Genomic DNA, 115,343 nt, shown 5'->3' with positions numbered 1-115,343 from the left:
GCGAGGAAGGCGATCCGTCCCAGCGCGATACCGAAGAACACTCCGGCCGCCACGCCGATGACCCAGCCGAGCAGCGCCTCCTGGAGGGTGACCCAGATCTGCTCGCCGAGCGAGCCGAGCGCGGTGCCATGGGTGATCCAGGTATAGATCTGGTCCCAGATCTTCGAGGGCGCCGAGAAGTTGAACGGGTCGATGACCTCGGCCCGGGAGAGCACCTCCCACAGTCCCAGCACGGCGACCAGCAGCAGCACACGCGCCAGCAGGACGACGGCTTTGCGTTTGCGGGCGGCACGCGCGCGTGAGTGGGCTCGGTCCGGCTTGGACGTGTCGATCGTGGCCGGTGCGGAGATGACGTCAGGCGACATGGGCGGCACCCCTCTCGCGGGTGATGCGGACCTCTTCGCCGAGGGACTCCCAGATCTCGCGGTAGATCTCGATGAACCGCGGCTCCAGGCGCACCGACTCCACCTTGCGCGGCCGCGGCAGGTCGATGTCGAAGACCTGCTTCACGGTCGCGGGTCCGGCGGTCATCACCACGACCTTGTCCGCCAGCGCGATCGACTCCTCCAGGTCGTGGGTGACGAAGACGACGGAGGCGCCCGTGCCCTCCCACAGCTCCAGCAGCTCGTCCGACATCAGGGCCCTGGTCTGGACGTCCAGTGCCGAGAACGGCTCGTCCATGAGCAGGATCTCGGGGTCGTTGACGAAGGTCGCGGCGAGGGCGACACGCTTGCGCTGGCCGCCGGAGAGCTGGTGCGGGTAACGGTCCTCGAACGCTGCGAGCCCGACCCGGGCCAGCCACTCCCGCGCCTTCTCCCGGGCCTCCGTCTTGGGCACACCACGGAAGCGGGGGCCCGCCATCACATTGGACAGCACGGTGCGCCAGGGGAATGTGGCGTCCTGCTGGAAGACGAAACCGACCTTGTTCCCGACGCCGGCGACCGGCTCGCCCGCCACCAGGACCTCGCCCTCGGTGGGCTCCTCCAGGCCGCTGACCAGCGTCAGGGTCGTCGACTTGCCGCATCCTGTGGGTCCGACGACGGCGACGAACTCGCCGCGCTGCACGGTCAGGTCCAGGCCCCGGACAGCCGTGTGCAGACCCCCCGACGGGGTCCGGAAAGTCTTGCTCGCGCCCCGTAGCTCGATTGCGGGGCTGGTGTCTGCGCTCATGGCCGGGACCGTAGGTGTGGTGCGAACCACAACAGCAGTCTTGTGGGCGCAACCCCGTCTTCTGCTTGCAAGAGTCTGTTGTGCTCATTTTGCTCGCGTTACAACAGCGGAGCCGAAACACGGGCTTAACGCTCGCCTGGGCTTGAGGGAGAGAGGCCCGATGATTGACGTCCTGGTCGTGGACGACGACTTCCGCGTCGCCGAGATCAACGCGAAGTACGTGGGAAAGGTTCCCGGCTTCCGGGTCGCCGCCCGCGCGCACAGCGCGGAGCAGGCGCTGGCCGCTGTGGAGCGCGCCCCGATCGACCTGGTCCTGCTCGACCACTACCTGCCCGACCAGACGGGGCTCGAACTGGTCCATCGCATGCGCGAACGCGGGCACGGCACCGACGTCATCATGATCACGGCGGCCGGCGATGTGGCGACCGTCCAGACCGCGATGCGTCTGGGCGCCCTGCACTACCTGGTGAAACCGTTCACCTTCGCGGCCCTGCGCACACGCCTGGACTCGTACGCCGCCCTGCGCCGCACCGTCGACCGCGTGGGCGGCCGGGGCGTGGCGGGCCAGGAGCAGGTCGACCGCATCTTCGGCGCCCTGCGTACCGGGCCCGTCTCCTCCTCGCCCAGGCTGCCCAGCGGTCACTCGGAACCCACGACGGATCTCATCTGCGATGTTCTGCACCGGGCCGGTCAGCCGCTCTCGGCCCACGAGGTGGCCGCCAGGACGGGGCTCAGCCGCTCCACCGCACAGCGCTATCTGCGCCACCTGGAACAGGCGGGACGGCTGCGGCTCTCGCTGAGGTACGGCGACACCGGACGGCCGGAACACCGGTACACATGGGTGGCGCCGTAGGGCCACGGCCCGGAAGGCCCTCGGGCCGGCCCCGCCCGGGCGGTTCGTCGCCGGTTCCGCAGGAGGGCAGGTGGGGCGCCGGAGCGTGGCGCCGGAGCCCACGACGCGGGCGCCCCGGCTCGTCGTGGACGTCACCGAGGCTGCTTTCCAACGGCCCGGCGCCGGGGCACCCTCGCACCGACCTGGCGCGGGAGCGCCCACCCACCGGCCCAGCGCGGGAGCGCCTCCCACCGACCCGGCGCGGGAGCGCCCACCCACCGTCCTCGTGCCGGGGCGCTCAGACGGCCCCGGCGCCCGTGAGCGACCGCACCTCGGTCTCCGCGTGCTTGGCCTCGTCCGCCGGTTCCACCGAGGTGACCGTGCCGAGCCAGCCTGCGAGGAAGCCGAGCGGGATGGAGACGATGCCCGGGTTCTGCAGCGGGAAGTACTGGAAGTCCACGCTCGGGAAGAGCGATTCCGGGCTTCCCGACACGACCGGGGAGAGCACCACGAGTGCCAGCGCGGGCACGAGACCGCCGTAGACCGCCCATACGGCGCCCCTGGTCGTGAAGCTGCGCCAGAAGAGCGCGTACATCAGGACCGGCAGGTTCGCGGACGCGGAGACCGCGAAGGCGAGCCCCACCAGAAAGGCCACGTTGAGGTCGCGGGCGAGCAGCCCCAGCGCGATCGCGAGCCCGCCGATACCGACGGCGGCGGCCCGCGCCACCGCCACCTCGCTGCGTGGCGCGGACTGCCGCCGCCGTTCGCTGCGTGGCCCGCACCGCCGCCGTAGCGAGGCGTACAGGTCGTGGGCGACAGCGGCCGAGGAGGCGAGGGTGATCCCGGCGACGACCGCGAGAATGGTGGCGAAGGCGATCGCGGCGACCACGGCGAACAGGACCGTCCCGCCGGTCGAATTCGCCCCGCCGCCCAGCTTCAGCGCCAGCAGCGGCACCGCCGTGTTCCCGGCCGCGTTGGACTCCCGCACGGCATTCGGTCCGACGACGGCGGCCGCGCCGAAACCGAGCACGATCGTCATCAGATAGAAGCCGCCGATGAGTCCGACCGACCAGACGACCGAGCGCCGGGCGGCGCGCGCGGTCGGCACCGTGTAGAAGCGGGACAGGATGTGCGGCAACCCGGCGGTGCCCAGCACCAGCGCCAGGCCCAGGCTGATGAAGTCGGTCCGCGCGGTCCAGTTCCCGCCGTACTTCAGGCCGGGCGCGAGAAACGCCTCACCGTGCCCGCTGCGCTCCGCCGCAGTGTGCAGCAGCGTGTCGAGGTTCCCGTGGAAGCGCACCAGGACGAGCGCGGTCAGCGCGATCGTGCCGCCGAGCAGGAGGACGGACTTGACGATCTGGATCCAGGTCGTGGCCCGCATCCCGCCCAGCGACACATAGATCACCATGAGCGCGCCGACGGCGATCACCGTCCAGGCGCGCGCGGCCGTGCTCGTCCCCCCGAACAGCAGCGCGACCAGGCTGCCCGCTCCCACCATCTGCGCCACCAGGTACAGCACGGAGACCGTCACCGAGGACATGCCGGCGGCGATCCGCACCGGCCGCGCTCTCATCCGGGCCGCGATCACGTCCGCGAGCGTGAACCGCCCGCAGTTGCGGACGAGTTCGGCGACGAAGAAGAGCACTACGAGCCAGGCCACCAGGAAGCCCACCACGTACAGCATCCCGTCGTACCCGAAGAGCGCGATGAGCCCGGTGACGCCCAGGAAGGAGGCCGCCGACATGTAGTCGCCCGCGATGGCAAAACCATTCTCCATGGGCGAGAACAGCCGCCCGCCCGCATAGAACTCCTCCGCCGAGCCATGTCGGCGGCGACTCACCCAGGTCGTGATGGCCAGCGTGATCGCGACGAAGACGCTGAAGAGCACCAGCGCCAGAGCCTGATGGTGTCCGGTCACCGCTCTCCACCCCTGAATCCCCGGGTGAGCTCCTGGGTGTCCCAGCGCAGATCGAGGGCGGCCCGGTCCCTGCGCAGCCGGGCGTGTCGCGCGTAGGCCCCGGTGAGGAGGAAGGTCGTCAGGAACTGCCCGAGCCCGGCGAGCATGGCCACGTTCACGGATCCGGCCACCGGCCGGCCCATCAGCCCGGGTGCCGTCTGCGCCGCCACGACATAGCCCACGTACCAGGTGAAGAAGACCGCGAACCCCGGGACCACGAACCGCCGGTACCTGCGGCGCACCTCCTGGAACGCCGCGCTGCGCTGAACCTCCAGATAGACGTCCGCGACCCGGCCGGTTCCTTCCTGTTCCCTGCGCGTGTGCGGCACGCCGGGAGCGGGAGCGCCCGTTCCGTCCAATTCGCCCCAGCCGGATCCGAGCGCGTCGTACCACGGGTCGTCGTAGTCCGCCCGGCCGTCCGCGCCTGCGGCCGCGGGGGCCGGGTCGCGGCCTTCGTACTTCTCAACCGAACTCTCGGGGCCTTCCCCGCGTCCGCGGGAATGGCCATTGCTTGACTTCATGCCCAAGGATGGACAGAACGGGAAGATCCCTGACTCTTCTTCTCCGCGCTCTTCACCCCATCAGGTGACTCACTGCGACGGGGGCCGAACCAGCCCTCGCGCGTAGGCGTAACGGACCGCCTGCGCACGGTCCTTGAGTCCCGCCTTGGCGAAGAGGTTGTTGATGTGTGTCTTCACCGTGGCCGTGGAGACGTGCAGCCTGCGGGCGATCTCCTGGTTGGTCAGCCCCTCCGCGATCAGCACGAGCACTTCGGTCTCCCGCACCGTGAGCCCGTCCGGCGCCACGACGGGGGCGGCGGGCTCCGGTTTCGGCTCCGGCTCCGGCTCCGACAGCCGCTCCAGCAGGCGCCGTTGGATGCCCGGGGACAGACCCGCATCGCCGGACAGCACGCTCCGAACGGCTCGCACGATCTCGTCCCCGCCCGCATCCTTGGTCAGGTAGCCGCGTGCGCCCGCTCTCAACGCCGGGAACAGCGAGGCGTCGTCCGCGAAGGTCGTGAGCACCACCACCTGGGTGCCAGGGTGCTCCCCGCGAATGCGGCGGGTCGCCTCGACACCGTCGCAGCGCGGCATGCGCAGGTCCATCAGCACGACGTCCGGAGCGAGTTCGGCGACGAGTTTCACCGCCTCGTCCCCGTCCTTGGCGGCACCGACGACCTCGATCCCGGGAAGCAGCCCGAGCAGCATCACAATGCCCTCGCGCACCACCGTCTGGTCGTCCGCCACCACGACCCGGGCGGGCTTCCCGCTCTCCTCCTCCGTCATACCGGCACCTTCAGTGTCACCACGAATCCTTCCTCGCCCGGCCCGGCGTCCAGCGAGCCGCCCAGCAGCTCGGCACGCTCCCGCATGCCCAGGAGACCGTACCCGGCCCCCGACCCGGTCAACTCGCCCGGCGATCCGCCCGAGTCCCTCACATCCAGCGTCACTTGGTGCTCGGCGTACTCCAGCCGGATGTGCACCTTGGCACCCGGAGCGTGCTTGCGGACGTTCGTCAGTGCCTCCTGAGCGACCCTGCGGACCGCCTGCGAGGCCTCGGCGGGCAACGGCCTGCGATCACCCGAGACGGTGACGTCCGCCCCGGACGCCGTGGCGACGAGTTCGCCGAGGAAGTCCTCGAGCGGGGACATCTCGCCCCGGAGGGCGGAGAGCGCCTGCCGGGTCTCGGCAAGTCCCCCCCGGGCCATTCCCCGTGCCGCCACGACCCGTTCGAGGATCTTGTCCCGGTCGGCTCCGCCCTCGATCAACAGCCGCGCGGCCTCCAGATGCACCAGCTGCGCCGAGAGGCTGTGCGCCAGCACATCGTGGATCTCCCGGGCGATCCGGGCCCGCTCCGCCAGCGCCGCCGACTCCGTCTCTGCCGCCCGGGCGGCCCGCTCCTGGGCCAGGAGCCGCTGGGCGTTGCCGCGGGCCTCGGCGTCCAGGCGCAGAACATAGCCGGCGAGTGCCATGCCAACGACCGTGGCGGCGGTGGTCAGCCACTCGTCGTTGTTCACCGCGGCGTACGCGGCGAGGGCGACCGAGGTCACGGGCAGAGCGGCAGCGAGCGGCAATCGCTCCAGGGCCGCGACGCCGCAGCCGCACCAGATCACGAGGGCCGGGACCCGCAGGCCCGCGGCCTGTGCCGCGACCGCCACTCCGAGAAGGACGGTGACGAGCGTCAGCGACGGCCAGAGTCTGTGCGCCAGCGTGGTGCGGAAGAAGGCCCAGGAGACCAGCGCGGTCACGAGGACGCCCGCTCCCGCTCCGACCGCACCCCAAGCGTGGAGGTGACTGCTGGTGAAGACGCCCCACAACAGCATGCCGAGCACCAACGCCCTCACGGCCCACGCGAGCAGTCGCCGGGGCTCTGAGAGCCCCTCGCGGCCGAGCGCCTCACGGGAGGGCCAGCGCATCCACGCGCTCTCCGTCATACGCGCTCCTTCCACGCGGGCCGAGGCATGCCGTCACCGTATGCCGTGGCAGGACGGGCCGAGGGAACGAGGGACTGCGCACGCCGGACCAGGATTCCGGCGCGGACCAGCAGCGTGCCCGCCAGGGCCGGCAGCAGCGCGGAACTGTCCTGGTGGACGCCCAGCAACGCACCGAACGCGAAGAGGCCGACGCGCAAGGCGATTCCGGCTATCCAGACGACCACGCTCGCCCTGGTGCTCCTGCTCCACACGGCGCCGTCCGCCTCCGCCCATATGCGGGTGGTCCAGGCCCAGCCGGCCCCAGTGGCCATCCCGATGAGCAGCTCGGCCGCGAGCAGCAGGGCGGACTCGATGGGGTGACGGGCATCCAGGATGCCCGTCCCGCGCAGCGCCACGACGGTCAGGATCACGGGCAGCAGCCACCAGCGCCGGTCGGTGTCGACCCGGCGGGCGCGGAACTGCCGCACGATCACCAGGGCGGCCACCGCCACAATCACCAACACGTTGACGAGCGCGGACATCACAGCCTCCGTGAGCGGAAAATGGAGCCGCCGACGGCGAATGCTGTCGACGCCTTCGACGCTACGGAATTCCGCCGGTCGCCAGATCGGCGCACGGGTGGACCGTGGGTGGAAGCCGACATGCCCTCCCGCTCCACCCAGGGGTGGAGAGACGCCTGAGGCCCGTGGACGCGCGGGTGTGGGGCCACCCCTGGGCCGGTCGGACTGAACGCAGGTCTCAGCCCATGACCGGCCCCGGGACGAAACGCACCGGGTGCACCGGCTAGGCGTCGATGCGCGACCGGTCCAGCGTCGCCGCCGAGCTGGAGATGAACTCCTTGCGCGGTGCCACGTCGTTGCCCATCAGTAGATCGAACACCTGTTCGGCGGCCTCCAGATCGGAGAGGTTGATCCGCCGCAGGGTGCGGTGGCGCGGGTCCATCGTCGTCTCGGCCAGCTGATCGGCGTCCATCTCGCCGAGACCCTTGTAGCGCTGGATGGAGTCCTTGTACCGGATGTTCTTGCTCTGCAGCTCCAGGAGCTTGTCGCGCAGCTCGCGGTCCGAGTACGTGTAGACGTACTTGTCCTGGCCCTTCTTCGGCTGGACGATCTCGATGCGGTGCAGCGGCGGCACCGCGGCGAACACCCGGCCGGACTCGACCATGGGCCGCATGTAGCGGTGGAACAGCGTCAGGAGCAGGGTCCGGATGTGGGAGCCGTCGACGTCGGCGTCGGTCATCATGATGATCTTGCCGTAGCGGGCCGCGTCCAGATCGAAGGTCCGGCCCGACCCGGCTCCTATCACCTGGATGATGGCGCCGCACTCGGCGTTCTTCAGCATGTCCGTCACGGACGACTTCTGGACGTTCAGGATCTTGCCGCGGATCGGCAGCAGCGCCTGGAACTCGGAGTTCCGGGCGAGCTTCGCCGTGCCGAGCGCGGAGTCGCCCTCGACGATGAACAGCTCGCTGCGCTCGACGTCGTCGCTGCGGCAGTCGGCGAGCTTGGCGGGCAGCGAGGAGGACTCGAGGGCCGTCTTGCGGCGCTGCGCGTCCTTGTGCTGGCGGGCGGCGATGCGCGTGCGGGCGGCGGCGACGGCCTTCTCCAGTACGGAACGGGCCTGCTGGGCCGCGTCACGCTTCGTGGAGGTCAGCCATCCCTTGAGTTCCTTGGAGATCACGTTCGCGACGATGCGGCGCGCCGCGGAGGTGCCGAGGACCTCCTTGGTCTGGCCCTCGAACTGCGGTTCGGCCAGGCGGACCGTGACGACCGCGGTGAGACCCTCCAGGGCGTCGTCCTTGACGATGTCGTCCTCGGCGACGCGCAACAGCTTCTTGGCGCGCAGGACTTCGTTCATCGTCTTCGCGACGGCCTGCTCGAAGCCGGCGACGTGGGTGCCCCCCTTGGGGGTGGCGATGATGTTGACGAACGACCTGAGCGTCGTGTCGTACCCGGTCCCCCAGCGCAGCGCGATGTCGACGCCCAGCTCCCGGGTGACCTCGGTCGGCGTCATCTGGCCGTGGTCGTCCAGGACGGGCACGGTCTCCTTGAAGGTGCCCTGTCCGGAGAAGCGGAGGACGTCGCACACCGGCTTGTCGTTCGCCAGGTACTCGCAGAACTCGCTGATTCCGCCGTCGAAACGGAAGGATTCCTCGCCCTTGCTGCCGCCCTCACCGAGGCCGTACTCGTCGCGGACGACGATCGTCAGGCCGGGCACGAGGAACGCGGTCTGGCGTGCGCGCTGGTGCAGCGTCTCCAGGGAGAGCTTGGCGTCCTTGAGGAAGATCTGGCGGTCGGCCCAGTAGCGCACACGCGTGCCGGTGCGGGTCTTGGCGATCTTCTTGGTCTTGCGCAGGCCACCCTTGGCCTCGAACTTCGCGTCCGGGCCCTCACCCGCGAAGGCACCCGGCGCACCGCGCCGGAAGCTGATCGCATGGGTGTGGCCGGCGCGGTCCACCTCGACGTCCAGGCGCGCGGACAGCGCGTTGACCACGGACGCGCCGACGCCGTGAAGACCGCCCGACGCCGCGTACGAGCCGCCGCCGAACTTGCCGCCCGCGTGCAGCTTGGTCATCACGACCTCGACACCGGACAGGCGGGTCTTGGGCTCCACGTCGACCGGGATGCCCCGCCCGTTGTCCCGCACCTCAACGGAGGCGTCGTCGTGCAGGATCACCTCGATGTGGTCGCAGTGTCCGCCGAGGGCCTCGTCGACGGAGTTGTCGATGATCTCCCAGAGGCAGTGCATCAGACCACGGCTGTCGGTCGAGCCGATGTACATGCCGGGGCGCTTGCGCACGGCCTCGAGGCCTTCGAGGACGAGCAGGTGCCGCGCGGTGTAGTTGGAACCGTCCCGGTCTGCTCCGGTGAGCAGCGCTGTGGACGGCACGGACGTCTCGGCGGTCACGCGGTTCGCTCCTCGCTGAATTTCGGATGGGGCCCATTGGGGTAAGGGGCCGGCTTCGGTCACCGATCCGAGGGTACCGAGGCCTGGTAGAGCCGTTGTAACGCCACCCTCGTCCCAACCCACACTAGTCCACAGTCGCACGGACGTTCGATCTCGAAGGGGAGGTGAAGTACATATCACGTTCCCTTCGACGCATGAACCATTTAGGCTCCGGGCACGTCCTCATGAACAACCGGCAACCCCGCCGGGAGGGCGAGACAATCGACAGACAGCGCGAATCCGTACGACATAAACACGCAATACGGCACATTCGCCGCCAAACCGGCAACAGACAGCCGGCCCGGAAAGAAATTTTCGAGGAAAAGCCGCGAGCGGGAACGTTTTCGGCCTGGTTGGATGTTGACCCTGGTACGACAGCTCGTCGAGCTAGAGAAGAGGCGACGTGACTACTGTTCTGACCCCCGCGAGCCCGCTGACGGCCGCTGACCGCTGCGACCGCTGCGGCGCCCAGGCGTACGTGCGCGTCGTCCTCCTGAGCGGCGGAGAACTGCTCTTCTGCGCCCACCACGGTCGCAAGTTCGAGCCGGAACTCAAGAAGATCGCCGCTGAGATACAGGACGAGACGGAGCGGCTCACCTCCCTTCCGGCGAGCGCCTCCGACGAGTAACGCTGACGCTTCGCGTCCACGACGAGCCGGCACCGGCGCCGAAGCCGGTGAACGGGCGGCCATCCCGAGCACTCGGGATGGCCGCCCGTACCCGTACGGGCGCGTTCACATCGGCATCCCCGTGCCACCTCCTGGCGCGCTCGTCCGGCGCGGCACGCCACACGCACGAGGCGGCCCGGGGCAGCCCGCATGGCAACCACACACACCACGACGTCTCCGGCACGCGGATCGCCGTGCTCAGCGGATGCCACCCAGGGCCCTGACGACCTCGGAGACACGCGTATAGACCCCGGGGCTCCCCGCCCGCCCGCAGCCGTTGCCCCAAGACACCAGGCCGATCAGGTGCCCCTTGGCGACGAGAGGGCCTCCACTGTCCCCCTGGCAGGCATCGCGCCCGCCGGTGGGCTCACCGGCACACACCATGGAGCTCGGGTCGTACTTCCCGTCCGCATCGCCGGGATAGGCCCGTGCGCAGGTCGTATCCGGAAGCACCCGAAGGTTCGCGGCCCGCAGAGTGTGCGCGTAGTCGCCATCCCCGGTCACATCACCCCAGCCGTACACCGTCGCGGTCGTGCCCGGCGCGTAGGCGGGATCACCGGCTGACGCCATTGCGATCACCGAACCCGCCGGAAGCGGAGAAGCGAGGGTGAGCACGGCGAAGTCCCCGGCGTTGGTGTTCTCGTTGTACCGGGGGTTGACCCAGGTCGAATGCACCGGGATCTCCGCGCCCTGCCCGGACAGAAGGTCCGTGCGCCCCGCGATGACTCTGAGATCCCGCACTTGTCCCGGTGGCGCGCCGAGCACGGCCGCACTCATACAGTGGGCCGCGGTCAGAACCGTCGACCGGTTCACCGCCACACCTCCGCAGAACTGCCCGGCCCGCGTACCCCCGAACCGGTCACGGCTGGAGAGGGCGACCGTCCACGGACTCTGTGAGATGTCCACCGGAAAGCCTCCGACGACGACGCTGTCCGCAGTGGCAGGCGCCGGAGATCCCAGCACTATCAAGGCTGCTGCGGCTGACAGGGCCAGCGCTCCGGCGAAGTGGCGAGACATATGCACTCCTCACTGTGTGATGCCGATAGAACACCCACAGTGATCCAGTTCCCCGGATCGCGCATACGCAGAGGGGCCGGTTTCCCCAGGAAACCGGCCCCTCTCGCTGTCGGGGGAGGCCTAGTCGAGGTAGTCGCGCAGCACCTGGGAGCGCGACGGGTGACGCAGCTTCGACATCGTCTTGGACTCGATCTGGCGGATGCGCTCACGCGTGACGCCGTACACCTTGCCGATCTCGTCGAGGGTCTTCGGCTGACCGTCGGTGAGACCGAAGCGCATCGAGACGACACCCGCCTCACGCTCGGACAGGGTGTCGAGCACGGAGTGCAGCTGCTCCTGGAGGAGCGTGAAGCTGACCGCGTCGGCCGGGACGACCGCCTCGGAGTCCTCGATGAGGTCGCCGAACTCGCTGTCGCCGTCCTCACCCAGCGGGGTGTGCAGGGAGATGGGCTCACGACCGTACTTCTGGACCTCGATGACCTTCTCCGGGGTCATGTCGAGCTCCTTGGCCAGCTCCTCCGGGGTGGGCTCGCGGCCCAGGTCCTGGAGCATCTGACGCTGCACACGGGCGAGCTTGTTGATGACCTCGACCATGTGCACCGGGATACGGATGGTGCGGGCCTGGTCGGCCATCGCGCGGGTGATCGCCTGACGGATCCACCAGGTGGCGTACGTGGAGAACTTGTAGCCCTTGGTGTAGTCGAACTTCTCCACCGCACGGATCAGGCCGAGGTTGCCCTCCTGGATGAGGTCCAGGAAGAGCATGCCGCGGCCGGTGTAGCGCTTGGCCAGGGAGACCACCAGACGGAGGTTGGCCTCGAGAAGGTGGTTCTTGGCGCGGCGGCCGTCCTCGGCGATGATCTCCAGCTCACGCTTGAGCTTGGGGGCGAGCTTGTCGGCGTTGGCCAGCTTGTCCTCGGCGAAGAGGCCGGCCTCGATGCGCTTGGCGAGCTCCACCTCCTGCTCGGCGTTGAGCAGCGGGACCTTACCGATCTGCTTGAGGTAGTCCTTGACCGGGTCGGCGGTGGCGCCGGCCGCGGCGACCTGCTGCGCGGGCGCGTCGTCCTCGTCCTCGTCGGAGAGCACGAAACCGGCGCTCTCGGTGCCCTCGGGCTCTTCGCCGCCCTTGGCCTCCTCGAGAACGTCCTCTTCGAGCAGTTCGACGTCGTCCTTCTTGGCGGCGGTCTTCTTGGCCACCGTCTTCTTGGCGACGGCCTTCTTCGCCACGGTCTTCTTGGCGGCCGTCTTCTTGGCAGCGGCCTTCTTGACGGGCGCGTCCTCAGCCGGGTCGTCGGCGACCGGCGCCGTCGGAGCGGCAGGAGCGGCGGCCTTCTTACTGGTCACCGCCTTCGCAGCGACGGTCTTGGTGGCGGTGCGCTTGGCCGGACTCTTCGCTGCGACGCTCTTGCGGGTGCGCTTGGGCTCTGCGGCACTGACCATCAGCGTCACACCCTCTTCCTCGAGGATCTGGTTGAGGCTGCGCAGTACGTTCTTCCACTGAGTGGCCGGAATCTGGTCAGCTTCGAAGGCCCGACGCACATCGTCGCCGGCGATCTGCCCCTCAGCCTTTCCCCGCTCAATGAGAGCCATGACAGAGACGGACTCGGCGATCTCCGGCGGGAGCGTACGGGATGTGCTGGCCGACACGAACAACCTCTCGGAACGTTGGAAAACGGCTTCCGGCCCCGTCCACGACGGACAGGAGCCGACCGCCGGCTTGGGGATGGGCCGACGGTGCGGGCGGGGGCCGGGAGGATGCACAGCGCCGCGAACGGCGTCCGTATTCCCTCCTCGACTGTCACCTCTTAGGTCATCGCGCAGTTCCGAAGAGTGTTACGCCCAATCTGCGTGGCCCGAGTCACACCCCGTAACCGATCATAAACGCCCAAATATGGGCATAGCTGGTCGGCGAGCGCCATGAGCGTCGCTCAGGCGTCGCGACTCCCCGCTCGCTCGCCACGGATTGATTGCCCCGGGCAGCGAAGTGCATGACTGAGGGCGGGAGTCCACGGCCGGGAGCACCCCGGGCCGCCACGGCTGCGGCCGACAGCTGCGGCCGGCAGCGAACGTCCGCCACGGCTCGGTAGAGCCCGGACCCGGGCGATGCCGCCGGTCTCGTAACCGGTCTCCGCCGGCCGCCACCGGTCTCCGTCGGGCTCCGCCGGGTCCCGGGAGGATCCGACGGAGCCCGACGGCGAGAGCTCGGCGCCCGTCCACGGCGGGTCAAGGCGCTGCCCGGCGAGAAGCCCGGTGCCGCTCACACCGACCGCGGGATGACGTCAGTGCTCGCGGGGCGCGGGCACCACGCGCTCCACCTCGGGGTGGACGGTGAGCAGTTGACGCATCGCCCCCTCGGCGGCCGCGCCGTCGCCTGCGGCGAGCGCGTCCACGATCCGGCCGTGCTGGGCCAGGGCCGCGTCGTTCGGGCGCTCGCAACCGGTGACCGGGCCGCCGGAGACCTGGAGAGCGGCCGAGACGATCCCCGAGAGGTGCTCCAGCATGCGGTTGCCGGCGACCTGGATGAGCAGCGAGTGGAATTCCGCGTCGGCACGCGAGAAGGTCAGGGAGTCGCCCTGCCCCATGGCGTGGCCCATGATCTCGACCATGTCGCCGAGTCGCTGCTGCACCTCCTCGCGGCCGTGCCCGGCGGCGAGGCGCGCCGCGAGCGGCTCGATGGTCCAGCGCAGCTCGCTCAGCTCGCGGCGCTGGTCGTCGCGCTGCGGCCCGAAGGCCCGCCACTCGATGATGTCCGGGTCGAGGAGGTTCCAGTCGCTCACGGGGCGCACCCGCGTCCCCACGTTCGGGCGGGCGCTGACCAGGCCCTTCGCCTCCAGGACGCGCAGCGACTCACGGACGACGGTGCGGGAGACCTCGAAGCGCTGGCCGATCTCCTCGGGAACCAGCGGGCGATCCGCGCCGAGATCCCCGGAGACGATCATCTGGCCCAGCTGCTGGACGAGTTGGCCGTGCAGCCCGCGTCCGCGGCTGCCTGCGGCACGCCGGCCGACGCGGCCCAGTTCCGGTTCCGCCCCCTCCCAGGAGGGCGTGCCGACGCGGTCGGCGGAGGGCGCCTCGGCATAGGGGTAGCGGTCGAGTTCGCCCGGTCCGGCCAGGCCGGAGTCTGCTGAACGGGCGGCGGTCATCATGGTGTGCGCAAGGGTACTCACGGATCCTTTGTCGGCGCCCTCTCCAACTCCCTTGAGGTCTTTGGTGAAAAGCACACGAAAGGGTGATCGCTCACCCTGTCGCAATTGACGCCTTATCGGAAAGAAATGGGCGTTCTCCGAGGAACTTGCGCACAGGGGAGATACAGATCGGCACGGAGGGTGGTCATCGGGCTCTGCCGCGCCGCGTGGCGAGCAGATAGGCGCCGAGCAGCGCGGCCAAGGACAAGGCCAGTGCCCCGCCCACGGGTTGAGCGATCATCCGTACCGCGGCGACCAGATAACGCTCCCCGCCGAACGGCCACCGCAGCAGCGCCACTCCTCGCATCCGTGCGGCAAACCCCGCGGCGACCGGGACGGACCCTTCCCCCAGCACTTTCTGTACGAGGGGTACGACGACGACGGGCACCGCGAGTACCGCGGCGAGCCCGGCGATCGTGGTCCGGAAGATGCCGGCCGCCAGCACACCGGCCCAGGCGCACCCTACGGCCAGTCCGGCCCAACTCGCGCTCAGTGAAAGCCAGTCGGCGGGAACCTCGGCCACCTCCCGCCCGTAGACGATGTAGAGCACTTCGAAGTCGAAGCCGACGGCGAGAAAGGCCAGCGTCAGCGCCGTGGCCCCCGTGACCAGGAGCTTGGCGGCGAGCAGCCCCAGGCGGCGGGGTACGCCGCCCCGGTCCGCCGCCAGCGCGGGGTGGCGGAACTCGTCACCGAAGGAGACGGCTCCGAGCAGCCCCGCGCCGAGCGCCGCGGGCGGCAGCGGGAACTCCGACGGCCAGGCGGCCAGCAGCCGGCCCCGTGGGGTGTGCCCGGCATGGGCGAAGAGCAGCGAGACAAGGGCGGAGGCGACGAGTACGGCGGCCGCGGTGAGGGAGACCGCGCCGATCCCGGTGGCGCGGCGCAGTTCGTAGCGCAGCGGGTGCTGGGGGCTGAGGGCGGGTCGGACGCTGATCGGCGGCGGCAGCGAGGGCGGATCACCGCCGTCCGGCGCCTCGGCCGAGGGAGGCGGGGCAGCCTCCACCGCTGCGGTCGGCCCCATGTCTCCCACTTCGTCGGTCAGTTGGTGTACGAGGATGCCGTGCCGGAACGCGGTCTCACCGATGTCGGCGCACGTACTGCCGTACACCGACAGCCGGTTGCCGTCCTCGTGGACGATCTCCACGGAACGCCGAGCCCTTCTGGCCTCCTTGGCGAGCAGGGCACCGAGCCGGGCGGCGTGCGGGCTTCGGACGGCCACACGGGGTCGCAGCCGGGTGCGGGCGAAGTCGGCGGCCTCCTGGTCGGCGACGAGCCGGCCCTCGTCGAGCGTGATGACGCGGTCGGCCGTGCGCGCGGCCTCCTTGGGGTCACTCGTGGCGAACAGGACGGTGCCACCCTGGACGGCGTGCGCCCGTAGAAGCCCGTGCAGCCAGCGGCCCTCCTCGACGGAGAGCCCGGCGGTCGGATCGTCGAGCACGAGGCTGTGCGGATCGGCGAGAAGGGCGCAGGCGAGACCGAGGCTGCGGTCCATACCGCGGGAGAGGGTGTCCAGGCGCTCGTCGCGCAGGCCGACGAGTCCGAGCGCTTCGAGGACTTCGTCGGCCCGGCCTGCGGGCACACCCACGGCGGCACACAGCATGCGCAGGTGGGCGCGGACCGTGCGCGCGGGGTGACCGGGGACGTCTCCGAGGACGACTCCCACTTCGCGCGCGGGGTGAGCGAGGCGGTGCAGCGGACGGCCCCTGAAGTAGGTGATGCCGCGACCCGGCTGGAGTTCGAGCATCAGCCTGAGCACTGTCGTCTTGCCCGCACCGGAGGCTCCGAGGAGCGCGGTCACCTGACCTGCGCGCGCCTCGAAGGTCACGTCGTCGACGACGGGCGACAGGTCCTTGCGGGTATCGCCGGTCAGTCCGATCGCCTGGATCACTCGAAGCAAGATAGCGCGATATGTCTGTTTTTTCGGTCACCTGACAGGCGGCGTCGGCTGCTGCCCCGTCCGGCCCGGGCGGGAGCGCCCGAGTCCGCGGGATGGTCAGACCTCGGGCCGCAGCATGGGCGGGTTCAGCAGCGTGGCACCGCCCGCGCGGAAAAGCTGCGCGGGGCGGCCGCCCTGCCGGGTCGTCGTTCCGCCTGTCGGGACGAGAAAGCCGGGCGTGCCGGTGACCTTGCGGTGGAAGTTGCGCGGGTCGAGTGCCACGCCCCATACGGCCTCGTAGACCCGTCGCAGCTCGCCGACGGTGAACTCGGGCGGGCAGAAGGCGGTGGCCAGCGACGAGTACTCGATCTTCGAACGGGCGCGTTCGACACCGTCCGCCAGGATCTGCGCGTGGTCGAAGGCGAGCGGAGCCGCCTGCTCGCCGTCCCGGCCGTAGCCGCCCTGTTGCAACAGTTCTTCCACCGGCGCCCAGCGCGCGCTGTTGGCGTCTCCTCCGGCCCGGGGCGCGGGCAGGTCGGGGGCGAGAGCGAGATGGGCGACGCTCACCACTCTCATCCGCGGGTCGCGCTTGGGGTCGCCGTAGGTGGCCAGCTGTTCCAGGTGGGCGCCGTTGTCCAGCGCGGGTGTCGCCGGGTCGTGTGCGCGCAGCCCCGTCTCCTCGGCCAGCTCTCGCGCCGCCGCCTGCGCCAGGTCCTCGTCCGCCCTGACGAAGCCGCCCGGGAGCGCCCACCGGCCCTGAAAGGGCGGCTCACCCCTCCGTACCGCCAGCGCGCACAGGGCATGGCGGCGCACGGTCAGCACGACCAGGTCCACGGTGACGGCGAAGGGGGGAAACGCTGACGGGTCGTAGGGCATGCCGCGATCATAGTCGTCTTCCTGACGATAAACACTCCCCTCGCGGACCGCGTCCACAGCACATCCGTATCTGTCCGGCACAGCTCTCGGCGGCCGCCGTTCACCGTTCACGGGCACGTCTCCCGAGGTCACACCCCCAGCTGCAGTCCGTCGGCCGCCTCCTCCACCGTGGCGAGGCCCAGACGCCCGACGCGCACGGAGAAGGGCGCTCCGGCGAGTCTCAGGCCTCTCAGCACGATCTCTCCCAGCGGTGCGCTGCGGACCGGGCTCAGGGTCACTGTCCCGGCCGGGGCGTCCGGGCGGATGCCGACGAGCGCGGTCAGCAGCAGCACCCCGGCGGCGGCCGCGGTGGCGGCGGGGCGGCAGGCGGCCGGATGCGGCAGGGGTGCGCCCCCATCCCAGCGCGGTTCTCCGGCGAACATCTCGGGCAGCCGGTATCCGAATGCCTCCGCCGCCGCCAGCATCCCGTGCAGCAGCCCGCCCGCCTCCTTCTCGTAACCGGCGGCGGCCAGTCCCGCGACGGCGACCGCGGTCTCCGGGACCCGCACGGCTCCGCCGCGGTGCCCGAACGGGTTGTACGCTGTCTCCGTGGCGGCCAGGCCGCGCAGCCCCCAGCCCGAGTCCATGGCCGGACCGGCGAGCAGTCGGGCGAGTTGCTCGGTCCTCACCTTGTCCAGCAGCCCGGGCGCCGGCGTGCCGGCGCCGAGCAGACCTGTGTCCAGGAGGTGGGCGGCGCCCGCCCCTAGGTGCGGCACCAGGCGCCCGTCGCGGGTACGGGCGGCAGCGGGTCTGCCGCCCGACCGGTCCTCGACCCAGAACTCCTCGCAGAACGCGCCGCGCAGCTCCTCCGCCCACTGACGCAGTTGCTCCCCGCCGGGACGTCCGCACGCCGCGAGCAGATCGGCACCGAGCACCGCGGCACGGTGGGCGTAAGCCTGGGTCTCGCAGCGCAGCAGGCCGTCCGGCTGCGGATCCGGGAGGTAGACGCCGTCGCCGACGGCGGTGCGCAGCCACCGCAGACAGTGCTCGGCCGCGGGCAGCAGTTCCTCCGTCTCGCGTTCGGGAAGCCCCCAGCGCCGGGCCTCCGCAAGGAGCACGGGGAACAGCAGGGTGGCCTCGGTGCCCGTGCAACTCGGCGGAAGGTGCGCTCCCGCGTCCCGCCGGGGGCCCGGGATCATGCCGGAGCGGAGGCCCGGGCCGGCGAGCTGGCTGCGGGCCAGTATGCGCAGCGTGCCCGCGGCGAGCCGGGTGCCGAGCGGCAGCGTCATCCGGGCTGCCGCCAGCGACTCGGCGGGCGCCGGTCCGCAGCGCCATGGGGCTCCGGCCGCGATGTGGGTGTCGGAGGGGTGCAGGGGATCGCGCAGTACCAGGGCCTGCAGGTCCTCGACACAGGTGCGCAGGAACGGCTCGACTCTGGCGTCGTCCCCGGTGGCCCGGGCCCGGGCGAATGGGCTCGCCGCGGCGCGGCCCACGGCGCCGAGCGGTTCCGCGCCTTCCGGCCGCACCCGCAGCCTAAGGCTCCATGTGCCGCCGGGTGGCAGCGCCACTTCCCAGCGCAGGAGTCCGGCGGAGGCGAGCGCGTCGGTGGGCGGCGGGTCGGCGATGACCGCGCAGTCGCCCTTGGGACCGGACCACCGCAGCGCCGAGTCGTGCACGCTGGCTGTGAGTTCGGGTCCCAGGTCGCCCGAGGCGATCGCACTCAGCTCCGCCAGGTCCGCGCCGAGGGCCACTTCCACCGGCAGGCGCAGTGGGCGTGGCGCCGCGTTGTGCAGCCTGATCCGCTCGGTACCGTCCGCGGACCGGACGCGCTCCACGACGACGTCCGGATCGGGTCCGGCGTCCGGGGACGCGTGCACGGTCCCCACGAAGCGGGCATGGTCGGCACCCACCATCCGGGCCTGCACCGGAAGCGGCTCTCGCCCCGCCACCCGCAGCCGGCAGCGAGACAGCACCCGCCGGCCCGCCCGGTAGAACCCCTCCAGACCTTGCCCGGTCAACTGGCCCTCCTGCGAGGAGATCACCAGACCCGGCAGGGCAACGCAGATCAGTGCGGTGTGGGCGGGAGGCAGGTCGGCGATGCGACGGGCCGGGGCCGGCTGGGGATGGGGTGGACCGTGGACATGCCGGTCGGTACGCGGCACGGAAGCCGGCGTGCCGACCGGCGCGCGGCGCCCGGCCTGTGGGGCACCGCCAGGAGCCTGGGGCGCCGAGGGGCTCTGGCCGAGCGGGCTGCCGTGGTGGGCGGGGGGCTGTGTGGGCAAGGACATGAGGCGGCTTCCTGGGCGCTGGGTACGCCTCGGGCGTGGCCGGCGCCGGGTGAGGGGCCCCGGAGGGTCGTGAGCGGTCGTCGGTGGCGCGAACCGGGCACGGGCTCGGCCACTCAGGTGAACGGCTCGGGTCCCTCCGGGGTCACGCCCGTGGGCGGCCAAGCCCGCCGAACGGTGGTGCCGGGGACGGCGGAACTCACTCATGTGGCCGCTCCCCCGTACGCCGACCGGAGCCCCGGTGGGTCCCGAACCGGTTGTTCGCGCCCTCGGCCACCCGCGGCGGCCCGTCACGATGCGGACCGTCACCAGGAGAAGTGCGGGTGTCGGCAGGGCGCCGTCGGCGTGTATCGAGCGCCCGCGGAGCACGACGGCTCGGCCTGCCGCCGCCCGCCGGCCGCACCCTGCGGTGCTTACGGACAGGGCCCTCCCGCGGCGCGGAGGGCTCCTTGCCTTCGAGGTCCTCCCCGGCCGTGTCACAGGGCGAGCCGGAAGGCGCCGTGGCGGCGCCGTCCGGCTCTGCCGCGGAAGCCTGCTCCCCTTCGGATCGGCCGGCTCGCTCCGCCCGCAGGCACCGACGGACGGTCTCCGGATCGAGGCCCTCGTTGCACGCCTGGTGCAGAAGGCGGGCGAAGAGGTAGTCCGGGTCCGCGCCGATGGCCATGGCGAAGGCTTCGCGGGCCTCCAGTTCGTCCCCGGTCGACCAGGCGACCCATCCGGCGAGCGTCAGCGGAGCGGCGGCGTGCTCGCCGTACGGGCCGACGCAGCGGCGGGCCAGGGCTCGCCACAGCCGCAGTGCCACGGCGGCCTCGGCACCCTCCATCCACTCCGCGGCCCGGTCCCGTGTCGTGCGGTCCTGCAGACCGAGGATCAGAGCCGCGGCCTCGTCGTCGGCCAGCAGCCCGTCGTCACGCAGGTCCGCCGTCGCCGTGCCCGACACGGGTGGCGCCTCGCCGAGCCGGGCCATCACCCGCTCCGCCAGCGCGAGGGTGTCCGCGGCCACGTCCTCGCGGGTGTCGCCGTCGAGGATCCGCGGGACGAGCGCACGGCTCGCGGTGTCCAGCGCGACCTCCTGTGCGTGGGCGGCCTCCGTCTGGCACGGGCTCATCCGTGCCCTGAACTCCTGGAGGCTGCCGCGCACTTGGATGCCCGCGTAGGTCGCGGCTGCTGCCAGGACCGAGGTGCCGGGCAGGCCCATCGGCTGCCCTTCGGGCGGACAGCAGCCCGGGCTCGGGCAGCAGTACGACCAGAAGCGTCCGTCGGAGATGCAGAGTGCCTCCACCACTGCGACGTCGAGGCCGCCGCAGGCCGTGCGCAGCGACTGGGCGAGCGGCCGGAGGCGCTCCATCACGTCGCGGCCCGTTTCGCCGCCCGAGGGTTCCTGAACCAGGTAGGCGACCATGCTCTCGGGCCGGGCGCCTCTGCGCTCGCTGCCCGCCACCAGTCCGCGGGCCAACTGCTCGGCCGCGGACGGCCAGTCCTCGGGTTGGGCGGGGATACCGAGCCGTGCCCGCCCGCCGAACCTCCCCCGCCGTTCCCGGTCGTGCAGCGCGACCAGCACGATGCTGTCCTCCGGGCGGTACCCGAGCAGATAGGGCAGGGCGTCGGCAAGCTCAGCGGGGGTGCGCAGGGTGACCATGGGCTCGCCTCGCGGGTCCGCGGGCTCGTGACTCCTGTGGCCGGTGCTGTCACCACCGTGATGGAAAGGTCCGTTCATGTCACCGATGCCGGAGCAGCCGGCTGCTTCGTCGTGGTTCGTCATGCCGCGACCATCTCGCGGATCTTGGACTTCCGCTTGGAGCTGTGGATAACTGCGGGCGTGAGCACGTCATGCGCTGTCCACAGGCCGTGGGGTCCGCTCGCACGATGTCCTGCCGATCGGGTTGCATGGACCCCATGACCGACCAACGCCCGCACCCCACGACGCACGAATCCACCCCGGCAGGAGGGGACGACCTGCGCGCCGCCGACCCCAGCGCCCCCACCCCGGACGACGGCGGTCTGCGCGCCGCCGCGGACGCCGTGCTCGCCCGGCTCGTCGGCGCACCGACGGGCGGGGCCCGGTTGCGCGAGGACCAGTGGCGGGCCGTCGAGGCCCTCGTGGCGGACGGACGCAGAGCCCTCGTCGTGCAGCGCACCGGCTGGGGCAAGTCCGCCGTGTACTTCGTCGCGACGGCGCTGCTGCGCGAGCGCGGCTCGGGGCCGACGGTGATCGTCTCGCCGCTGCTCGCTCTCATGCGCAACCAGGTCGAGGCGGCCGCCCGGGCCGGTATCCACGCACGGACCATCAACTCGTCCAACACGGAGGAGTGGGACACGATCCAGACGGAAGTCGCCGCGGGCGCGGTGGACGTCCTGCTGGTCAGTCCGGAACGGCTCAACAACCCCGACTTCCGCGACCGGGTCCTTCCCCGGCTGGCAGCCGCGACCGGCCTGCTGGTGGTGGACGAAGCCCATTGCATCTCCGACTGGGGCCACGACTTCCGGCCCGACTACCGCCGGCTGCGCACGATGCTCGCGGACCTCCCGCAGGGCGTCCCGGTGCTGGCGACCACGGCGACGGCCAACGCGCGGGTGACGGCCGACGTGGCCGAGCAGCTCGGCACCGGGGCCGGTACGGACGCCCTGGTCCTGCGCGGACCGCTGGACCGGGAAAGCCTGAGCCTCAGCGTGCTCCGGCTCCCGGACGCCGCCCACCGCATGGGCTGGCTCGCCGATCACCTAGGGGAGCTGCCGGGCTCCGGGATCATCTACACGCTCACGGTGGCGGCGGCCGAGGAGGTCGCGGCGTTCCTGCGGCAGTGCGGGTACACGGTGGCGTCGTACACCGGGAAGACGGAGAACGCCGACCGCCGGCAGGCCGAGGAGGACCTGCTGGCCAACCGGGTCAAGGCGCTGGTCGCCACATCCGCCCTCGGAATGGGCTTCGACAAGCCGGACCTCGGCTTCGTGGTGCACCTGGGCTCGCCCTCGTCCCCGATCGCGTACTACCAGCAGGTCGGGCGCGCCGGCCGTGGTGTGGAGCACGCCGAGGTCCTGCTTCTGCCGGGCCGGGAGGACCAGGCGATCTGGGAATACTTCGCTTCGGTCGCGTTTCCTCCCGAGGAGCAGGTGCGGCGCACTCTGGACGTCCTGGCAGGAGCGGAGCGGCCGCTGTCACTGCCCGCCCTCGAGCCACTCGTCGACCTGCGCCGGTCCCGGCTGGAGACGATGCTCAAGGTGCTCGACGTGGACGGTGCGGTGCACCGTGTCCAGGGCGGCTGGGTGGCGACGGGTGTCCCCTGGACGTACGACACCGAGCGCTACGCCTGGGTCGCCAAACAGCGGGAAACCGAACAGCAGGCGATGCGCGACTACGTCACGACGACCGGCTGCCGCATGGAGTTCCTGCGCCGGCAACTGGACGACGAGGGCGCCAGGCCCTGCGGACGCTGCGACACCTGTGCCGGACCACGGTTTTCCGACTCCGTCTCCTCTGCCGCCCTGGACGCGGCGCGCGGGGAGCTCGGCCGTGCGGGCGTCGAGGTCGAGCCCCGCAAGATGTGGCCGACGGGTCTTCCGGCGGTCGGCGTCGAGCTGAAGGGCCGAATCCCGGCCGGCGAGCAGGCGGCGCCGGGGCGGGCCCTGGGGCGACTGTCGGACATCGGCTGGGGCAATCGGCTGCGGCCGATGCTGGCGCCCCAGAGCCCGGACGGTCCCGTGCCGGACGATGTGGCACAGGCCGTGGTCGGCGTACTGGCCGACTGGGCAAAGGGGCCCGGTGGCTGGGCCTCCGGAGGGCCCGACGCACAGCCGCGCCCCGTCGGAGTCGTCACCATGGCCTCGCGCACGCGCCCGCGCCTGATCCATTCCCTCGGGGCGCACATAGCGGAGAGAGGGCGGCTGCCGCTGCTGGGCTCCGTCACGTACGCAGTCGATGTACCGCGGCTGCCTCGCAGCAACAGCGCGCAGCGACTGAAGGCGCTCGACGGGGCGCTGACCGTACCCCCCGCCCTGGCCGCGGCGCTCCGGGCGGCAGGCGGTCCGGTGCTGCTCGTGGACGACATGACGGAGACGGGCTGGACCTTGGCAGTGGCGGCACGCATGCTGCGACGGGCCGGAGCGGAGGGGGTGTTGCCGCTGGTCCTCGCCGTGCAGGCGTGACCCGTCCTTGCTCCGGGAACACACTGGGCGGATCTCCGGCGGGGATATAGGCCACACATCGCCATAAACCAGCCGGTGGCTCCAATTGCTCGTTGCCGCATTCCAGTTCGACGGGAAGAATTGGGGTTCCGCTCCCCGCACGGCTCGTCCGTGATCCGAAAGGGCTCTGCTGCGGTGTGTGCCCCCTAGTCCGACCTCGCCCGCAGTGTGGGCGCGTAGCCGAAGGGAGGATCGTGACCTTCGGATTCGCTCCGTCCTCGGCGGCATCCTTGTCGGCCTCCGCCGAATCGTCCGCCGCTTCCGCCAATCCCGTGGCGCGGATGCTGGAGCCCGCGGAGTGGGCCGCCGCCGGCATTCCACTACTGCGCAACCCCCGGGAAGTCGTCAGCGAACTGCACGCCCTCCACCGGCCACGGCCATCCATGGCCGTGGTGGCCGTACTGGACTCGGACGAACGGCCGCGGGCGAGCGCCTCGTTCACCCGGCGTCCGGCACCCGCGGACGGCTGGGTGTTCCGCAACGCACTGCTCGCCCAGCTGCGCAGGGTCATCCCGCACGACCTGCGCCGCCGTACGCCGGTGCGGACGGCCGTACTGATCTACTGCCGCGAGGGCGACGGGCGTTGGACGGAGGAAGACGGGGCGTGGATGTGGGGTCTGCGCGACGCCTGCACGTTGCACGGGCTGCGCTGCGGCGCGTACATCACGCTGACGCATGACGGCTGGCAGGTCCTCGGCGAGGGTCGCGGCGGACGTCGCCCCAACGCGGATTCACCGCCGGAGGCGTTCGGCCTGATGGGCGGGGCACCCCCGCTGCCGCGCACCGGCGGCGTCACCTCGGAGGCGCTGCGCCGGGCCGCCGCCCGCTGAGGCATCCCGGGGGCGCGAGCCGCCGTAAGCACCGGACTGCCGTAAGCGCCAGCCGCGATCGGGATCGGTATCAGGATCGGGGTCGGGAGCTGGATCGGCCAACCAAACGAGCGCGGACGTCGCGACCCGCGGAAGTGCGACGCGACGCCAAGCACAAAAGCAGACGCAGACACCCCGGGCGCAGACTCAGACCCGCCGAAGGTCACCGCCGCCTCAGCAGCAACTCACCGTCCTGCCTCGGCCGGAACGCGAAGGCCCCCCAGCGCCTGTAGCCATCGCCTGCCGTGGGAAGCCCCACCCCGCCCCGCCCCTCGGCACACGGGCGCCGGGCGGACAACCAGGCCTGGCCACCGTGGGCGCCCCGGGTGCCGCGGGCGCACGGTCCCCCGCATAGCTGCCCGCCAGGGTCGTACGCCACCGTTTCCAGGTGTTCCAGTAGGGCCGCACGCTGCCGCGCCCCGGCTCCACGCATGACGAAGCGACCGCCGTACAGTCACCGCCGACGCGGCAACCCACCAGCCGTCTCCCCCGGACCGGGCGGCAGCCCGGCTCCCGGTGCGGGACGGACGGCGCCCGAGCGGAACGGACGGGGTCCGGCCCGCTCAGACGCCTGCGCCGAGCACCGAGTTGATCTGCTTCGGGTCGCCGCAGACGATCAGCAGGGCACCGGCCCGGCCGAGCGCCAGCGGAAGCGCTGCGGCGACAGCCGCGTCGGAGCCACCGTTGACGGCGGTGACGACCACCGGGCGGGCGGCGGCGCGGGACGCGATCGAGGCGTCGGCGTAGAAGACGTCGTCGCGGGCGTCGTGCTGCGCCCAGTACGAGGCTTCACCGAACGACAGCTCGTGCGCGGCCCATGGGTGCGACTCGCCGGTGGTGATCACCAGCACGTCGCCGGGGGCACGACCGGACTCCAGCAGCAGGTCGACGGCTTCCTCTGCAGCGTCCAGCGCACCCTCGGCCGAGGCCGGGATCAACTGGATCTGCGGAGTCGCTGCGGGAGCGGGCGGCCCGGGCTTGGATGCGACAGGCTCGCGCGTGGTGCGCTGGGCCGGCATCGGCCGGACTGCCCCCGGACGGCCGGGACGCGCGGGGGCCGCGGGGCGGGGGCCGGGTACGGGACGGGGGGTCGGCGCGGTGCGGCCGGCGGCCGGCGTGACGCGGGGACCCTGGGCACTCTCGTGAATCTGAGGCTCCTCGGGAATGAGAGGCATGAGCTGATTTTTATCAAACGCCGGTGCCACTCGCGTCGGCGGGTGGCACATGAGTGCGATCGGAACGGGTCAGAAGTCGAAGCCGAGCTGGCCTTCGATCTCCGGAACGTCTCCGTCCGCCCAGCTGCGGACCTTCTTGAGGTGCCGCCACTGGGGCAGCGCATCAAGATACGCCCACGACAAGCGGTGGTACGGGGTGGGACCCCGCTCCTCCAGTGCGGCCTTGTGCACCGGCGAGGGGTACCCGGCGTTGGCCGCAAAAGCGAAGTCTGCATGGTTGATGCCCAGTTCGGCCATCATTTTGTCCCGGTGGACCTTGGCGATCACCGAGGCCGCGGCGACGGCCACGCAGGACCGGTCGCCCTTGATCACCGTCCGCACCCTCCAGGGAGCCCCCAGATAGTCGTGCTTCCCGTCGAGGATGACCGCGTCGGGCCGGGTGGGCAACGCCTCGAGGGCACGTACCGCCGCGAGCCGGAGCGCGGCGGTCATCCCGAGCTCGTCGATCTCCTCGGGGGAGGCATGACCGAGGGCGTAGGCCGTCACCCACCGCTCCAACTCCCGGGCGAGCACGGTGCGCCGCTTGACGGTGAGCAGCTTGGAGTCGGTGAGACCCTCGGGCGGTCGGCGCAGGCCCGTTACCGCGGCGCAGACGGTGACGGGACCGGCCCAGGCGCCGCGCCCCACCTCGTCGACACCGGCGATGACCTTCGCTCCGGTCGTTGCGCGAAGGGAGCGCTCGACGGTGTGAGTAGGCGGTTCGTACGGCATGGCGCCCTTAGCGTACGCTGCCGCGCTCCCCTCGCGACACCCAGGTTTCCCCGGGCAACGGCACGCCCGCGGACGGGCGTCGGCCACCGCGCCCACAGGCCGGTCACGGCTCCTGGGGGAAGGGCTTTCGGACCCATCAGTCCCGTTCGGGCCGTAGCAGCGGAATCATCAGCTGATCGATCATTTCCTCGATATCCCGCTCGGTCCATTCGCTTCCGCGCATCTTTGAGCGGTACATCATCATGGCCGGCATCGCGTCGAAGACATATCCGTTCATGGCGTCGGCGCGCACCTCTCCTCGCCCGATTCCTCGGTCGATGACCTCGCGGAGCAGTTTGAGGGTCGGCTCCACCACCCCGTCGAAGATCACACCGTGGAAGCGCTCGGCTTGCACTCTGTCGCATTCGTGAATAACCGAGCGAAGTGCAAACCCGGGGCGTGAGTACATCGCCTCACGCGCCTGCCGGCACAGCTCCAGCAGGTCCTCGCGCACGCTCCCGAGATCCGGCGCCACGTCGAAGCGTGGCAGTCCGGACTGGAGCGCGTCGGCGACGAGGTCCTCCTTGGACGACCAGCGGCGGTAGACCGCGGCCTTGCCGGTCTGGGCACCGGCGGCGACGCCCTCCATCGTGAGGCCGTTCCAGCCCACCGTACTGAGCTGCTCCAGAGCGGCGTCGAGGATCGCGCGCTCGAGCACGGCACCGCGTCGACGGAGGGAGGCCGGCTGGGCGGAGGCGTCCGTCCAGGGCGAAGTACCCATCTGTGTTTCTCCGTTGGGCATGGGGAAGCGGGGATTCCGGGGAAGGGGACGGGGCGGGGAGACGTCGCACGGCAATGAAGTCAGTGAACGCTTGCGTTCACTGACGGGGACTCACTACCGTTTGACGCGACAGTGAACGCGAGCGTTCACTAACGCACTCGTGGGGGACTCATAGTGACAACCTCTCCATTGATCCAGGAAGACAAGCCGACAGCCGCCCGCCGGGAGGGGCGTCCCGGCATCGCGCTCACCGTCATCGCGGCCTGCCAACTCATGGTGGTACTCGACGCGACGATTGTGAACATCGCTCTCCCGCACATTCAAGACGCGCTCGAGTTCAGCACGACCGACCTGACATGGGTGGTCAGCGCGTACACCCTCACCTTCGGTGGCCTGCTGCTTCTCGGCGGCCGGGCCGGGGACATCCTCGGTCGGCGCCGGGTCTTCATGACAGGCATCCTGCTGTTCACCTTCGCCTCGCTGCTCGGCGGATTCGCCCAGGAACCCTGGCAGTTGCTGGCCGCGCGCGCCCTGCAGGGCATGGGTGGCGCGATAGCGTCGCCCACCGCGCTGGCGCTGGTCACCACCACGTTCCCCGAAGGCCCGGAACGCAACCGGGCCTTCGGCGTCTTCGCCGCGGTCTCGGCCGGCGGCGGCGCGATCGGTCTGCTGGCCGGCGGCATGCTCACGGAGTGGCTCGACTGGCGCTGGGTCCTCTTCGTCAACGTGCCGATCGGCGTTCTGATCGTCTCGCTCACCCCGCTTTACATCAACGAGTCCGAGCGCCACCCGGGACGCTTCGACATCGCGGGCGCGCTCACCTCTACGGCGGGCATGGCGTCCCTGGTGTACGGCTTCATCCGTGCCTCCGAGGACGGCTGGCGGGACAGCGGCACGATCGGCTCGTTCGGTGCGGCGGTGGTACTGCTGATGGCGTTCGCCCTCGTCGAGGCGCGGGCGAAGGAGCCGATCACCCCGCTGAGGATGTTCGCCGAGCGAAACCGCTCGGGCACGTACGTGATCATGCTGAGCCTGGCCGCGGCGATGTTCGGGATGTTCTTCTACATCGTGCTGTTCGTGCAGAACGTACTGGGATACTCGCCGATCTCCGCCGGTGTGGCGTTCCTCCCGGTGACGGCGGCGATCGTGATCGGCGCGGGTCTGTCGCAGCGGTTCCTGCCGGTGCTCGGCCCCAAACCGTTCATGCTGACCGGGGCGACCCTCGTCGGGACCGGGCTCGGCTGGCTGACGTTCATCGGCACCGGCAGTTCCTACGTCTCCGGCGTGCTCGGCCCTATGCTGCTGTTCGGCCTCGGCATGGGTCTGAACTTCGTGACGCTGACGCTCACCGCGGTCTCGGGGGTCGCCCAGCACGAGGCGGGCGCGGCCTCCGGTCTGCTCAACGCCACACAGCAGGTGGGCGGCTCGCTCGGGCTGTCCATCCTGACCACGGTCTTCGGCACGGCCAGCCGGAACGAGGCGGAGAAGCAGGTGCCGAAGTTCCTCGCGAGTGGCACGGCCGAGCAGAAGGCGCAGTTCGCGAAGACACACCAGCTGCCCGCTCCCTGGGGGCACGAGGTGCTCGCCCACGGCATCGGGACGGCCTTCCTGCCGGCTGCCGGGATGGCCCTGCTGGCGCTGGTCACGGCCGCGGTGGTGATTCGCGTACGCAAGAGTGATCTGGAGGCCCTGTCCGGCACGGCGGGTCCCGCGGCGGGCTGAGGCGGGCTGGGTCCCATCGGGAACCGAGGCGCGCCGGTCCCGCGGCGGGCCGAGGCGCGCCGGGTCCCATCGCTGACACGCCGCGGGTCCCGTCGCGGGCCTACACGCGCCGGGTCCCGCGGTGGGCTGAGAGCTCCCGTCCGCCCCCGCCTCCGCCCACCGGGGGCGGGAGGCGGGAGCCGACGGCGGCCGGATGTCACCCGCCGGAACGATGGCCGGAGCCCCGGCGGTCCGACCGTCCGGCCGTCCGCGGCACTAAATCCCGTAGCAAGGCGGGCGGAGCCCGGCAGCGGTCCGGCCGCCTGCACGAGCGGTTTGGCCGCCTGCACGAGCCGTTTGGCCGCCTATGCGAGCGGTGTGGCCGTCAACGCGATCACCGGAGCCAGCCCGGCAGCGGCTCCACCCGGTCGAACCACTCCCCGGGCGGTGTCCCACCCTTGGCCGAGGCGACCACCGAGCCGACGATGGCACAGGTCGTGTCCATGTCTCCGCCCGCCTGGGCGGTGGTCCAGAAGCCGCGCTCGTAGTCACCGAGGGCGCGCGCGGCGGACCACAGCGCGAAGGGGACCGTGTCGTGCGCCGTCACGCGCCGCCCACAGCCCAGTACAGCGGCGACGGTCGCCGCGTCGCCGTAGTCGAGCATGTCCCGGGCGCGCCGCAGGCCCATGCCGACGGCGCTCTTCGGCACGAGCGCGACGACCCCGTCCAGGAGCGCCTCGGCGCTCGGCGGTCCCGCCGGATCGGCGGCCAGCGCGGCGGCCGCGGCCACGGCCATCGCTCCGACCACGGCCTCGCGGTGCTGATGCGTCGGATAGGCGGAGATCTCCGCCTGGTGGGTGGCCTGCTGGGGGTCGTCCGCGTACCAGGCGCCCAGGGGGGCGGCCCGTACCGCGGCGCCGCTGCCCCAGGAGCCGTGGCCCCTGAACAACGAGGCGGCCAGTTCCCGCCAGTCGTCGCCAGCGGCGATCCGCTCCAGCAGCCGGTCGATCGCCGGTTCGTGCCGCCGGGCGGCGCCGTGGTGCTCCGCAAGGGATCGTGCCAGCGCATCCTGGTCCACACGGCGGTGCGCGGCCACTACGGCGACCACGGAGCAGGCCATCTCCGTGTCGTCCGTCCATGGCCAGGGGCCGGGCGGCAGCTCGCGGCGCTGGAGCAGGGGATAGTTCGCAGGAAGGAAGAACTGTGCGCCCAGCGCGTCCCCCACCGCCAGTCCGCGCAGGGCTGCCAGGGCACGTTCCAGACGCCTGTCGGGAGAGGAGTCAGCGGTCATCTCCCTGCCACTCTATCCCGTGATCCAGTAGGGGTCAGGATCACGCCAGCGGTCGAACGGCCGGTCGAGTGTGTATCTGCCGTCCTCCCCGAGGAGGAGCATGCGCGTCTCCCCGTTCCCCGGGTTGGAGAGCGACTCGAATTCGGCGACCGTCCAGTGGAACCAGCGCATGCAGAACAGCCGCATCGCCAGGCCGTGCGTCACCAGGAGCACGTTCGGCGGGTGATCGGGCGCCTCGAAGCTGCGGAAGAGGCTCTCCAGGAAGCCGCCGACGCGGTCGTAGACGTCGGCGCCTGACTCCCCCTGGGCGAAGCGGTAGAAGAAGTGTCCGTACGCGTCCCGGTACGTCTTCTGCAGGCGTACGTCGTCGCGGTCCTGCCAGTTGCCCCAGTCCTGCTCGCGCAGCCGGGGTTCCTCGCGGACGCGGACGCGGTCGGGGTCCAGGTGAAAGGCGCGGAGCGTCTCGTGGGTGCGGCGGTAGGGGGAGACGTACACGCTGACGCGCTCCCTGCCGAAGAGCTCCCGCAGCCGTTTGCCCGTCTTCTCCGCCTGCCGCCATCCCCTCTCGGTCAGCGGAAGCGCGTGGTCGGGCTCGCGTTCGTACACGGAGTCATCGGCATTGCCCACCGACTCGCCGTGTCGGACAAGGACGATGCGCCGTGGTCGTGCCATGCCAAAACCCTAGATCGAGTGACGGCCGAACGGGCACCGGAAGAGCCTCCATACGGCGCAGGTCACACTGGGGCCTCCGCTGCACTCGGTCCGGATTCCAAACTCAGCGGGGGGACGAACAGGTCGGTCCGCGGTGCCGGTCCCGGCCCCGCCCGCCCCGGGTCGCGCGCGGGCGGCCCTCACACCGTCCAGGTCGGCTCCAACTCCACGATGTCGCCGGTGAGCGCCGCGACGTCCGCCTCCGTCTGAGCCCTCAGCGCCAGGCGCTCCACGCGCTCCTCGCGGTACTTGCCGTGCTCCGCCGCCGACTGCCACATGGACAGGATGAGGAACTCATGGCCCGGCGCCTCGCCGAACAGTCCGCGGATCATGCCCGGCGAGCCCGCCATGGCCGGGTTCCAGACCTTCTCCTGCATCAAGGCGAAGTGCTCCGCCCGCTCCTCGTGAACCCGGCAATGAGCGACGCGCACCAGGTCGGCGTCCGAGAAGCGGGGTTCGAAGCCGGTCTTCACGTCGAAGCGATAGTCGAAGAGCCGGACCTGCTGGTCCTTGAACGTGCCCGACTGCGACGCGGCCAGGCGGTCGTGGGAGCGCGCCATGAACGAGTCGTAGAAGGCGCGGCTTTCCCAGAATGCAAAGACATGCGCCACACCGGGCCTCACCCGGCTGAAGCCCCCGCCCTGCCCCCGGAAGCCCGGCTCCCCCGGAAGACCCGCCCATTTCCGCTGCCCCCGTTCGAAACCGCGGCGGTCCACCACGGTGCAGCGAGTCCACTTGACCAGCACCGCGCCATCGTAAGGCCCCATCGCGTGGCGTCGGTCACGCTCCGGCGCAGTACACCCGGGCGAGCGCTCCGGCGCAGCGAGGCACAATGGACAACTGGGCCCTGACGCAGATGAGTTCATGAGGGCCGCGCCGACGGGGAGGGATGAGGGATGACCGGTCTCAACAAGGGCATCGGCAAGGCCGAGCTGGCACTGAAGTGGGACCCGAGTCCGAAGGGTCAGTCGCCCACCGATCTCGACATCGTTGCCGCGACCTACCTGGCGGACGATCCCTATGGGGCTCCCGCCTACGTCGTGCACTTCGACAGCCGCTCCCCCGACGGCACGATCTATCTCAACCGCGACAGCCTGGACGGCAAGGGCTTCGGCTGGGACGAGGTCATGACGCTCGAGCTCCACCGGCTCGACAGCCGGTACGCGCGCGTGGTGGCCGGCGTCGTCATCCAGCAGCGCACCGGTCGCAAGACGTTCGTCGACGTGCTGAATCCGGCGCTGCGGCTGCGCGAGGGGTACACCGTGCTCGCCGAGGACGACTTCGGACACGTCCTGGGGTCGACGGCGGCCACGGTGGCCGAGTTCGTCCGCGACGGATCGGGCGAGTGGATGTTCCGCTCGGGGATCCACGGATACGACACGGATCCCGAGGGCTTCACCCGTGTCATGGGCGGGTCCCCGTCGGGCCCCGAGCCGCGCGACTCCTGAGCCGTCTGGGGCCCCCACGAGGGGACCTGGGCCCCCGAGGACTCGCCTGGTCGGGTGCTGCGGGAGAAAGCTCATGGGTTCGATGCGGTTCGCAGACGACGCCGCCTTCGTCCTGTTCGGTGACCTGAGCGGCGAGTCCCTGATGCCGCCGGAGGTGAGGCGGCCCGCTACCGGGCCGCCGCGACGATCCCCGGCGTGCGGGTCGTCGAGAAGGTCGGGGATTCGGCCGGCCGCGAAGGCGTCGCGGTCAGCCGGGCGAGCGGGGACGAGCGCGACCACCTGATCTTCGACCCCGAGACCCATATCCTCCTCGCGGAATGCGAGGTGGACGCGGAGGGGCAGGTCATGGGCATGAGCGCAGTGACCGAACGGGCCGTCGTCAACAAGGCGGGGCCGGCGCCCGTAACACCGTCGCCGCGGAAGCGAGAACATCCTGCCGCTCCACGACAGCTCGCAGGCGGTCTCGGCGCCGTCGGTGAGGGCGGTCGCGTCGTCCGTCACCTGCCCGTGCCGGTGGCGGCCTACGCGGTCGATGACCCGGCCGCCGCCTGACAGCGCTGAGCGCGACGGCGGTCGGGCCGCGTTCGAGTCGTCGGCGGAGACGGCCCGTTGTGCCTGCAGATGCCGAGCCGGCGGAGCGGCTACGGCTTTGCCGGCCGCCACTGGGGAGGGGCGTCAGCGCGAGGCTGACGCCCCTCCGATCAGGGATTACTCGTCATGGCGTGAGCTGCCGAGTGATGCACTCGATGCAACTCCGCTCGTTTTCAGCTGCAGCCGCTCGTCGATCCGCAGCCCTCGCAGATGTAGCAGGAACCGGCCCGCTGCATCTTCGTGCCGCAGGAGAAGCACAGCGGGGCGTCCGCCTGGATGCCCAGCTGCATCTCCACCAGCTCGGCGCTGGTGTGCGCCTGCTTCGGGGCCGGCTTGGCCGTCGCGGCCTCGGCCTTCGGAGTGGCGACCGCCTTCAGCTCCTGGGTGCGCGGGGCCGACTGGGCCAGGCCCTCGACATCCACCTCGTCCTCGGTGGGCTCGTACGAGCCGGTCTCCAGGTGGCGCTGCCGCTCCTCGGCGGAGTGGATGCCGAGCGCTGAGCGCGTCTCGAAGGGCAGGAAGTCCAGGGCCAGGCGGCGGAAGATGTAGTCCACGATCGACTGCGCCATCCGCACGTCCGGGTCGTCCGTCATACCGGCCGGCTCGAAGCGCATGTTGGTGAACTTCGAGACGTACGTCTCCAGCGGCACGCCGTACTGCAGACCGACCGAGACGGCGATGGAGAAGGCGTCCATCATGCCCGCGAGGGTCGAGCCCTGCTTGGACATCTTCAGGAAGACCTCGCCGAGACCGTCGTCCGGGTAGGAGTTGGCGGTCATGTAGCCCTCGGCGCCGCCGACGGTGAAGGAGGTGGTGATGCCGGGACGGCCCTTCGGGAGACGCTTGCGGACCGGGCGGTACTCGACGACCTTCTCGACCTTGGGCTCCACGGCGCGCTGCTCGGCCTTCTCCGGCGCGGTCTCCTTCTTCTTGGCGGAGAGCGGCTGGCCGACCTTGCAGTTGTCGCGGTAGATCGCGAGCGCCTTGATCCCCATCTTCCAGGCCTCGAAGTAGATCTCCTCGACCTCCTCGACGGTCGCCGACTCCGGCATGTTGACCGTCTTGGAGATGGCACCGGAGATCCACGGCTGGATCGCGGCCATCATGCGGACGTGGCCCATCGGGGAGATGGCGCGCTCGCCCATGGCGCAGTCGAAGACCTCGTAGTGCTCGTGCTTGAGGCCCGGCGCGTCGATCACATTGCCGTGCTCGGCGATGTGGGCGACGATCGCCTCGATCTGCTCCTCCTGGTAGCCGAGGCGGCGCAGCGCCTGCGGCACGGTGCCGTTGACGATCTGCATCGAGCCGCCGCCGACCAGCTTCTTGAACTTGACCAGCGCCAGGTCCGGCTCGACACCGGTGGTGTCGCAGGACATCGCGAGACCGATGGTGCCGGTCGGCGCGAGGACGGACGCCTGGGAGTTGCGGAAGCCGTTCCTCTCGCCGAGGCGGATGACGTCCTGCCAGGCCTCCGTCGCGGCGGCCCACACCGGGGTGTCCAGGTCGTCCATGCGGACGGCCGCGGCGTTGGCGTCGGCGTGCTGCTTCATGACGCGCAGGTGCGGCTGCTCGTTGCGGGCGTAACCGTCGTACGGTCCGACGACCGCAGCGAGTTCGGCGGAGCGCTTGTACGCCGTGCCGGTCATCAGGGAGGTGATGGCGCCGGCCAGGGCGCGGCCGCCGTCGGAGTCGTACGCGTGACCGGTCGCCATCAGGAGGGCGCCGAGGTTGGCGTAGCCGATGCCGAGCTGGCGGAAGGCGCGGGTGTTCTCGCCGATCTTCTGGGTCGGGAAGTCCGCGAAGCAGATCGAGATGTCCATCGCGCTGATGACCAGTTCGACGACCTTGGCGAAGCGCTCGACGTCGAAGGACTGGTTGCCCTTGCCGTCGTCCTTCAGGAACTTCATCAGGTTCAGCGAGGCGAGGTTGCAGGACGTGTTGTCCAGGTGCATGTACTCGCTGCACGGGTTCGAGCCGTTGATGCGGCCGGACTCCGGGCACGTGTGCCAGTGGTTGATCGTGTCGTCGTACTGGATGCCGGGGTCGGCGCAGGCCCAGGCGGCCTCGGCCATCTTGCGGAAGAGCGCCTTGGCGTCGACCTCCTCGATGACCTCACCGGTCATCCGGGCGCGCAGGCCGAACTTCCCGCCGCTCTCGACGGCCTTCATGAAGGTGTCGTTGACGCGGACCGAGTTGTTGGCGTTCTGGTACTGGACGGAGGTGATGTCGTCGCCACCGAGGTCCATGTCGAAGCCCGCGTCACGGAGGGCGCGGATCTTCTCCTCCTCCTTGACCTTGGTCTCGATGAAGTCCTCGACGTCCGGGTGGTCGACATCCAGGATGACCATCTTGGCGGCACGACGGGTGGCACCACCGGACTTGATCGTTCCGGCGGAGGCGTCGGCGCCGCGCATGAAGGACACCGGGCCGGAGGCGTTGCCGCCGGAGGACAGCAGTTCCTTGGAGGAGCGGATCCGGGAGAGGTTCAGGCCGGCACCGGAGCCGCCCTTGAAGATCATGCCCTCTTCCTTGTACCAGTCGAGGATCGACTCCATGGAGTCGTCGACGGACAGGATGAAGCAGGCCGAGACCTGCTGGGGCTGCGGGGTTCCGACGTTGAACCAGACGGGGCTGTTGAAGCTGAAGATCTGGTGCAGGAGGGCGTACGCCAGTTCGTGCTCGAAGATCTCCGCGTCGGCGGGCGAGGCGAAGTACTTGTAGTCCTCACCGGCCTTCCGGTAGGTCTTCACGATGCGGTCGATCAGCTGCTTGAGGCTGGTCTCGCGCTGCGGGGTGCCGACGGCACCTCGGAAGTACTTGCTGGTGACGATGTTGACCGCGTTCACCGACCAGAACTCGGGGAACTCGACGCCACGCTGCTCGAAGTTGACCGAGCCGTCGCGCCAGTTGGTCATGACGACGTCACGGCGCGCCCACTCGACCTCGTCGTACGGGTGCACGCCGGGGGTCGTGTGGATGCGCTCGACACGCAGCCCCTTGGTGGCCTTGGCGCCCTTCGCTCGGGAACCTCGTGCCGGACCGCTCGCCGTCTCTGTCATGCCGCCTCCCTGTATCAGGCAAAAACGCCCTGACGTGCCCTTTTCTTCCCAAGGCACGGTGTTGTGTCTGCTTGTCACGCGCGTCGTACGCGGGCGCGCGTGACGGGTCTGTGTGCGCCGCCGACGGAGCCGGTACCCCCCGGCTCTCCCGTCAGTCGGCGGCAGTGGCGGGCACGGGGACGTCGGCCGTCCCTCCGGACCCGCGGTCGGTTCCCCGGCGCTCCGCGACAGCGTTCTCGTGGTCGTCGTCGTCCACGGCGGGATGCTCGCGCTGCTGCTCCCTGAGTTCCGTGATGGCGGCCTCGAAGTCCTCCAGCGAGTCGAACGCCCGATAGACGGACGCGAACCGCAGATAGGCGACGAGGTCGAGCTCCTGCAAGGGGCCGAGTATGGCCAGCCCCACGTCGTGGGTGGTCAGCTCGGCGCTCCCGGTGGCCCGCACCGCCTCCTCGACCCGCTGGCCGAGCTGGGCGAGTGCGTCCTCGGTGACAGGCCGCCCCTGGCACGCCTTGCGCACGCCATTGATGATCTTGGTGCGGCTGAAGGGCTCGGTGACTCCGGACCGCTTCACCACCATGAGCGAGCACGTCTCCACGGTCGTGAAACGACGGGAGCAGTCGGGGCACTGGCGGCGCCTGCGGATGGACGTGCCGTCGTCGGTCGTACGACTGTCGACGACGCGGCTGTCGGGGTGCCTGCAGAAGGGGCAGTGCATGGCTCCAACCCTCCTTTTCAGCACGACTCATTGACCTCGTGAGCCCCATGGGCCCCTCGAAGCAGCCCCAAGCATAGGCGATCGCCCGAGACGGGGAGACCAGGGGGACCACAACTTCTGGGCCACTGTGGCAATCCAACCACTAGATGTAGCGATTGGCTCGCACATATGGCGGCGACACGCCCACCGTGGATGGATTGGCACATGCCGCGCGGCCATACCGGACCAGGCCACTGCGCGGATACGGTGGACGCCGCATGGAGGAGGAGGCCGGTACACGGCCGGCGGGGTGCGGGGTGGCAGACTAGGCACCTGCCGCGGCGGCTCACAAGGCCCTCACCCCGGCGGTGAAGAGTACAGCAACGAGCGCTTTCGGCCTCTTCTCGCCGCCGGCTTCGCCCGAGCGGGGACCCGCGGAGCGGGCATCGGCCATACACCCGAAGACCCGATCACGTCAGGTAATTCGCCGTTTTTCACTCGAACGTGTGTTTGGCGCAACCTTTCGAAAGCAACTACCGTTGTTCTGCACGGGAGACCATCGAGAGGGGCCGACGTGACCACCACCGCAGACAGTGCCACCATCACTGCCCAGGACCGCTCCCAGGGCCGACTCGAGCCGGTGCATGCGATGAACGAAGCCGCGAACCACGAGGGGCCCAAGCGGTCCCTGCCAGGCCGACCTCCAGGCATCCGGGCGGACAGCTCCGGGCTGACCGACCGGCAGCGCCGGGTGATCGAGGTCATCCGGGACTCTGTGCAGCGGCGCGGCTACCCACCGTCGATGCGGGAGATCGGCCAGGCCGTGGGGCTCTCCAGCACCTCCTCGGTGGCGCATCAGCTGATGGCTCTGGAGCGCAAGGGTTTCCTGCGCCGCGACCCGCACCGCCCGCGCGCATACGAGGTGCGCGGCTCCGACCAGTCGCCCTCCGTGCAGCCCACCGACACCGCGGGCAAGCCCGCCGCGTCCTATGTTCCGCTCGTCGGCCGCATCGCCGCCGGTGGGCCCATCCTCGCCGAGGAGTCGGTCGAGGACGTGTTCCCGCTCCCCCGGCAGCTCGTGGGCGACGGTGAGCTCTTCGTTCTGAAGGTCGTCGGCGACTCCATGATCGAGGCCGCGATCTGCGACGGCGACTGGGTCACGGTCCGTCGCCAGCCCGTCGCCGAGAACGGCGACATCGTCGCCGCGATGCTCGACGGCGAGGCCACGGTCAAGCGCTTCAAGCGCGAGGACGGCCATGTATGGCTTCTCCCTCACAACTCCGCCTACCAGCCCATCCCGGGCGACGAAGCCACGATCCTCGGCAAGGTGGTGGCGGTGCTGCGGCGGGTGTGACACCGTCGCGGCGGGCGGGCCTTCGGCCGCCCCCATGATCCGGGCCCCGGGACCCCTGCGCCGGTTCCGGGGCCCTGTGGTGTCCTCCGGGGCCCTGTGTTGTCCGAGGCGCCGGGCCCCGTCCCTTACGGGGGGCGCATACGGGTCCCGCCGTACGTTCGAGGGGCCTGGCCCGCGCCGACTCGAGGGGCCGTGCCCGCGCCGACCGGCCCCCGGAACGGACCGGCCCACGCGGACACGGCCCCGGTCGGTCACGCACCCTCCGCCTTCGCCGCCGCGTCGATGGCCGCCAGCGACTTGCGCACCTGATGACGGTCCGTCGTGTACCAGAAGGCGGGAAGTGACGCCTTCAGATAGCTGCCGTAGCGGGCCGTGGCGAGCCTCGGGTCCAGCACCGCGACCACACCACGGTCCCCGGAGGCCCGTACGAGCCGGCCGGCGCCCTGCGCCATCAGCAGCGCGGCGTGCGTCGCGGCCACGGCCATGAAGCCGTTGCCCCCTTCGTCCTCCACCGACTTCTGGCGGGCGCTCATCAGCGGGTCGTCGGGGCGCGGGAAGGGGATCTTGTCCATGACGACCAGCTGGCAGCTGGGTCCGGGGACATCGACCCCCTGCCAGAGCGAGAGGGTGCCGAACAGGGAGGTCTTCGGGTCGGCCGCGAAGTTCTTGATCAGCTCGCCGAGGGTCTCCTCGCCCTGGAGGAGGATCGGGAACTCGGGGATGCGGGTGCGCAGCTCCTCGGCTGCGCTCTGGGCCGCCCGCATCGACGAGAAAAGGCCCAGTGTGCGGCCGCCGGCCGCCCGGACGAGTTCCGTCAGCTCGTCCAGCATGTCCGCGCGGTCGCCGTCCCGGGCGGGGCGGGCCAGATGCTTCGCGACATACAGGATGCCCTGCTTCGGATAGTCGAAGGGGGAGCCGACGTCGATGCCCTTCCACTTCGGCAGGTCCTCCCCCTCCGTACCTTCGGGCGCGAGACCCAGGGACCCGCCCACACCGTTGAAGTCGCCGCCCAGCTTCAGCGTGGCGGAGGCCAGGATCACCGAGCGGTCCGCGAAGAGCTTCTCCCTGAGCAGCCCCGAGACCTTCAGCGGGGCGACCCGCAGGGATGCGCCGAAGCGGTCATGACGCTCGTACCAGACGACGTCCCACTCCGAACCGTTGGTGATCCGCTCCGCCACGTCGTGCACGGTCTCCACCGAGGCCAGCGCCTGCTTGCGGACGGCGTCTTCGTCCTGGACCGATCTGTCCCGGGTGGTGCCGAGTGCGGAGATCACCGCACGGGCCGCGTCGCGCAAGGCCATGAGGACGTATCCGAGGTCCTCCGGGATCTCCTCCAGGCGCCCCGGCAGCGCCAGTTCCATCAGCCGCTCGAAGCCCTCGGCCGCCGTCTGGAGCCGGTCCGCGGCCTTCTCGTCGACGAGCTTGGCGGCGCGGCGCACCGCGCGGTCGACCTGTCCGGGAGTGAGCTCACCGGTGGCGACCCCCGTGACCCGGGAGACCAGCTCGTGGGCCTCGTCGACGATCAGCACCTCGTGCTGCGGAAGGACCGGCGCGCCCTCGATGGCGTCGATCGCGAGCAGCGCGTGGTTGGTGACGACGACCTCGGCGAGCTTGGCACGCTCGCGGGCCATCTCGGCGAAGCACTCGGCGCCGTAGGCGCATTTCGAAGCCCCCAGGCACTCCCGGGACGACACCGACACCTGGGCCCAGGCGCGGTCGGAGACTCCGGGGGTGAGGTCGTCACGGTCGCCGCTCTCCGTCTCCTGCGACCAGTCGCGCAGCCGCAGCAGGTCCTGGCCCAGCTTGCTGCTGGGCGCGGCGGCTTCGAACTGGTCGAAGAGGCCGTCCTCCTCGTCCTGGGGCATGCCCTCGTGCAGACGGTGCAGGCACAGGTAGTTCGAACGCCCCTTGAGCATCGCGAACTCCGGCCGGCGGCGCAGCAGCGGATGCAGTGCCTCCACCGTGCGTGGCAGGTCCCGCTCGACGAGCTGACGCTGCAGCGCCAGCGTGGCGGTGGCCACCACGACGGGCTCCCCGTGCGCGAGCGCGGGCACCAGATAGCCCAGCGACTTGCCGGTACCGGTGCCGGCCTGGACCAGCAGATGGGTGCCGTCGTCGATGGCCTCCGCGACGGCTTCGGCCATCGTCACCTGGCCGGGGCGCTCCGTGCCGCCGACGGCTGTGACGGCTGCATGCAGGAGTTCGGGGAGTGAGGGCTTCGTCATAGCTCGACCACCCTACGACCCCGCACCGACAACAGGGGGGTCAAGGCCGCGGCGCACGAGGCGTCCGCGGGTGGTGCGGGGGGCGGGGAGGGTTCCGCGGGGTGGCGAGGACAAGTGCACCGGCCGGTCCGAGCAGGGCGGGCGGACGGATTCGGCACGAGGGCTCCTCGGCTCGGAACTCACACGGAGCAAGCTTCGTTACGCACAGTGATGGAACTACAGCAGACGGCGCAGGAGCCGTTCCCGGACCATGAGGGCGGCCCGCTTTCCGGGCAGGTGCACCTCGGCGGAGAACCGGAAGCCGGCGCTCAGGAAGGCCGCGATGGAGGGGGTGTTGCGAAGGTCGGGTTCGGCGACGACACGGGCACAGACGGGGCGCCGGTCGAGGACGAGATCGGCGACGGCGCGCAGGAGGGTAGAGCCGAGGCCGCGCCCCCGGGCGGAGACCTCGCCGATGAGGAGGTGGATCCCGGTGTCGTGGGGACGGGCGGGGTAGTGGCGGGCCAGAGGATCGAGGTCGGCGCGGTAGATCTCCCAGTAGCTCATCGGGGTGCCGTCCAGCACGCCCAGGCAGGGCACGCTGCGTCCGTCACCGTCGAGCTGGGCGCGCAGGTGCCGCTCGGTCACCGCCTCGTCTCCGGCCAGCTCCCAGAACACTGCGGCGGTGGGGTCGTTCATCCAGCGGGCGACAAGCGGGAGGTCGCGATCGAGCTGGACGGGGACGAGATGGAAGGCGCCCGCGGGGGTGGTGACCGGATCCCAGTCGGCGAGGTGTCCGAGGAGGTCGTCGTCCTGCGGGACGGCGGGACGGACGGGGGGTGCGCTGGGTGCGGTGGCTGGAGTGGCCACCCCGTCCGGGTCCCCGGCCGGCATGGGTCTCGTCGTCCCGCTGCGGGTCGCCTCCTCCTCCGCGCACAGCGCCAGGAACCCCTCGGGCAGCCGGAGGTCGAGGGTGTCCTCGCAGTCGGGCCCCGGACCGGGACCCGGGCCGGGGACGGGGACGGCTTCGCCGCGGGACACGGGGTCCGTGCCGGTGTGGGACCTCCTGGGTGCGGAGGCGGTGCCGGCGTCGGTGCCGGCATCGGTGGCAGACAGGACGACGCTCCTCTCAGACGACGGGGTGGGCAGGTTCCTCAGGGATGAAGGGGGTTGGCGATGGTGACGTAGACGGACTGGGTGTCCACCGGGCCGACGAGTTCGTCGAGGCCGTGCAGCCGGGTCAGCAGGTTGGCCTTGCAGCGCAGGACGGGTGAGTCGAGCAGGCGGGCGGGCAGGGATGTGCGCAGCCGCCCGGGGCCGGTGGCCGCCTCGGTGAGGAAGCGGCGGAACGCGGCGAGCAACAGCGCCTCGTGGACGAGACGCTGCGAGCCGAACGCGCCGATGAGCCCGAGCACGTTGTTGATGCCGAGGTAGTAGGCGAAGCGTTCGTCGGTCACCTCGTCGGAGACGAAGGTGTCGCTGTGCTCGCCGATGCCCGGCAGCCGGGAGTGGAGTTCGCCGCGGCGGGACTCGCGGAAGTAGTAGCCCTGGTTGTCCCGGTAGCGGCCGCCCGCGGGCCAGCCCTCGGGGTCCAGCAGGAGCACGGTGTTCTGCTGGTGCGCCTCGAGAGCGATGCCGGCCTCGCCGTCCAGCCAGAGGACCGGGCGCACCACCTGTGCGAGGTAGCGCAGGAACCACTCGGTGGCGACGGCACCGAGCGGGCGACCGGTACGCCCGGCGAGGCGCGTGATGATCTCCGCGAGCCGGGACGGCGCGGGGCGCTGCTGTTCGGCGATCCGGGCTCGGCAGCCGGGGGCGACGAGTGCGGCGATGCACGACGCGTTGTCCGTCGGGGTGAACGGGTTGTGGCGGATCACCACGTCCAGGCCGCTCACGGGGTTGCCGTCCGGGTCGTCGACGGCGAGCCAGGCGGGGTCGCGGACGATGCCGAAGCCGGGGTGGGCCGACTGCCACTGCCTGCCGAGGCCGCTGCGCAGCAGGCGGTGCACCTCGACGCCCCGGTGGAGTTCCTTGCGGAGGTTCTCGCGGCGGGAGTTGGTGATGCGCAGGCCCAGCGACAGCTTGAGCATCGCGGGGGCGCCCGAGCGGTAGACGGTACGGACGGAGGAGGTGGGGTGCCAGCTTTCGCCGTGCGGGCCGAGATCCCGGAGCAGTCCGGCGTCCAGGAGGGCTCCGACCGCCGGTCGGTGCCGGGTCTCGCGCGCCTGCCAGGGGTGCAGCGGTAGCGCGGCGAAGCCGTCGGGCAGGGGAAGCGCCGGACCGGCGAGTCCTTGGGTCAGCCGGGCGGCGGGCACGGGCCGTCCGCGCTCCGTCCACGCCGAGTCGGCGGCGAGTACGGAGGGGGCGACCGCGAACCAGTGCAGCGGGAAACTGCCGCGCCGTTCGGGCGAGTAGAGCCGGTCCTCGGTGTCGGAGAGCCCCTCGCGGCTCTTGGCCGTGGGGTGCAGGGGGTGCCCGAGCAGCAGTGCCTGCTCCGCGGAGAGGAAGACGTCGGCCGTGCCCGCCGGGCGCGTACGGCGCTCCGCGAGGAAGGTGGCGGTGCGGTGCGTGGAGTCGGCGACACGGCGCACCAGGTCGGCGACATGGCTCGGCGCGGAGCCCTGCGTACGCGCCGCGCCGGCGGCTTGAGCCGGCCCCGGTGCCGATGGCGGTGTGATGGAGGGCGCGGTTCCGGCCGTCTCCCGTCCCAGCAGTGCCGCCACGGTCACCGCGTCCACGGGCGGGGCCCACCCCGGCGCGCCCGCCAGGCGCGGTGGGCCGAAGCGGTGCCATCCGGTCGCGGACCAGTAGCGGACCGGGACGAGCAGTGCCGCACCGCTGGCGGGGAGCGGGATGCGCAGGACGGCATCGGCGGGAGCGGCGAGGCCTGTCTCGCGCACCCAGCAGCGCAGCAGGTTCTCGACGGTCGCGGCCTGGGCCGCCGTGTGCGGGTCGGGGTGCTCCAGTGGGTCCGGGGTGCCGCCGGGTTCGGGAACCGCCGACGTCTGTCTGGGGATGGTGCCCGGTGCCGGTGCGGGCACGGCGGTCTCCGTGCGGTCGGTCTCCGGCTCGGGGGACGGCGGGCCGCCGTCGGACGTGGGCGTGACGTTCAAGGGCGTTCCTCGGAGGTCGTTCGAGCCCGTGGGGCGAAGGACGAGGGCGAAGGGTGAGGGGCGTGGGGCACAGGGCGTGCGCGGTGGGTGGGCCGGGTGAGGAGTCGTGACCGCCGGAGTGCCGGTTCCGGTGGAGGGGCGCGCGGGCTCAGGGCCGGAGGGCGCGGAGGGGTTCACGGGCGACCGCCGCCACCGCGTCGGCGAGCCGGTCCAGGACCGCGCTCGTCTGCTCGTCGCTGATCGTCAGGGGTGGGAGCAGCCGCACCACGCTCGAATGCCGCCCGCCCAGCTCGACGATCAGCCCGCGCCGCAGGCATTCCCGCTGGACGGCCGCCGCCAGCAAGGGGGCCGCGGGCCGAGGCCCGGCATGCGCGGAATCGGCGACCGAGGACGAGGCGCCGCCCGAATCGGCGCCCACGGACGAAGCGCCGCCCGAATCGGCGCCCACGGACGAAGCGCCGCCGGAATCGGCACCCCCGGAAGCGGCGCCCGGGGGGTCGGACAGCGCCGGTTCGGGTGCGGACTCGGGGTCGACCAGTTCGACACCGATCATCAGCCCCCGGCCGCGTACGTGTCCGATGCACGGGAACTCGTCTGCCAGTGAGCCGAGTTGGGCGAGCATACGAGTGCCGAGCGAGGCGGCGCGTTCGGCGAGGCGGTTCTCCCGGACGTAGGCGAGGGTGGCCGTGCCGGCGGCCATGGCGAGCTGGTTGCCACGGAACGTGCCGGCGTGCGCACCGGGTGGCCACACGTCGAGGTCGTCGCGGTAGACGACGACGGCGAGCGGCAGACTGCCGCCGATCGCCTTGGACAGCACCATCACGTCGGGGACCACCCCGCTGTGCTCGACCGCCCAGAACCGCCCGGTGCGCCCCACGCCCGTCTGCACCTCGTCCGCGATCAACGGGATCGACCGGGTCTCGGTGATCTGCCGCATACGGCGCATCCAGGAATCCGGCGCGGGATTGACCCCACCCTCGCCCTGGACGGGTTCCAGGATCATCCCCGCGGGCAGCGGGACACCCGACTTGGCATCGTCGAGGACCGACTCGCTCCAGCGGGCCGCGAGTTCGGCGCCGCGCTCCCCGCCGACGCCGAACGGGCAGCGGTAGTCGTGCGGATACGGCAGGCGCGTCACCCGTACGTCGGTCGCGCCCCCGGACGCCTCGAGAGCTCCGGCGGTCATCCCGTGGTACGCCCCGGTGAAGGCGAGGATCCCGCTGCGGCCGGTGGCGATGCGCACCAGTTTGAGCGCGGCCTCCACGGCGTCCGTCCCGGCCGGACCGCAGAACTGCACCCTCGCGCGTTCGGCGAAAGCCGGCGGCAGCGTGCGGAACAGCTCGCTGGTGAAGGCGTCCTTGACCGGCGTGGCCAGGTCCAGCACATGCAGCGGCGCCCCGGAGTCGAGGACCTTGCGGATGGCCTCCAGGACGACGGGGTGGTTGTGTCCCAGGGCCAAAGTGCCCGCACCGGAGAGGCAGTCGAGGTAGCGGCGCCCGTCGGCGCCCTCGATGGTGAGCCCGCGGGCCCGCACGGGAACGATCGGGAGGGCGCGCGCGTAGGTGCGCGCCGCGGATTCGCGCGCCGATTGCCGGCGCAGAATGCCGTCATGCGCCGAGCGCGTTCCCCGGGTTGCAAAAACCCCTTCACGCGCCGGGCGCTGCTCCTCCGCTCCCGTGCTCCCCTCCGGCTCGCCTTCCACCGGCACCACCGCAGTCTCCGTCACGGTCACGACGTCAGTTCCTCCCACTGTTCAGAGGGGACGGGGTGAGGGTTCGGGCGTGAACGACAGGTCACCCCGTACGTATCAACGACATGAACGGCCTGTGGAAGCGGGTGGCCGGAAGATCGTTGCCCCGTGACCCGGCGCTCCCCCCGGGGCGCCCGCCCGGGGCCGGTGTCAGGCCGTGCTCCCGGGCGGGCTCTGCCCGGTCGACGGCTCCCCCGCGGGCCCGCTCGTGCCAGGGGCGCTGTCCTCGGGACCCGGCGGGCGCTCCTCCCAGGCAAGGACTCGCCAAGCCCGACCGGGAGCGCCCGAGAGTACGACGACACCGGTGTTCCGCAGTTGGTGAGCGGATGCGAAGTCGACGTCCACGTTCTTCGCCCGGGCCGCTGCCCACATACGGATCGCGGCGCCGTGGCTGACCATGGCAACCGTCCCGGCTCCCGTGCCGGCGGCTTCCGCGACGACGGCGTCGAAACGCTCCAGGGCCTCCGCACCGGTCTCACCGCCCGGCATCCGGCGCCCGAGATCCCCTGCCGACCAGGCGAAGGCGGTGGTGAGGTAGGTGCGGACGGCCTGATCGTCGCCTCGCATCTCCAGATCCCCTGCGGACAGCTCCCGAAGCCCCTCCCGTACTCGTACCTCCAGCCCGGTCTCGGCGGCCAGCGGTGCCGCGGTGAGCCGCGCCCGGAGCAGGGTCGACGCGTAGAGCGCGCCGATGTCCTCCTCCGCCAGCGCCGCCGGAAGAGCGGCGGCCTGCCGCTCCCCCAGCGGGGTCAGCTCGGGCCCCGGCTCGGCGGTGTCCAGAAGGTGCTTCAGGTTCGAGGGAGTCTGGCCATGGCGGATGAGCAGCAAGCGCATATGAGGGTCTGTCTCCAGGGGAGGCCGGCTGGGGGTTTCACTCTGCCACCGGCCATCGGCCTCTGGCCGATCGCCAGGTCAGACGGCTTGTAGCCGAACCGTTGCCGTTCCGTGGGAAGTCGCCCACGGCGGGCACATAGTGTGGGAGCCCTTCAACACAGGCTCGCCACAGGGGGAGTTCAGACCATGCGACGCATACGCCCGCTCGTCACCGTTCGCCGGGAAGGGAGCGTGCGCGGCAGAACCTCCCCGGTGCTGGCGGCCGTCGGACTCGCCACGGCGCTGGCGCTGACCGCGACCGCGTGCGACTCCGGCGACAGCTCCCGGGCGAGCGGCGGGGCGAGCGCGTCCGCGTCCTCTGCCGGCGACGGAAAGATAAAGATCCCGGACGACATCAAGCAGAAGCTCAGGGAACACGGGATCGACGTCGACAAGTGGAAGAACGGCGCCTGGAAGAAGTGGAACAAGGACGACTGGCTGCGCGAGGCGGACGACTTCATCAACCCGATCATCAAGGGTCTGTGGAACCCGGACCGGATGCGCAAGGCCCATGACCCCGGCAAGGTCGTCGACGCCGGTGACCTCTCGGGCGACCAGGGCGTCACCGATCCGACTCCCGCTCCGGTGGAGGCGCAGGCCGTGCCGGCCGCCTACCACGCCCATGCGCCCGTGGCGGGCAAGGTGTTCTTCGACTCTCCCAAGGGCACGATGGTCTGCTCGGCCACCGTGGTGAAGGATCCGGCGCACCCCGGCAAGTCCAACATCGTGTGGACGGCGGGTCACTGTGTGCACGCCGGCAGGGAGGGCGGCTGGTACCGCAACATCGCGTTCGTGCCCGCGTACAACAACGCCGGGCGGACGGCGGCCGAGCTGAGGTACACGCCGCGGGAGGAGGTCGCCCCGTACGGCGTCTGGTGGGGTGACTGGGCGCAGACCTCGCAACAGTGGATCGAGCAGGGCGGCGAGACCGGCGGCCAGGGTGCGTCGTACGACTTCGCCGTCATCCATGTGACGCCGGAGAAGGGCAACGGTGGCAAGTCGCTGGAGGAGACGGTCGGTGCGGCGCTCCCGGTGAACTTCAACGCGCCGGCCGTACCGAAGGTCGACAGCATCACGGCGAGCGGCTACCCGGCCGCGGCGCCGTACGACGGCCAGAAGCTGTACCAGTGCCAGGACAAGCCGGGCCGGCTCTCGCTCCAGCGGACGGACCCGACGATGTACCGCATCGGCTGCACCATGACGGGCGGTGCGTCCGGCGGCGGCTGGGTGGAGAGGGGCGCGGACGGCAGGGCCGCCCTGGTCTCCAACACGTCGATCGGTCCGGTGACCGCGGGCTGGCTGGCCGGACCGCGGCTGGGTGCGGTGGCCAAGGGCGTGTACGACTCGGTCTGTGAGAAGTTCGCGCGGCAGTGACGGGGCGTGACGGTTCACGCCGGACCGTGGGTGGTCCCTGCGGCGGCCGGTGGCCCGGGAACGCGCGAAGGCCCGCTCCCCGACGGGGAGCGGGCCTTGTGCCTGTGCGGGTCGAAGGTCAGAGCGCGGGTGCCGGAACGTGGGGCGTCAGCTCCGCCGCCAGTTCCTCGTGCACCCGTACCTTGAGCAGGGTGCCCTCCGGGGTGTGCTCCTCGGAGATCACCTCGCCCTCGGAGTGGGCGCGCGCGACCAGACGGCCCTGGGTGTAGGGCACGAGCGCCTCGACCTCGACCGCCGGCCTGGGCAGCACGTCATCGATGACCGCGAGCAGCTCCCGGATGCCCCGGCCGGTGCGTGCCGAGACCGCGATGGAGCGCTTCTCGACCCGCAGCAGCCGCTGGAGCACCAGCGGGTCGGCCGCGTCCGCCTTGTTGATCACGACGATCTCGGGAACGTCCGTGGCGCCGACCTCCCTGATCACCTCACGCACGGTGGCCAGCTGCTCCTCCGGGTTCGGGTGCGAGCCGTCCACCACGTGCAGGATCAGATCGGAGTCGCCGACCTCCTCCATGGTGGAGCGGAACGCCTCGACCAGGTCGTGCGGCAGGTGCCGGACGAAGCCGACCGTGTCGGCCAGCGTGTACAGCCGGCCGCTCGGGGTCTCGGCCCGGCGCACGGTCGGGTCCAGGGTCGCGAACAGCGCGTTCTCGACCAGGACGCCCGCGCCCGTGAGGCGGTTGAGCAGGGAGGACTTCCCGGCGTTGGTGTAGCCCGCGATGGCGACCGAGGGCACCTTGTTGCGCCGGCGCTCCTTGCGCTTGATCTCGCGGCCGGTCTTCATCTCCGCGATCTCCCGGCGCATCTTCGCCATCTTCTCGCGGATCCGCCGCCGGTCCGTCTCGATCTTGGTCTCACCGGGACCACGGGTCGCCAGGCCGCCGCTGCCGCCACCCATCTGCCGGGACAGCGACTGGCCCCAGCCGCGCAGCCTCGGCAGCATGTACTGCATCTGGGCCAGCGCGACCTGCGCCTTGCCCTCTCGGGACTTGGCGTGCTGGGCGAAGATGTCCAGGATCAGGGCCGTGCGGTCGACGACCTTGACCTTGACGACGTCCTCGAGGTGGATCAGCTGGCCGGGGCTCAGCTCACCGTCGCAGATGACCGTGTCCGCGCCCGTCTCTAGGACGACGTCCCGCAGCTCCTCGGCCTTGCCGGAGCCGATGTAGGTGGCCGCGTCCGGCTTGTCGCGGCGCTGGATGACGCCGTCGAGCACGACCGCGCCGGCGGTCTCCGCCAGGGCGGCCAGCTCGGCGAGCGAGTTCTCCGCGTCCTGCGCGGTCCCCGAGGTCCACACTCCGACGAGCACGACGCGCTCCAGGCGCAGCTGCCGGTACTCGACCTCGGTGACGTCCTCGAGCTCGGTGGACAGGCCCGCGACCCGGCGCAGGGCCGCGCGCTCGGAGCGGTCGAACTGGTCGCCGTCCCGCTCTCCGTCGATCTCGTGGCTCCAGGCGACGTCCTCTTCCATCAGGGCATCGGCCCGAAGACCTTCGGGGTAGGCGTGCGCGAGGCGCTTGGTGTCCTGGGAAGGGGAAGAAGAGGAGGTCATTGGATCCTTACGTCCTTGGGGATTCCGTATGCGGCGAGGATGCCGGCCGTCTCGGCCGCACCGCTCGTCTGAGGTCACAACGCTCGGGCCGTCCGGGACATTCCCGTCGCCCGGCCTGGGGCCGCACCGCCGACCTGACGATGGTCGCACGGCACGGCCCGTCTCGTCATCCGAGTTCCCGCCCGCCGCGGGGCTCAGGCGGAACCGCTCTTCCAGTCCGGGTGCCCGGGCATCGGCGGGGTCTTCCGGCCGTACAGCCAGCCCTGGAAGAAGGCGCTCAGATCGCGCCCCGCCTGGCGGGACGCCAGCTCCTCGAAGTCGGCCGTGGTCGTTGTGCCGTCCCGGTGCAGGGAGGCCCAGGTCCGCTCCAGGCGCTCGAAGGCTGCGCGCCCGATCTCCTGGCGGAGGGCGTACAGCACCAGCGCGGAGCCGTCGTAGACGCTCGGCCGGAAGATGCTGATCTTCTGGCCCTGCCGCGGCGGCTCGGGAGCGGCGGGCGGGCCCCCGGTGGCGCGCCAGCGGTCGGACAGACCGTACGCCGCCTTCATGCGCTCCTGGAGCGGGCGGTGCGCGTTCTCCTCCGCGTACAGGGCCTCGTACCAGGTGGCGTGCCCTTCGTTGAGCCACACGTCGGACCAGGTGCGCGGGCTGATGCTGTCGCCGAACCACTGGTGGGACAGCTCGTGGACCATGACCGACTCGACGTACCAGCCGGGGTAGGCGGGCTCGCTGAACACCCCTTTCTCGAAGAGGGAGAGCGTCTGCGTCTCGAGTTCGAAGCCGGTCCGTGCCTGGGCGATCAGCAGCCCGTAGGTCTCGAAGGGATACGGGCCGACCTTCTTCTCCAGCCAGGCGATCTGGCCGGGTGTCTTCGCCAGCCAGGGTTCGAGCTGCGCCTCGTCCTTGGCGGGGACGACGTCGCGCACGGGCAGTCCGTGCGGGCCCCGGCGGTGCAGCACGACGCTGCGGCCGATGGAGACCTGGGCGAGTTCGGTCGCCATCGGGTGCTGGGTGCGATACGTCCAGGTCGTGGCGCCGCCGGTGTGCCGGGTGCCCCACGGCAGGCCGTTCGCCACGGCGGTGTAGCCGTCCGGCGCGGTCACGTGGAAGGTGAACTGCGCTTTGTCGGAGGGGTGGTCGTTGCAGGGGAAGACCTGGTGGGCGGCGTCGGCCTGGTTGGCCATCACCAGCCCGTCGTCGGTCTGCACCCAGCCGCCGTCCCGGCCTTTGCCGGACATCGGGTCGCTGGTGTGCCGCACGGTGATGACCAGCGCGCCGCCCTTGGGGATCGGGGCGGCCGGTGTGATCACCAAGTCCTCTCCCGCACCGGTGAAGTCCGCGGGCGCACCGTTGACGTCGACGGACGAAACCGTGCCGTGCGTAAAGTCGAGGTTGACGCTCTCCAGGCGCTCGGTTGCGCGTGCGCGGATCCTGGTGACGGCCGTGAGCGGCTTGCTGTTGCTGCCGGGATACGTGAACGACAGGTCGTACGACAGCACGTCGTAGCCGGGGTTGCCGAGCGACGGGTAGAGCCGGTCGCCGATGCCCTGGGGCTCGGCGGACCGTGGGGCGCTCGCGGCGATCAGGCAGCCGGCGACCACGCAGGCGAGCAGGGCCGCCCGGGCACGCCGGGCACGGGGGATCACGGAACGGGGGGTGTGCGGCATGGACCACGGCTACCAGCGCGCGTGCATCACACGGTGACGGCGCGCGCCGGGCCCACCCGAACGGGTTCAACTCCGGCCCCCGGCACCCCCGGCACCCCGGGTGACACCCGGGGTGCCGTCTAACGGGTGGCGGCCGCGGCGTGCTGGGCGCGGCTGACGTCGTATACGCCGGGCACGTTCCGCATGGCGCGCATGAGGGCCGGAAGGTGTGCCGCGTCGGGGAGTTGCAGGGTGTAGGTGTGGCGTACGCGCTGCTGGCTGGGCGGCTCGACGGTGGCGGAGACGATCGCCACCCCTTCCACGGCGATGGCCTCGGTGAGGTCCGCGAGGAGGTGCGGGCGCCCGAAGGACTCGACGACGAGGGTGACCCGGCAGTCGGCGGTGTCGCCCCAGCGCACACCGATCTCCGCGCGCCCGGCGCTCTTCATGCGCGCCACTCCGGCGCATTCGACGCGGTGCACGGTCACCGCGCCCCCGCGCACGGCGAAGCCGGTGACCTCGTCGGGCGGCACGGGCGTACAGCAGCCCGCCAGACGTACGGAGGCGCCGGGCAGGTCGACGACCGCGTTGGCGGCGCGTGCGCCGGGCGCGTCACCCGTGGGGCGAGCGGGAGGCGCGGACGGTCGTACGGCGGTCCCGGACGCGGCGGTACGCGCGGTGGCGCCGTCCTGCGCACCCTCGGCGTCGTGCCGCGCGGCGACCGGGGCGGACGCCCCGCCTGACGGTTCCCCCGGCGCGGGGTGCGCCGCCAGCCGACGCTGGATGGCGATCCGCGCGGCGGGCGTGTGCGCGTGGTCCAGCCACTCCCTGGAGGGCTCGGAGGCCGGGTCCTGGCCCATCAGGAGCTGCACGGTGTCGCCGTCCTTGAGGACGGTGCCCAGCGTCGCGAGCCGGCCGTTGACGCGGGCGCCGATGCAGGCGTGCGCGTCCTCTCCGTACTGCGCGTAGGCGGCGTCCACACAGCTCGCGCCCTCCGGGAGCCCCAGTGCGGCCCCGTCGGGGCGGAAGACGGTGATCTCCCGGTCCTGGGCGAGGTCCTCGCGCAGGGTCGACCAGAAGGTGTCGGTGTCCGGAGCGGCCTCCTGCCAGGTCAGAAGCCGTGAGAGCCAACCGGGGCGGGTGGGGTCGGCACGCTCGCCGTCGGAGGGGTCGTCGGACGCGGGGGCGTAGGGATTGCCGAGCGCGATCACGCCCGCCTCGGCGACCTGGTGCATCTGGTGGGTGCGGATGAGGACTTCGGCGATCTCGCCGTCCTCGCGCGCGATCGCGGTGTGCAGCGACTGGTACAGGTTGAACTTGGGGACGGCGATGAAGTCCTTGAACTCCGAGACCACCGGGGTCATGCAGGTGTGCAGCTCACCGAGGACTCCGTAGCAGTCGGCGTCCTCGTTCACCAGGACCAGGAGCCGGCCGAAGTCGGCGCCGCGCAGCCGGCCCCGCTTGCGGGAGATGCGGTGTACGGAGACGAAGTGCCGAGGTCTGATGAGGACTTCGGCCTGGATGTCCGCCTCGCGCAGGACGGTGCGTACCTGTTCGGCCATGCCGGCGAGCGGGTCGTCCCCGTGCGCCGCGTTCTCGACGATGAGCTCCCTGGTGTGCTCGTACTCCTCGGGATGCAGGATCGCGAAGACGAGGTCCTCTAGTTCCGTTTTGAGCGCCTGGACGCCGAGGCGCTCGGCGAGCGGGATGAGGACGTCCCGGGTGACCTTGGCGATGCGTACCTGCTTCTCCGGGCGCATCACGCCGAGGGTGCGCATGTTGTGCAGGCGGTCGGCGAGTTTGATCGACATCACGCGGACGTCGTTGCCGGTGGCGACGAGCATCTTCCGGAAGGTCTCGGGCTCGGCGGCCGCGCCGTAGTCGACCTTCTCCAGCTTGGTGACGCCGTCGACGAGGTAGCGCACCTCCTCGCCGAACTCCTGGCCCACCTGCTCGAGTGTCACATCCGTGTCCTCGACGGTGTCGTGCAGCAGGGAGGCGGTCAAGGTGGTGGTCTCGGCCCCGAGTTCGGCGAGGATCAGGGTCACGGCGAGGGGGTGCGTGATGTACGGCTCGCCGCTCTTGCGCATCTGGCCGCGGTGCGAGGTCTCGGCCAACAGATAGGCGCGGCGCAGGGGTTCGAGGTCGGCGTCGGGATGGTGGGCGCGGTGCGCCTCGGCGACATGGCCGATCGCGTCCGGCAGCCGGTCGCGGGTGGCCGGGCCGAGCAGGGCGGCCCGCCCAAGGCGGCGCAGGTCGATCCGGGGGCGGCTCTTCCTGCGGTGCGCCCCCGGTGTCGTGGGGGCGGGCGATGCAGGGTTCGTGGCCTCCGCACTCATGGGGCACCTCCGGCTCGTTGACCGGCGGACGGAGTGCCCCTTGCCCTACGCGCCGCAGGGGATGGCGTTCGGTCCCCCGTCCGGGCCGGTGCTTGATGCTATCGAGCCCATCACGCCCGCCCGACCGGCTCTCGCCGAGCGTGAAACGGATCACCCATTCGAGCGACGAAACCGATGTTTGCGGCTTTCGGCCACGGGGCGAGGTGTCCGCCGTCGATCCGAACACGCCCGACCACCCTGGGCTGCGGATCGGAACGGCTCGGGGGGAGCAGGCTGAGATCCGGAGCCGCGCGGGGGTGCACCCGAGGGCACTTTCCGGCCACCGGACTGTGCCGAGCATCACGGTCCGCGTGCTACTCCGTGCTTCAGCGCGCCGCCCGTTCGCCCCCAAGGAGGCGCTGGCCGGGGCCGGTTGGCCGGGTGGCCGGGTCAGCGGGTCGCGGCCCGCAGCCGGTCGGTGTCGATCTCCCCCTCGGCGACGATCACCGCCGGACCGGTCATCTCGATCTCGCCGTCCGGGTGCTCGGTGATCCGGAGGGTGCCGCCGGGGACGTCCACGGTGTAGGTGACCGGGGTGCCCGTGACGGCCGGGTCGGCACCGTCGCGGCGCGCGGTGGCGACGGCCACCGCGCACGCGCCCGTGCCGCACGAGCGGGTCTCGCCGGAACCCCGCTCGTGGACGCGCATCGCGACATGCCGGGGAGCGCGGTCCACCACGAACTCGACGTTCACCCCGTCCGGGTACACGGAGGCCGGGCTGAACGGGGGCGGGGTGAACAGGTCACCCGCGTGCCCCAGGTCGTCGACGAAGGCGACCGCGTGCGGGTTGCCCATGTTGACGTTGCGCGCGGGCCAGCTGCGCTCGCCGACGCTCACCGTGACCTGCCCCTCGGGGAGGAGCGCCTTGCCCATACCGACGGTGATGTCACCGTCCTTGGCGAGGTGCACGGTCTTGACGCCCCCGCGCGTGGCGATCGCCAGATCCCCCTCGACCGCCAGCCCCGCCTCCTGGAGGTAGCGCGCGAACACGCGTACGCCGTTGCCGCACATCTCCGCGGTCGAGCCGTCCCCGTTGCGGTAGTCCATGAACCACTCCGCCTCGGCGGCCATCTCCTCGGCGTCGGGGTGCGCGGCGGAGCGCACGACGTGCAGCAGACCGTCGCCGCCGATGCCCGCGCGGCGGTCGCACAGGGCGGCGACGGCGGCCGGGGGCAGGTCGATGACGTTGTCGGGGTCCGGGACGATCACGAAGTCGTTCTCGGTGCCGTGCCCCTTGAGGAAGGCGATCCGCGTGCTCATTCCTCGATCGTACGGGGTGGCCGCGACCCCCGGGACGACCGGTTCGGTGGGCGGGACGGCCGGGGCGGGGGCGCTACGCAGGAGCGGGGGCCCAGGCGTCGCAGAGGCGCTCGGACCGGCGCGCACGCTCGGACGCTGCACAGGCGTCCCGGCGTGGCCAAGCGCGCACGGGCGCTGCACAGGCGTCCCGGCGTGGCCGAGGCGCTCGGGGGTCGCACAGGCGTCCCGGCGTGGCCGAGGCGCTCGGGTGTCGCAGAGGCGTCCCGGCGTGGCAGGTGCACTCAGGCGCTGCAGAGGCGCTCAGGCGTTGCAGAGGCGCTTGGGCGGAGCCCGACCCGGTGCGGCCGCGCCCGGTGCGGATGCGGTGGCTCAGCGCAGGCGGGCCACGCGCCACACGGCCAGCACGACCACCGCGGCGACCAGTACGGCGTAGCCGAGGACGACCCGCCAGTCCGGGCGCCGCCCGGAGCCCCGCTGCGGCAGGCCCGGCCACGTGTAACCGACCCGGCGCGCGGCCATCATGCCCCAGCCGGCCGCACAGGAGAAGATCAGCAGGCCGAGCATCGCGACCACGGCGCCGCCGTCTCCGAACTCGAAGGCAAGCGGGAAGGCGAACATCAGGGAGCCCATCGCCGCCAGCGCCACGATGGGGGCGAGTTGCCATATCCGCAGCCGGCGCTGCGGGCGCAGCTCGACCTCGACCTCGGGCCCGGTGGACAGTTCGTCCACGCCCGGCCCGTCGTCCGTCACACCGCCCGGGGGCTGATCGTCGGGACCGTCGGAACTGAGCCTCTGGTCCCCGGCCTCCGCGGTGTCATGTTCCGCGCTCTCTGCGGCGTCCCGAGGGCCGGCCTCCATCGCCACGCGCCCTCCCAACTCGGACTCCACTTGGTCGATCGAAGCTCGATGATGGCATGCCGCCGGACGCCCGTATGACGGGCAGGGCGTCCCGATGCCATCACGTGATCAGGCTGTAACCGGTCGTTCGACCAACGCCAGCGCGAGGTGCGGAAGTTCCCGCAGGTCCGACGCGGCGCCGCTGAGCCAGTGCACCCGCGGGTCACGGCGGAACCAGGAATCCTGACGGCGCGCGAAGCGCTTGGTGGCGCGCACCGTCTCCGCGCGCGCTTCTTCCAGCGTGCACTCCCCCGCGAGCGCCGTGAGCACCTGCTGGTACCCCAGCGCGCGCGACGCCGTAAGCCCCTCCCGAAGACCCTGCGCCTCCAGTGCGCGCACCTCGTCCACCAGTCCCGCCTCCCACATCCGGTCGACCCGCCGCGCGATGCGCTCGTCGAGTTCGGGGCGGGCCACATCCACGCCGATCTGGACGGTGTCGTAGACCGAGTCATGGCCCGGGAGGTTGGCCGTGAAGGGCTTGCCGGTGATCTCGATGACCTCCAGGGCCCGGACGATACGGCGGCCGTTGCCGGGCAGGATCGCCCGCGCGGCCTCCGGGTCGACGGCGGCCAGGCGAGCGTGCAGTGCTCCCGGGCCACACCGAGTGAGTTCGTCCTCGAGCCGGGCGCGCACCTCCGGGTCGGTTCCGGGGAACTCCAGGTTGTCGACCGCGCCGCGCACATACAGGCCGGAGCCGCCCACCAGGATCGGCCAGCGACCCTCGGCGAGCAGCGCGTCGATCCGGGCGCGGGCGAGGCGCTGATACTCGGCCACGGACGCCGTGACCGTCACATCCCATATGTCCAGCAGGTGGTGCGGGATACCGCCACGCTCCTCGGGGGTCAGCTTGGCGGTTCCGATGTCCATCCCCCGGTAGAGCTGCATGGAGTCGGCGTTGACGACCTCGCCGCCGAGACGCTGGGCAAGGAATACGCCCAGATCGGACTTTCCGGCCGCGGTCGGTCCGACGACGGCGATGACCCGCGGTGCGGGGGCTGCACTACTCACCGGAACAGTCTCGCAAACCTCCGGACCCCATCCCGAACGAGCGACGTGACGCCCCGCATGTGAGGTCGTTGCCTGTTGCGAGGTTCCGGTCATCGGTTCGAGAACGGGATGGCCGGGCGATGCAAACGGGCGCACCGAACTACGCGGCATTTCGCCCGCACGAGTAACGTATGGAGTGGATATGGGCGTTTTTGCACGGCTCTTCCGGCGGTCGAGCACAACGAAGGAGGCGCAGTCCGCCGTGACGGAGGCCGCGCAGACGACGGCTGGGACGGAGGCGGAGGCGACGGACGAGGCCAAGGGAGCGGCCGAGGCCGGGACCGGTTCGGAGACGGTGGCCAGGGAAACGGCTCCGGCCGGTGACGACGGCGTCGCCATTCCCAGGCAGCAGTCCGCCGCGGAGGCCGCCGAGACCGAGGCCGAGGAGGGCGCCCGCACGTAACCGCGCTTCGCAGGGAAGGTGGACCATGGGTCTCGTGGACAACCTGATGGCCAAGGTCTCGAACTTCGCGCAACAGCACGAAGGGAAGGTCGATCGCGGCCTCGACAAGGCCGCGAAGATGATCGACGAGCGGACCAAGGGCAAGTACAGCGGCAAGATCGACACGGGCACGGGCAAGGCGAAGCACGCGATGGAACGCCTCGCACACCGGGGCACCGGCCCTGCGACCGGTGACAGGACACCGCCGGGAGCACCGCCCCCGGCCTCCTGACACGGCACGACACATCGGCGGACGGCCGCGAGGCACACAGCCTCCCGGCCGTCCGCCGTGTCCGCGACCCGGACGCCACCGGCCGGCGATCCAGCCGCACACGTACAACGGGCATGCGCCCATGCCGGGTGCAGGCGCGCGCCGGGGCGTCCGTGGCGATCACGGTCGTACGCCCCGCGGCGGCCGGACACCCTACGACCAGACCGCCACCAGATACCCCACGCCGTACGGCGCGTCGTCGTACAGCAACGCGCCGGTCAGATCCGCGCCCTCCGCCGCCCCCGCGAGAACCTGCCAGGGAGCCCGGCCGCAGGCCTTCAGCTCATGGGCCGGCTCGACGTCCAGCGACTTCAGGGCCGCCACGTCGGCCGCGCCGAGCGCACGTGCCACGGCGGCGTCGAAGCCGGCCGCGCGCTCGTCCAGATAACCCGGCGCCTTGACCGTGCGGCACGCGCTCGCGTCCCCCATGACCAGCAAGGCCACCCGCTCGTCCCTGCCGGCAAGCTCCGCCCCCATCTCAACGCACCGCTCGGGGGCCAGGAGTTCGGGCACTCCGAGCCCCTCCACGGGCAGGTCCTCCCAGCTCAGGCGCTCCAGGAGCCACGCGGCGACGGCGAGCGAAGGCGGAAGCTCCCGCTCCGGCGCGCCCGGCTCCGTCCCCCCGGCGCCCAGCCGTACGTCGACGTCCACGCCGAACCCGCGGAACGATCCCCGCGCGCCCCGCGGATACCGTCCGCACCCGCTCTCCTGAGCGGGGCCGACGACCACCAGCCGGCCGGGGCGCGCGGCGGCCAGCACGCCCAGTGCGTTCCTGCACGCATCACGGGCGCCGTCCAGCTCGGGCGCGGCACCCGCGGCGACCTCGGGCACGAGCAACGGCGGACAGGGACAGACGGCGGCGGCGACAAGCACGGTCCGCAGCGTAACCCGCAGGACGGCGCCACAGCGCTTCCCGGGCACACCGTCGCCGTACGCGGGGCCCTCATACGGCCGAAGCGCTCACGCCCTCACACGCCGGTGACGCCGCTGTCCGTCAGTCGCAGCCGCACGCAGCCGCCGTGGCCGCCGGCAGCGGCTCCGGAATCCCGACCTTGGGCAGCCCCAGCATGACGCCGGCCGGCTTGGCGGCCTCCGCCGCGTTCCGCTTCGCCCACGCGTCGCCCGCGCGGGTGCGGCGCACACCCAGGACGGTGCCTTCGGCGAGCAGGTGGTGCGGGGCGGCGTACGTGATCTCCACCGTCACCACGTCACCGGGCCGGACCTCCTCGTCCGGCTTGGTGAAGTGGACCAGACGGTTGTCGGGGGCACGGCCGGAGAGGCGGTGGGTCGCGCCGTCCTTGCGGCCCTCGCCCTCGGCGACCATCAGCTCCAGCGTGCGGCCGACCTGCTTCTTGTTCTCCTCCCAGGAGATCTCCTCCTGAAGGGCGACGAGGCGCTCGTAGCGCGCCTGGACGACCTCCTTGGGGATCTGGTTCTCCATGGTGGCCGCCGGGGTGCCGGGCCGCTTGGAGTACTGGAAGGTGAACGCCTGTGCGAAGCGGGCCTCGCGCACCACGTGCAGCGTCTGCTCGAAGTCCTCCTCGGTCTCACCCGGGAAGCCGACGATGATGTCGGTGGTGATCGCGGCGTGCGGGATGGCGGCCCGCACCTTCTCGATGATCCCCAGGTAGCGCTCCTGGCGGTACGAGCGGCGCATCGCCTTCAGGACCGTGTCGGAGCCGGACTGGAGCGGCATGTGCAGCTGCGGCATCACGTTCGGCGTCTCGGCCATGGCCGCGATGACGTCGTCGGTGAAGTCACGCGGGTGCGGCGATGTGAAGCGGACCCGCTCCAGACCCTCGACGCTCCCGCAGGCGCGCAGCAGCTTGCTGAAGGCCTCCCGGTCGCCGATGTCGGAGCCGTAGGCGTTGACGTTCTGTCCCAGCAGCGTGATCTCGGAGACGCCCTCGGCGACCAGGGCCTCGACCTCGGCGAGGATGTCGCCGGGACGGCGGTCCTTCTCCTTGCCGCGCAGGGCGGGGACGATGCAGAAGGTGCAGGTGTTGTTGCAGCCCACGGAGATCGACACCCAGGCCGCGTACGCGCTCTCGCGGCGCGTCGGCAGGGTCGAGGGGAACGCCTCCAGCGACTCGGCGATCTCGACCTGCGCCTCCTCCTGCACACGGGCGCGCTCGAGCAGGACGGGCAGCTTGCCGATGTTGTGCGTGCCGAAGACGACGTCCACCCAGGGCGCCCTCTTCACGATGGTGTCGCGGTCCTTCTGCGCGAGACAGCCGCCGACGGCGATCTGCATGCCGGGGCGGCCGGCCTTCTTGGGCGCGAGGCGGCCGAGGTTGCCGTAGAGGCGGTTGTCGGCGTTCTCGCGGACGGCGCAGGTGTTGAAGACGACGACGTCCGCGTCGCCGTCCGACCCCTCGGGCGCGCGCACATACCCGGCCCCTTCGAGCAGACCGGCCAACCGCTCGGAATCGTGGACGTTCATCTGACACCCGTAGGTGCGGATCTCGTACGTCTTGGAGGATCGAACGTCCACTGCCGGGCTCCGGTCGCTGCTGCTGGTCATGCGTCAAGGGTAGGCGCTGCCGGCGGACGTCCGTTCCGCATATCCGGCAGGGGGTACGCGGCCGCCTAGCCTGGTGGTGTGGCGGCCCTTTCGCGGAACCCCGTACCCAGGCAGCCCGACGATCTCCTGCGGGCCCTTGCAGCCGCCGGGATCAGGGACGAGCGGCTGCTCGAGGCTGTGCGAGCCACGCCCCGGGCGGGATTCGTCCCGCCCGGCGAGGTGGCCGCCGCCTATCTGGATGTACCCATCGCAATCGGGCAGGGACAGGTCACCACCCAGCCCTCGCTGTCCGCCAGGATGATCGAGAGCCTTGCACTGGACGGGAGCGAGCACGTCCTCGAGGTCGGTACCGGTCTCGGCTTCCAGACCGCGCTGCTCGCCCGGCTGGCCGCCGACGTGGTCAGCATCGAGATGCGGCCGGACATAGCACGGCAGGCGCGCGCGAATCTCTCGCGTCTCTCGCGGCAGGGCGTACGGAACGTGGAACTGCGCATCGGCGACGGCAGCGGAGGCGTGCCAGACCGGGCCCCGTTCGACGCGGTTGTTGTGTCGGCCGCGTTCCCCGAGGTGCCCGCGCCACTGGCCGCACAGGTGCGCCAGGGCGGCCGCCTGGTGCAGCCGATCGGGCCGGGCGGACACGAGGAGGTGGTGTGCTTCGAGCGCACCCCGTCCGGGCTGGTGCGGCTGCGCTTGGTGACCCCGGCCTGCTTCGTCCGGCTGCAAGGGCGGTACGGCTTCCCGCCGGACGATACGGACGGTTCGTGAGGCGGCCCCCGACGAGAGAGACGCAGGCGGTCTTCCTGAGGCGCCTGCATGGCGGCCACGCGCGGGCGGTTCTCCAGGGCGCCTGTGTCGCCGGACGCGCGCGGGCGCGCTCTATGCGTCCGCGACGCGTATGACCGCCAGCGTGATGTTGTCGGGGCCGCCCGCCGCGATGGCGGCCTGCCACAGCTCGAAGGCCGCCTGGCCGTCGTCGTGCTCCCGCATCACCCCGTCGAGCACCTCCGTCGGCACAGGATCGGTCAGACCGTCGCTGCAGACGAGATAGCGGTCGCCGGGAGACAGGGATTCGGCCGTCACATGGGGCTGGACGGCCCGGTATGTGCGGGTGCCGCCCAGGCACTGGGTGACGATGGACGTGGTGCGCCGCCCGGGTTCGAGCGGGGGGCTGTCGTCGACGCTCACCTGGCGCAGCCCGTCACGGGAGGCCGCGAAGACCCGGCTGTCGCCCACGTTGAACACCAGCAGCGAGCCGGGCCGCACAACGGCACCGGCGACCGTCGTCCCCATGGCCGCGAGCTCACCTCCCGCGTCGCCGCCGGCGGCCTCGTACACAGCGCGGTTGCAGGCGTTCAAGGCGTCGCGCACGGCGTCCTCGCTGCTCAGGGCCGGGCCGATCGACGCGATCCGGCGCACGACCAGCGCGCTGGCGACATCGCCGCCGGGATGCCCGCCGAGCCCGTCGGCGACGGCGACGACCAGGGGTGTCCGGAGCGGGAAGACCAGGGTCTGCGGACTCTCGGTCACCGTGGCGCACAGGGTCCACGGCCCGATCACGAGGCTGTCCTCGTTCCGTTCGCGGAGCAGTCCGGGATGACTCAGCGCACTCACCGCCACGTACCGCATGCAACGCCACCGCCTCGCTGCCGCTCCTGGCTCAAGCGTAGGCGGTGCCCGCGGACCGCTCCCACCCGGCGCTCGCGGGAAGCGGATCACCGGAGGACGGGCCACCGGGATCGCCGCCCGGCACGGGACGTCCCAGCGGCGGCGCGGCGCGCTCGGCGCCTGTGGGTGTGGCGGATCTCGTAGCCCAGCCCGATGGCGAAGGTCTTTCCGGGTTCGCCCCAGCCGCCGCGGCGCCGGGTGACGGCTCGCGCGGTCCACAAGTAGCGCTGCCCGGCCGGCATTTCGGCGATCTGGACATGCATGCGGCCCGGGGCGGCGAAGGCCTCGTACACGTTCCACAGCGGGCAGGTGCCGCCCGCCCGGGAGAAGTGGAAGCGGATGCGGACGCGGCAGCCGTCGACGAGGCGCGGGGCCCTTCGAACGCACCGCTTCGAGCGGCGGGTTGCCGCTCCTCTTCACCCCCGAGGCCTGCACCCGCCGCCTCGTGCACCGTGCGGAGCCGCGGTCATGAGCGGCGGCATCCGGCGCACTGGGCCGTGCCGTCCGGCGGGCCAAGCTGGAGCGGGCCGCCGCGCGCGGCGCTCTCGCCCGCATCGTCTTCACCGGCGGCAAGCAAGCTGCGGCCGGGCCGCCTTCGCCGGGGCGGCCCGGCCACCGGGCCACGCGTACATTCATACGCACTCGGATCACGTCCCGCGTCCCGCGTCGCCCGTCGCCCGTCCGCCAGAAACCACAAGGAGCAACCGCGTGACCAGCCGTGTCACCCTCATCTCACCGGCGATCACGCCGTCGCTGCGGCGGGCCCGCTTCGACGACGGAGACTCCATCGAGGACGGCGCGGCCGTACGCGCCGGATCGGCGGCGCTGTCCCTGCCCGCCGCCGCCCGCGTCTTCGCCTCCCCCAGCGTGCGCTGCCGGGAGACGGCCTCGGCACTCGGCCTCGACGCCTCGGAGGATCGGGAACTCGCGGGCCTGGACGTCGCCCGCTGGCGCGGGCGGACGCTGGACGAGGTCGGCGCCGCCGAGCCCGAGGCGGTGGCCCGCTGGCTGGCCGACCCGGGCGCCGCGCCGCACGGCGGGGAGTCGGTGCGGGAGCTGTGTGAGCGGGTCACGCGGTGGTGGGAGACGACCGGGTCGGCCGAGGGCAGGACTCTCGCCGTGGTGGAGCCGGAGGTCGTGCGGGCTGTGGTGGTGCACGTGCTGGGGGCGCCCGAGGCCGCGTTCTGGCGCGTCGACGTCCCACCGCTCACGGCGACGGAGTGCACCGGCCGGTCCGGGCGCTGGAACCTACGGGTCGGGCACATCCTCGCCTCCCCCGGGGACGTCTCGGGTCGCTGACCCGGTCGCCTGACGTGTCCTTTCGACCAGGAGACTCCTCCAGGGTCACGGCGACCGCCTCCCGTCCGCCGAGAGTGATGTGGCGCGGTCGGGGATGCCGTCCGGCCACTCGGCTCCTCCGCTCGCGTCGCCTGCGCCGGTGTTCGAGAACACGAGAGGGCCCTCGGATGGTTCCGAAGGGCCCTCTCGTGTTCTGAAGGGTTCAGTGGGCGGCTGGAACCGCCCGCCCCGACGTGGAGGTCGCGGGCTTCGGATTCAGCAGCCGCTCGGCCAACTCGCCGAAGACGAGGCCGAATCCGCCCCACAGCACCGTCTGGATGGCCAGCGCGGACAGCCGGAACCGCCACAGCAGGGTGGCCGGGAAGTGCTTCGGCACCTCATTGACGACCGGCAGGAAGGCGTACGCCAGACCGATCACGAGCACGAAGCCGGCCACCGCGACGACGGTCGCGTACCAGGTGCCCAGGCTGGGTGCGAGCCGTTTGCCCAGGATCGTCGCGGCGATCGCGAGGAGGACGCTGAGCACCATCATCAGGAAGTACAGGCCGGTCCGCTTGCCGATGGTGTCGGGGTCGCCGACCGACGGCGGGTTGGCCGGGTACTTCAGGAAGGGCACGACGTACACGGCGAGCAGCGCGCAGCCGGACAGCAGCAGCGCGGTTGCCCGCGGACCGAAGCGGCCGACACGGCCGAGCGCGAAGCAGAAGGCGAGTGCGGCGATGCCGCCGAAGGCGACTCCGTAGACCAGGACACCGGTGGCGAGACCGGCGGTGGACTGCAGAGAACGCGAGACGACCTCCATCTCGTGCTCGTGGGAGTGGGCTTCCTCGAAGCTGATCGCGCTGTCGACGCTCGGCTCACCGAGGAAGTAGGCGGCGATCAGGGCAAGCACGCCGGCACCAAGGCCGGCGAGCATGCCCCGCACCAGAAGACTTCTTACCGTTGCGGAGTTCATCGGGTGTGCGGCACCCCTCGCGTCAGTGGCAGGGGAAGCCGAGCAGGTGGCGTGCGTCGTGCACCCACTCGTGGACGTCCGTGCCGTTGAACACGGAGGTCGCGCCCTGTTCGGCGCCGACGAAGTAGAGCAGGAGCATCATCAGGACGCCGAAGAAGACCGCCCACGGAGCGATCGCCTTCAGCGGCAGCTTGGCGGGAACGACGGGGGTGGTGGCTGTCGGCTGGGCGACGGTCTGCGCCATGGCAGGGCCTCCTCTGGGAGTTCGCGTCCCATCTCGGTGGTGCACAGGACGACGGCCACGGGTCTGACTCACGAGCTGCCAAAGGCGCTCGCACACAGTGGCGCGACCGTGCCGGACTCCAACCGGCTTCCGTCGTACCGTCGTCGATATCGGACAGACCGTACCGCGTGGCGCGTGCATGGCCAAGACCGCATCACCTGGCGTGATCTTCCTCTCCCGAACGGTCCCGGGCGCGGACCGCGGGGCACGGACCGCGGAGAGGTGGGCGCGGACCGCGGAGAGGTGGGCGCGGACCGCCGGGAGGTGGCGCAGCTCACAACACTTCAGCGATTGCGCAACTTTAAGGTACAGACATGGATCTTCATGTCCCGACGAAGTGGGAGACGGCGGTGCTCGCGGGCGGGCCGGCCGACGGCCTGCGTATGCAGGTCGCGGGCCGGCCCTCGGTGGTGCAGGTGACCCATCCCTGCCGGGTCGAGACCCCTGCGGACGGCGTCCAGGTGGCGGCGCTGTACGTGTACCGGCGCCGGCTCGGCGAAACCGGCGGGATCCTGACGTACGGCTACGACAGCGCCAGCCCCTGAGCCGGCCTCGGAAGGCCGCGGGTCAGGAGGCCGGGGCCGGGGGCTCGGCCGCGGCGGCCTCGGCGGAGGTGCGGATCGCCGACGGCGCCACCGGGGCGGACGGGGAGGCGCCCGGCGAGGGAGCGTTCTCGTCCTTCATCGCCTTCGCCTCGCTCTTGAGGATGCGCATGGACTTGCCGAGTGCGCGGGCGGTGTCCGGCAGCTTCTTCGAGCCGAACAGCACGATCACGACGATCGCCACGATCAGCAGGTGCCAGGGTTCCAGTCCGTTGCGGAGCATTGGCCGCGCCCGCCCTTTCCTCGCTCGGCCGAGGACGGCTTCCGTCCCTCGACCGTCCGGTCATGCTTGCCACTTTGCGCAACTGTACAACCGTGGGGGCGGATCGGAGCGGACGAGGGCACGCTCGGCACGAAACGTGACCTAGGGATGGTCGTCGTTCGCCGCGCACCGCCGCTCGTAGCGCGCCCTGACCGCCCACAGGGCGAGCGCGTACAGCGCCAGGACGGCGGCGAGCAGCAGGTAGTACCCCACCGGCAGAGCGATGAGGCCGAGCGTGGCCCCGAGTGGAGTGAAGGGCAGCAGAAGGGCGACCGCGGCGAGGACCCCCGCGGCCCGCGCGACCGGGCCCGGGGCACGTCCCTCGGCGAGGCTCCGGCCGGAGCGCAGCAGCACCATCACCAGGGCCTGGGTGAGCAGGTTCTCGGTGAACCACGCCGAGTGGAAGACGGCTTCGTCGTCGAGTGCGTCGGGGCCGTACAGCGAGACCGCGAGCACACCGAAGGTCGCGAGGTCGGCCACGGCGTTGAGCAGGCCGAAGCCGGTGATGAAGCGGAGGAGGCCGCGCGGGCGCAGCACGGTGGGACGGGTGAGCACCGCGGGCGCGGGACGGTCGTGGGCGAAGGCGAGCTGGGCCGCGTCGAAGCACAGGTTCTGCACCAGGACCTGGGCCGGGAGCATCGGCAGGAAGGGCAGCAGCAGACCGGCGGCGAGCATCGCGACGACGTTTCCGAGGTTGGAGGAGAGGGTGACGCGCAGATAGGTGGCGATGTTGCCGCTGCTGTGCCGGCCGGCGGCGACGGCGTGGTCGATCGCGGTCAGGTCCTTGTACGCGAGGACGACGTCCGCGCTCTCGCGGGCGACGTCGACGGCGCCCCTCGGGGCGATCCCCACGTCGGCGGCGTACAGCGCCGGCACGTCGTTGACGCCGTCACCGAGGAAGCCGACCGTGTGCCCGGCCCGGCGCAGCGCGGTGACGATCCGCGCCTTGTCCTCGGGAGTGCACCGGGCGACGACGGTCGCGGTGTGGTCGTCCGCGGCACCCGCGGTCCGTACGTCACCGGAGTCGAGGCCGAGATCGCGGCAGACGCGGGCCGCCGTGCCCGGGTGGTCGCCGGTGAGGACCCGCACGGTGACACCGCGGGCGGCGAGGTCCCGCAGGGCCCGCGAGGCGGTCGGGGCGAGGGCGTCCCGGAAGGTGACGAAGCCTCGGAAGGCGAGCCCGCGCTCGTCGGCGGGGGTGTAGGGGCGGGTGCGGGCGGGGCGGTCGCCGGTGGCGATCGCGACCACCCGCAGGCCGTCCCGCGCCTCGCGGGCGGCGAGCTCGAGCAGCCGCTCCCGCTCGTCGGGCTCGAGCGCACAGCGCTCCAGTACGGCCTCGGCGGCGCCCTTGACGAGGAGGGTGTGCGTGCCGAGGCCGCCGCGGACGACGGCGGTGGCCAGTCGGCGGACCGGGTCGAACGGCACGACGGCGACGCCCTCGTACGCCTCCCAGCTTCCGTCGGCCGCGTCCAGTAGTGCCTCGTCGAGGGCGTCCGGGGCGGGCAGGTCGGCGAGTTGGAGGGTCCACCAGGCGGCCGTGGCGGCCTGGTGCAGCACCTCGGGCGAGTCCCGCCCGGTCCCGTCCAGGGCCCGCTCGACGACCGGCCGGTCCTCGCTGAGGGTGCCGGTCTTGTCCAGGCAGAGCACATCGACCGCGCCCAGGTCGTGCAGGGCGGGCAGGCGTTTCACGATCACGCCGTGGGTGCGGGCGAGCAGCCGGGCACCGCGGGCCAGGCAGGTGGTGACGATGACCGGCAGCATCTCGGGAGTGAGGCCGACTGCGACCGCGACGGCGAAGGGCAGCGTCTCCAGGCCCCGGTCGCGCAGTGTCGCGTTGGCCATCAGCACCAGCGGCGGGGTGAGCAGCATGAACCGGATCAGCACCCAGGAGATCCCGTGCACGGTCCGCTCGAAGGCACTCGCCTCCCGCCGGGCGGGGGCGCCGTGGGCCCGGGCGAACCGGGTCCGGGCGCCCGTCTCCAGGACGAGCGCGGTGCCGCCGCCGGTGGCCACACTGCTGCCCTGGAAGCACAGGTGGGGCTGCTCGAACGGGCCGGCTTCGGCGGGTGCGGGCGCGTCGAGCGCGTACTTGGCGACCGGTGCCGACTCCCCGGTCAACGCCGCCTGGTGCACCGTCAGGCCGTGGGTGCGCAGCAGCCGTACGTCGGCCGGGACCAGGTCGCCGGGGGCGAGGCGGATGACATCGCCCGGCACCAGCTCGGCGGCGGGCGCCTCCCGCTCCTGTGACGGCCGGTCCGGGTCCGGGCGGCGCAGTACGGTCGCGGTGGTGGCGACCAGGTCGCGCAGCGCGGCCATCGAACGGTCGGCCCGGTACTCGCCGGTGGCGCGCAGCACACAGCTGACGACGACGAGGGCGAGGATCACGCAGGCGGTGCCCCAGGCGCTGACCGTCGCGGACACCAGGCCCAGGCAGAGCAGGACCGTGGTGAACGGATCGCGCAGGCCGCGTGCGAAACGGCGGGACCAGGAGGGGGTGCGGGCCTCGGGGAGCACGTTCTCGCCGATGTCCGCGAGCCGGGCCTCCGCCTCCGCGTCGGTCAGCCCGCGCGGACTGCTGTGCAGGCGGCGCAGCTCCTGGAGGGCGGTGGGCGCCGCGGCACAGCGTCCGACGCCGGCGTGGGACGGCCAGGCCGGTGACGGTGCGGCGCTCTCAGAGGCCACGGAGCCGGGATGCCGGGGCGCGGGTCCGTGCGGCGCGGTCGCTGAGCTGGCCCACCACGAGACGGACGACGGTCACGACGTCCGCGTCGTCGACGAAGTAGACCTGGCGGCGGCCCTCACGACGGGAGCGGACGAGTCCGGCGAGCTTCAGCTTGGTCAGGTGCTGGCTCACTGCGGGCAAAGCGCCGCCGACGCGCTCGGCGAGGCCGGTGACATCGCTCTCGCCCTGCGCGAGCGCCCACACGATGTGCAGTCGTGCGGGCGAGGCCAGCAGCCCGAACGCGGCGGCCGCCTCCGACAAGACCTCGGCGGACGGGTCCTCCGCGAAACCACCGCCACCTGCCGCCACCGTCGTCGTCCCCTTCCCGTCCAGGCCCTGTCCTGAAGTCGCCCCAGTCTAGGGGCGGCCATCGGGGTACGGCCCCACGAGGGCAGGGACCGCCGACGCGCGAGGGGCCACGGTGACCGGCACGGGCGCCGGGCGGACAGCCGACCCGCGACGGACCGGGACCGGCAGCGGGGCGGGAGTGTCCCGCAGGGCCATCGCCGTGACGACGGCCGTGCCGCCGGCGCTGTCACCGCGCGCGGCACCTTCTACGCCGACGAGGGCGTCCACCCCTGACGGCGCAGTACCGCCGAGACATCCGGGGCGCGGTAGTGGTCGCCCTTGAGGACCTTCCCATCCGCCCGCCGGGCGACCGTGCCGTCCGGGCCGATCTTGGTCATGTTCGCGCGGTGGATCTCGGCGATCACGGCGTCGAGGTCGATGCCGTGCACGAGGGCCGTGCCATAGGCCACGTACACGAGGTCCGCCAGCTCGTGCGCCAGCCGGTCCAGCGGACCGGCGGCCGCCACCTCGGCGACCTCGGCGGCCTCCTCGGCGAGCAGCTCGCCGCGGTGTGCTGCCAGCTCCGGGGAGACCTCGGTCGGCACGGTACGGGCGTCGAGGCCGAAGGCGAGATGGAACTCGCGGACGAGGGAGGCGGGCGAGAGGGAGCCGGTCGAGAGGGAGTCGGTCGAAGGGCGCATTCGGCGACCCTACCGGTCACCGCAGCCGTGCCGCTCCCGGTCCACGTCCGCACCCCGCCCTGTTCAGGGGTGCGTGCGGCCTGGCAGGATCGCCCGCATGCTCCAGGCACTCCCACGTATGAGCAGGCGTCGTGCGCTGCTGGGCTCGGCGGCCGCCTTCGTGGTCTTCGGGCTGCTGCTGTGGTGGCTGCTGCCGATCGGCGAGGAGTTGCCGAACGGCACGGTCACCTTCAGTACCGGCACCCCGACCGGCGTCTACGAGAAGTACGGCACGCTGCTGCGGCCCGCCATCGCCAAGGACCTGCCGAAGCTGCGGGTACGGCTGCTGAACAGCGACGGCTCGCAGGAGAACGTGCGCCGGGTGGCCACGGGCCGGGCGGACTTCACCATCGCCGCGGCCGACGCCGTGGAGACGTACCGGCTGGAGAACAAACCGGGCGCCGGGCGGCTGCGCGGCTGCGCACGCCTGTACGACGACTATGTGCATCTGGTGGTGCCGCGCTCGTCCCCCGTGCAGTCCGTGGCGGACCTGAAGGGGCGGAGGGTCGCCGTCGGGCCGGGCGGATCGGGGGTGCGGCTGATAGCGGAACACGTGCTCGCCGCGGCCGGGCTGAATCCGCACAAGGACATCACCGCCCTGTCCGACGGCATCGGGACCATGCCCGACCTGCTGAAGCGGCACAGGATCGACGCGTTCTTCTGGTCGGGCGGGCTGCCCACCAGCGCGGTCACCCAGCTGTCGCGGCAGTCCGCGGTCCGCCTGGTGCCCATAGGCAGCGATCTGGTGGCGAAGCTGCACGAGCAGGGCGGCGCCTCGCGCAACTACCGGGCCGCGGTGATGCCCGCCGACGCCTACCCGGACATCGAGCAGGGTTCCGCCGTGCAGACCGTGGCCGTGGCGAACCTCCTGATCACGCGGGAGGAGATGAACGCGGACCTGACCGAGAAGATCACCCGCACGGTGATCGACAGCCGTGACCGGATCGGCGCCCAGGTGCACGCGGCCCAGCTGGTGGACCTGCGGACGGCGATCTACACGGATCCGCTGCAGCTGCACGAGGGCGCGCGGCGGTACTACCAGTCGGTGAAGCCGTAGCCGCCCGGCACCGCCTCGTCCTCAGGCACCGGACGCGCCGGGCCGGGGGGCGCTCCGCGGCACCCTGACCGTCACCCTCAGCCCGTACGGCTCGTGGCGCGCGTACACGATCGATCCCCCGCCCGCCGCGAGCAGCGCCCGTGAGATGGACAGCCCGAGTCCCGAGCCCTTGATGTTCTGGTGGGCGGCACTGCGCCAGAAGCGGTCGCCTATGCGGGCCAGTTCCTCGTCGCCGAGTCCGGGGCCGCCGTCGGTGACCACCACCGTCGCCCACTCGCCGTCCGTAGCGACCTCGAGCTCGACCCGCTCCCCCTCCGGGGTGAACTTCACCGCGTTGTCGATGACCGCGTCCAGCGCGCTGGAGAGGGCGATGGGATCGGCCCAGGCGGTGGTGGCCGGGCAGTTGCCGGTCAGCGCCACGCCCTTGGCCTCGGCTGCCGGGCCCCACGCCGCGACCCGCTCGGCGGCCAGCGCGCCGACGTCGGTGACGCACAGGTCGGCGTCGGCGTGCTCGGCGAGCGCGAGGTCGAGCAGGTCGTCGAGGACCTGCGCGAGGCGCTTGCCCTCGGTGCGGACCGAGGCGATCTCCTCATTGCCCTCGGGCAGTTCGAGGGCGAGCAGCTCGATGCGCAGCAGCAGCGCGGAGAGCGGATTGCGCAGCTGGTGGGAGGCGTCCGCGACGAAGGCGCGCTGCTGCTCGAGGACTTCCTCCACGTTGTCCGCCATCTCGTTGAACGACCGGGCCAGGCGCCGGAGTTCCGGTGGCCCGCCGGCGGCCGCGACCCGGGACTTCAGACGCCCGGTCGCGATGTCGTGGGTCGTCGCGTCCAGGATCCGCACGGGCCTGAGCACCCAGCCGGTCAGACGCAGCGCCGCACCCACCGCCAGCAGCATCGCGGCGATCTCCCCGGCGCCGATGAGCAGCCAGCCGTGCAGGATGCTCGACCGCATCTGCCCGGTGGGCGAGTCGGTGACGACGACGGCGACGACGTCACCGTCGCGGATGACCGGGGAGGCGACCACGAGCCGGGTCCGCTGCCAGGGCCACACCTGCTGCGGGTCGTGGCTGCGGCGCCCGAGGAGGGCCTCGTCGAAGGCGTCCCGGCCGCCGCCCTCCTGGGGGAGGTACCAGTCCTCCGGCGCATTGGCCATGGGTACGTCGTCACGGTAGAAGACACCGGCCTTGATGCCGTAGACGCTGTAGTACATGGAGAGTTCCTTGCGCAGGGTCTCGCCCCGCTCGTCCTCCTTCCCCACCCGGGAGCCGATGCTGGGCCGGTCGGTGACGAACTGCGCAAGGGCGGCGAAGCGGGCCGTGTCGTCGATCCGGTCGACGACGACCCGCTGCTGCTGTGCGGCGGCGAGGCTCACCGCGAGCGGCACGCCGAGCGCGAGCAGCACGGCGGCCATCAGAACGATGAGCAGCGGAAGCAGTCGTGCGCGCACCCGTCCCCGCTACGCGGCCGGGGCGACGAGCCGGTACCCGACGCCACGCACGGTCTCGATCAGCGCGGGCATGCGCAGCTTGGAACGCAGCGAGGCGACGTGCACCTCCAGGGTGCGCCCCGTCCCCTCCCAGCTGGTCTGCCAGACCTCGCTGATGATCTGCTCGCGGCGGAAAACCACACCCGGGCGCTGGGCCAGCAGGGCGAGCAGATCGAACTCCTTGCGGGTCAGCTGGACCGCGGAACCGTCCACGCTGACCCGGCGGGTGGGCAGTTCGATATGCACCGGGCCGAGGCGCAGCACGGTCTCGGTGGCGCCGGTGTCGTCCAGGTGCGGGGTGCGCCTGCTGACGGCGTGGATGCGCGCGAGCAGTTCCCCGGTGTCGTACGGCTTGACCACGTAGTCGTCGGCGCCGAGATTCAGGCCGTGGATCCGGGAGCGCACGTCGGAGCGTGCGGTGACCATGATCACCGGAGTGCTGGTGCGCTTGCGGATCTTCCCGCAGACCTCGTAGCCGTCCTGGTCGGGCAGGCCCAGGTCGAGCAGGACGACGCCGAAGCCGGCCCCCTCGGGGACCAGCGCCCGCAGGGCCTCCTCGCCGTTGCGGGCGTGTGTGACGTCGAAGCCGTGCCGCGCCAGCACGGCGGACAGGGCGGCCGCGACGTGGTTGTCGTCCTCGACGAGAAGCAGTCTCATGCCGGCCCCCTCCGGTCTCTGGTCCAAGGTCCCCGTTCGGTGTCGGCCTGTACAAGGGCCGGTCAGCACCCTGTACTGGAAAGCGTCATCCACACGAACGAAGGCGTTATCCATACGAACAGGTGCACGCGTGCGCGTGCACCATGGCAGTCACGCCGATGAACATGGACGGCGTCAAGAGGCTTCCGGTTGCGGACGCCTACCGTTACTGAGCCGGTACGCGGGCGGCGCAGTGCGGCTACGGCATGTGTCCGGCCGCTACCGGATCGTGATGCTCAGATCTCCCTCAGATGTAATGACGCTGGTCGCACCACGTCATTACTGTCCTCCGAAACCGAGTGAGGACGGAGCCAACCAGCAATGACCGCAGTATCGGTGGCCAAGGACTCGGTGGCCGCGACCGACGAACTGGTCGTCCTGAAGAACGTCAACAAGCACTTCGGCGCGTTGCACGTGCTCCAGGACATCGACCTGACCATCACCCGTGGTGAGGTCGTCGTGGTCATCGGCCCCTCGGGGTCGGGAAAGTCCACCCTGTGCCGCACCATCAACCGCCTGGAGACCATCGACTCGGGCGAGATCCTGATTGACGGCAAGCCACTGCCCCAGGAGGGCAGGGAACTGGCCCGGCTGCGCGCCGATGTCGGCATGGTCTTCCAGTCCTTCAATCTGTTCGCACACAAGACGGTGCTCGAGAACGTGATGCTGGGCCAGGTCAAGGTCCGCAGGACGGACAAGAAGAAGGCCGAGGACAAGGCGCGTACCCTGCTCGACCGGGTCGGCGTCGGCACCCAGGCGGACAAGTACCCGGCGCAGCTCTCCGGCGGGCAGCAGCAGCGTGTCGCCATCGCCCGGGCGCTGGCCATGGGCCCGAAGGTGATGCTCTTCGACGAGCCGACCTCCGCCCTGGACCCGGAGATGATCAGCGAGGTCCTGGATGTCATGCAGCAGCTCGCCCGGGACGGAATGACCATGGTCGTCGTCACGCACGAGATGGGCTTCGCCCGTTCGGCCGCAAACCGGGTGGTGTTCATGGCCGACGGCCGGATCGTCGAACAGGCTGCCCCCGATCAGTTCTTCAGCAATCCGCGCAGCGACCGGGCCAAGGACTTCCTGTCGAAGATCCTCCACCACTGACACCGGCCCCGTGTCGCCGCCCGTGCCCTTGCGCGCCCGGGTCGGGGCCCAGACAACGCCGAACCCGCCGACTCTAAGGATGTCCACCATGAAGTTCCGCAAGTCCTCCTCCGCAGCGGTCCTCACCGCACTGGCACTGGCCCTGACGGCCTGTGGCGGCGAATCCGGCAACGCCGGTGACCAGCCCGCCGGCGAGAGCACCGGGGCGAACGCGCCCAAGCTGCCGACGTACGCCGTCGCGGGCAATGTGAAGATCGACTCGCCCACGCTGAAGAAGGCCCAGCAGGCCGGCAAGCTCGTCATCGGCGCCAAGAACGACCAGCCGTACCTCGGCTTCGAGGACACCACCGGCAAGCGGTCCGGCTTCGACATCGAGATCGCCAAGATGGTCGCCGCCGACCTCGGCTTCAAGCCCGACCAGATCGAGTTCAAGACCGTGGACTCCAACGTCCGCGAGACCACCATCTCCAAGGGCGAGGTCGACCTGTACGTCGGCACGTACACGATCAACGACGAGCGCAAGAAGCAGGTCGGCTTCGCGGGACCGTACTTCCAGGCAGGCGCGGACCTGCTGGTACGCAAGGACGAGCAGGGCATCACCGGTCCCGACTCGCTCAAGGGCAAGACGGTGTGTTCCATCAAGGGCTCGACGCCGCTGCAGGAGATCAAGAAGCCCAAGTACGGCGCGAAGACCGTCGAGCTGTCGAAGTACTCCGAGTGCGTGCAGCAGCTGCTGAACAACGAGGTCGACGCCGTCACCACCGACGACGCGATCCTCAAGGGCTATGCCGCGCAGCGTCCCACCAAGCTCAAGGTGGTCGGCAAGCCGTTCACCAAGGAGCCTTACGGCGTGGGCATGAACAAGGACGACAAGGCGCTGCGTGACGCCGTGAACAGCGCGCTCGAGAAGCACGAGAAGAACGGCGACTACAAGAAGGCGTACGAGGCGACGCTCGGCCTGTCCGGCTCCCCGTACTCCGAGCCGCCGGCCGTCAGCCGCTACTGACGCGCCGCTGAGACGTCGCCCTCGCGGCGTCGAGTGAGCCGGCCGCCGCCGACCCGGTGCCCTGCGGGTCGGCGGTGGCCGGTCGGCCCGTCCCGGCGACGCCGTCCGGCCAATCGCCCCTGACGCGGCCTTCCCTGCCCGTACACCGCCACGAGGACCTCCCCGTGAACGTATTGCTCGACCATCTCGCGGAATTCCGCGAGGGGTTCATCGGCACCGTCCTGCTGACCCTCGCCAGCGGACTGCTCGCGATGACGCTGGGTGTCGTCATCGCCGGGTTCCGCGTCTCCCCGGTCCCTCCGCTGCGGATGTTCGGGACCGCGTGGGTCACCCTCTTCCGGAACACTCCCCTGACGCTGCTCTTCCTCATCGCCTGGTTCGTCGTCCCGGTCATTTTCGTGCCGGGCCTGAGCCCGTGGACGAAGGCCCTGCTCGCCCTGAGCTTCTACACGTCGGCATTCGTCTGTGAGGCGGTGCGGTCGGGCATCAACACCGTGCCCCTGGGGCAGGCGGAGGCCGCCCGCTCCCTCGGCATGACCTTCACGCAGACCCTGCGCATGATCGTCCTGCCGCAGGCGACGCGCACCGTGATCGCACCGCTGAGCTCGATCTTCATCGCGCTGACCAAGAACTCGGCGATCGCGGGCGCGTTCAGCGTCACCGAGCTGTTCGGTGTGCAGAAGCTGCTGAGCGACAAGGGCTTCCCCATCACCTGGATCTTCCTCTGGGTGGCTCTGGGCTATCTCGTCGTCACCTTCTCGATCAGCGGTCTGTTCCGGCTGCTGGAGCGGCGCCTGGGGGTCGCGCGATGACTGCAAGCGTTCTGTACGACGCGCCGGGCCCGAAGGCCCGCATCCGCAACCGCATCTACTCGGTGCTCGGCTCCCTGGCGCTTGTCGGGCTGCTCGCCTTCGCCGTGTACCGGCTCGATGCCAAGGGTCAGCTCGACCCGAAGGTCTGGGAGATATTCAACAACGCGGGCGTGCGCACCAACATCCGCGACGGGGTGCTGACCACCTTGAAGGTGTTCGCCGTGGCCGGGGCACTGTCCCTGATCGTCGGGCTGCTGCTCGCCGTGGCGCGGCTGTCGGAGCACCGGCCGGTCCGCTGGCTCGCGACCGGCTTCATCGAGCTGTTCCGTGCCGTACCGCTGCTCATCACCATCTACGCCCTGTGGGTGCTGTTCCTCACGTACAAGCAAGACCTCGGCGTGATCGGGGACAACACCGCGTTCTGGGGACTTGTCGTCGGTCTGACCGTCTACAACGGCTCAGTGCAGGCCGAGGTGTTCCGCGCGGGCATCAACGCCGTGCCCCGGGGACAGGTGGAGGCTGCTTACGCGCTCGGTCTGCGCAAGTACCAGGTGATGACGACGCTCTTGCTGCCGCAGGCGATCCGCTCCATGCTGCCGACGATGATCAGCCAGTTGGTGGTCACCCTGAAGGACACCTCACTCGGCTACGTCATCACCTACACGGAACTTCTGTTCGCCACCCGGACGATGGCCAACAACATCATCGTCAACGGGGAGAACCCGTTCACGGCGGTCACCATCGTCGTGGGCGCGATCTACATCGCGATGTGCCTCGCCCTCTCCTCGCTCGCGACCTGGATCGAACGACGGGGGCGCCGCACGAAGACCGGTGTCGCCGTGGCGGCGGCGGCCGAGCCCGCCGAAGCACCCGGAGTGCTCGACGCCTCGGGCGGCCCCCTCGGTCCCACGGCCGACCGTGAGCCGCGGCCCTGACAGGCCGCGTGGCCCGCAGCGCACGACGGCCGGTTCCTCCCGCGGCATGGCGGGTGGAGCCGGCCGTCACCACCCGGCGCCACCGAGCGCTTGATGGACCGGCGACTCGCGTCCACGTCGCGGCCGGCCGGCGGGGTCCCGCCCCGCCCGCTTCGCCGGTCCCAACGGGCCACCACCGCGCGGGCCCACCCCATGACGATCGCGCGCATGACGGAACCGGAATTGGAAGTACCGTATCTATGGCCTAAGGCGATCGGTGAGCAGGCGGCTCCCTGCCCGGCCCACTGCCTCGCTTGACGGCAGCCTCGGCAGTGGGTTGCATACGTTCTGTGATCGTTCGCCCTGCTCCCCTCCTGTGTTCGTACCAGTCCGTCAGAACACCGCTGCGGGCAGGGGGCGCCGCGCCGTGGACCCGGTGATCGTCGTCGGAGCGGGGCCTGTCGGGCTCACGCTCGCACTGGCGCTGGCCCGTCAGGATGTGCCGTCGGTCGTCCTCGACGAGGGGCCCGGCGGAGATGCGGCACGTGCGGCGCGCACGGTTGTGCTGCGCGAGGACACGGCCGCGCTCATGGAGCGGCTTTCGGGGGCCCCGCTCGGGGAGAGCGGACTGCACTGGGTCGGCTGGCGGTCGGTCAGGCGCAAGCAGACGATGCGCGAGGTCCTCTTCGGCGACACCGAGCCCGCCCCTCTGCACATCGCCCAGCATGTCCTGACCGGCGCCCTGCGGGCCGCCGTCGCGGCAGAGCCGCTGGTCGAGCTGGCCGTGGACAGCCGCCTCGACACGATCGAACAGGAGTCCTCGGGCATCACGGCCCACACCCGAGGCCCCAAGAGCACGTGGTGGCGCGGCAGTTACCTGGTCGGCTGCGACGGCCCGCGCTCGACCGTGCGCAAGCTCCAGGACATCCGCTTCCCCGGCCGTACGGCGGTGGAGCGGCACGCCGTCGCGGCGCTGCGGACGGAACTGCCCTGGGCCGGCCAGGCGTTGCTCCACCGGACGCCGCCGTGGCGGACATCGGGCCCCTCAGCCGGGGAGGTCACCGCACGCCCGCTCCCGGACGGCGTCTGGCGCCTGGACTGGCTGCTCCCGCCCGGCAAGGACCTGGTCACGCCCGAGTTGCTGATCACCCGCATCCGGGAGACGCTGACCGGCTGGACCGGTGAGTCGACACCGTCGTACGAACTGCTGGACACCGGAGTCCACACCGTCCACCACCGGCTCGCCCGCCGCTGGCGCGTCGGCCGGGTCTTCCTCGCCGGGGACGCCGCGCATCTGCTCGGCACGCTCGGCACCCAGGGCCTGGACGAGGGGCTCAGGGACGCGGACAACCTCGCCTGGAAACTGGCGCTGGCCTGGCACCACGGCCCACGCGGGACACTGCTCGACAGCTACCAGAGCGAGCGGCGCGCCGTGGTCGCGGCCCGGCTGCGCGCCGCCGACCAGGCGCTGCCGCTGGTGCGCGCCGGAGGAAGCCTGCGGTCGTACGTTCCCGGGTCCGCGCGCGGTCAGGACGCGCTGCTCGCGGACGGCCATCTGGGGCGCGGGACGCTGGGTGCGCCGGGCACCTACGCCGGCTCGCCGCTCACGCCCGCGCCGAGCGACTCGGAGGCACGAGTGGGCACCGAGCCCGGGGCGGCGGTCGCGGATGTGCGGGTGACGGCCGAGGACGGTTCGTCCGTACGGCTGCGGGACCGGCTGGGGCGCGGATCGCTGCTGGTGGTGCTGGTGGCGCCGGGCACCGGGGTGTGGGAGCGCAAGCACTGGGTGTCGGCCGGGATCATGCCCCGGCTGGCGGCGGCGGTCACGGCCCTGCCGCACCCCGCGGAACTCCTGGTCGCCGAGAGCTACCCGGGCGCGGCCGCCCACACGGTCCTTCTGGTCCGCCCGGACGGTCACCTGGTGACCGCGCTGAGCGGGGTACGGCCGGCGGACCTGTACCGGGCGGCGGAGGCGACGCTGGGCGGCCCGGCGAAGGAACAGGCCGCCGTGAACGCGGGCTGAGGGGCACGGGACGCCTCCTCGCACACACAGTCACCGCGGTGTCCACATGGTGACGGTGAGTTTGACCGGTCGGCACCTCCGTGGTGTACTCCGAATCGTGACCGACACCTGTGTGCGCCTGTGGCGGAGGGTCCATATGGACCTCGTCCGCTATGCGGGCTGCGTGTGTCGTCCGTCCTGCTGATCTCGCCATCCCTTCACCCGCGCGCGCCGTCTGGCACCACCGCGCGCTCCACGCGAACCTCAGGACGGTCCCGTTGTCCGTGCACCCTTCTGTCTCATCGGTCCCCCCCGCCCCTCCCCTTCCCTCCTCGTCCGGCTCCGCCGCCGCCCAGGCCCCCACGCAGACCGAGCTGCTCGACTTCGCGAGCCGGACGGCGGCCGACGCGAAGCTGATCTCCTCGCTCCCCCTCGACCCCGAGGGCCGTACCTGGGTGCGGCTTCAGGGCCCCGGCGGCAGCGAGGCGTGGCTGATCGGCTGGCCGCCCGGCACCGGCACCGGCTGGCACGACCACGCCGACTCGGTGGGCGCCTTCGTCACCGCATCGGGCGAACTGAGGGAGAACTCCCTCGCGGCCCGGCTGCCGTCCGACGGCTGGAAGACCCTGGAACTCACCGAGGGGGTGGACCGGGAGCGACGGCTGCCGGCGGGCAGGGGCCGCTCCTTCGGGCAGCACCATGTACACGAGGTGCTCAACGAGTCCCCCGACCGGCACGCGGTCTCGGTCCACGCCTACTACCCACCCCTGCCGCGGATCCGCCGCTACAGCCGCACGGGGCAGATACTGCGCCTTGAGCAGGTCGAGCGCCCGGAGGACTGGCAATGACGTCCCTGCCCGAAAGCCCCCTGGGCATCGACGTGTTGCTGGAACGGGTCCGTGAGGACCTGGACCGCGTGGAGGCGAGGGAGGCGTACGAGGCCGTACGCGCCGGTGACGCCCTGCTCGTGGACATCCGCTACGCGGCCCTGCGCGACCGGGACGGGCTGATCCCGGGTGCCCTCGTCGTCGAGCGCAACGAACTGGAGTGGCGCCTGGATCCCCAGGGCAGCCACCGTGTCCCCGAGGCCACGAGTCACGACCTGCGGGTGGTGGTCGTCTGCAACGAAGGCTACGCGTCGAGCCTCGCCGCGGCCTCCCTGCGCCAACTGGGCCTGCACCGCGCCACGGACCTGGTGGGCGGCTTCCAGGCATGGAAGGCGGCGGAGTTGCCGGTGACACCGTAGGGCGCGCCGGACGGGCCTGACGAGCCCTGAACGCGATCGGCGCCCCCGCGCGTCCACCGTGTTCAGGGCTCGCGTCCCCCGCCCGGCCCACCGGGCCGCGTATTGCTTCCGACCGGGCCGCGTCTTGCGTCCCACCGGGCTGTGGAGCGCCTCCGCCCGGGGCCGCATGTCCCGCTTCCGTGCCGCCGAGCGGCCCCGCAGGCTCAGAACTCCCCGTCGTCCAGCCCTTCCGTGTCCTCCCCCTCGTCCTCCAGTGCCCGGCGGACCACCCTCAGGGCCATCCCCTCGGGGTAGCCCTTGCGGGCGAGCATGCCCGCGAGGCGGCGCAGGCGCTTGTCTCGGTCGAGGCCCCGCGTCGCGCGCAGCTTGCGGGCGACGAGTTCGCGCGCGGTGGCCTCCTCCTGTTCGGTGTCGAGCTGCCCCACCGCTTCGTCGATCAGCGCGGAGTCCACGCCCTTGGTACGCAGTTCCCGCGCGAGCGCCCGGCGGGCCAGGCCCCGGCCGTGGTGCCGGGACTCCACCCAGGCGTCCGCGAAGGCACCGTCGTCGATGAGCCCGACCTCCTCGAACCTCGACAGCACCTCCTCCGCCGCCTCTTCGGGAATCTCCCGCTTGCGCAGGGCGTCCGCGAGCTGCTTCCGGGTACGCGGTGTCCCGGTGAGCAGGCGCAGGCAGATCGCCCGCGCCCGCTCCACCGGGTCCGCCGGGAGCTCCCCCTTCTCGGCCCTCGACGAGAAAGCGGACCCTCCGTCCTGTGGACCGTCGGCCGGTTCCCCGGAACCACGCCGCCGCTCCCGTCCGCGCCCCCCGTGCGCGCGGCCGTCACCACGCGGAGCGCCCGCACCCCGGGCATCCGCATCGCCCCGCATGTGGTCGTACACCCCGTCGCCGCCCCCGGCCGATCTCCGGTCGCCCCGGCTCCCCCGGCCCTCGGGGGCCACCGGGAAGGTGTACTCGGCCCAGTCGGTTCGTCGTGTCACGGGCTAGCTCTTGGCCGCCGGTGCCTTGGTCTTGGTCGCCTTGGCCGCCGGCGTGGACGCCGCCTTGGCGGTCTCCTCGGCCGCGGGCGTGCCACTCGCCGCGTCCGCCCCGGGCCCGGTGGCGGGCTCCTCGGGACGCACGCCGACGCCCAGCTTCTCCTTGATCTTCTTCTCGATCTCGTTGGCCAGGTCGGGGTTGTCCCTCAGGAAGTTGCGCGCGTTCTCCTTGCCCTGGCCGAGCTGGTCGCCCTCGTACGTGTACCAGGCGCCGGCCTTGCGGACGAAGCCGTGCTCGACGCCCATGTCGATCAGGCCGCCCTCCCGGCTGATGCCCTGTCCGTAGAGGATGTCGAACTCGGCCTGCTTGAAGGGCGGAGCCACCTTGTTCTTGACGACCTTGCAGCGGGTGCGGTTGCCGACCGCCTCCGTGCCGTCCTTCAGGGTCTCGATGCGGCGGATGTCGATACGCACCGAGGCGTAGAACTTCAGCGCCCGGCCACCGGTCGTGGTCTCCGGGGAGCCGAACATCACGCCGATCTTCTCGCGGAGCTGGTTGATGAAGATCGCGGTGGTCTTCGACTGGTTGAGTGCGCTGGTGATCTTCCGCAGGGCCTGGCTCATCAGACGGGCCTGCAGACCCACATGGCTGTCGCCCATCTCGCCCTCGATCTCCGCGCGCGGGACGAGCGCGGCGACGGAGTCGATGACGATGAGGTCGAGAGCGCCGGAGCGGACCAGCATGTCCACGATCTCCAGCGCCTGTTCGCCGTTGTCCGGCTGGGAGAGGATCAGGTTGTCGATGTCGACGCCCAGCTTGCGCGCGTACTCGGGGTCGAGGGCGTGCTCGGCGTCCACGAAGGCGACCTGGCCGCCGGCCTTCTGGGCGTTCGCCACCGCGTGCAGGGTCAGGGTCGTCTTACCGGAGGACTCCGGTCCGTAGATCTCCACCACTCGGCCGCGGGGGAGGCCGCCCACGCCGAGGGCCACGTCGAGCGCGGTCGACCCGGTCGGGATGACCTCGATGGGCTCCTTGGACCGCTCGCCCATGCGCATGACCGCGCCCTTGCCGAATTGCCGTTCAATCTGTGCGAGCGCGGCGTCCAGGGCCTTCTCGCGGTCGGTACCTGCCATGGGTTCCACCCGGTTTGCTTGAGTCGATCGCTTCACGTCAAAGACGCTAACGCCTGCCACTGACAATGCGCCCCGACGCTCGTCCGGCCTGTGGATAACTCGGGCACTTCTCCAGGAAAACCGCGTCGAAGCCCCGCGGAGAGCCGAGCCGGAGGCTCCATAAGAATGGATGTTCGATTTTCGTGTCAAGCGCACCGCGTGGCATCTCCGAGCCTACGTTCGCGGACCGACAACGCCGGTGCCCGGCCGCGGCGGGACGCTGCTTCCCGGGGCGTAGGGCAGGAGTCTCCGTCGGTACGACGACCCGGCGGCCCCTCCCCCCGACGCTGTCCCCATGGACCGACACGGAATCCGCACCCCCGCCGCCACCGCCCCGGCCCGCCCGGCCGGCACCGCCGCCGCCCTCGTCCCCGCCGGCCGGGCGAGCACCGTGTGGCGCGCCGCCCGCCCCGGCGAACGCCTCTGTCTCGCGACCGGCACCGCCCTCGTCCTGTGGGGGCTGGCCCATCTGCTGGTGTTCGCCGTCGACGGCGGCCCCTGGGACGGTCCCGTCTCCTGGCGCAAGCCCGTCACGTTCGGGCTCTCGTTCGGGCTGACGCTGATCTCGGTCACCTGGGTGACGTCGTACCTGCGCATCGGTGCCCGGCCGCGCACGGTGCTGCTCGTCGTCTTCGCCGCCGACTGCGTCGTGGAGGTCGCCGGAATCACCCTCCAGGCGTGGCGCCACGTCCCCTCGCACCTCAACACCGCCACGCCCTTCGACAGCGGGGTCGCGATGACGCTCGCGGTGGGCGGCGGCGTCCTGGTCGTCGTGCTCTCGGTATTCGCCGCCGCCGCGTTCCGGCACCGGCCCGACGGCCCTCCGGGCATGCCGCTCGCACTGCGCTCCGGTTTCGCGATCCTGATCGTGGCCCTGCTGTCGGGAGCGGTGATGATCGCACGCGGGGTCGTGCTGTCCCGCACCGGGCACCAGGAGGCGGCATACCACTCGACGGCGCCGCTCAAGCCCCTGCACGCGGTCGCCCTGCACGCCGTGCTGGTGCTGCCCGCCCTGGCCTGGCTGCTGTCCCGCACCGCCTGGAGCGCCGCCGCGAGGCGGCGCATCGTGCGCGCGGCGGCCGGCGGTTACACGGCCGCCGTGCTCGGCGCGGGGGTCTGGGCGGCGCTCACCTGGTGAGCCCGGGCGGTGGCGCTCAGCGGGCGAAGAGCCGCCGCAGGCGCACCGTGAGGTTCCCGGAGCCGCGGGTCCGGTGTCCGTGGACACGCGGGTCGTCCGTGACGGCGTACCGCTTCACGTACGCCCCCAGGAACGCCTGGAGCGTCGCGACCGCGGGGATGGCGATCAGCGCGCCGACCGCGCCGAGCAGGGCGGTGCCCGCGATGACCGACCCGAAGGCGACCGCGGGGTGGATGTCCACGGACCGCGCGGTCAGCTTGGGCTGCAGCATGTAGTTCTCGAACTGCTGGTAGACCACGACGAAGACCAGCACCCACACCGCGTACCAGGGGTTCACGGTGAAGGCGATCAGCATCGGGAGGGCGCCCGCGAGATAGGTGCCGATGGTGGGGATGAACTGAGAGACCAGACCGACCCAGACGGCGAGCACGGGCGCGTACGGGATGCCCAGCGCCTCCAGCAGGACGTAGTGCGCTATGCCCGAGATGAGGGCCATCAGCCCGCGCGAGTAGAGGTAGCCGCCCGTCTTGTCGACCGCGATCTCCCAGGCCCGCAGCACCTCGGCCTGGCGGGCGGGCGGCAGCACCGAGCACAGCGCACGCCGCAGTCTGGGCCCGTCGGCGGCGAAGTAGAAGGAGAACAACCCGACCGTCAGCAGCCGGAAGAGGCCGCCCAGCACCTGCGCGGAGACGTCCAGCACACCGGTGGCGCTGTTCTGGACGTACTTCCTGAGCCAGTCGGAGTGGACCAGGCTGTCCTGGACGTCCACGCGTCTGAGCTGGGTGTGGAATGTCGTGTTGATCCAGTGGATGACGGAGTCGAGGTAGGCCGGGAAGCCGTCGACCATCTTGATGATCTGGCCCGCGAGCATCGAGCCGAGCAGCGTGACGAATCCGGCCACGGCGATCGCCAGACCGAGGAAGACCAGGAAGGTGGCCAGTCCCCGGCGCATGCCGTGGGAGGCCATCCAGCTCACCGCGGGCTCGATGGCCAGCGCCAGGAAGAACGCGATGAGGATGTTGATCAGCAGACCGGTGAGCTGGTGGAACGCCCAGCTGCCCAGCTGGAACACCGCGATGAGGGCGAGCGCCAGCACCATGGCGCGCGGCAGCCAGCGCGGCATACGGGCGCCCGGCACGGCGCCGTCACCCGCCGGGGGCCGGTCGGGCGGGGGCGTGCCGAGCGGGGATTCCTGCTGGGCGACCTGTGCGGTCTCGTCTGTCGGGGCCACGGGGCAAGTCTCCCCGACGCGACCGGCAATCGGGTACCGCCTGCGGATCTCCGGGCGCCGAGCGCTTCCCGGGTGCCCTCAGCGCTTCTCGTGCGGGACGTCCATGGCTCCGCACACCACACGCCACACGTCCTTGGCCTCCCAGCCGGCGTCCAGTGCCTGGTGCACCGTGCGACCGCCCAGCTCCGCCATCACATGGTCGCGCGCGAAGGTGTCGGCGTACGCCGCACCGAAGTGATCCGCCATCCTCTGCCAGAAGACCGTCAACCGCATGACTCCAGTATCACGCCCCTGAGCGTGGGCCCTGCCCGGTACCGCTCGCCGAGACCGCTTTCCGTCCTACGGTCTGACCCATGGCCGAATCCGGAGCATCCCCTCTCCCCGCTGCGCCCCCGGCGCACACCCCGCTCTCCCGCGCCGAGCGATTCGTCTGGCTCACCGCGCGCGTGCTGGAGCAGCGCCGCTTCGCATACCACTTCCTGGGCGGCGGCGCCGACCCGGTGGAGACCGCGCTGGCCGCCTACCGCAACGAGGACGAAGGATACGGTCATGCCCTCGAACCCGACCTGCGCGGCCCGGTCAGCCAGCCCCTGCACACCGCACACGCGCTGCGCGTCCTGGACTCGATCGGGCGCTGCGGCGGGCAGCGGGTGGAACGTGTGTGCCGCTATCTGACCGCCGTGTCGACACCGGACGGTGCTCTTCCGGCGATCCATCCGAGCCAGCGCGGCTACCCGGCGGCCCCCTTCGTGCCGGTCGTCGACGATCCGCCGGGCGACCTCCTCGCCACCGGGCCGGTCGTGGGCCTGCTGCACCGCAACGAGGTGTGGCACGCATGGCTGTTCCGGGCCACCGACTTCTGCTGGCACGCCACCGAGTCCCTGCGGACCACGCATCCCTACGAGGTGGAGGCGGCGGTGGCGTTCCTGGACTCCGCGCCCGACCGGCCGCGCGCGGAGGCGGTCGCCGACCGGCTGGGCCGCCTGGTGCGGGAACAACGGCTCGCGTGCCTGGCCCCCGGCCGCCCGGAGGCGTACCCGGTCGCGCCCGGGTACGCGCCGGGCGAACACCACTTCCCGTACGACTTCGCGCGTACGCCAAACTCCCTCGCGCGCGCGTGGTTCACCGACGAGGAGATGGCCCGTGCCCTGGACCACCTCGCGGGCGAACAGCAGGAGGACGGCGGCTGGCCCGTCCGGTGGCGCCAGTGGGCGCCGGGCACGGCTCTGGAGTGCCGCCCCATGGTGACCATCGAGGCGCTGCGCACGCTCCGGGCGTACGGACGGGCCATAGGCTGACGCCGGTCGTTCAGCCCGTCAGCGCGCGCAGCCCCGCCGTCACCACGACCGCGGCCGCGACGACGACCAGGAAGGGGGCCCGCAGGAGCAGGGCGACGGCGGCCGCGGCGAGCCCCGCCGCCCTGGCGTCCGGCACCAGGGCACGGCCCTCGGCGAAGGTCTGCTGGGCCGTGAGGGCGGCCAGCAGGGCGACGGGCAGCAGGGCCGCGAGCCGCTGGACGAGCGGCCTCTCCAGCACCCCGGCCGGAACGAGCAGACCGAGGAGCTTGACGGCGTAGCAGCCGAGGGCGGTGGCGCCGATCGCGATCCAGACGTTCAACGGTCTCCCCCCTGTTCCCCGTCGGCCCTGCGCGGGGCGTCGACCTGCACGCCCCGAGCGGCCGCCGCCGGCCGGCGGCCCTCCAGGAAGAGGACGACCGGGGCCGCCAGCGCCGCAGCCAGGACCGGGACACCGGCGGGCAGCACCGGCAGCAACCCGAGTCCCAGGACGACGGCCGCGCCCGCCACGGCACGTTCCGTGGCGGTCCGCAGCATCGGCGCGAGCAGCGCCAGGAAGACCGCGGGCCCGGCGGCGTCCAGACCCCATGCCCTGGTGTCGCCGATGGCCTGCGCGCCGACGGCCCCCAGCAGCGTGGTCAGGTTCCACAGCACGTACAGGGAGAGCCCGGTCACGGTGAAGCCGATGCGGACACTCCGCCGGGTCGGCTGGGCGAGCGCCACGGCGGTGGTCTCGTCGATGACCCATTGGGCGGCGAACGGCCGCACCGCGCGCGGGAGGGCCAGCAACTGCGACAGCCGCAGCCCGTAGAACGCGTTCCGCACCCCCAGGAAGAAGGCACCCGCGGCCGCCGTGAACGGATTGCCTCCCGCCGCGAGAGCGCCGACGAGCGCGAACTGCGAGGCGCCGGTGAACACCAGGAGGCTGAGCGCGCAGGTCTGGAGCAGATTGAGCCCACTGCCGGCCGAGGTCACCCCGAAGGCGAAGCCGGACAGGCCGACGGCGACCCCGACCCCGAGGGCGTCCCGGACGACGGCGGCGTCCGGCTTTCCACTGCCTGACCGGTACATGCCCGGAAGGGCGGTCTGTTCTGTCACGCGCCGCACGGTAGAAGCAGTCACGCCCCCGGGTCTTGTACGTTCTTGCGCCTGGAGGCCCGGGCCCCGCCCCCGCCGCGCTCCCTCTGGTAGGCCCCGGGAGGCACGCCCACGATCCGTGCGAAGTGGCGGTTGAGGTGCGGCTGGTCGGTGAAGCCGACCTCGACCGCCGCCTGAGCGGGTGTGGTCCCGGCGTCCAGCAGCCGCCGGGCCCGGCGCACACGGGCGTCGGTCAGCCAGGCGTGCGGTGGCATGCCGTAGGTGTCGCGGAAGGCGCGCAGCAGCGAGAAGGGGCTGATGCCCAGGTCTGCGGCGAGCCGTTCCAGGGTCGGGGGCTGTGCCATCCGCTCCTCGAGCACGGCACGCGCGCGTGCGGCGGCACGGGCTCCCGCGGTGCGCACGGCCCGTTGCGGCGTCGGCCCGCCTCCCCGCCGCAGCAGCCGGGTCACGGCGACCCGCAGCAGGGTGTCGGCGGCGAGCGCGTTGCCCTCGTCCGCGGCCCGGAGCACCTCGTGGACCAGGCCGACGGTGTACGGATCCTCGAGCACCGGGACGGCGAAGCCGGGGGTGCCGCGGATGGCCGTGGTCTCGGCGGCGATCTCGGCCACCAGCTGCGGCGAGGGGTAGACCGCCCCGTACCGCCAGCCCTCCGGCACGCCGGCCCGGCCCGTGTGCGCGGTGTCCGGGTTGATCAGCGCCAGTGCTCCCGGGCCCGCGTACTGGTTCGAGCCGCCGTGGTGGAAGATCTCCACGCCGTCGGCGATGGCCGCGATCACGAAGTTCTCGTGGGTGTGCCGCACGAAGGTCTTGTGGATGTAGCGGGCCCGCAACAGGTCCACTCCCGGCAGTTCCTCGTACTGCCAGTGCCGCGCCCGCTCCCCGGAACCTGCCATGGAACCTGCCATGGCCCCATTCTGCGGCACCGCCCGGGCGACCCGGCCGGCCCGGCCCACCATCCGGGACAAGAGCGTTTGCCCAGGTCGGAGTCGTTGTCAGTGGGCGGGTGCAGGATTGAGGACATGGTCAGTCCCGCACACGGAGCCCTGGACGGCTTCTCGCCCGCGACCCGCGGCTGGTTCACGGGGGCGTTCTCCGCGCCCACCGCGGCCCAGGCCGGGGCATGGCGTGCCATCGGCGAGGGTTCGGACGTGCTCGTGGTCGCCCCGACCGGCTCCGGCAAGACACTGGCCGCGTTCCTCGCCGCGCTCGACCAGCTGGCGTCGGCCCCGCCGCCCGCCGACCCGAAGAAGCGCTGCCGGGTGCTGTACGTGTCCCCGCTGAAGGCCCTCGCGGTCGACGTCGAGCGGAACCTGCGCAGTCCGCTGACGGGCATCCGCCAGGAGTCGGTCCGGCTCGGCCTGCCCGAGCCGGAGGTCAGGGTCGGCATCCGCTCCGGCGACACCCCGGCCGCGGAGCGCCGCGCCCTTGCCACCCGTCCGCCGGACATCCTGATCACCACACCGGAGTCGCTGTTCCTGATGCTGACGTCCGCCACGCGCGATGCGCTGACGGGCGTGGAGACGGTCATCCTGGACGAGGTGCACGCGGTGGCGGGCACCAAGCGGGGCGCGCATCTCGCGCTGACCCTGGAGCGCCTCGACGAGCTGCTGCCGAAGCCCGCGCGCCGCATCGGCCTGTCGGCCACCGTCCGCCCGGTGGACGAGGTGGCGCGCTTCCTCTCCCCGCGGCGCAAGGTCGAGATCGTCCAGCCCGCGTCCGGCAAGGAGTTCGACCTGTCCGTCGTGGTCCCCGTCGAGGACCTCGGCGGGCTGGGCGGCTCCCCGGTCAGCGACGGGTCCGAGGGCGCCGAGCGCCCGTCCATCTGGCCGCACGTCGAGGAGCGGATCGCCGATCTGGTCCAGGCCCACCGCTCCACGATCGTGTTCGCGAACTCGCGCCGTCTCGCGGAGCGGCTGTGCAACCGGCTGAACGAGATCGCCTACGAGAGGGCCACCGGCGAGTCACTGGAGGAGCACCACTCCCCCGCCCAGCTGATGGGCGGCTCGGGCGCGGCGCAGGGGGCTCCGCCGGTGCTCGCGCGCGCCCACCACGGCTCGGTCTCCAAGGAGCAGCGCGCTCTGGTCGAGGAGGACCTGAAGGCGGGCCGGCTGCCGGCCGTGGTCGCCACCTCCAGCCTCGAGCTGGGCATCGACATGGGTGCGGTGGACCTCGTCGTCCAGGTCGAGTCGCCGCCGTCCGTGGCCTCCGGACTGCAGCGCGTGGGCCGCGCGGGGCACCAGGTCGGAGCGGTCTCCACGGGTGTGGTCTTCCCCAAGTACCGGGGCGACCTGGTCCAGGCGGCCGTGGTCACCGAACGGATGCGTTCCGGCTCCATCGAATCGCTGCGGGTTCCGGCCAACCCGCTGGACGTGCTGGCTCAACAGCTCGTCGCCATGACGGCGCTCGACACCTGGCAGTTCGACGACCTCCTCGCCACGGTCCGCCGGGCGGCCCCCTTCGCCGCGCTCCCCGAGTCGGCGTTCACCGCGGTGCTGGACATGCTCGCGGGCCGTTATCCCTCCGACGCCTTCGCGGAGCTGCGCCCGCGCGTGGTGTGGGACCGGGTGGCGGGCACCATCACCGGCCGCCCGGGCGCCCAGCGACTCGCGGTCACCTCCGGGGGCACGATCCCCGACCGCGGGCTCTTCGGGGTTTTCCTCGCCGGGTCCGACCCGAAGAAGGGCGGCGGCCGGGTCGGTGAGCTGGACGAGGAGATGGTGTACGAGTCCCGTATCGGGGACGTGTTCACGCTGGGCACCAGCTCCTGGCGGATCGAGGACATCACACGCGACCGGGTGCTGGTGTCCCCTGCGCCCGGTGTCCCCGGCCGGCTGCCCTTCTGGAAGGGCGACCAGCTGGGCCGCCCGCTCGAACTGGGACGCGCGGTCGGCGCGTTCCTGCGCGAGGTCGGCTCGCTGTCCACTCAGGACGCGCGGCTGAGGCTGCTGGCCGCGGGACTCGACGCCTGGGCGGCGGACAATGTGCTGTCCTACCTGGCCGAACAGCGCGAGTCCTGCGGCCACGTCCCGGACGACCGCACGATCGTCGTGGAGCGCTTCCGTGACGAGCTGGGCGACTGGCGGGTCGTGGTGCACTCGCCGTTCGGTGCGCAGGTCCACGCCCCGTGGGCGCTCGCGCTGGGCGCCCGGCTGGCCGAGCGGTACGGCATGGACGCCCAGGTGATGCACGCCGACGACGGCATCGTGCTGCGCCTGCCCGACGCCGATCTGATGGGCCTGGAGCTGCTCGACCAGGAGCCGTCGAAGGCGGGCGCGGAGTACGACGCCGAGCAGGCACCCGTCGGCGCGGCGGACGTCGCCTTCGACAAGGGCGAGGTCGACCAGATCGTGACCGACCAGGTCGGCGGGTCGGCGCTGTTCGCGTCCCGGTTCCGCGAGTGCGCGGCCCGTGCGCTGCTGCTGCCGCGCCGTAACCCCGGCCGGCGCACCCCGCTGTGGCAGCAGCGTCAGCGGGCGGCCCAGCTGCTCCAGGTCGCGAGCGAGTTCGGCTCGTTCCCGATCGTCCTGGAGGCGGTCCGCGAGTGCCTGCAGGACGTCTTCGACGTTCCCGGTCTCGTCGAGCTGATGGGGGACATCGAGTCCCGCAGGGTACGGCTGGTCGAGGTCACCACCCCGGAACCGTCCCCGTTCGCCCGCTCACTGCTGTTCGGGTATGTCGCCCAGTTCCTCTACGAGGGGGACTCCCCGCTCGCCGAACGGCGCGCCGCCGCCCTGTCGCTGGACTCCCGGCTGCTGGCGGAGCTGCTGGGCCAGGCGGAGCTGCGGGAACTGCTCGACGCCGAGGTCCTGGTCGAGCTGGAGCGGGAGCTGCAGTGGCTCACGGAGGACCGGCGGGTCAAGGACGTCGAGGGGGTGGCGGACCTGCTGCGGCTGCTGGGTCCGCTCACCGACGCGGAGCTGGTGGAGCGGGGGGCCGAGCCGCACTGGGCCCCCGAGCTGGCCGCCGCCCGCCGCGCGATCAAGGTCCGTATCGCGGGCGCCGATCACTGGGCGGCGGTCGAGGACGCGGGCCGGTTGCGGGACGCGCTGGGCACGGCGCTGCCGGTGGGTGTCCCGGAGGCCTTCACCGAGCCGGTCAAGGACCCGCTCGGAGACCTTCTCGCCCGGTACGCGCGCACACACGGTCCCTTCACTTCGGCGACCGCGGCGGCGCGCTTCGGCCTCGGGGTGGCCGTCACCGAGGGCGCGCTGCAACGGCTCGCCGCGTCCGGCCGGATCGTCCAGGGCGAGTTCCATCCGGCGGGAATCGGCCAGGAGTGGTGCGACGCGGCCGTGCTGCGCAGGCTGCGGCGACGTTCGCTGGCGGCGCTGCGGCATGAGCTGGAGCCGGTGCCCGAGGCCGCGCTGGCGCAGTTCCTGCCGCAGTGGCAGCACGTCGGCAGCGGGCACGGTCTGCGGGGCGTGGACGGTCTGGTGCGCGCGATCGAACAGCTCCAGGGCGCGTCCGTGCCCGCGTCCGCCCTGGAGAAACTCGTCCTGCCGTCCCGTGTCGCGCACTACACGCCCGCGATGCTGGACGAGCTCACGGCCGCCGGCGAGGTGGTGTGGGCGGGCGCGGGCGCGCTGCCCGGCAAGGACGGCTGGATCTCCCTCTACCTCGCGGACGCGGCCCCCGTGCTGCTGCCCGACCCGCATCCGCTGGAGCTGACCGCGCTCCACGAGTCGGTCCTGGCCGCCCTCTCGGGGGGCTATGGCCTGTTCTTCCGGCAGATCGGCGACCAGGTCCGGGCCACGACCCACCCGGATGTCACCGACCCTCAACTCGCCGACGTGCTCTGGGACCTGGCCTGGTCGGGCCGGCTGACCAACGACACACTGGCGCCGATGCGGTCGCTGCTCGGCTCCGGCCGCACGGCGGGTTCCACCGCACACCGTGCCAAGCGCGCCGTCCCGCGCGGCCGGTACGGCTCGCTCACGGCCGCCGCCCGCCCCCAGTCCCGTACGGGCCCGCCGACCGTCGCGGGCCGCTGGTCGCTGCTGCCCGTCCGCGAGGCGGACCCCACCGTCCGCGCCCACGCCCTGGCCCGGACCCTGCTGGACCGGCACGGTGTCGTGACCCGGGGCGCGGTGGCGGCGGAGGGTGTGGAGGGCGGCTTCTCGGCCGTCTACCGCGTTCTGTCCGCCTTCGAGGAGAGCGGGCAGGCCCGGCGTGGCTATGTCGTCGAGGGGCTCGGTGCAGCGCAGTTCGCGATGGACGGCGCGGTGGACCGGCTGCGCGCGGTGGCGAACGCACGCGAGCGGGGCGAACCGCTGCCCGGCGCGGGATCGGCCACGGGCCACGGCTTCGCGAACGGCTTCACGAACGGGCCCACCGGGGGCTACGCACCATCGTTCGACGCCGGAGACCACGACGACTTCGGTGACCCGTCCGCCGCGGGGTTCGACGACCCGTTCGCCAGGGACCCCTCACTCTCCGGCCCGCTCCCCGACCCTCTGTCCGCCCCCGGTTTCGGAGGCCCGCGCTCTGGTTCCGGACCCGCCGTGGAATCCGGCCCCCGCTCGCCGTACGGGCAGCCGTCGTACGGCCAGCGTGGACCCGGGCTTCCGCCGAACCGGACCCGCTCCACCGGCCCGGCTCGTACGGTGGTCCTCGCGGCCGCCGACCCGGCGAACGCATACGGCGCCGCGCTCGCCTGGCCCGAGCCGCCCACGGGCGCGGGGCACAAGCCTGGACGCAAGGCGGGTTCGCTGGTGGTCCTGGTAGACGGCGAACTGGCCCTCTACATGGAGCGCGGCGGCAAGACCCTGCTGGCCTGGCCCTCCGACCCGGAGGCCAAGCCGACGGACGACGCGCGTCTGCGAGCGGCCGCCGAGGCTCTCGGATCGGCGGCGCGGGAGGGCGCTCTGGGCACGGTCACGGTGGAGCGAATCAACGGCGCATCCGCCCTCACATCCCCCTTCGGCATCCTCCTGGAAGGAGCGGGTTTCATCGCGACCCCCCGGGGGCTGCGCATCCGCGCGTAAGCCTCCGGCGCCCCGGCGACGGCACCCGGCGTGTCACCCTTGACCCATGCCCGAAGGCGACACCGTGTACCTGGCCGCGAAGCGTCTGCACGGGGCGCTCGCGGGGAAGGTGCTGACCCGCTCCGACCTGCGGGTGCCCCGGTACGCCACGGCCGACCTGACCGGCCGTGCCGTCCTCGACGTCACCCCGCGCGGCAAACACCTGCTGACCCGGATCGAGGGCGGACTCACCCTGCACTCGCACCTGAAGATGGACGGCGCCTGGAGGATATTCACGGCAGGACAGCGGTGGAGCGGCGGCCCGGCCCACCAGATCCGGGCGATCCTCGGCACCGCCGACCGTACGGCCGTCGGCTACCGGCTGCCCGTTCTGGAACTGCTCCGCACCGCCGACGAGCCCCGCGCCGTGGGCCACCTCGGCCCGGACCTCCTCGGCCCGGACTGGGACCCGGGTCTGGCACTGGAGAACCTGCTGCGCGACCCCGCCCGGCCCCTCGGCGAGGCCCTGCTGGACCAGCGCAACCTGGCGGGGATCGGGAATGTCTACAAGAGCGAGCTGTGCTTCCTCCTCCGGGTGACCCCGTGGCTGCCCGTCGGCGCCCTCCCGGCCGAGCACGCCGCAGGGCTCCCCGCCCTCGCCCAGCGGCTGCTGGAGGCGAACCGCGACCGCCCGGCGCGCAACACCACGGGACGGCGCGAGCAGAACCTGTTCGTGTACGGCCGTGCGCCCCGTCCCTGCCTGCGCTGCGGCACCCCGGTCAAGGTGGCCGACCAGGGCGACGGCTCCCGCGAGCGCCCCACCTACTGGTGCCCGGCCTGCCAGTGGGGGCCCGCTCCGCCGCCGTACCCGGCAGAGCTTCGTGGCAGCCGCCCCCGCCCGACTAATTGACGACCCGTCAGATACCTTCGTACCGTCGGTCCATGCCCGTCACGGCGTACGACCTCAGCGGCCGCACCGCATTCGTCACCGGCGCCGCCGGCGGTATCGGCCGGGCCTCGGCTGTGCTGTTCGCGGAGGCAGGCGCGACCGTGCACTGCGCGGACCGGGACGCAGAAGGCCTGGAGGAGACGGCGGCCTTGATCAGGGATCGCGGCGGCACGGCGCACCTCCACCCCCTGGATGTGACGGACCGGGCGCGGCTGAAGCAGGCGGTCGCCTCCTGCGAGCGCCTCGACGCTATGGCGGCCATCGCCGGGATCATGCACAGCAGTCCCGTGCTGGAGACCCGGGACGAGGACCTGGACCGGGTGCTGGCCGTCAACTTCAAGGGCGTGCTCTACGCCTGCCAGGAGGCGGCCCGCCGCATGATCGCGGACGGCGTCCGGGGCAGCATCGTCACCATGGCGTCGGGCGCCATCGACACCGGCGGTCCGGGGCTGCTGTGCTACGGCGTGGCGAAGGCGGCCGTGGTGCAGCTGACGAAGACCCTGGCGGCCGAGGTCGGACGGCATGGGATCCGGGTCAACGCGGTGGCGCCGGGATGGACCCGTACACCGATGACCGACCGGCACGGGGAGTCCCGGGAACGGACGGAGGCGTCGATGGCCCGGCTGTCACCGCTCGGCCGGGTCGGTGAACCGCAGGACATCGCCCATGCGGTCCTGCACCTGGCCTCCGACGCCGCCTCGTTCACCACGGGCCAGATTCTGCGCCCGAACGGCGGTGTCGCGATGCCCTGGTGAGAGGCCCTGTGAGAGGCCCTGACGCCCGTCGGGGCGCGGCCACGCGGCTCCACGGTGTCCGTTGCGGTCCTGGCGGCCGGGCCGGCCACAAACCACCCCCAGGAGCCACCTGAATGCCCCCGGACGCCGTCTCCAGCCGACCCCGCACGCCCCCCTGCACCCACCCTCACCCAGGTTGCGCGTCCCTCCCGCGCCCCCTCGCGGTCCGCAACCGGCGCCAGGGCCCAGCCCACCGGTCGGACCCGGCCGCCCCCACGGCCCGGGTCTTCGGCACACAGTGCACCGGCAGCAGGCTCAGCCCCCACCCCCCGGTCGCGACCGCACCTTCCAGCACCCCCGCATCGGGTGCCAGCACGAGTCGGAGTACCCCCCACCACCACAGCGCCCCCAGCGCCAGCGTCGCCCCCCAGCGCGCCGTGCGCCCCGCCATGGCCGTCACCTCCAACCCGAGGAACCAGACCCTAGACCGCCCTGTCACGACCAGGGAGGGCGCACCAGCGGCACACAGGCGCACTGGACCCAGCGCATGCCGCCGGCATCTGTCGCACACGGCGCACCCCGCGCACGCCCTCCCCCGTGCCCGGCCCCACCAGGCGAGCCGGTGGTCCCTCGTGGCACGCCCGCGCGCCCGTTCTCCTCACCCGTTCTCCGCCTGGAACATCCAGTGGTGCTTCTCGAGGTCCGCGGTGATGCCGATGAAGATGTCCTGGCTCACCGGATCCGGCTGGGCGGTCGCCTGCACCCGCTCCCGCATACGCGCGATCACCGCACCGAGCGCGGAGACGAGCGTGCCCACCGCGTCGGTGTCCTTGACCCAGCCCTGTGGCACCGCCCCGATGCCGCTGCCCTCGGCGACGGTCGCGGCGCGCCCGTCCGGCGGGACGCCGAGCGCCGAGGCCCGTTCCGCCACGGTGTCGGAGTGCTGCCGCGCGCTGTCGACGACCTCGTCGAGCTGGAGGTGGATGGAGCGGAAGCGCGGCCCGATCACGTTCCAGTGCACCTGTTTGGCCACGAGGGAGAGGTCCACCAGGTCCACCAGGGCTCCCTGCAGGGCGTCGGAGACGGTCTTGAGGTCCTTGTCCGACAGCGGGCTCTTCACGACGTACATCGGCATCCTCCGCAAGCGTGAGTACGGCCCCGATCCCCCGCCTCTCCACGATGACCGGACCCCCCGGGCCCGGCAAACGGGCCGCGGGCCCGCCGAGCCGCCCCCCTGCGGCGCCCCGCGGTCACCGGTGGCGGGTCACCACCCAGGGCGCGCAGGAGCCCGGAGAGCCCAAGAGCCCAGGACGCACGAGAGCCCCGGCCGCACCCCTCCAGGTCTTCCCGGAGAGGCCCCGGCCGGGGCTCTCGCACACTTCGCCGCCTTGCCCGCCTGTGTGCGGGTCTCAGGCGGCGACCACGTCCACTGCCTCGGTAGGCGCCTTGATCGTGACCCGTTCCGGTGGGACACCGGCGACGGACACGGAATTGAGCATCGGGCGACGCACCGGTGCGGGCACCGGCTCGGTGGCCGCTGCCGACTGTGCCAGCTCGGCGAGCGCGAGCTCGTCGCTCACTTCCCGCATGAGCTCGGACATCCGTACGTCCAGCGCGTCGCAGATCGCGGAGAGCAGTTCGGAGGACGCCTCCTTCTGCCCCCGCTCCACCTCGGAGAGATAGCCGAGCGAAACTCGGGCGGACGAGGAGACTTCGCGCAGAGTACGGCCCTGGCGCTGGCGCTGCCGACGCAGCACGTCACCCAGCAGGCGACGGAGCAGAATCATCGGTGGCTCCCTCCTCGGACCGCGAAACCGCATCCTTCACGCCCCACCGTACCGCCTTGCGCCGCGGCCGTGCGGGGAGCGCTGTTGTGTTCACTCAGGGCTGCAAACATCAAGTCCCCCCGTTCTGTTCCGTATCCTGTGCCCGCTCATTCCCAGTCTGTTCGCCCGCAAGCTGCTCGAGAAGCAGGGCGAGTACGCTCCGTACACTCTCCATACGGATTTCCGCACGGTCGCCGTTCAACCGCAGCGCGGCCACTTTCCCGCCACCGAGTTCGTCGGAAACTCCTTCGAACGGCCCGTCCACGGCCACGAAGACCGTGCCGACGGGCTGCCCGTCCTGCGGGTCGGGGCCGGCCACGCCGGTGGTCGCGAGACCCCAGTCCGCACCGAGCGCCTTGCGCACACCTGCCGCCATCTGGGCGGCGACCTGCGGGTCCACCGCTCCTCGCTCGGCCAGCAGGGTGCCGTCCACCCCGAGGACGTCCCGCTTCAGATCGGTGGCATAGGCCGTCACGGAGCCGCGGAAGACCTGGGAGGCCCCGGCCACCGCCGTGATCTCCGCCGCCACCAGACCACCGGTCAGCGACTCGGCGACGGCGAGCGTCTCGCCCCTCACTGTCAGTAGTCGCAGCACCTCGGTGGCCCTGGAATTCAACGTTCCGCCTCCTCGGCCGCGGCGCGGCGCTCGGCGATGCCGCGCCTGCGCAGCACAATGGCCTGTCTCACATAGTCGAGCCCGGTGACGACGGTCAGAACGAGCGCGACGGCCATCACCCAGAACCTCAGGGTCGCCAGCCACCCCGTGAGCGCCAGGACGTACATCCCGACGGCGACGCCCTGCGTCAGCGTCTTCAGCTTGCCGCCCCGGCTCGCCGGTATCACCCCGTAGCGGATGACCAGGAAGCGCAGCAGGGTGATGCCCAGCTCACGGCCGAGGATCACCCCCGTCACCCACCACGGCAGGTCGCCGAGCCAGGACAGACAGATCAGGGCCGCTCCCATGATCGCCTTGTCGGCGATGGGGTCGGCGATCTTCCCGAAGTCGGTGACGAGGTTGTACGTACGCGCCAGATGACCGTCGAACAGGTCGGTGATCATGGCGATGGCGAAGGCCGCCCAGGCGAGCGAGCGCCACGCCGGGTCGTATCCGCCGCCCGCCAGCATCAGTGCGACAAAGCCGGGCACCAGGACCAGGCGCAGCATCGTCAGGAGGTTGGCGACGTTCCAGACGCTGGCCTGGTTGACCGCGGCGGCCGTCAGCTTGCCGCCCCGCGGCGGCCGTACACCGTCCGGGGAGCCGGGGGCGTCCGGGCCCGGGACCGCCTGGGCGGCCGGAACACCGGAAGGTCCCTTGCCGCCCTTGGGGCCGGACATGGCCGCGGTGCCGGGGACGCCCGGGACGGACGCCGTGCCCCGCGCGCGGGAGGAGCCGCCCGCCGCGGATGCCGGGATTCCGGTCATCTGCCCGCCTCCTCAGGACACCCGAGCGAGCCCGCAAGCGGCTCGGCCACCAGGTCGACACCCTCCGTACCGACCACCTTCGCCTCGACCATACGGCCCACGGCCAGACCCGTGCCCTCCGTGAACACCACCTGGCCGTCCGTCTCGGGCGCCTGGTGCCCGGCGCGGCCGTAGGCCCCCTCCTCCGCGTCCACCGACTCCACGAGCACCTGGACCGTCTCCCCGACGCGCTCCTCGGCTCGCTGCGACACCAGTTCCTCGGCAAGCCGGGAGATGTGGGCCAGCCGCTCGGCGACGACGTCCTCGTCGAGCTTGCCGTCGTACGTCGCGGCCTCCGTGCCCTCCTCGTCGGAGTAGCCGAAGACACCGATCGCGTCCAGCCTGGCACCGTTCAGGAAGCGCTCCAGTTCGGCCAGGTCGGACTCCGTCTCGCCGGGGAAGCCCACGATGAAGTTGGAACGCACACCCGCCCCCGGCGCCTTGCTTCTGATGGTGTCCAGCAGCTCCAGGAAGCGGTCGGTGTCACCGAAGCGCCGCATCGCGCGCAGCACGCCGGGCGCGGAGTGCTGGAAGGACAGATCGAAGTAGGGCACGACCTTGGGGGTCGAGGTGAGCACGTCGATCAGGCCGGGCCGCATCTCGGCCGGCTGGAGGTAGCTGACGCGGACCCGCTCGACGCCGTCCACCTCGGCGAGCTCGGGCAGCAGGGACTCCAGGAGACGGATGTCACCGAGGTCCTTGCCGTACGAGGTGTTGTTCTCGGAGACCAGCATGATCTCCTTCACGCCCTGCTCGGCCAGCCAGCGTGTCTCGTTCAGCACATCGCTCGGGCGGCGGGAGATGAAGGAGCCGCGGAAGGACGGGATGGCGCAGAAGGAGCAGCGCCGGTCGCAGCCGGAGGCGAGCTTCACCGAGGCGACCGGGGAGCCGTCCAGACGGCGGCGCAGCGGCGCACGGGGGCCCGAGGCCGGGGCGACGCCCTCCGGGAGGTCGGCCGGGCCGTGGCCCGGCAGCGCGACGCCCGCGGCGGACTCCTGCCGCTCCGCCGGCGTGATCGGCAGCAGCTTGCGCCGGTCGCGCGGGGTGTGCGAGGCGTGGATGCCGCCGTTCAGGATGGTCTGGAGGCGGTCCGAGATGTCCGCGTAGTCGTCGAACCCGAGCACGCCGTCGGCCTCGGGGAGGGCCTCGGCCAGTTCCTTGCCGTACCGCTCGGCCATGCAGCCCACCGCCACGACGGCCTGGGTTCTGCCGTGTCCCTTGAGGTCGTTGGCCTCCAGGAGGGCGTCGACGGAGTCCTTCTTGGCGGCCTCGACGAAGCCGCACGTGTTCACCACGGCGACGTCCGCTTCCTGGGCGTCCTCCACGAGCTGCCAGCCGTCCGCCTCCAAACGGCCTGCGAGCTCCTCCGAGTCCACCTCGTTACGGGCGCAGCCAAGGGTGACGAGTGCGACGGTACGGCGTTCAGACATGGGCTCAAGACTACTTCGTCCCGCTGACAGCCCACGTCGACGGGGTTGGCCGATCTTGGCCAACCCCGTGTGTCCGTGCCCCTTGCGTACCGCTCGGCCGCCTCCCGGGCCCGGCGGCCGTCCGTCACCCGGTGACGGGGTCACCCTTCGTATAGGTCAGGCGCTCGACCTGACCGGGCCGGAAGTCGTCCTGGATCTTCTTGCCGTTGACGTACAGCTCGATGGCGCCCGCGTCACCGAGGACCAGGTCGATCTTCTCCTTGTCCTGGAAGGTCTGCGAGTCGCCTTTCTTGAGCAGGCCGTCGAAGAGGGTGCGTCCGTTGTGATCCTTTGCCGAGATCCAGCTGCGGCCGTCGGCTGCGCTGACCTGGACCGTCACCTTGTCGCGGGGCGCGGCCGCGATGGCGCTGTCGGACGGCTCGGGCTTGGGCTCGGCGGGCTTGCTGCTCTTGGGTGTGGCCGAGACCGGCTTGCCGGTGCTCGCCTGGGGTCCCTTGGCGATCGGCGTCTTGGCGCTCTGCCCGCCGTCGCCTCCCTTGACCAGGGTGAACCCGACGAAGCCGATCACGGCGACGATCGCCGCGACCATGGCCGCGGTCCAGTTGGGCCCGCGGCGCTCGGGGCGGATACGTTCCGCCTCGAAGAGCGGGGCCGCCGGGGTCGGGGCGGGCCGTCCGCCGTGCTCGGCGGCGAACTGTTCGAGCAGCGGGGCGGGGTCGAGATGCACGGCCCGCGCGAGCGTGCGAATGTGGCCGCGGGCGTAGACGTCGCCGCCGCACGGCGCGAAGTCGTCCCGTTCGATCGCGTGCACGATGGCGATGCGGACCCGGGTGGCATTGCTGACCTCGTCGACGGTCAGCCCGGCCGCGATGCGCGCCTGCTGCAGGGCTCGGCCGATCGAGAGGCGGTCCGACGCCCCGGCGTCTTCACGGGCGTCTTCTCGGTCGTCGTCGAAGGGACGTGCGTCCTCAGGGGAGTTGTCGTCAGGGGAGTTGCCGATGGACACGGGGGCGCCTTTCGAGCGTGTAGCCACCTGTGCTGGAAGTTCAGTCTAGGGGGGTAACGAAAGGGTGGGGCAACCGGGCGGTAGGACTTTGTACGCCATCAGAACGGCCGGTCATCCTGATGGTGGGACATATTCTCGTCGTCTTGCTCAACTTGACGTACGTGGCGGGGGAACGGTTGCTCACGGAACACTTACGAGTGGGTCACGGTCCATCGCCGGGCGCGTCGCCGGGGTTCCGGCGACGCGGCCCGGTCCACCCGCTCGCACGGTGAACCGGGAACCTCCGAATCCCTACGGTTGAGACTCCCCGCGAATCAGGGCGAGCACTCCGTCCAGTTCGTCGGGTTTCACCAGGACGTCGCGGGCCTTGGATCCCTCGCTGGGGCCGACGATGTTCCGTGACTCCATGAGGTCCATCAGACGGCCTGCCTTGGCGAAGCCGACGCGCAGCTTCCGCTGGAGCATCGAGGTGGATCCGAACTGGGTGGAGACGACCAGTTCTGCCGCCTGGCACAGCAGGTCGAGGTCGTCGCCGATGTCCTCGTCGATCTCCTTCTTCTGCTTGCCGCCGACCGTGACATCGTCCCGGAAGACGGGCGCCATCTGCTCCTTGCAGTGCCGGACGACCGCCGCGACCTCCTCCTCGGTCACGAACGCGCCCTGCATACGGGTCGGCTTGTTCGCGCCCATCGGCAGAAACAGCCCGTCGCCCTTGCCGATCAGCTTCTCGGCGCCGGGCTGGTCGAGGATGACGCGCGAGTCGGCCAGGGAGGAGGTGGCGAAGGCGAGCCGGGACGGCACGTTCGCCTTGATCAGACCGGTGACGACGTCAACGGACGGCCGCTGCGTGGCGAGCACCAGATGGATGCCCGCCGCGCGCGCGAGCTGCGTGATGCGCACGATCGCATCCTCGACATCGCGCGGTGCGACCATCATCAAATCGGCCAGCTCGTCGACGATCACCAGCAGGTACGGGTAGGGCTGCAGTTCGCGCTCGCTGCCCTCGGGCGACTTGATCTTGCCGTTTCTGATCGCCTCGTTGAAGTCGTCGATGTGCCGGAAGCCGTACGCCGCGAGGTCGTCGTAGCGCAGGTCCATCTCCCGTACGACCCACTGGAGCGCCTCCGCTGCCCGCTTCGGGTTGGTGATGATCGGCGTGATCAGGTGCGGAATGCCCTCGTACGCGGTCAGCTCGACGCGCTTGGGGTCGACGAGGACCATGCGCACGTCCTCCGGTGTCGCGCGCATCATGATCGAGGTGATCAGGCAGTTGATGCAGGACGACTTGCCGGAGCCGGTGGCACCGGCGACGAGGATGTGCGGCATCTTCGCGATGTTCGCCATCACATAGCCGCCTTCGACGTCCTTGCCGAGCGCCACCAGCATGGGGTGGTCGTCCTCGGCGGCCTCCGCGAGGCGGAGCACATCACCGAGGTTGACCATCTCCCGGTCGGTGTTGGGGATCTCGATGCCGACCGCGGACTTGCCGGGGATAGGGCTGATGATCCGAACGTCGGGGCTGGCGACGGCGTACGCGATGTTCTTGGTGAGCGCGGTGATCCGCTCGACCTTCACGGCGGGGCCCAGCTCCACCTCGTAGCGGGTGACCGTCGGGCCCCGGGTGAAGCCGGTGACGGCCGCGTCGACCTTGAACTCGGTGAAGACGTTCGTGAGCGCGGCGACGACGGCGTCGTTGGCGGCGCTGCGCGCCTTGCCTGGGCCGCCGCGCTCCAGGAGGTCCAGAGCGGGCAGGGAGTAGGTGATGTCGCCGGAGAGCTGGAGCTGCTCGGCGCGCGGCGGCAGGTCCCGGTGTTCCTGCGGGGGCGTCTTGGTCAGATCGGGCACCGCCGGCTCGGCCGTGAGCCGCTCCTGCTGGGGCCGCGCGGCCGGCACGGGTGTCGGCGTCGTCGGCTCGCGGTCCCCGGCGCTGACCCCCTGGGTGAGATCGGCGACGAGCGGGGACGGCGGCATGCCGTGCAGGACGGCGCCGTCCAGGGCGGCAGCGGCGGCCGCCGCGACGTCCACGGCGTCCATCTGCCGGCCCGCGGCGGGCTGCTGCGCGGCGGGGCGCCGGGCGCGGCCGCGCCGCCGGGCGATCGCGTCCTGCTCGGCCGCGTCCGGGTCGTAGGGCTGGTCGGCGGGGCTTCGCCGCCGGGAACGGGGCAGCGCCTCACGCCACTGTTCGTCGTACCGCTCGTCGTCCTCGCCGGGGAAGTCGTCCGGGGCGTGCAGGAGACCCAGCTTCACACCGAGCAGCCGCAGCCGCTGCGGAATGGCGGTGACGGGTGTGGCGGTGACGACGAGCAGTCCGAAGAAGGTGAGCAGGACGAGCAGCGCCACCGCGAGGGCATCGCCCATGGTGTACGTCAGTGGTGTGGCCGCGCCCCAGCCGATGAGCCCGCCGGCGTCCCTTATCGCCTGCATGCCGTCGCTGCGCGCGGGGCCGCCGCAGCCGATGTGCACCTGGCCGAGCACCCCGATCACCAGCGCGGACAGGCCGATGACGATACGGCCGTTGGCCTCCGGCCGCTCCGGATGCAGGATCAGGCGCACCGCGATCACGCCGAGCAGTATCGGCACGAGCAGGTCCAGCCGGCCGAACGCGCCGGTGACCAGCATCTCGACGAGGTCGCCCACCGGGCCGCGCAGATTGGCCCAGGTGCCCGCGGCGACGATCAGCGACAGGCCGAGCAGCAGGAGCGCGAGGCCGTCCTTGCGGTGTGCCGGGTCGAGCCCCTTCGCGCCCCGCCCGAAGCCGCGGAGCATCGCTCCGACGGCGTGCGCGAGGCCGAGCCAGAGGGCGCGTACGAGTCTGTACACGCCCGCGGTCGGGTTGGGCGCCGGCGCGGGGGCGGGCTTCTTCGCCGCGGACTTCCTGGCGGGTGTCTTCTTCGCGGCGGCTTTCTTCGCGGGGGCCCTCTTCGCCGGAGCCTGCCTCGGAGCGGCCGCCTTCTTCGCGGGCGACTTCTTGGCTGCGGGACGTGAGGCCATGAGTGTGAGGTTACCGGTGGAGGCGACAGGGGACACGCGTGGCCACAGCTTCACCCGTTCGTGTCGCCCTTGGAGAGGCACGAAACTGACGCGAGCTCAAGGCGACTGCGCCGCCTGGCGGAGAAGCGTGGCCGAACGCGCGGCTGACACCAGGGCTCCGAGACCGGCACCACGGGCCACGACGCGCGGCCGTCGCCTCTCGGCTCACCCGCGGAGCGAATCCCTTCAGCTCTGGGACGGTACCGGGGCTGTGCCGCTGCCCGTGCCCGGTTCCAGGGCGTCCAGGGCGCGGCGCAGGCCCGTGAGTTTGCGCTCGAGATGGGCCGCGGTCGCCACCGCCGCCGCGTCCGCCGACTCGTCGTCGAGCTGCTTGGACAGCGCCTCGGCCTGCTCCTCGACCGCGGCGAGCCGCGCGGACAGCTCGGCGAGCAGCCCGGCCGGCTCCTTGCTGTCACCGGCCGCGGACTTGCCGCCACCCTCCAGCTGCAGCCGCAGCAGTGCCGCCTGCTCGCGCAGCTGGCAGTTCTTCATGTACAGCTCGACGAACACGGAGACCTTCGCGCGCAGCACCCACGGGTCGAACGGCTTGGAGATGTAGTCCACCGCGCCGGCCGCGTATCCCCGGAAGGTGTGGTGCGGGCCGTGGTTGATGGCGGTCAGGAAGATGATCGGGATGTCACGTGTCCGCTCCCGCCGCTTGATGTGCGCGGCGGTCTCGAACCCGTCCATACCCGGCATCTGGACGTCCAGCAGAATGACCGCGAAGTCGTCCGTCAGCAGTGCCTTGAGCGCTTCCTCCCCGGACGATGCCCTGACCAGCGTCTGATCGAGCGCGGAGAGGATGGCCTCCAGCGCCAGCAGATTCTCCGGCCGGTCATCGACCAGGAGGATCTTGGCCTTCTGCACCATGGCCCGCCCTCCTCGCCCCGGCGTGGGGCCTCCCCTGTCCTCAGGACTCGGAGTGACACCTCCCGGAGCCACCCCAGGGGACGACTCCCTTGCGCCGCCCGTCCTTGTGCCGGTCATCGTAGCCGCACCCCGCCTGTCGCCACACCCTGTCACCGCGATGTCACTGTGCACATAGCAGAAACGCGGCAGGGGACCAGAAGGTTCCCCGCACACCGCACTTCTACACGGCCCCGACACCACCCCGTCAGCAACTCCGCGTGAACATTCGGCGTGCCCTCCACCGCACAGACTTCCACGTCACTGCACACGCATCCATTGTTCCATCACGGACAGCAGATGATCGGGATCGACCGGCTTGGTCACGTAGTCGGAGGCGCCCGACTCGATGGCCTTCTCCCGGTCACCCTTCATCGCCTTCGCCGTCAGCGCGATGATCGGCAGCCCGGCGAACTGCGGCATCCGCCGGATCGCCGTGGTCGTGGCATACCCGTCCATCTCAGGCATCATGATGTCCATCAGGACGACCGCGACATCGTCGTGCTGTTCCAGCACCTCGATGCCCTCCCGGCCGTTCTCGGCGTACAGCACCGACAGGCCGTGCTGCTCCAGCACGCTGGTGAGCGCGAAGACGTTGCGGATGTCGTCGTCGACGATCAGCACCTTCTCGCTGTCGAACCGCACGCCCTGCCGCGTCTTGGGCCCCTCCTGCTGCTCGCCGGGCCACTGCTCCTGCCCTCCGCCGGCGCCGCGCTGTCCGCCCGCGGAGACCGCCCTGCGCCGCCGCCGGAAGAGGGCCGCGGGCCCGTTCTGGGTCTCCTGGTACGACTTGACCTCGGCCGGGGTCTCGATGTCCGGCGCGGACAGCTCCGCCTCGGACGCCAGCAGCTCGTCCGCCTCCAAGGCGGGCGCCAGCTGCGCGTAGCCCTGCGGCGGCAGTTCACTGGGGTGCAGCGGCAGATACAGGGTGAACGTCGAGCCGCGCCCGGGCTCGCTCTGCGCGTGGATCTCGCCGCCCAGCAGCCGCGCGATCTCGCGCGAGATGGACAACCCGAGGCCCGTACCGCCGTACTTGCGGCTCGTCGTGCCGTCCGCCTGCTTGAACGCCTCGAAGATCACCCGCATCTTGCTCGCCGCGATGCCGATGCCGGTGTCGGCCACCGAGAAGGCGATCAGTTCCGCGTCCGGGTCCCGCAGCGAGCCGGCCTCCAGCAGCTGCTCCCGGATGGCCATGGGCACATCGTTGCCCGCCGGGCGGATGACCAGCTCGACGGCCCCGGTGTCGGTGAACTTCACCGCGTTGGACAGCAGGTTGCGCAGCACCTGCAGCAGGCGCTGCTCGTCGGTGTGCAGTGTGGCGGGCAGCTCCGGCGACACCCGTACGGAGAAGTCGAGCCCCTTCTCCGCGGTCAGCGGCCGGAACGTGGCCTCCACGTAGTCGACGAGCTGCACCAGCGCGATGCGCGTCGGCGAGACGTCCATCTTGCCCGCCTCGACCTTCGACAGGTCCAGGATGTCGTTGATCAGCTGGAGCAGGTCGGAACCGGCGCCGTGGATGGTCTCCGCGAACTCCACCTGCTTCGGCGAGAGGTTCCCCTCGGCATTGTCGGCGAGCAACTTGGCCAGGATCAGCAGGGAGTTGAGCGGCGTGCGCAGCTCGTGCGACATATTGGCCAGGAACTCGCTCTTGTAGCGCATGGAGACCGCGAGCTGCTCGGCGCGCTCCTCCAACACCTGCCGCGCCTCCTCGATCTCGGTGTTCTTGACCTCGATGTCCCGGTTCTGCTGGGCCAGCAGCTCGGCCTTCTCCTCCAGTTCGGCGTTGGACGACTGGAGGGCCTTCTGCCGCTGCTCCAGCTCCTCCGACCGCAGCCTGAGTTGCTCGGTCAGTTCCTGCGACTGCTTCAGCAGGACCTCCGTCTTGGTGTTGACGGAGATGGTGTTGACGCTCGTCGCGATCATCTCGGCGATCTGGTTCAGGAAGTCCCTCTGGATCTGCGTGAACGGGGTGAAGGACGCCAGCTCGATGACGCCGAGCACGGTCCCCTCGAACAGCACCGGAAGGACGATCACCTGCGCGGGGGGCGCGTCCCCGAGCCCGGAGGAGATCTTCAGATAGCCGCTCGGGGCGTTCTCCACCAGGATCGTGCGCTTCTCCTTGGCGGCCGTCCCGATCAGCGCCTCACCCGGCCGGAACGACGTCGGCATGGAGCCCATGGAGTAGCCGTAGGACCCCAGCATGCGCAGCTCGTACGCCTCGTCCGCGTCGGCACCCAGGTCCTTGCCGTCGACCAGCGGCATGGCGAGGAAGAACGCGCCGTGCTGCGCGGAGACCACCGGCGTCAGCTCGCTCATGATCAGCGAGGCCACGTCCTCCAGATCACGGCGGCCCTGCATCAGGGCGGAGATACGGGCCAGGTTGCCCTTGAGCCAGTCCTGCTCCTTGTTGGCGATCGTGGTGTCCCGCAGGTTGGCGATCATCTTGTTGATGTAGTCCTGAAGTTCCTGGATCTCGCCCGAGGCATCCACATCGATCTTCAGGTTGAGGTCGCCGCGGGTCACCGCGGTCGCCACGCGCGCGATGGCACGCACCTGCCGGGTCAGGTTCCCGGCCATCTCGTTCACCGACTCGGTGAGGTCCCGCCAGGTGCCGTCGACGTCACGCACGCGTGCCTGACCACCGAGCTGTCCCTCGGTGCCCACCTCGCGGGCCACGCGGGTGACCTCCTCGGCGAAGCTGGACAGCTGGTCGACCATCGTGTTGATGGTCGTCTTGAGCTCGAGGATCTCACCACGGGCGTCAATGTCGATCTTCTTCGTCAGGTCACCCTTGGCGATGGCCGTGGTGACCATGGCGATATTGCGCACCTGACCGGTCAGGTTGGACGCCATCTGGTTCACGGACTCGGTGAGGTCCTTCCACGTGCCGGCCACACCCGGTACGTGCGCCTGGCCACCGAGGATGCCGTCCGTGCCCACCTCGCGGGCCACCTTGGTGACCTGGTCGGCGAACGAACTCAGCGTCTTCACCATGGTGTTGAAGGTGTCGGCGAGCTGCGCGACCTCGCCGCGCGCCTCGATCGTCACCGTCCGCGTCAGGTCGCCGTTGGCGACGGCCGCCGCGACCTGGGAGATGTTGCGCACCTGCATGGTCAGGTTGTTGGCCATGAGGTTGACGTTGTCGCTGAGGTCCTTCCAGATGCCCGTGACGCCGGGGACGTGCGCCTGGCCGCCGAGGATGCCCTCGGTGCCCACCTCACGGGCCACCCGCGTCACCTGCTCGGCGAAGGACGACAGCTGGTCGACCATCGTGTTGACGGTGGTGACCAGCTCGAGGATCTCGCCCCTGGCGTCGACGGTGATCTTCTTCGACAGGTCGCCCTTGGCGACCGCGGTGGTGACCTCGGCGATGTTGCGCACCTGGATCGTCAGGTTGTTCGCCATGAAGTTCACGGACTGCGTGAGGTCCTTCCAGGTGCCCGAGACACCCTGCACCTCGGCCTGGCCGCCGAGGATGCCCTCGGTGCCCACCTCACGGGCCACCCGCGTCACCTGCTCGGCGAAGTTGGAGAGCTGGTCGACCATCGTGTTGATGGTGTTCTTCAGCTCCAGGATCTCGCCGCGCGCGTCCACGTCGATCTTCTGCGACAGATCACCCCGCGCCACCGCCGTCGCGACCTGCGCGATGTTGCGCACCTGGGTGGTGAGGTTGCCCGCCATGCCGTTGACGGAGTCGGTCAGGTCGCGCCACACACCGGCCACGCCCGGCACCTGCGCCTGACCGCCGAGCCGGCCCTCGGTGCCCACCTCACGGGCCACCCGGGTCACCTGCTCGGCGAACGCCGAGAGCTGGTCCACCAGGTTGTTGATGGTGTTCTTCAGCTCCAGGATCTCGCCGCGCGCGTCCACGTCGATCTTCTGCGACAGATCACCCCGCGCCACCGCCGTCGTCACCTGGGCGATCTGCCTCACCTGCGAGGTGAGGTTGCCCGCCATGAAGTTGACGGAGTCGGTGAGCTCCTTCCAGGTGCCGGAGACACCCGGCACCACGGCCTGGCCGCCCAGACGGCCCTCCGTACCGACGTCCCGGGCCATACGCGTGACCTGGTCGGCGAACGCGGACAGCTGGTCCACCATCGTGTTCACGGTGTTCTTCAGCTGGAGCATCTCACCGGACACGTCAACGGTGACCTTCTGCGACAGGTCGCCGTTGGCCACCGCCGTCGTGACCTGCGCGATATTGCGGACCTGACCGGTGAGGTTGCGGAACGCCGTGTTGACGGAGTCCGTGAGGTCCTTCCACGTGCCGGCCGCGCCCGTCACCTGCGCCTGGCCGCCCAGCTCACCCTCGACGCCGATCTCCCGCGCCACCCTGGTGACCTCGGAACCGAAGGCGGACAGCTGGTCCACCATCCCGTTGACGGTGTTCTTCAGCTCCAGCATCTCGCCGGCGACGTCGACGGTGACCTTCTGCGACAGGTCGCCGCTGGCCACCGCCGTGGTGACGGCGGCGATGTCCCGCACCTGGGTGGTCAGATTCCGGAAGACCGTGTTCACCGAGTCGGTGAGGTCCTTCCACGTGCCCGCCGCACCCGGCACATTCGCCTGCCCGCCGAGCCGGCCCTCGCCGCCCACCTCGTTGGCCACCCGGGTGACCTCGTCCGCGAAGGTGCGCAGCGTCTCGGTCATCTGGTTGATCGTCTCGGCGAGCTGCGCGATCTCGCCGCGCGCCGACACGGTGACCTTCTGCGACAGGTCGCCGTTGGCCACCGCGGTCGTCACCTGCGCGATGCCGCGCACCTGGGCGGTCAGATTGCCGGCCATCAGGTTCACCGAGTCGGTGAGGTCCTTCCACACGCCCGACACACCGGGCACCTGGGCCTGGCCACCCAGCTCGCCCTCGGTACCGACCTCCCGGGCGACCCGCGTGACCTCGGAGGAGAAGGACGCCAGCTGGTCCACCATCGTGTTGACGGTGTTCTTCAGCTCCAGCATCTCGCCGGCCACATGAACCGTGACCTTCCGCGACAGGTCACCCTTCGCGACCGCCGTCGTCACCAGGGCGATGTCCCGCACCTGTGCGGTCAGCCGGTACGCCATCGTATTGACCGAATCCGTGAGATCCTTCCACGAACCGGACATACCTCGCACGCGTGCCTGACCGCCCAGCTTGCCCTCGGTGCCCACCTCGATGGCCACCCGCGTGACCTCGTCGGTGAACGTCGACAACTGGTCGACCAGGTTGTTGACCGTACGGCCCACCTTCAGGAACTCGCCGCGCAGCGGATGCCCCGTCCCCTCCGCCCCAGGCGTCCGCAGCTCCATCCGCGGCGACAGATCGCCCTCGGCGACCGCCGACAGCACCCGGCTCACCTCGGAGACGGGGCGTACGAGATCCTCGACGAGTGCGTTGGACGCGTCGATCGCGGCCGCCCAGGAGCCCTCGCAGGCACCCGTCTCCAGCCGCTCGGTGAGCTTGCCCTCACGCCCGACCACGCGCCGCACCCGCGCCAGCTCCCCGGTCAGGTGCAGATTCCGGTCCGCCACCTCGTTGAAGACGGCGGCGATTTCGGCCATCACTCCGTCGCCGGAGACCGTCAGCCGCTTCCGGAAATTTCCGTCCCTCATGGACTCCAGGGCCGTCAGCAGCCGGTTCAGGGCCGCCGTGTCCACCGCGGTGGTTCCCTTGCGCGCGGTGCGCTGGTTGCTCAGGGACTGTCCGCCTTTCGCGCGCGTCTTCGTGCCCCGCGTCGCTGCGCCAGACTCCACTGTGTCCCTCCCGCAGGTGGTCGACCATCACTGCTGTGCTCAGGGGTACTGCTCGACGTAACCGGTCACTGGCCCGTAGGAGTGCCTGTTTCCACTTCCACCGGACACGCGCGGTGCTCCTGCCCGGCTTGGCGGGAGACACTCAGCCTGCCCGAACCTCCTTTTGGAAGCTTGCCCAGTGTTTCACCCTGCCTGAACCAGGCCATAACAGTTCGGCAGCTTCGCACACGCTCCGCACACCTTCCGGACGTAAACACCGGCGACCGGCATCCGCATGGACCGCGAAGGTAAGTAACCTTGCATGCGGCTGTCCAGCCGCGCCGGTCCGACCGGCCTGGGCGGTGGCACGAGCACGAGCGGGCAGGCATCGGAGGGGCACCGCACCATGACCACCGGACTGCGTCCCGGGGGACACCCCCAGGATCCTCGGCAGCGGGCGAACCAGCCTCTGCCCCGGCAGGAGGGGGTCGGCCCAGGCGCCCCGCACGTCGAGAACCGGACAGGGAGTTCTGTGATCACCGCGCGCGCGGCCGCCAGCTTCGAGCCCGTCGGACGATCCGTGGCGACCGCCCGGGCGTTCGTCCGCGACACCCTCCAGGGCTGGGGCTTCGCGGACATCGTCGACGATGCCGTGGTCCTCACCAGCGAGCTGGTCACGAACGCCGTCGTACACGCGGGCACCGCCGCGGAGGTCCTGTGCCTGCGCAGCGACGACGGCGTACGCATCGAGGTCGCCGACCGCTATCCGGAACGTGAGATCCCGCTCCAGTCGAGCGCCGTGAACATGGGGAGCCCCGACCGGGAGGGCGGCCGCGGCCTGCAACTCTGCGCCGCCCTGGCCAACCGCTGGGGTGTCGATTACACACCGACGCACAAACAGGTCTGGTTCCAACTGGATCTACCGGAACGCCCCGTGGGCACCCGCGCGGCGGGTCCCTCGCTCCCCGCGGACCTCCTGCCGCTCGCGGACGGCCGGGTCCGCGTCGCGGTCGTCCAGATCGACCGCAAGGGCACCATCACCGCCTGGAACGAGGACGCGGAGGACCTCTTCGGATACGCGGCCGACCAGGTCACCGGCAGACCGCTCACCGACCTCGCCGCCTGGCCGCACACCCCCGGCACCGGCACCGGGATCGCCGAGGCCCTCCGGCTCTCCCGCTGGGAGGGCAGCTACGGCATCCGCGGCGCCGACGGGCGGGTGAACCCCGTGTACGCCTCCCACCTGCGTGTACGCGACACGGCCGGCGAACCGTCCACGGTCTGCCTGCTGGTGCGCGACCACGAGCGGGCCGTGCTCCAGACCCCCCTGCGGGGCCCCGCCACCGACACGTCCACCGTCTCGGACGGCAACACCCCGGACCCCTTCGAGGTCTTCATCGGCTCGCCGGCCCCCGACGATCTCGACGGCCTCCTCCAGCGCACGGTGGAGCGCGCCCGCGACATGCTCGACGGCGACGCCGCCTTCCTCCTGCTGGCCACCGACGACGAAACGGAGCTGGAGGTGCGCGCCTCGACCGGCCTGCCCTCCGCCCGCCAGCGCTTCGCCCGCGTCCCGGTCGAGGCGGGCCCTGGCCGCTACGGCTCGGCCCGTATGCCCGCCGTCCACGACGACCTGGCCGCCGTACCCGGCGCGGTGCCCCTGCTGAGCGGCACGGGCATGCGCTCCGTGGTCACGGTCCCGCTGAAGGTGGAGGGCCGTCTGACCGGCTCCCTCGGTGTCGCTGCCGAGTCGCCCTCCCGGTACTCCAACGAAGAGGCGCTGCGTCTGCAGTTCGCGGCGGACCGAATCGCGCTGGCCGTGGAATCGGCCCGTCTGGGAGAGCTGGAGCGGCTGCGCCGCGGCTCGCTGAGCTTCCTCGTCGAGGCCTCCGACCTCCTCGCCGGCACGCTGGACCGGGACCAGACGCTGGCTCTCATGGCCCAGATGACGATTCCGACGCTGGCCACCTGGTGCGCGGTGTACACGATCGCCGACCAGGCGTCGGAGCCCTACCTCTCCTACGTCCTGCACGAGGACGAGGAGCGCATCGACGGCCTCAAGGCGCTCCTGGCGAAGATCCCCCCGCCGGAACCCATCCCCACACCCGGCGCCCGGGTCTGGGCGGCCCCCGCGGACGCGGCCCACGAGGCGGCGCTGCGCACCTCGATGCGGAGCCTGGGCCTGGGCGAGCCGCCCCCGCTCAGCTCCGGCATCGGCACGACACTGGCGACGGCCTCCACGGTCGGCGGCGAAACGGTCGTACTGCCTCTCGTGGCCCGCAACCGCGTCATCGGCATGCTGACCCTCGGCAAGCCGACGGACGAACACTTCCGCCAGGAGATCCTGGAACTGGCCGAGGACCTGAGCCGACGGGCCGCCCTGGCCCTGGACAACGCCCGGCTGTACTCGGAGCGCACGGCCATCAGCCAGTCCCTCCAGCGCAGCCTGCTCCCGCCGGAGCTCCCGCGCATCGACGGCGTCGAGGTCGAGGTGATCTACCGCGCGGCCGGCGAGGGCAACGAGGTCGGCGGCGACTTCTACGACCTGTTCCCGATCCGCGACGGCGCATACGGCTTCGCCATCGGCGACGTCTGCGGTACGGGCCCGGAGGCGGCCGCGGTCACCGGCCTGGCCCGCCACGCCCTGCGGCTGCTGGCCCGGGAGGGCTTCGGCGGCCCGGCGGTGCTCGAGCGCCTGAACTCCGCGATCCTCGACGAGGGGGCGCGCAGCCGCTTCCTGACGCTGCTCTACGGCGAATTGTGGCCCCAGGAGGACGGCAGCGCCGTGCTGAAGGTGGTCTGCGCCGGCCATCCGCTCCCGCTGCGTCTGCGCCAGGACGGCACGGTGGAACCTGCGGCGGAACCGCAGCCACTGCTCGGTGTGATGGAGGACCTGGAGCTGTACGAGCAGACGGTGACGCTCGATCCCGGAGACGTCCTGCTGTGCGTCACGGACGGCGTCACCGAACGACGCGAGGGCACGCGCATGTTGGGCGACGACGGACTCACGGAGGTCCTCACCACCTGCACGGGCCTCACGGCGGGCGCGGTGGCCGCGCGGATCATGCGCGCGGTCGAACGCTTCGCCTCGGACGCCCCGTCGGACGACATGGCGATTCTGGCGATGCGTGTACCGGGCCTTCCGAAGGACTGAGGAAGGGCAACACGAAGAAGGCCCCGCCCTGATGGGCGGGGCCTTCTGGCTGAGCCCCCAAACGGAATCGAACCGTTGACCTTCTCCTTACCATGGAGACGCTCTGCCGACTGAGCTATAGGGGCCTGTCACCTATTTCGAGGATTCCCTCGCGGCAACGGAATAGATCGTACCCCGAACTGGCGTGTGTTCCCAAACGGGGGGCACCGCTCAGAATGCGGGTTGCAGCAACCCTCCCAGGGCGTTGCACGCCGAGACGATCCGGTTCATCTCACGCTTCGTCAGCGAGGCGTCCACCGGCAGGGCGAGGGTCTCGTCGGCCGCACGCTCGGTCTCGGGCAGACACACGTCCCGGCGGAAATCCGGCATGCGGTGGACGGGGGTCTTCACCGGCACCCGGCACTCAACTCCCCTGGCCCGTACGGCCCGTGCGAAGGCGTCCCGGTCCGGTCGGCCGTTGCCCGGCACCCGCACGACGTACTGCTGATAGGTGTGGCCGCCGCTGCCCTCGGGCGTACGCACACCGCGCAGCCGCCGGTCCAGGTACGCCGCTCGTTCCCGCCGCTGGGCCACCTCGGCGTACGGCGTCTCGGACTCTCCCTGTTCCAGCACCAGCAGCCCGTGCCGCTGTCCGATCTCGTGCAGATGCGGCACATCGGCGGGTTGGCCGAACCGATGCACGACGACGACCGCGACGGTCTGCGGGCTCACCGCGGCTTCGACGGCAAGGGGGTCCAGGCAGTACGTCACCGGGTCTATGTCGGCGAACACCGGGATCGCCCCGGCCAGGGTCACGGCCTCGGCAACATCGATGTTCCCGAAGGCCGGCACGATGACCTCGTCACCGTGACCGATACCTGCGGCCCTGAGCATTCCAGCGGTACCCATGGCTGGGATGTTCGTCCGGCAAAGTGAACGCAAAGTGACGGGCAACGCAAAAGAGCTGGTCCCCGAACCGAAGTTCGGGGACCAGCTCTGAAGTATTGTTCGGCGGTGTCCTACTCTCCCACAGGGTCCCCCCTGCAGTACCATCGGCGCTGTAAGGCTTAGCTTCCGGGTTCGGAATGTAACCGGGCGTTTCCCTCACGCTATGACCACCGAAACACTATGAAACTGACAACCCGGCCGCCGTATCACTACAACGGGGTTGTTCGTGGTTTCAGAACCAACACAGTGGACGCGAGCAACTGAGGACAAGCCCTCGGCCTATTAGTACCGGTCACCTCCACACGTTACCGTGCTTCCAGATCCGGCCTATCAACCCAGTCGTCTACTGGGAGCCTTACCCCATCAAGTGGGTGGGAGTCCTCATCTCGAAGCAGGCTTCCCGCTTAGATGCTTTCAGCGGTTATCCCTCCCGAACGTAGCCAACCAGCCATGCCCTTGGCAGAACAACTGGCACACCAGAGGTTCGTCCGTCCCGGTCCTCTCGTACTAGGGACAGCCCTTCTCAAGACTCCTACGCGCACAGCGGATAGGGACCGAACTGTCTCACGACGTTCTAAACCCAGCTCGCGTACCGCTTTAATGGGCGAACAGCCCAACCCTTGGGACCGACTCCAGCCCCAGGATGCGACGAGCCGACATCGAGGTGCCAAACCATCCCGTCGATATGGACTCTTGGGGAAGATCAGCCTGTTATCCCCGGGGTACCTTTTATCCGTTGAGCGACGGCGCTTCCACAAGCCACCGCCGGATCACTAGTCCCGACTTTCGTCCCTGCTCGACCCGTCGGTCTCACAGTCAAGCTCCCTTGTGCACTTACACTCAACACCTGATTGCCAACCAGGCTGAGGGAACCTTTGGGCGCCTCCGTTACCCTTTAGGAGGCAACCGCCCCAGTTAAACTACCCATCAGACACTGTCCCCGATCCGGATCACGGACCCGGGTTAGACATCCAGCACGACCAGACTGGTATTTCAACGACGACTCCACCCGAACTGGCGTCCGAGCTTCACAGTCTCCCAGCTATCCTACACAAGCCGAACCGAACACCAATATCAAACTGTAGTAAAGGTCCCGGGGTCTTTCCGTCCTGCTGCGCGAAACGAGCATCTTTACTCGTAGTGCAATTTCACCGGGCCTATGGTTGAGACAGTCGAGAAGTCGTTACGCCATTCGTGCAGGTCGGAACTTACCCGACAAGGAATTTCGCTACCTTAGGATGGTTATAGTTACCACCGCCGTTTACTGGCGCTTAAGTTCTCAGCTTCGCCCACCCGAAAGTGAGCTAACCGGTCCCCTTAACGTTCCAGCACCGGGCAGGCGTCAGTCCGTATACATCGCCTTACGGCTTCGCACGGACCTGTGTTTTTAGTAAACAGTCGCTTCTCGCTGGTCTCTGCGGCCACCCCCAGCTCGAGGAGCAAGTCCTCTCACCAGAGCTGGCCCCCCTTCTCCCGAAGTTACGGGGGCATTTTGCCGAGTTCCTTAACCATAGTTCACCCGAACGCCTCGGTATTCTCTACCTGACCACCTGAGTCGGTTTAGGGTACGGGCCGCCATGAAACTCGCTAGAGGCTTTTCTCGACAGCATAGGATCATCCACTTCGCCACAATCGGCTCGGCATCAGGTCTCAGACACAAGCCAGGCGGATTTACCTACCTGACGTCCTACACCCTTACCCCGGGACAACCACCGCCCGGGATGGACTACCTTCCTGCGTCACCCCATCACTCACCTACTACCAGCTCGGGTCACCGGCTCCACCACTCCGAACCACGTCAAAGACGGGGCCCGGCGGCTTCACGGGCTTAGCATCACTGGATTCAATGTTTGACGCTTCACAGCGGGTACCGGAATATCAACCGGTTATCCATCGACTACGCCTGTCGGCCTCGCCTTAGGTCCCGACTTACCCTGGGCAGATCAGCTTGACCCAGGAACCCTTAGTCAATCGGCGCACACGTTTCCCACGTGTGAATCGCTACTCATGCCTGCATTCTCACTCGTCAACCGTCCACGACTACCTTCCAGTGCCGCTTCACCCGGCAGACGACGCTCCCCTACCCATCACAGCCGGCGTTGGCCGTTATGCTGCAATGACACGACTTCGGCGGTACGCTTGAGCCCCGCTACATTGTCGGCGCGGAATCACTAGACCAGTGAGCTATTACGCACTCTTTCAAGGGTGGCTGCTTCTAAGCCAACCTCCTGGTTGTCTGTGCGACTCCACATCCTTTCCCACTTAGCGTACGCTTAGGGGCCTTAGTCGATGCTCTGGGCTGTTTCCCTCTCGACCATGGAGCTTATCCCCCACAGTCTCACTGCCGCGCTCTCACTTACCGGCATTCGGAGTTTGGCTAAGGTCAGTAACCCGGTAGGGCCCATCGCCTATCCAGTGCTCTACCTCCGGCAAGAAACACACGACGCTGCACCTAAATGCATTTCGGGGAGAACCAGCTATCACGGAGTTTGATTGGCCTTTCACCCCTAACCACAGGTCATCCCCCAGGTTTTCAACCCTGGTGGGTTCGGTCCTCCACGAAGTCTTACCTCCGCTTCAACCTGCCCATGGCTAGATCACTCCGCTTCGGGTCTTGAGCGTGCTACTCAAACGCCCTATTCGGACTCGCTTTCGCTACGGCTACCCCACACGGGTTAACCTCGCAACACACCGCAAACTCGCAGGCTCATTCTTCAAAAGGCACGCAGTCACGAGAGCCCGAAGGCTCCGACGCTCCCACGGCTTGTAGGCACACGGTTTCAGGTACTATTTCACTCCCCTCCCGGGGTACTTTTCACCATTCCCTCACGGTACTATCCGCTATCGGTCACCAGGGAATATTTAGGCTTAGCGGGTGGTCCCGCCAGATTCACACGGGATTTCTCGGGCCCCGTGCTACTTGGGTGTCTCTCAAACGAGCCGCTGACGTTTCAGCTACGGGGGTCTTACCCTCTACGCCGGACCTTTC

91 protein-coding genes, 1 tRNA gene, 2 rRNA genes and 1 pseudogene (2 of these 95 running past the window's edge) are annotated in these 115,343 nt (G+C 71.1%); 29 read left to right on the top strand and 66 right to left on the bottom strand.

Translation table 11 applies throughout. The annotated features are described in order from the left end of the window. Positions 1 to 365 carry the 5' end (the start) of an ABC transporter permease gene (locus tag LZ604_RS08010; protein WP_234513655.1) on the bottom strand. It extends 499 nt beyond the left edge of the window, so only the first 365 of its 864 coding nucleotides appear in the window; the start codon lies at positions 363 to 365; the stop codon falls past the left edge of the window. Further along, entirely contained in the window at positions 355 to 1,170 is an 816-nt protein-coding gene (locus LZ604_RS08005) for an ABC transporter ATP-binding protein (protein ID WP_234513654.1), read from the bottom strand. Before LZ604_RS08005 ends, LZ604_RS08010 begins: the two co-directional genes overlap by 11 nt. Before the next feature lie 160 nt (positions 1,171 to 1,330). Here LZ604_RS08005 and LZ604_RS08000 point away from each other — a divergent pair, with 160 nt between their 5' ends. Beyond that, a complete protein-coding gene (locus LZ604_RS08000) occupies positions 1,331 to 2,023 on the top strand; it encodes a response regulator (protein ID WP_234513653.1) in 693 nt (230 codons plus the stop codon). Positions 2,024 to 2,300: 277 nt separating this feature from the next. On the opposite strand, the gene LZ604_RS07995 is transcribed toward LZ604_RS08000, so the two are convergent. From LZ604_RS07995 to LZ604_RS07970, 6 genes are all read right to left on the bottom strand, one after another. Then, positions 2,301 to 3,920, bottom strand: a complete 1,620-nt coding sequence (locus LZ604_RS07995; RefSeq protein WP_234513652.1) for a monocarboxylic acid transporter — start codon at positions 3,918 to 3,920, stop codon at positions 2,301 to 2,303. After that, a complete protein-coding gene (locus tag LZ604_RS07990; protein ID WP_234513651.1) occupies positions 3,917 to 4,480 on the bottom strand; it encodes a DUF485 domain-containing protein in 564 nt (187 codons plus the stop codon). Before LZ604_RS07990 ends, LZ604_RS07995 begins: the two co-directional genes overlap by 4 nt. Before the next feature lie 69 nt (positions 4,481 to 4,549). Next, entirely contained in the window at positions 4,550 to 5,245 is a 696-nt protein-coding gene (locus tag LZ604_RS07985) for a response regulator transcription factor (protein ID WP_234513650.1), read from the bottom strand. Next, positions 5,242 to 6,393 carry a sensor histidine kinase gene (locus LZ604_RS07980; RefSeq protein WP_234513649.1) on the bottom strand — a complete coding sequence of 384 codons (1,152 nt, stop codon included), beginning with the start codon at positions 6,391 to 6,393 and terminating at the stop codon, positions 5,242 to 5,244. Before LZ604_RS07980 ends, LZ604_RS07985 begins: the two co-directional genes overlap by 4 nt. After that, a complete protein-coding gene (locus LZ604_RS07975) occupies positions 6,390 to 6,914 on the bottom strand; it encodes a CcdC protein domain-containing protein (protein WP_234513648.1) in 525 nt (174 codons plus the stop codon). The genes LZ604_RS07980 and LZ604_RS07975 overlap by 4 nt, the downstream gene beginning before the upstream one ends. A 262-nt stretch (positions 6,915 to 7,176) precedes the next feature. Continuing rightward, positions 7,177 to 9,300 carry a DNA gyrase/topoisomerase IV subunit B gene (locus LZ604_RS07970; protein ID WP_234513647.1) on the bottom strand — a complete coding sequence of 708 codons (2,124 nt, stop codon included), beginning with the start codon at positions 9,298 to 9,300 and terminating at the stop codon, positions 7,177 to 7,179. Between the two features lie 442 nt (positions 9,301 to 9,742). On the opposite strand from LZ604_RS07970, the gene LZ604_RS07965 reads away from it, so the two are divergent. Next, entirely contained in the window at positions 9,743 to 9,967 is a 225-nt protein-coding gene (locus LZ604_RS07965; RefSeq protein WP_234513645.1) for a DUF7455 domain-containing protein, read from the top strand. Positions 9,968 to 10,204: 237 nt separating this feature from the next. Here the strand turns inward: LZ604_RS07965 and LZ604_RS07960 are convergent, their stop codons facing one another. The 7 genes from LZ604_RS07960 to LZ604_RS07930 all read right to left on the bottom strand — a co-directional run bounded on the left by LZ604_RS07960 (position 10,205) and on the right by LZ604_RS07930 (position 20,983). Continuing rightward, complete coding sequence (locus LZ604_RS07960) at positions 10,205 to 11,023, bottom strand: S1 family serine peptidase (RefSeq protein WP_234513644.1); 819 nt, start codon at positions 11,021 to 11,023, stop codon at positions 10,205 to 10,207. 120 nt (positions 11,024 to 11,143) lie between these two features. Then, positions 11,144 to 12,670: an RNA polymerase sigma factor gene (locus LZ604_RS07955; RefSeq protein ID WP_234513643.1), complete on the bottom strand. Its 1,527-nt coding sequence runs from the start codon at positions 12,668 to 12,670 to the stop codon at positions 11,144 to 11,146. Positions 12,671 to 13,302: 632 nt separating this feature from the next. Continuing rightward, complete coding sequence (locus LZ604_RS07950; RefSeq protein WP_234513642.1) at positions 13,303 to 14,190, bottom strand: FadR/GntR family transcriptional regulator; 888 nt, start codon at positions 14,188 to 14,190, stop codon at positions 13,303 to 13,305. Between the two features lie 163 nt (positions 14,191 to 14,353). Next, positions 14,354 to 16,093: an ABC transporter ATP-binding protein gene (locus tag LZ604_RS07945; RefSeq protein WP_234513641.1), complete on the bottom strand. Its 1,740-nt coding sequence runs from the start codon at positions 16,091 to 16,093 to the stop codon at positions 14,354 to 14,356. Between the two features lie 105 nt (positions 16,094 to 16,198). Continuing rightward, a complete protein-coding gene (locus tag LZ604_RS07940) occupies positions 16,199 to 16,957 on the bottom strand; it encodes an NUDIX hydrolase (protein ID WP_234513640.1) in 759 nt (252 codons plus the stop codon). 128 nt (positions 16,958 to 17,085) lie between these two features. Next, positions 17,086 to 19,035, bottom strand: coding sequence for a glycogen debranching N-terminal domain-containing protein (locus tag LZ604_RS07935; protein ID WP_372482113.1), 1,950 nt, complete (start codon positions 19,033 to 19,035; stop codon positions 17,086 to 17,088). Positions 19,036 to 19,420: 385 nt separating this feature from the next. Beyond that, positions 19,421 to 20,983 (bottom strand): DUF4192 domain-containing protein, encoded by a 1,563-nt coding sequence (locus LZ604_RS07930; protein ID WP_234513638.1) that lies wholly within the window; start codon positions 20,981 to 20,983, stop codon positions 19,421 to 19,423. Positions 20,984 to 21,117: 134 nt separating this feature from the next. On the opposite strand from LZ604_RS07930, the gene LZ604_RS07925 reads away from it, so the two are divergent. Together LZ604_RS07925 and LZ604_RS07920 are read left to right on the top strand one after the other, a co-directional pair. After that, positions 21,118 to 23,364: a RecQ family ATP-dependent DNA helicase gene (locus tag LZ604_RS07925; protein WP_234513637.1), complete on the top strand. Its 2,247-nt coding sequence runs from the start codon at positions 21,118 to 21,120 to the stop codon at positions 23,362 to 23,364. A gap of 233 nt (positions 23,365 to 23,597) precedes the next feature. Beyond that, the gene (locus tag LZ604_RS07920; protein ID WP_234513636.1) at positions 23,598 to 24,233 is read left to right on the top strand and encodes a hypothetical protein; all 636 of its coding nucleotides are present in this window, start codon (positions 23,598 to 23,600) and stop codon (positions 24,231 to 24,233) included. 602 nt (positions 24,234 to 24,835) lie between these two features. Here the strand turns inward: LZ604_RS07920 and LZ604_RS07915 are convergent. From LZ604_RS07915 to LZ604_RS07905, 3 genes are all read right to left on the bottom strand, one after another. Then, complete coding sequence (locus LZ604_RS07915) at positions 24,836 to 25,447, bottom strand: hypothetical protein (RefSeq protein ID WP_234513634.1); 612 nt, start codon at positions 25,445 to 25,447, stop codon at positions 24,836 to 24,838. 69 nt (positions 25,448 to 25,516) lie between these two features. Continuing rightward, on the bottom strand, positions 25,517 to 26,218 hold the full coding sequence (gene rnhB / locus LZ604_RS07910) for a ribonuclease HII (RefSeq protein WP_234513632.1): 702 nt from the start codon (positions 26,216 to 26,218) through the stop codon (positions 25,517 to 25,519). 136 nt (positions 26,219 to 26,354) lie between these two features. Next, the gene (locus LZ604_RS07905) at positions 26,355 to 26,978 is read right to left on the bottom strand and encodes a TetR/AcrR family transcriptional regulator (RefSeq protein ID WP_234513631.1); all 624 of its coding nucleotides are present in this window, start codon (positions 26,976 to 26,978) and stop codon (positions 26,355 to 26,357) included. Positions 26,979 to 27,152: 174 nt separating this feature from the next. Here LZ604_RS07905 and LZ604_RS07900 point away from each other — a divergent pair, with 174 nt between their 5' ends. Continuing rightward, positions 27,153 to 28,700, top strand: a complete 1,548-nt coding sequence (locus LZ604_RS07900; protein WP_234513630.1) for an MFS transporter — start codon at positions 27,153 to 27,155, stop codon at positions 28,698 to 28,700. A 373-nt stretch (positions 28,701 to 29,073) separates the two neighbouring features. Here LZ604_RS07900 and LZ604_RS07895 read toward each other — a convergent pair whose 3' ends face one another. From LZ604_RS07895 to LZ604_RS07885, 3 genes are all read right to left on the bottom strand, one after another. After that, the gene (locus LZ604_RS07895; protein WP_234513629.1) at positions 29,074 to 29,970 is read right to left on the bottom strand and encodes an ADP-ribosylglycohydrolase family protein; all 897 of its coding nucleotides are present in this window, start codon (positions 29,968 to 29,970) and stop codon (positions 29,074 to 29,076) included. A gap of 12 nt (positions 29,971 to 29,982) precedes the next feature. Next, positions 29,983 to 30,642, bottom strand: coding sequence for a histidine phosphatase family protein (locus tag LZ604_RS07890; protein WP_234513628.1), 660 nt, complete (start codon positions 30,640 to 30,642; stop codon positions 29,983 to 29,985). A gap of 179 nt (positions 30,643 to 30,821) precedes the next feature. Next, positions 30,822 to 31,427: a YdbC family protein gene (locus tag LZ604_RS07885; protein ID WP_234513627.1), complete on the bottom strand. Its 606-nt coding sequence runs from the start codon at positions 31,425 to 31,427 to the stop codon at positions 30,822 to 30,824. Between the two features lie 150 nt (positions 31,428 to 31,577). On the opposite strand from LZ604_RS07885, the gene LZ604_RS07880 reads away from it, so the two are divergent. Beyond that, positions 31,578 to 32,129, top strand: a complete 552-nt coding sequence (locus LZ604_RS07880; RefSeq protein ID WP_234513626.1) for a TerD family protein — start codon at positions 31,578 to 31,580, stop codon at positions 32,127 to 32,129. Positions 32,130 to 32,324: 195 nt separating this feature from the next. Beyond that, complete coding sequence (locus LZ604_RS07875; RefSeq protein WP_234513625.1) at positions 32,325 to 32,681, top strand: hypothetical protein; 357 nt, start codon at positions 32,325 to 32,327, stop codon at positions 32,679 to 32,681. A 212-nt stretch (positions 32,682 to 32,893) separates the two neighbouring features. Here LZ604_RS07875 and LZ604_RS07870 read toward each other — a convergent pair whose 3' ends face one another. Continuing rightward, positions 32,894 to 35,779 carry a vitamin B12-dependent ribonucleotide reductase gene (locus tag LZ604_RS07870; protein WP_234513624.1) on the bottom strand — a complete coding sequence of 962 codons (2,886 nt, stop codon included), beginning with the start codon at positions 35,777 to 35,779 and terminating at the stop codon, positions 32,894 to 32,896. A gap of 151 nt (positions 35,780 to 35,930) precedes the next feature. Next, positions 35,931 to 36,494, bottom strand: coding sequence for a transcriptional regulator NrdR (nrdR, locus tag LZ604_RS07865; RefSeq protein ID WP_234513622.1), 564 nt, complete (start codon positions 36,492 to 36,494; stop codon positions 35,931 to 35,933). A gap of 553 nt (positions 36,495 to 37,047) precedes the next feature. On the opposite strand from nrdR, the gene lexA reads away from it, so the two are divergent. Continuing rightward, complete coding sequence (gene lexA, locus LZ604_RS07860) at positions 37,048 to 37,827, top strand: transcriptional repressor LexA (protein WP_234513620.1); 780 nt, start codon at positions 37,048 to 37,050, stop codon at positions 37,825 to 37,827. A 251-nt stretch (positions 37,828 to 38,078) separates the two neighbouring features. Here the strand turns inward: lexA and LZ604_RS07855 are convergent, their stop codons facing one another. The 5 genes from LZ604_RS07855 to LZ604_RS07835 all read right to left on the bottom strand — a co-directional run bounded on the left by LZ604_RS07855 (position 38,079) and on the right by LZ604_RS07835 (position 45,728). After that, on the bottom strand, positions 38,079 to 40,052 hold the full coding sequence (locus LZ604_RS07855; protein WP_234513618.1) for an ATP-dependent DNA helicase: 1,974 nt from the start codon (positions 40,050 to 40,052) through the stop codon (positions 38,079 to 38,081). A 216-nt stretch (positions 40,053 to 40,268) separates the two neighbouring features. Further along, positions 40,269 to 41,147 carry a GNAT family N-acetyltransferase gene (locus LZ604_RS07850; protein WP_372482112.1) on the bottom strand — a complete coding sequence of 293 codons (879 nt, stop codon included), beginning with the start codon at positions 41,145 to 41,147 and terminating at the stop codon, positions 40,269 to 40,271. Between the two features lie 38 nt (positions 41,148 to 41,185). Next, positions 41,186 to 43,144 carry an IucA/IucC family protein gene (locus tag LZ604_RS07845; protein WP_372482107.1) on the bottom strand — a complete coding sequence of 653 codons (1,959 nt, stop codon included), beginning with the start codon at positions 43,142 to 43,144 and terminating at the stop codon, positions 41,186 to 41,188. A 148-nt stretch (positions 43,145 to 43,292) separates the two neighbouring features. Then, on the bottom strand, positions 43,293 to 44,876 hold the full coding sequence (locus LZ604_RS07840; RefSeq protein WP_372482106.1) for a diaminobutyrate--2-oxoglutarate transaminase family protein: 1,584 nt from the start codon (positions 44,874 to 44,876) through the stop codon (positions 43,293 to 43,295). A gap of 168 nt (positions 44,877 to 45,044) precedes the next feature. Beyond that, a complete protein-coding gene (locus tag LZ604_RS07835) occupies positions 45,045 to 45,728 on the bottom strand; it encodes a histidine phosphatase family protein (RefSeq protein ID WP_234513614.1) in 684 nt (227 codons plus the stop codon). Positions 45,729 to 45,914: 186 nt separating this feature from the next. Here LZ604_RS07835 and LZ604_RS07830 point away from each other — a divergent pair, with 186 nt between their 5' ends. Next, positions 45,915 to 47,141 carry a trypsin-like serine peptidase gene (locus LZ604_RS07830; protein ID WP_234513613.1) on the top strand — a complete coding sequence of 409 codons (1,227 nt, stop codon included), beginning with the start codon at positions 45,915 to 45,917 and terminating at the stop codon, positions 47,139 to 47,141. Between the two features lie 118 nt (positions 47,142 to 47,259). On the opposite strand, the gene hflX is transcribed toward LZ604_RS07830, so the two are convergent. From hflX to miaA, 6 genes are all read right to left on the bottom strand, one after another. Then, positions 47,260 to 48,750 carry a GTPase HflX gene (hflX, locus tag LZ604_RS07825; RefSeq protein ID WP_234513612.1) on the bottom strand — a complete coding sequence of 497 codons (1,491 nt, stop codon included), beginning with the start codon at positions 48,748 to 48,750 and terminating at the stop codon, positions 47,260 to 47,262. A gap of 194 nt (positions 48,751 to 48,944) precedes the next feature. Beyond that, positions 48,945 to 50,417 (bottom strand): M1 family metallopeptidase, encoded by a 1,473-nt coding sequence (locus LZ604_RS07820; protein ID WP_234513611.1) that lies wholly within the window; start codon positions 50,415 to 50,417, stop codon positions 48,945 to 48,947. Positions 50,418 to 50,536: 119 nt separating this feature from the next. Beyond that, entirely contained in the window at positions 50,537 to 52,735 is a 2,199-nt protein-coding gene (locus LZ604_RS07815) for a RelA/SpoT family protein (RefSeq protein ID WP_234513610.1), read from the bottom strand. Between the two features lie 429 nt (positions 52,736 to 53,164). Continuing rightward, on the bottom strand, positions 53,165 to 54,034 hold the full coding sequence (gene dapF, locus LZ604_RS07810; protein ID WP_234513609.1) for a diaminopimelate epimerase: 870 nt from the start codon (positions 54,032 to 54,034) through the stop codon (positions 53,165 to 53,167). A gap of 369 nt (positions 54,035 to 54,403) precedes the next feature. Next, a complete protein-coding gene (locus LZ604_RS07805) occupies positions 54,404 to 54,892 on the bottom strand; it encodes a hypothetical protein (protein ID WP_234513976.1) in 489 nt (162 codons plus the stop codon). A 108-nt stretch (positions 54,893 to 55,000) separates the two neighbouring features. Beyond that, positions 55,001 to 55,939, bottom strand: a complete 939-nt coding sequence (miaA, locus tag LZ604_RS07800) for a tRNA (adenosine(37)-N6)-dimethylallyltransferase MiaA (protein ID WP_234513608.1) — start codon at positions 55,937 to 55,939, stop codon at positions 55,001 to 55,003. A gap of 181 nt (positions 55,940 to 56,120) precedes the next feature. Here miaA and LZ604_RS07795 point away from each other — a divergent pair, with 181 nt between their 5' ends. Together LZ604_RS07795 and LZ604_RS07790 are read left to right on the top strand one after the other, a co-directional pair. Continuing rightward, entirely contained in the window at positions 56,121 to 56,381 is a 261-nt protein-coding gene (locus LZ604_RS07795) for a hypothetical protein (protein ID WP_234513607.1), read from the top strand. A 25-nt stretch (positions 56,382 to 56,406) separates the two neighbouring features. Next, entirely contained in the window at positions 56,407 to 56,652 is a 246-nt protein-coding gene (locus LZ604_RS07790) for an antitoxin (RefSeq protein WP_234513605.1), read from the top strand. Between the two features lie 192 nt (positions 56,653 to 56,844). Here the strand turns inward: LZ604_RS07790 and LZ604_RS07785 are convergent, their stop codons facing one another. Both LZ604_RS07785 and miaB read right to left on the bottom strand, forming a co-directional pair. After that, positions 56,845 to 57,564 carry a class III extradiol dioxygenase subunit B-like domain-containing protein gene (locus LZ604_RS07785; RefSeq protein ID WP_234513603.1) on the bottom strand — a complete coding sequence of 240 codons (720 nt, stop codon included), beginning with the start codon at positions 57,562 to 57,564 and terminating at the stop codon, positions 56,845 to 56,847. 121 nt (positions 57,565 to 57,685) lie between these two features. Next, positions 57,686 to 59,215 carry a tRNA (N6-isopentenyl adenosine(37)-C2)-methylthiotransferase MiaB gene (gene miaB, locus LZ604_RS07780; protein WP_234513601.1) on the bottom strand — a complete coding sequence of 510 codons (1,530 nt, stop codon included), beginning with the start codon at positions 59,213 to 59,215 and terminating at the stop codon, positions 57,686 to 57,688. Between the two features lie 78 nt (positions 59,216 to 59,293). Here miaB and LZ604_RS07775 point away from each other — a divergent pair, with 78 nt between their 5' ends. Beyond that, positions 59,294 to 59,980, top strand: coding sequence for a protein-L-isoaspartate O-methyltransferase family protein (locus LZ604_RS07775; protein ID WP_234513599.1), 687 nt, complete (start codon positions 59,294 to 59,296; stop codon positions 59,978 to 59,980). A gap of 111 nt (positions 59,981 to 60,091) precedes the next feature. Here the strand turns inward: LZ604_RS07775 and LZ604_RS07770 are convergent, their stop codons facing one another. Both LZ604_RS07770 and LZ604_RS07765 read right to left on the bottom strand, forming a co-directional pair. Further along, on the bottom strand, positions 60,092 to 60,841 hold the full coding sequence (locus tag LZ604_RS07770) for a PP2C family protein-serine/threonine phosphatase (RefSeq protein ID WP_234513597.1): 750 nt from the start codon (positions 60,839 to 60,841) through the stop codon (positions 60,092 to 60,094). A 158-nt stretch (positions 60,842 to 60,999) separates the two neighbouring features. Beyond that, positions 61,000 to 61,215: pseudogene (locus LZ604_RS07765) on the bottom strand (short-chain fatty acyl-CoA regulator family protein); the annotation flags it as partial. 373 nt (positions 61,216 to 61,588) lie between these two features. Between LZ604_RS07765 and LZ604_RS07760 the strand changes: the two are divergent. Then, positions 61,589 to 62,179: a histidine phosphatase family protein gene (locus LZ604_RS07760; RefSeq protein ID WP_234513595.1), complete on the top strand. Its 591-nt coding sequence runs from the start codon at positions 61,589 to 61,591 to the stop codon at positions 62,177 to 62,179. Between the two features lie 202 nt (positions 62,180 to 62,381). Here the strand turns inward: LZ604_RS07760 and LZ604_RS07755 are convergent, their stop codons facing one another. Next, positions 62,382 to 63,134, bottom strand: a complete 753-nt coding sequence (locus LZ604_RS07755) for a CbtA family protein (protein WP_234513593.1) — start codon at positions 63,132 to 63,134, stop codon at positions 62,382 to 62,384. Positions 63,135 to 63,156: 22 nt separating this feature from the next. Beyond that, complete coding sequence (locus LZ604_RS07750) at positions 63,157 to 63,378, bottom strand: CbtB domain-containing protein (protein ID WP_234513591.1); 222 nt, start codon at positions 63,376 to 63,378, stop codon at positions 63,157 to 63,159. Positions 63,379 to 63,731: 353 nt separating this feature from the next. Between LZ604_RS07750 and LZ604_RS07745 the strand changes: the two genes are divergently transcribed. Then, entirely contained in the window at positions 63,732 to 63,962 is a 231-nt protein-coding gene (locus tag LZ604_RS07745; RefSeq protein ID WP_234513590.1) for a hypothetical protein, read from the top strand. A 22-nt stretch (positions 63,963 to 63,984) separates the two neighbouring features. On the opposite strand, the gene tatA is transcribed toward LZ604_RS07745, so the two are convergent. The 4 genes from tatA to LZ604_RS07725 form a co-directional block, all read right to left on the bottom strand. Continuing rightward, entirely contained in the window at positions 63,985 to 64,242 is a 258-nt protein-coding gene (tatA, locus tag LZ604_RS07740) for a Sec-independent protein translocase subunit TatA (RefSeq protein ID WP_234513589.1), read from the bottom strand. Positions 64,243 to 64,383: 141 nt separating this feature from the next. Further along, entirely contained in the window at positions 64,384 to 66,963 is a 2,580-nt protein-coding gene (gene mgtA, locus LZ604_RS07735) for a magnesium-translocating P-type ATPase (protein WP_372482105.1), read from the bottom strand. After that, positions 66,953 to 67,312, bottom strand: coding sequence for an ArsR/SmtB family transcription factor (locus tag LZ604_RS07730; RefSeq protein WP_234513588.1), 360 nt, complete (start codon positions 67,310 to 67,312; stop codon positions 66,953 to 66,955). Before LZ604_RS07730 ends, mgtA begins: the two co-directional genes overlap by 11 nt. A gap of 245 nt (positions 67,313 to 67,557) precedes the next feature. Continuing rightward, the gene (locus tag LZ604_RS07725; protein WP_234513587.1) at positions 67,558 to 67,992 is read right to left on the bottom strand and encodes a pyrophosphohydrolase domain-containing protein; all 435 of its coding nucleotides are present in this window, start codon (positions 67,990 to 67,992) and stop codon (positions 67,558 to 67,560) included. 97 nt (positions 67,993 to 68,089) lie between these two features. Here LZ604_RS07725 and LZ604_RS07720 point away from each other — a divergent pair, with 97 nt between their 5' ends. Further along, positions 68,090 to 69,088, top strand: coding sequence for a TAXI family TRAP transporter solute-binding subunit (locus LZ604_RS07720; RefSeq protein ID WP_234513586.1), 999 nt, complete (start codon positions 68,090 to 68,092; stop codon positions 69,086 to 69,088). A gap of 21 nt (positions 69,089 to 69,109) precedes the next feature. Here the strand turns inward: LZ604_RS07720 and LZ604_RS07715 are convergent, their stop codons facing one another. Beyond that, positions 69,110 to 70,534, bottom strand: coding sequence for a sensor histidine kinase (locus LZ604_RS07715; RefSeq protein WP_234513585.1), 1,425 nt, complete (start codon positions 70,532 to 70,534; stop codon positions 69,110 to 69,112). A 9-nt stretch (positions 70,535 to 70,543) separates the two neighbouring features. Beyond that, entirely contained in the window at positions 70,544 to 71,230 is a 687-nt protein-coding gene (locus LZ604_RS07710) for a response regulator transcription factor (protein ID WP_234513584.1), read from the bottom strand. Between the two features lie 360 nt (positions 71,231 to 71,590). On the opposite strand from LZ604_RS07710, the gene LZ604_RS07705 reads away from it, so the two are divergent. The 8 genes from LZ604_RS07705 to LZ604_RS07675 all read left to right on the top strand — a co-directional run bounded on the left by LZ604_RS07705 (position 71,591) and on the right by LZ604_RS07675 (position 78,347). Then, entirely contained in the window at positions 71,591 to 72,367 is a 777-nt protein-coding gene (locus LZ604_RS07705; protein ID WP_234513583.1) for an amino acid ABC transporter ATP-binding protein, read from the top strand. 88 nt (positions 72,368 to 72,455) lie between these two features. After that, positions 72,456 to 73,373, top strand: a complete 918-nt coding sequence (locus LZ604_RS07700; RefSeq protein ID WP_234513581.1) for a glutamate ABC transporter substrate-binding protein — start codon at positions 72,456 to 72,458, stop codon at positions 73,371 to 73,373. A gap of 164 nt (positions 73,374 to 73,537) precedes the next feature. Continuing rightward, on the top strand, positions 73,538 to 74,185 hold the full coding sequence (locus LZ604_RS07695) for an amino acid ABC transporter permease (RefSeq protein WP_234513579.1): 648 nt from the start codon (positions 73,538 to 73,540) through the stop codon (positions 74,183 to 74,185). Further along, positions 74,182 to 75,120 carry an amino acid ABC transporter permease gene (locus LZ604_RS07690; protein ID WP_234513577.1) on the top strand — a complete coding sequence of 313 codons (939 nt, stop codon included), beginning with the start codon at positions 74,182 to 74,184 and terminating at the stop codon, positions 75,118 to 75,120. Before LZ604_RS07695 ends, LZ604_RS07690 begins: the two co-directional genes overlap by 4 nt. 406 nt (positions 75,121 to 75,526) lie before the next feature. After that, on the top strand, positions 75,527 to 77,122 hold the full coding sequence (locus tag LZ604_RS07685; protein ID WP_234513575.1) for an FAD-dependent monooxygenase: 1,596 nt from the start codon (positions 75,527 to 75,529) through the stop codon (positions 77,120 to 77,122). Positions 77,123 to 77,168: 46 nt separating this feature from the next. Further along, positions 77,169 to 77,306, top strand: coding sequence for a putative leader peptide (locus tag LZ604_RS36195; RefSeq protein ID WP_344415442.1), 138 nt, complete (start codon positions 77,169 to 77,171; stop codon positions 77,304 to 77,306). A 79-nt stretch (positions 77,307 to 77,385) separates the two neighbouring features. Continuing rightward, positions 77,386 to 77,949, top strand: coding sequence for a cupin domain-containing protein (locus tag LZ604_RS07680; RefSeq protein WP_234513573.1), 564 nt, complete (start codon positions 77,386 to 77,388; stop codon positions 77,947 to 77,949). Beyond that, entirely contained in the window at positions 77,946 to 78,347 is a 402-nt protein-coding gene (locus tag LZ604_RS07675; protein ID WP_234513571.1) for a rhodanese-like domain-containing protein, read from the top strand. The genes LZ604_RS07680 and LZ604_RS07675 overlap by 4 nt, the downstream gene beginning before the upstream one ends. A gap of 203 nt (positions 78,348 to 78,550) precedes the next feature. Here the strand turns inward: LZ604_RS07675 and recX are convergent, their stop codons facing one another. Further along, a complete protein-coding gene (recX, locus tag LZ604_RS07670) occupies positions 78,551 to 79,327 on the bottom strand; it encodes a recombination regulator RecX (protein WP_234513569.1) in 777 nt (258 codons plus the stop codon). A 3-nt stretch (positions 79,328 to 79,330) separates the two neighbouring features. Beyond that, positions 79,331 to 80,458, bottom strand: a complete 1,128-nt coding sequence (recA, locus tag LZ604_RS07665; RefSeq protein ID WP_234513566.1) for a recombinase RecA — start codon at positions 80,456 to 80,458, stop codon at positions 79,331 to 79,333. Positions 80,459 to 80,792: 334 nt separating this feature from the next. Here recA and LZ604_RS07660 point away from each other — a divergent pair, with 334 nt between their 5' ends. Continuing rightward, on the top strand, positions 80,793 to 81,635 hold the full coding sequence (locus LZ604_RS07660; protein ID WP_234513564.1) for a hypothetical protein: 843 nt from the start codon (positions 80,793 to 80,795) through the stop codon (positions 81,633 to 81,635). Positions 81,636 to 81,651: 16 nt separating this feature from the next. On the opposite strand, the gene LZ604_RS07655 is transcribed toward LZ604_RS07660, so the two are convergent. Both LZ604_RS07655 and LZ604_RS07650 read right to left on the bottom strand, forming a co-directional pair. Then, complete coding sequence (locus LZ604_RS07655; RefSeq protein ID WP_234513562.1) at positions 81,652 to 82,866, bottom strand: AI-2E family transporter; 1,215 nt, start codon at positions 82,864 to 82,866, stop codon at positions 81,652 to 81,654. Positions 82,867 to 82,944: 78 nt separating this feature from the next. Further along, positions 82,945 to 83,139: a DUF3046 domain-containing protein gene (locus LZ604_RS07650; RefSeq protein WP_234513561.1), complete on the bottom strand. Its 195-nt coding sequence runs from the start codon at positions 83,137 to 83,139 to the stop codon at positions 82,945 to 82,947. Between the two features lie 80 nt (positions 83,140 to 83,219). On the opposite strand from LZ604_RS07650, the gene LZ604_RS07645 reads away from it, so the two are divergent. Further along, positions 83,220 to 84,164 carry a hypothetical protein gene (locus tag LZ604_RS07645; protein ID WP_234513560.1) on the top strand — a complete coding sequence of 315 codons (945 nt, stop codon included), beginning with the start codon at positions 83,220 to 83,222 and terminating at the stop codon, positions 84,162 to 84,164. A 10-nt stretch (positions 84,165 to 84,174) separates the two neighbouring features. Here the strand turns inward: LZ604_RS07645 and LZ604_RS07640 are convergent, their stop codons facing one another. Genes LZ604_RS07640 through LZ604_RS07630 form a run of 3 tightly spaced genes read right to left on the bottom strand, consistent with a single transcriptional unit; the run spans position 84,175 to position 86,152 of the window. Next, on the bottom strand, positions 84,175 to 84,483 hold the full coding sequence (locus tag LZ604_RS07640; protein ID WP_234513559.1) for an AzlD domain-containing protein: 309 nt from the start codon (positions 84,481 to 84,483) through the stop codon (positions 84,175 to 84,177). Further along, a complete protein-coding gene (locus LZ604_RS07635; protein ID WP_372482104.1) occupies positions 84,480 to 85,259 on the bottom strand; it encodes an AzlC family ABC transporter permease in 780 nt (259 codons plus the stop codon). Before LZ604_RS07635 ends, LZ604_RS07640 begins: the two co-directional genes overlap by 4 nt. A 20-nt stretch (positions 85,260 to 85,279) precedes the next feature. Next, complete coding sequence (locus LZ604_RS07630; protein WP_308283573.1) at positions 85,280 to 86,152, bottom strand: AraC family transcriptional regulator; 873 nt, start codon at positions 86,150 to 86,152, stop codon at positions 85,280 to 85,282. Between the two features lie 126 nt (positions 86,153 to 86,278). Here LZ604_RS07630 and LZ604_RS07625 point away from each other — a divergent pair, with 126 nt between their 5' ends. From LZ604_RS07625 to LZ604_RS07615, 3 genes are read left to right on the top strand one after another with little or no spacing between them, the layout of a single operon-like run. After that, positions 86,279 to 91,243 (top strand): ATP-dependent helicase, encoded by a 4,965-nt coding sequence (locus LZ604_RS07625; RefSeq protein ID WP_234513557.1) that lies wholly within the window; start codon positions 86,279 to 86,281, stop codon positions 91,241 to 91,243. A 46-nt stretch (positions 91,244 to 91,289) separates the two neighbouring features. After that, complete coding sequence (locus LZ604_RS07620) at positions 91,290 to 92,132, top strand: Fpg/Nei family DNA glycosylase (protein ID WP_234513556.1); 843 nt, start codon at positions 91,290 to 91,292, stop codon at positions 92,130 to 92,132. Between the two features lie 32 nt (positions 92,133 to 92,164). Further along, positions 92,165 to 92,926 carry an SDR family NAD(P)-dependent oxidoreductase gene (locus LZ604_RS07615; RefSeq protein ID WP_234513555.1) on the top strand — a complete coding sequence of 254 codons (762 nt, stop codon included), beginning with the start codon at positions 92,165 to 92,167 and terminating at the stop codon, positions 92,924 to 92,926. A 637-nt stretch (positions 92,927 to 93,563) separates the two neighbouring features. On the opposite strand, the gene LZ604_RS07605 is transcribed toward LZ604_RS07615, so the two are convergent. From LZ604_RS07605 to LZ604_RS07565, 9 genes are all read right to left on the bottom strand, one after another. Beyond that, positions 93,564 to 94,034, bottom strand: a complete 471-nt coding sequence (locus LZ604_RS07605) for a Dps family protein (RefSeq protein ID WP_234513972.1) — start codon at positions 94,032 to 94,034, stop codon at positions 93,564 to 93,566. A 280-nt stretch (positions 94,035 to 94,314) separates the two neighbouring features. Then, a complete protein-coding gene (locus tag LZ604_RS07600; protein WP_055511872.1) occupies positions 94,315 to 94,692 on the bottom strand; it encodes a helix-turn-helix domain-containing protein in 378 nt (125 codons plus the stop codon). Positions 94,693 to 94,801: 109 nt separating this feature from the next. Continuing rightward, positions 94,802 to 95,347: a CinA family protein gene (locus LZ604_RS07595; protein WP_234513552.1), complete on the bottom strand. Its 546-nt coding sequence runs from the start codon at positions 95,345 to 95,347 to the stop codon at positions 94,802 to 94,804. After that, entirely contained in the window at positions 95,344 to 96,153 is an 810-nt protein-coding gene (gene pgsA, locus LZ604_RS07590; protein ID WP_234513550.1) for a CDP-diacylglycerol--glycerol-3-phosphate 3-phosphatidyltransferase, read from the bottom strand. Before pgsA ends, LZ604_RS07595 begins: the two co-directional genes overlap by 4 nt. Next, complete coding sequence (rimO, locus tag LZ604_RS07585; protein WP_234513549.1) at positions 96,150 to 97,622, bottom strand: 30S ribosomal protein S12 methylthiotransferase RimO; 1,473 nt, start codon at positions 97,620 to 97,622, stop codon at positions 96,150 to 96,152. The genes pgsA and rimO overlap by 4 nt, the downstream gene beginning before the upstream one ends. 124 nt (positions 97,623 to 97,746) lie before the next feature. After that, positions 97,747 to 98,628 carry a helix-turn-helix domain-containing protein gene (locus LZ604_RS07580; RefSeq protein WP_234513548.1) on the bottom strand — a complete coding sequence of 294 codons (882 nt, stop codon included), beginning with the start codon at positions 98,626 to 98,628 and terminating at the stop codon, positions 97,747 to 97,749. A gap of 291 nt (positions 98,629 to 98,919) precedes the next feature. Beyond that, positions 98,920 to 101,619, bottom strand: coding sequence for a DNA translocase FtsK (locus LZ604_RS07575; protein ID WP_267971088.1), 2,700 nt, complete (start codon positions 101,617 to 101,619; stop codon positions 98,920 to 98,922). Positions 101,620 to 101,844: 225 nt separating this feature from the next. Then, entirely contained in the window at positions 101,845 to 102,528 is a 684-nt protein-coding gene (locus tag LZ604_RS07570; RefSeq protein WP_234513546.1) for a response regulator, read from the bottom strand. A gap of 297 nt (positions 102,529 to 102,825) precedes the next feature. After that, the gene (locus tag LZ604_RS07565; RefSeq protein ID WP_234513545.1) at positions 102,826 to 108,294 is read right to left on the bottom strand and encodes a HAMP domain-containing hybrid sensor histidine kinase/response regulator; all 5,469 of its coding nucleotides are present in this window, start codon (positions 108,292 to 108,294) and stop codon (positions 102,826 to 102,828) included. A gap of 385 nt (positions 108,295 to 108,679) precedes the next feature. Between LZ604_RS07565 and LZ604_RS07560 the strand changes: the two genes are divergently transcribed. Beyond that, entirely contained in the window at positions 108,680 to 111,427 is a 2,748-nt protein-coding gene (locus tag LZ604_RS07560) for a SpoIIE family protein phosphatase (protein ID WP_234513971.1), read from the top strand. A gap of 52 nt (positions 111,428 to 111,479) precedes the next feature. Here the strand turns inward: LZ604_RS07560 and LZ604_RS07555 are convergent. From LZ604_RS07555 to LZ604_RS07540, 4 genes are all read right to left on the bottom strand, one after another. Then, positions 111,480 to 111,552: transfer RNA gene (locus LZ604_RS07555), tRNA-Thr, on the bottom strand. Positions 111,553 to 111,637: 85 nt separating this feature from the next. Further along, the gene (locus tag LZ604_RS07550) at positions 111,638 to 112,300 is read right to left on the bottom strand and encodes a DegT/DnrJ/EryC1/StrS family aminotransferase (protein ID WP_234513970.1); all 663 of its coding nucleotides are present in this window, start codon (positions 112,298 to 112,300) and stop codon (positions 111,638 to 111,640) included. 112 nt (positions 112,301 to 112,412) lie between these two features. After that, a 5S ribosomal RNA gene (rrf, locus tag LZ604_RS07545) occupies positions 112,413 to 112,529 on the bottom strand. Between the two features lie 87 nt (positions 112,530 to 112,616). Then, positions 112,617 to 115,343, bottom strand: a 23S ribosomal RNA gene (locus tag LZ604_RS07540) (it continues 390 nt past the right edge of the window).

The organism is Streptomyces glomeratus (assembly GCF_021462825.1).
Taxonomy (GTDB): Bacteria; Actinomycetota; Actinomycetes; order Streptomycetales; family Streptomycetaceae; genus Streptomyces; species Streptomyces glomeratus.
The sequence above is the reverse complement of the archived record's forward strand: the minus strand, read 5'-3'. Positions and strand labels throughout refer to the sequence as shown.

What these genes read in the sequence shown, in the direction of transcription:
- LZ604_RS07560 (WP_234513971.1), top strand. Translation starts at nt 108,680, where the DNA reads ATGACCACCGGACTGCGTCCCGGGGGACACCCCCAGGATCCTCGGCAG.
- LZ604_RS07855 (WP_234513618.1), bottom strand. Translation starts at nt 40,052, where the DNA reads ATGACGAAGCCCTCACTCCCCGAACTCCTGCATGCAGCCGTCACAGCC.
- LZ604_RS07820 (WP_234513611.1), bottom strand. Translation starts at nt 50,417, where the DNA reads ATGCCGCACACCCCCCGTTCCGTGATCCCCCGTGCCCGGCGTGCCCGG.
- LZ604_RS07690 (WP_234513577.1), top strand. Translation starts at nt 74,182, where the DNA reads ATGACTGCAAGCGTTCTGTACGACGCGCCGGGCCCGAAGGCCCGCATC.
- LZ604_RS08000 (WP_234513653.1), top strand. Translation starts at nt 1,331, where the DNA reads ATGATTGACGTCCTGGTCGTGGACGACGACTTCCGCGTCGCCGAGATC.
- recA (WP_234513566.1), bottom strand. Translation starts at nt 80,458, where the DNA reads ATGGCAGGTACCGACCGCGAGAAGGCCCTGGACGCCGCGCTCGCACAG.
- LZ604_RS07705 (WP_234513583.1), top strand. Translation starts at nt 71,591, where the DNA reads ATGACCGCAGTATCGGTGGCCAAGGACTCGGTGGCCGCGACCGACGAA.
- LZ604_RS07790 (WP_234513605.1), top strand. Translation starts at nt 56,407, where the DNA reads ATGGGTCTCGTGGACAACCTGATGGCCAAGGTCTCGAACTTCGCGCAA.
- LZ604_RS07985 (WP_234513650.1), bottom strand. Translation starts at nt 5,245, where the DNA reads ATGACGGAGGAGGAGAGCGGGAAGCCCGCCCGGGTCGTGGTGGCGGAC.
- LZ604_RS07805 (WP_234513976.1), bottom strand. Translation starts at nt 54,892, where the DNA reads ATGGAGGCCGGCCCTCGGGACGCCGCAGAGAGCGCGGAACATGACACC.
- LZ604_RS07630 (WP_308283573.1), bottom strand. Translation starts at nt 86,152, where the DNA reads ATGGCAGGTTCCGGGGAGCGGGCGCGGCACTGGCAGTACGAGGAACTG.
- hflX (WP_234513612.1), bottom strand. Translation starts at nt 48,750, where the DNA reads ATGACCTCCTCTTCTTCCCCTTCCCAGGACACCAAGCGCCTCGCGCAC.
- LZ604_RS07600 (WP_055511872.1), bottom strand. Translation starts at nt 94,692, where the DNA reads ATGATTCTGCTCCGTCGCCTGCTGGGTGACGTGCTGCGTCGGCAGCGC.
- LZ604_RS07940 (WP_234513640.1), bottom strand. Translation starts at nt 16,957, where the DNA reads ATGCCCTACGACCCGTCAGCGTTTCCCCCCTTCGCCGTCACCGTGGAC.
- dapF (WP_234513609.1), bottom strand. Translation starts at nt 54,034, where the DNA reads ATGAGCACGCGGATCGCCTTCCTCAAGGGGCACGGCACCGAGAACGAC.
- LZ604_RS07605 (WP_234513972.1), bottom strand. Translation starts at nt 94,034, where the DNA reads ATGTACGTCGTGAAGAGCCCGCTGTCGGACAAGGACCTCAAGACCGTC.
- LZ604_RS07870 (WP_234513624.1), bottom strand. Translation starts at nt 35,779, where the DNA reads ATGACAGAGACGGCGAGCGGTCCGGCACGAGGTTCCCGAGCGAAGGGC.
- LZ604_RS07960 (WP_234513644.1), bottom strand. Translation starts at nt 11,023, where the DNA reads ATGTCTCGCCACTTCGCCGGAGCGCTGGCCCTGTCAGCCGCAGCAGCC.
- LZ604_RS07570 (WP_234513546.1), bottom strand. Translation starts at nt 102,528, where the DNA reads ATGGTGCAGAAGGCCAAGATCCTCCTGGTCGATGACCGGCCGGAGAAT.
- LZ604_RS07700 (WP_234513581.1), top strand. Translation starts at nt 72,456, where the DNA reads ATGAAGTTCCGCAAGTCCTCCTCCGCAGCGGTCCTCACCGCACTGGCA.
- LZ604_RS07930 (WP_234513638.1), bottom strand. Translation starts at nt 20,983, where the DNA reads ATGACGAACCACGACGAAGCAGCCGGCTGCTCCGGCATCGGTGACATG.
- miaB (WP_234513601.1), bottom strand. Translation starts at nt 59,215, where the DNA reads ATGACCAGCAGCAGCGACCGGAGCCCGGCAGTGGACGTTCGATCCTCC.
- LZ604_RS07615 (WP_234513555.1), top strand. Translation starts at nt 92,165, where the DNA reads ATGCCCGTCACGGCGTACGACCTCAGCGGCCGCACCGCATTCGTCACC.
- LZ604_RS07620 (WP_234513556.1), top strand. Translation starts at nt 91,290, where the DNA reads ATGCCCGAAGGCGACACCGTGTACCTGGCCGCGAAGCGTCTGCACGGG.
- LZ604_RS07975 (WP_234513648.1), bottom strand. Translation starts at nt 6,914, where the DNA reads ATGTCCGCGCTCGTCAACGTGTTGGTGATTGTGGCGGTGGCCGCCCTG.
- LZ604_RS07890 (WP_234513628.1), bottom strand. Translation starts at nt 30,642, where the DNA reads ATGGCACGACCACGGCGCATCGTCCTTGTCCGACACGGCGAGTCGGTG.
- LZ604_RS07725 (WP_234513587.1), bottom strand. Translation starts at nt 67,992, where the DNA reads ATGCGCCCTTCGACCGACTCCCTCTCGACCGGCTCCCTCTCGCCCGCC.
- LZ604_RS07880 (WP_234513626.1), top strand. Translation starts at nt 31,578, where the DNA reads ATGACCGGTCTCAACAAGGGCATCGGCAAGGCCGAGCTGGCACTGAAG.
- LZ604_RS08005 (WP_234513654.1), bottom strand. Translation starts at nt 1,170, where the DNA reads ATGAGCGCAGACACCAGCCCCGCAATCGAGCTACGGGGCGCGAGCAAG.
- LZ604_RS07795 (WP_234513607.1), top strand. Translation starts at nt 56,121, where the DNA reads ATGGGCGTTTTTGCACGGCTCTTCCGGCGGTCGAGCACAACGAAGGAG.
- tatA (WP_234513589.1), bottom strand. Translation starts at nt 64,242, where the DNA reads ATGCTCCGCAACGGACTGGAACCCTGGCACCTGCTGATCGTGGCGATC.
- LZ604_RS07835 (WP_234513614.1), bottom strand. Translation starts at nt 45,728, where the DNA reads ATGCGCTTGCTGCTCATCCGCCATGGCCAGACTCCCTCGAACCTGAAG.
- LZ604_RS07830 (WP_234513613.1), top strand. Translation starts at nt 45,915, where the DNA reads ATGCGACGCATACGCCCGCTCGTCACCGTTCGCCGGGAAGGGAGCGTG.
- LZ604_RS07915 (WP_234513634.1), bottom strand. Translation starts at nt 25,447, where the DNA reads ATGCCTCTCATTCCCGAGGAGCCTCAGATTCACGAGAGTGCCCAGGGT.
- LZ604_RS07895 (WP_234513629.1), bottom strand. Translation starts at nt 29,970, where the DNA reads ATGACCGCTGACTCCTCTCCCGACAGGCGTCTGGAACGTGCCCTGGCA.
- LZ604_RS07650 (WP_234513561.1), bottom strand. Translation starts at nt 83,139, where the DNA reads ATGCGGTTGACGGTCTTCTGGCAGAGGATGGCGGATCACTTCGGTGCG.
- LZ604_RS07745 (WP_234513590.1), top strand. Translation starts at nt 63,732, where the DNA reads ATGGATCTTCATGTCCCGACGAAGTGGGAGACGGCGGTGCTCGCGGGC.
- LZ604_RS07815 (WP_234513610.1), bottom strand. Translation starts at nt 52,735, where the DNA reads ATGAGTGCGGAGGCCACGAACCCTGCATCGCCCGCCCCCACGACACCG.
- LZ604_RS07645 (WP_234513560.1), top strand. Translation starts at nt 83,220, where the DNA reads ATGGCCGAATCCGGAGCATCCCCTCTCCCCGCTGCGCCCCCGGCGCAC.
- LZ604_RS07625 (WP_234513557.1), top strand. Translation starts at nt 86,279, where the DNA reads ATGGTCAGTCCCGCACACGGAGCCCTGGACGGCTTCTCGCCCGCGACC.
- LZ604_RS07990 (WP_234513651.1), bottom strand. Translation starts at nt 4,480, where the DNA reads ATGAAGTCAAGCAATGGCCATTCCCGCGGACGCGGGGAAGGCCCCGAG.
- LZ604_RS07980 (WP_234513649.1), bottom strand. Translation starts at nt 6,393, where the DNA reads ATGACGGAGAGCGCGTGGATGCGCTGGCCCTCCCGTGAGGCGCTCGGC.
- pgsA (WP_234513550.1), bottom strand. Translation starts at nt 96,153, where the DNA reads ATGACCGGAATCCCGGCATCCGCGGCGGGCGGCTCCTCCCGCGCGCGG.
- LZ604_RS07710 (WP_234513584.1), bottom strand. Translation starts at nt 71,230, where the DNA reads ATGAGACTGCTTCTCGTCGAGGACGACAACCACGTCGCGGCCGCCCTG.
- rimO (WP_234513549.1), bottom strand. Translation starts at nt 97,622, where the DNA reads ATGTCTGAACGCCGTACCGTCGCACTCGTCACCCTTGGCTGCGCCCGT.
- LZ604_RS07750 (WP_234513591.1), bottom strand. Translation starts at nt 63,378, where the DNA reads ATGGCGCAGACCGTCGCCCAGCCGACAGCCACCACCCCCGTCGTTCCC.
- nrdR (WP_234513622.1), bottom strand. Translation starts at nt 36,494, where the DNA reads ATGCACTGCCCCTTCTGCAGGCACCCCGACAGCCGCGTCGTCGACAGT.
- LZ604_RS07660 (WP_234513564.1), top strand. Translation starts at nt 80,793, where the DNA reads ATGGACCGACACGGAATCCGCACCCCCGCCGCCACCGCCCCGGCCCGC.
- LZ604_RS07675 (WP_234513571.1), top strand. Translation starts at nt 77,946, where the DNA reads ATGACGTCCCTGCCCGAAAGCCCCCTGGGCATCGACGTGTTGCTGGAA.
- LZ604_RS07770 (WP_234513597.1), bottom strand. Translation starts at nt 60,841, where the DNA reads ATGCGGTACGTGGCGGTGAGTGCGCTGAGTCATCCCGGACTGCTCCGC.
- LZ604_RS07905 (WP_234513631.1), bottom strand. Translation starts at nt 26,978, where the DNA reads ATGGGTACTTCGCCCTGGACGGACGCCTCCGCCCAGCCGGCCTCCCTC.
- rnhB (WP_234513632.1), bottom strand. Translation starts at nt 26,218, where the DNA reads ATGCCGTACGAACCGCCTACTCACACCGTCGAGCGCTCCCTTCGCGCA.
- LZ604_RS07550 (WP_234513970.1), bottom strand. Translation starts at nt 112,300, where the DNA reads ATGCTCAGGGCCGCAGGTATCGGTCACGGTGACGAGGTCATCGTGCCG.
- LZ604_RS07720 (WP_234513586.1), top strand. Translation starts at nt 68,090, where the DNA reads ATGCTCCAGGCACTCCCACGTATGAGCAGGCGTCGTGCGCTGCTGGGC.
- LZ604_RS07755 (WP_234513593.1), bottom strand. Translation starts at nt 63,134, where the DNA reads ATGAACTCCGCAACGGTAAGAAGTCTTCTGGTGCGGGGCATGCTCGCC.
- LZ604_RS07575 (WP_267971088.1), bottom strand. Translation starts at nt 101,619, where the DNA reads ATGGCCTCACGTCCCGCAGCCAAGAAGTCGCCCGCGAAGAAGGCGGCC.
- LZ604_RS07925 (WP_234513637.1), top strand. Translation starts at nt 21,118, where the DNA reads ATGACCGACCAACGCCCGCACCCCACGACGCACGAATCCACCCCGGCA.
- LZ604_RS36195 (WP_344415442.1), top strand. Translation starts at nt 77,169, where the DNA reads ATGGTGACGGTGAGTTTGACCGGTCGGCACCTCCGTGGTGTACTCCGA.